Annotated in this window: 83 protein-coding genes (2 of these 83 running past the window's edge); 64 read left to right on the top strand and 19 right to left on the bottom strand. The window is 52.0% G+C overall.

Features of this window, described 5'->3' with window-relative positions; translation table 11 throughout:
* From NSU01_RS27655 to NSU01_RS27560, 20 genes are all read left to right on the top strand, one after another.
* Positions 1-1,548 carry the 3' portion of a sensor histidine kinase gene (locus tag NSU01_RS27655; protein ID WP_076245149.1) on the top strand. 198 nt of this gene lie to the left of the window's left edge, so only the last 1,548 of its 1,746 coding nucleotides appear in the window; its start codon lies off the left edge, out of view; the stop codon is at positions 1,546-1,548.
* Positions 1,545-2,738, top strand: coding sequence for a response regulator (locus NSU01_RS27650; protein ID WP_042139523.1), 1,194 nt, complete (start codon positions 1,545-1,547; stop codon positions 2,736-2,738). Before NSU01_RS27655 ends, NSU01_RS27650 begins: the two co-directional genes overlap by 4 nt.
* A 149-nt stretch (positions 2,739-2,887) precedes the next feature.
* Positions 2,888-4,144, top strand: a complete 1,257-nt coding sequence (locus NSU01_RS27645; RefSeq protein WP_076245147.1) for an extracellular solute-binding protein — start codon at positions 2,888-2,890, stop codon at positions 4,142-4,144.
* Positions 4,145-4,176: 32 nt separating this feature from the next.
* A complete protein-coding gene (locus tag NSU01_RS27640) occupies positions 4,177-5,055 on the top strand; it encodes a sugar ABC transporter permease (RefSeq protein WP_076245145.1) in 879 nt (292 codons plus the stop codon).
* Complete coding sequence (locus tag NSU01_RS27635; RefSeq protein ID WP_076245142.1) at positions 5,055-5,873, top strand: carbohydrate ABC transporter permease; 819 nt, start codon at positions 5,055-5,057, stop codon at positions 5,871-5,873. The genes NSU01_RS27640 and NSU01_RS27635 overlap by 1 nt, the downstream gene beginning before the upstream one ends.
* 34 nt (positions 5,874-5,907) lie before the next feature.
* A complete protein-coding gene (locus NSU01_RS27630; protein ID WP_076245139.1) occupies positions 5,908-7,074 on the top strand; it encodes a glycoside hydrolase family 172 protein in 1,167 nt (388 codons plus the stop codon).
* A gap of 47 nt (positions 7,075-7,121) precedes the next feature.
* On the top strand, positions 7,122-8,558 hold the full coding sequence (locus NSU01_RS27625; RefSeq protein WP_076245136.1) for a glycoside hydrolase family 32 protein: 1,437 nt from the start codon (positions 7,122-7,124) through the stop codon (positions 8,556-8,558).
* Positions 8,559-8,718: 160 nt separating this feature from the next.
* Positions 8,719-10,179 carry a glycoside hydrolase domain-containing protein gene (locus NSU01_RS27620; RefSeq protein ID WP_076245134.1) on the top strand — a complete coding sequence of 487 codons (1,461 nt, stop codon included), beginning with the start codon at positions 8,719-8,721 and terminating at the stop codon, positions 10,177-10,179.
* A 15-nt stretch (positions 10,180-10,194) separates the two neighbouring features.
* Positions 10,195-11,544 (top strand): extracellular solute-binding protein, encoded by a 1,350-nt coding sequence (locus NSU01_RS27615; RefSeq protein ID WP_076245132.1) that lies wholly within the window; start codon positions 10,195-10,197, stop codon positions 11,542-11,544.
* 82 nt (positions 11,545-11,626) lie between these two features.
* The gene (locus NSU01_RS27610; protein ID WP_042139512.1) at positions 11,627-12,508 is read left to right on the top strand and encodes a sugar ABC transporter permease; all 882 of its coding nucleotides are present in this window, start codon (positions 11,627-11,629) and stop codon (positions 12,506-12,508) included.
* Complete coding sequence (locus tag NSU01_RS27605) at positions 12,508-13,344, top strand: carbohydrate ABC transporter permease (RefSeq protein ID WP_081970193.1); 837 nt, start codon at positions 12,508-12,510, stop codon at positions 13,342-13,344. The genes NSU01_RS27610 and NSU01_RS27605 overlap by 1 nt, the downstream gene beginning before the upstream one ends.
* A 72-nt stretch (positions 13,345-13,416) precedes the next feature.
* Complete coding sequence (locus NSU01_RS27600) at positions 13,417-15,156, top strand: sensor histidine kinase (protein WP_076245130.1); 1,740 nt, start codon at positions 13,417-13,419, stop codon at positions 15,154-15,156.
* A gap of 27 nt (positions 15,157-15,183) precedes the next feature.
* On the top strand, positions 15,184-16,767 hold the full coding sequence (locus tag NSU01_RS27595; RefSeq protein WP_076245128.1) for a response regulator: 1,584 nt from the start codon (positions 15,184-15,186) through the stop codon (positions 16,765-16,767).
* 382 nt (positions 16,768-17,149) lie between these two features.
* A complete protein-coding gene (locus NSU01_RS27590; protein ID WP_042139508.1) occupies positions 17,150-18,478 on the top strand; it encodes a sugar ABC transporter substrate-binding protein in 1,329 nt (442 codons plus the stop codon).
* A gap of 157 nt (positions 18,479-18,635) precedes the next feature.
* Positions 18,636-20,417 carry a sensor histidine kinase gene (locus NSU01_RS27585; protein WP_256703917.1) on the top strand — a complete coding sequence of 594 codons (1,782 nt, stop codon included), beginning with the start codon at positions 18,636-18,638 and terminating at the stop codon, positions 20,415-20,417.
* 5 nt (positions 20,418-20,422) lie between these two features.
* Complete coding sequence (locus NSU01_RS27580) at positions 20,423-22,042, top strand: helix-turn-helix domain-containing protein (RefSeq protein WP_042139507.1); 1,620 nt, start codon at positions 20,423-20,425, stop codon at positions 22,040-22,042.
* A 95-nt stretch (positions 22,043-22,137) separates the two neighbouring features.
* Positions 22,138-24,051: a GH32 C-terminal domain-containing protein gene (locus NSU01_RS27575; RefSeq protein ID WP_076245125.1), complete on the top strand. Its 1,914-nt coding sequence runs from the start codon at positions 22,138-22,140 to the stop codon at positions 24,049-24,051.
* 17 nt (positions 24,052-24,068) lie between these two features.
* Positions 24,069-25,004 carry a sugar ABC transporter permease gene (locus NSU01_RS27570; RefSeq protein WP_081970191.1) on the top strand — a complete coding sequence of 312 codons (936 nt, stop codon included), beginning with the start codon at positions 24,069-24,071 and terminating at the stop codon, positions 25,002-25,004.
* 23 nt (positions 25,005-25,027) lie between these two features.
* Positions 25,028-25,867 (top strand): carbohydrate ABC transporter permease, encoded by an 840-nt coding sequence (locus NSU01_RS27565; RefSeq protein WP_042139506.1) that lies wholly within the window; start codon positions 25,028-25,030, stop codon positions 25,865-25,867.
* A 388-nt stretch (positions 25,868-26,255) separates the two neighbouring features.
* Complete coding sequence (locus NSU01_RS27560) at positions 26,256-26,435, top strand: hypothetical protein (protein ID WP_039300892.1); 180 nt, start codon at positions 26,256-26,258, stop codon at positions 26,433-26,435.
* Positions 26,436-27,496: 1,061 nt separating this feature from the next.
* Here the strand turns inward: NSU01_RS27560 and NSU01_RS27555 are convergent.
* Together NSU01_RS27555 and NSU01_RS27550 are read right to left on the bottom strand one after the other, a co-directional pair.
* Positions 27,497-29,329 (bottom strand): alpha-glycosidase, encoded by a 1,833-nt coding sequence (locus tag NSU01_RS27555; RefSeq protein WP_083705587.1) that lies wholly within the window; start codon positions 29,327-29,329, stop codon positions 27,497-27,499.
* Positions 29,330-29,584: 255 nt separating this feature from the next.
* Complete coding sequence (locus NSU01_RS27550; RefSeq protein WP_076245122.1) at positions 29,585-30,268, bottom strand: SOS response-associated peptidase; 684 nt, start codon at positions 30,266-30,268, stop codon at positions 29,585-29,587.
* A 132-nt stretch (positions 30,269-30,400) separates the two neighbouring features.
* On the opposite strand from NSU01_RS27550, the gene NSU01_RS27545 reads away from it, so the two are divergent.
* The 9 genes from NSU01_RS27545 (at position 30,401) to NSU01_RS27505 (ending at position 44,474) form a co-directional block, all read left to right on the top strand.
* Positions 30,401-30,889 carry a DUF523 domain-containing protein gene (locus NSU01_RS27545; RefSeq protein ID WP_076245120.1) on the top strand — a complete coding sequence of 163 codons (489 nt, stop codon included), beginning with the start codon at positions 30,401-30,403 and terminating at the stop codon, positions 30,887-30,889.
* A 233-nt stretch (positions 30,890-31,122) separates the two neighbouring features.
* Positions 31,123-32,274, top strand: coding sequence for a cysteine desulfurase family protein (locus NSU01_RS27540; protein ID WP_042139499.1), 1,152 nt, complete (start codon positions 31,123-31,125; stop codon positions 32,272-32,274).
* 88 nt (positions 32,275-32,362) lie between these two features.
* The gene (locus NSU01_RS27535; protein ID WP_039300903.1) at positions 32,363-32,884 is read left to right on the top strand and encodes a PRC-barrel domain-containing protein; all 522 of its coding nucleotides are present in this window, start codon (positions 32,363-32,365) and stop codon (positions 32,882-32,884) included.
* 14 nt (positions 32,885-32,898) lie between these two features.
* Positions 32,899-33,108, top strand: a complete 210-nt coding sequence (locus NSU01_RS27530) for a hypothetical protein (protein ID WP_039300906.1) — start codon at positions 32,899-32,901, stop codon at positions 33,106-33,108.
* A 386-nt stretch (positions 33,109-33,494) separates the two neighbouring features.
* Positions 33,495-38,033 (top strand): carbohydrate binding domain-containing protein, encoded by a 4,539-nt coding sequence (locus NSU01_RS27525; protein ID WP_076245117.1) that lies wholly within the window; start codon positions 33,495-33,497, stop codon positions 38,031-38,033.
* 132 nt (positions 38,034-38,165) lie between these two features.
* Positions 38,166-39,563: a sugar ABC transporter substrate-binding protein gene (locus NSU01_RS27520; RefSeq protein ID WP_052422056.1), complete on the top strand. Its 1,398-nt coding sequence runs from the start codon at positions 38,166-38,168 to the stop codon at positions 39,561-39,563.
* 74 nt (positions 39,564-39,637) lie between these two features.
* Positions 39,638-40,618: a sugar ABC transporter permease gene (locus NSU01_RS27515; RefSeq protein WP_081970185.1), complete on the top strand. Its 981-nt coding sequence runs from the start codon at positions 39,638-39,640 to the stop codon at positions 40,616-40,618.
* Positions 40,615-41,472 (top strand): carbohydrate ABC transporter permease, encoded by an 858-nt coding sequence (locus NSU01_RS27510; protein WP_076245114.1) that lies wholly within the window; start codon positions 40,615-40,617, stop codon positions 41,470-41,472. Before NSU01_RS27515 ends, NSU01_RS27510 begins: the two co-directional genes overlap by 4 nt.
* A 32-nt stretch (positions 41,473-41,504) precedes the next feature.
* Complete coding sequence (locus NSU01_RS27505) at positions 41,505-44,474, top strand: glycosyl transferase (RefSeq protein ID WP_144026113.1); 2,970 nt, start codon at positions 41,505-41,507, stop codon at positions 44,472-44,474.
* A gap of 5 nt (positions 44,475-44,479) precedes the next feature.
* Here NSU01_RS27505 and NSU01_RS27500 read toward each other — a convergent pair whose 3' ends face one another.
* Both NSU01_RS27500 and NSU01_RS27495 read right to left on the bottom strand, forming a co-directional pair.
* Complete coding sequence (locus NSU01_RS27500; RefSeq protein WP_076245112.1) at positions 44,480-46,087, bottom strand: response regulator; 1,608 nt, start codon at positions 46,085-46,087, stop codon at positions 44,480-44,482.
* Complete coding sequence (locus tag NSU01_RS27495; protein ID WP_042139494.1) at positions 46,065-47,810, bottom strand: sensor histidine kinase; 1,746 nt, start codon at positions 47,808-47,810, stop codon at positions 46,065-46,067. The genes NSU01_RS27500 and NSU01_RS27495 overlap by 23 nt, the downstream gene beginning before the upstream one ends.
* A gap of 125 nt (positions 47,811-47,935) precedes the next feature.
* On the opposite strand from NSU01_RS27495, the gene NSU01_RS27490 reads away from it, so the two are divergent.
* Positions 47,936-49,516 carry an extracellular solute-binding protein gene (locus tag NSU01_RS27490; RefSeq protein ID WP_076245109.1) on the top strand — a complete coding sequence of 527 codons (1,581 nt, stop codon included), beginning with the start codon at positions 47,936-47,938 and terminating at the stop codon, positions 49,514-49,516.
* 64 nt (positions 49,517-49,580) lie between these two features.
* Here NSU01_RS27490 and NSU01_RS27485 read toward each other — a convergent pair whose 3' ends face one another.
* Together NSU01_RS27485 and NSU01_RS27480 are read right to left on the bottom strand one after the other, a co-directional pair.
* Entirely contained in the window at positions 49,581-50,288 is a 708-nt protein-coding gene (locus NSU01_RS27485; protein ID WP_256703926.1) for a glycoside hydrolase family 16 protein, read from the bottom strand.
* 218 nt (positions 50,289-50,506) lie between these two features.
* A complete protein-coding gene (locus NSU01_RS27480; protein WP_039300921.1) occupies positions 50,507-51,229 on the bottom strand; it encodes a glycoside hydrolase family 16 protein in 723 nt (240 codons plus the stop codon).
* 195 nt (positions 51,230-51,424) lie between these two features.
* Here NSU01_RS27480 and NSU01_RS27475 point away from each other — a divergent pair, with 195 nt between their 5' ends.
* The 3 genes from NSU01_RS27475 (at position 51,425) to leuS (ending at position 55,809) form a co-directional block, all read left to right on the top strand.
* Positions 51,425-52,492 (top strand): AI-2E family transporter, encoded by a 1,068-nt coding sequence (locus tag NSU01_RS27475; RefSeq protein WP_076245106.1) that lies wholly within the window; start codon positions 51,425-51,427, stop codon positions 52,490-52,492.
* Positions 52,493-52,778: 286 nt separating this feature from the next.
* A complete protein-coding gene (locus NSU01_RS27470; protein ID WP_144026111.1) occupies positions 52,779-53,147 on the top strand; it encodes a hypothetical protein in 369 nt (122 codons plus the stop codon).
* A 214-nt stretch (positions 53,148-53,361) separates the two neighbouring features.
* Positions 53,362-55,809 carry a leucine--tRNA ligase gene (gene leuS, locus NSU01_RS27465; protein WP_076245101.1) on the top strand — a complete coding sequence of 816 codons (2,448 nt, stop codon included), beginning with the start codon at positions 53,362-53,364 and terminating at the stop codon, positions 55,807-55,809.
* A 208-nt stretch (positions 55,810-56,017) separates the two neighbouring features.
* Here leuS and comER read toward each other — a convergent pair whose 3' ends face one another.
* Positions 56,018-56,869 carry a late competence protein ComER gene (comER, locus tag NSU01_RS27460; RefSeq protein ID WP_042139487.1) on the bottom strand — a complete coding sequence of 284 codons (852 nt, stop codon included), beginning with the start codon at positions 56,867-56,869 and terminating at the stop codon, positions 56,018-56,020.
* Positions 56,870-57,016: 147 nt separating this feature from the next.
* On the opposite strand from comER, the gene NSU01_RS27455 reads away from it, so the two are divergent.
* From NSU01_RS27455 to NSU01_RS27445, 3 genes are all read left to right on the top strand, one after another.
* Positions 57,017-57,949: a helix-hairpin-helix domain-containing protein gene (locus NSU01_RS27455; protein ID WP_076245099.1), complete on the top strand. Its 933-nt coding sequence runs from the start codon at positions 57,017-57,019 to the stop codon at positions 57,947-57,949.
* A gap of 566 nt (positions 57,950-58,515) precedes the next feature.
* Positions 58,516-59,034, top strand: a complete 519-nt coding sequence (locus tag NSU01_RS27450) for a dCMP deaminase family protein (protein ID WP_039300969.1) — start codon at positions 58,516-58,518, stop codon at positions 59,032-59,034.
* 193 nt (positions 59,035-59,227) lie between these two features.
* Complete coding sequence (locus NSU01_RS27445) at positions 59,228-62,107, top strand: ComEC/Rec2 family competence protein (protein ID WP_076245096.1); 2,880 nt, start codon at positions 59,228-59,230, stop codon at positions 62,105-62,107.
* A 5-nt stretch (positions 62,108-62,112) separates the two neighbouring features.
* Here NSU01_RS27445 and NSU01_RS27440 read toward each other — a convergent pair whose 3' ends face one another.
* From NSU01_RS27440 to nrdI, 4 genes are all read right to left on the bottom strand, one after another.
* Positions 62,113-62,967, bottom strand: a complete 855-nt coding sequence (locus tag NSU01_RS27440; RefSeq protein ID WP_305954214.1) for an alpha/beta hydrolase — start codon at positions 62,965-62,967, stop codon at positions 62,113-62,115.
* Positions 62,968-63,254: 287 nt separating this feature from the next.
* The gene (nrdF, locus tag NSU01_RS27435; protein ID WP_042139485.1) at positions 63,255-64,214 is read right to left on the bottom strand and encodes a class 1b ribonucleoside-diphosphate reductase subunit beta; all 960 of its coding nucleotides are present in this window, start codon (positions 64,212-64,214) and stop codon (positions 63,255-63,257) included.
* 37 nt (positions 64,215-64,251) lie between these two features.
* Positions 64,252-66,336 carry a class 1b ribonucleoside-diphosphate reductase subunit alpha gene (gene nrdE, locus NSU01_RS27430; protein WP_076245094.1) on the bottom strand — a complete coding sequence of 695 codons (2,085 nt, stop codon included), beginning with the start codon at positions 66,334-66,336 and terminating at the stop codon, positions 64,252-64,254.
* Positions 66,323-66,682, bottom strand: coding sequence for a class Ib ribonucleoside-diphosphate reductase assembly flavoprotein NrdI (gene nrdI, locus NSU01_RS27425; RefSeq protein WP_042139483.1), 360 nt, complete (start codon positions 66,680-66,682; stop codon positions 66,323-66,325). Before nrdI ends, nrdE begins: the two co-directional genes overlap by 14 nt.
* Positions 66,683-67,067: 385 nt before the next feature.
* Between nrdI and NSU01_RS27420 the strand changes: the two genes are divergently transcribed.
* The 6 genes from NSU01_RS27420 (at position 67,068) to NSU01_RS27395 (ending at position 79,185) form a co-directional block, all read left to right on the top strand.
* Positions 67,068-68,027: a sugar ABC transporter permease gene (locus NSU01_RS27420; protein WP_076245091.1), complete on the top strand. Its 960-nt coding sequence runs from the start codon at positions 67,068-67,070 to the stop codon at positions 68,025-68,027.
* Positions 68,027-68,875, top strand: a complete 849-nt coding sequence (locus NSU01_RS27415; RefSeq protein WP_076245089.1) for a carbohydrate ABC transporter permease — start codon at positions 68,027-68,029, stop codon at positions 68,873-68,875. Before NSU01_RS27420 ends, NSU01_RS27415 begins: the two co-directional genes overlap by 1 nt.
* 111 nt (positions 68,876-68,986) lie before the next feature.
* A complete protein-coding gene (locus tag NSU01_RS27410; RefSeq protein WP_076245086.1) occupies positions 68,987-70,741 on the top strand; it encodes a sensor histidine kinase in 1,755 nt (584 codons plus the stop codon).
* Positions 70,719-72,311, top strand: a complete 1,593-nt coding sequence (locus tag NSU01_RS27405; RefSeq protein ID WP_076245084.1) for a response regulator transcription factor — start codon at positions 70,719-70,721, stop codon at positions 72,309-72,311. The genes NSU01_RS27410 and NSU01_RS27405 overlap by 23 nt, the downstream gene beginning before the upstream one ends.
* A gap of 113 nt (positions 72,312-72,424) precedes the next feature.
* Positions 72,425-73,771, top strand: coding sequence for an extracellular solute-binding protein (locus NSU01_RS27400; RefSeq protein WP_076245082.1), 1,347 nt, complete (start codon positions 72,425-72,427; stop codon positions 73,769-73,771).
* Positions 73,772-73,998: 227 nt separating this feature from the next.
* Positions 73,999-79,185, top strand: coding sequence for an S-layer homology domain-containing protein (locus NSU01_RS27395; RefSeq protein WP_076245080.1), 5,187 nt, complete (start codon positions 73,999-74,001; stop codon positions 79,183-79,185).
* A gap of 397 nt (positions 79,186-79,582) precedes the next feature.
* Here NSU01_RS27395 and NSU01_RS27390 read toward each other — a convergent pair whose 3' ends face one another.
* The 3 genes from NSU01_RS27390 to NSU01_RS27380 form a co-directional block, all read right to left on the bottom strand.
* Positions 79,583-81,385: an ABC transporter ATP-binding protein gene (locus tag NSU01_RS27390; RefSeq protein ID WP_076245078.1), complete on the bottom strand. Its 1,803-nt coding sequence runs from the start codon at positions 81,383-81,385 to the stop codon at positions 79,583-79,585.
* Positions 81,342-83,078, bottom strand: coding sequence for an ABC transporter ATP-binding protein (locus tag NSU01_RS27385; RefSeq protein WP_076245075.1), 1,737 nt, complete (start codon positions 83,076-83,078; stop codon positions 81,342-81,344). Before NSU01_RS27385 ends, NSU01_RS27390 begins: the two co-directional genes overlap by 44 nt.
* Positions 83,079-83,151: 73 nt before the next feature.
* On the bottom strand, positions 83,152-84,141 hold the full coding sequence (locus tag NSU01_RS27380; RefSeq protein ID WP_042139480.1) for a LacI family DNA-binding transcriptional regulator: 990 nt from the start codon (positions 84,139-84,141) through the stop codon (positions 83,152-83,154).
* Between the two features lie 248 nt (positions 84,142-84,389).
* On the opposite strand from NSU01_RS27380, the gene NSU01_RS27375 reads away from it, so the two are divergent.
* The 3 genes from NSU01_RS27375 (at position 84,390) to NSU01_RS27365 (ending at position 87,819) form a co-directional block, all read left to right on the top strand.
* Complete coding sequence (locus tag NSU01_RS27375) at positions 84,390-84,929, top strand: sigma-70 family RNA polymerase sigma factor (RefSeq protein WP_042139479.1); 540 nt, start codon at positions 84,390-84,392, stop codon at positions 84,927-84,929.
* Entirely contained in the window at positions 84,926-86,035 is a 1,110-nt protein-coding gene (locus NSU01_RS27370; protein WP_042139478.1) for a hypothetical protein, read from the top strand. The genes NSU01_RS27375 and NSU01_RS27370 overlap by 4 nt, the downstream gene beginning before the upstream one ends.
* A 758-nt stretch (positions 86,036-86,793) precedes the next feature.
* Positions 86,794-87,819, top strand: coding sequence for a LacI family DNA-binding transcriptional regulator (locus NSU01_RS27365; RefSeq protein WP_076245072.1), 1,026 nt, complete (start codon positions 86,794-86,796; stop codon positions 87,817-87,819).
* Between the two features lie 154 nt (positions 87,820-87,973).
* Here NSU01_RS27365 and NSU01_RS27360 read toward each other — a convergent pair whose 3' ends face one another.
* The gene (locus tag NSU01_RS27360) at positions 87,974-88,927 is read right to left on the bottom strand and encodes a sugar kinase (RefSeq protein ID WP_042139476.1); all 954 of its coding nucleotides are present in this window, start codon (positions 88,925-88,927) and stop codon (positions 87,974-87,976) included.
* 497 nt (positions 88,928-89,424) lie between these two features.
* Here NSU01_RS27360 and NSU01_RS27355 point away from each other — a divergent pair, with 497 nt between their 5' ends.
* The 5 genes from NSU01_RS27355 (at position 89,425) to holA (ending at position 93,901) form a co-directional block, all read left to right on the top strand.
* Positions 89,425-90,066, top strand: coding sequence for a bifunctional 2-keto-4-hydroxyglutarate aldolase/2-keto-3-deoxy-6-phosphogluconate aldolase (locus tag NSU01_RS27355; RefSeq protein WP_042139475.1), 642 nt, complete (start codon positions 89,425-89,427; stop codon positions 90,064-90,066).
* 530 nt (positions 90,067-90,596) lie between these two features.
* Positions 90,597-90,761 carry a hypothetical protein gene (locus NSU01_RS27350; RefSeq protein ID WP_179093540.1) on the top strand — a complete coding sequence of 55 codons (165 nt, stop codon included), beginning with the start codon at positions 90,597-90,599 and terminating at the stop codon, positions 90,759-90,761.
* A gap of 25 nt (positions 90,762-90,786) precedes the next feature.
* Positions 90,787-91,338 (top strand): sigma-70 family RNA polymerase sigma factor, encoded by a 552-nt coding sequence (locus tag NSU01_RS27345; protein ID WP_076245069.1) that lies wholly within the window; start codon positions 90,787-90,789, stop codon positions 91,336-91,338.
* Complete coding sequence (locus NSU01_RS27340) at positions 91,335-92,594, top strand: anti-sigma factor (protein WP_076245066.1); 1,260 nt, start codon at positions 91,335-91,337, stop codon at positions 92,592-92,594. Before NSU01_RS27345 ends, NSU01_RS27340 begins: the two co-directional genes overlap by 4 nt.
* Before the next feature lie 287 nt (positions 92,595-92,881).
* Positions 92,882-93,901 carry a DNA polymerase III subunit delta gene (gene holA, locus NSU01_RS27335; RefSeq protein WP_042139472.1) on the top strand — a complete coding sequence of 340 codons (1,020 nt, stop codon included), beginning with the start codon at positions 92,882-92,884 and terminating at the stop codon, positions 93,899-93,901.
* Between the two features lie 166 nt (positions 93,902-94,067).
* On the opposite strand, the gene rpsT is transcribed toward holA, so the two are convergent.
* Positions 94,068-94,340, bottom strand: coding sequence for a 30S ribosomal protein S20 (gene rpsT, locus NSU01_RS27330; protein ID WP_039309591.1), 273 nt, complete (start codon positions 94,338-94,340; stop codon positions 94,068-94,070).
* 180 nt (positions 94,341-94,520) lie between these two features.
* On the opposite strand from rpsT, the gene gpr reads away from it, so the two are divergent.
* The 6 genes from gpr (at position 94,521) to NSU01_RS27300 (ending at position 101,687) form a co-directional block, all read left to right on the top strand.
* Positions 94,521-95,531, top strand: a complete 1,011-nt coding sequence (gene gpr / locus NSU01_RS27325; RefSeq protein WP_042139471.1) for a GPR endopeptidase — start codon at positions 94,521-94,523, stop codon at positions 95,529-95,531.
* A 160-nt stretch (positions 95,532-95,691) separates the two neighbouring features.
* A complete protein-coding gene (locus NSU01_RS27320) occupies positions 95,692-97,104 on the top strand; it encodes a stage II sporulation protein P (RefSeq protein WP_076245063.1) in 1,413 nt (470 codons plus the stop codon).
* Positions 97,105-97,134: 30 nt separating this feature from the next.
* Positions 97,135-97,653 (top strand): hypothetical protein, encoded by a 519-nt coding sequence (locus NSU01_RS27315; protein ID WP_076245060.1) that lies wholly within the window; start codon positions 97,135-97,137, stop codon positions 97,651-97,653.
* Positions 97,654-97,878: 225 nt separating this feature from the next.
* Positions 97,879-99,690: a translation elongation factor 4 gene (gene lepA, locus NSU01_RS27310; RefSeq protein ID WP_042216867.1), complete on the top strand. Its 1,812-nt coding sequence runs from the start codon at positions 97,879-97,881 to the stop codon at positions 99,688-99,690.
* A gap of 240 nt (positions 99,691-99,930) precedes the next feature.
* Positions 99,931-101,103, top strand: coding sequence for a radical SAM family heme chaperone HemW (gene hemW / locus NSU01_RS27305; protein ID WP_042139467.1), 1,173 nt, complete (start codon positions 99,931-99,933; stop codon positions 101,101-101,103).
* A gap of 92 nt (positions 101,104-101,195) precedes the next feature.
* Entirely contained in the window at positions 101,196-101,687 is a 492-nt protein-coding gene (locus tag NSU01_RS27300; protein WP_042141548.1) for an N-acetyltransferase, read from the top strand.
* A gap of 217 nt (positions 101,688-101,904) precedes the next feature.
* Here the strand turns inward: NSU01_RS27300 and NSU01_RS27295 are convergent, their stop codons facing one another.
* Positions 101,905-102,618 (bottom strand): hypothetical protein, encoded by a 714-nt coding sequence (locus NSU01_RS27295; RefSeq protein WP_076245057.1) that lies wholly within the window; start codon positions 102,616-102,618, stop codon positions 101,905-101,907.
* A gap of 224 nt (positions 102,619-102,842) precedes the next feature.
* Between NSU01_RS27295 and hrcA the strand changes: the two genes are divergently transcribed.
* The 4 genes from hrcA (at position 102,843) to dnaJ (ending at position 107,815) form a co-directional block, all read left to right on the top strand.
* Entirely contained in the window at positions 102,843-103,874 is a 1,032-nt protein-coding gene (hrcA, locus tag NSU01_RS27290) for a heat-inducible transcriptional repressor HrcA (protein WP_039309603.1), read from the top strand.
* Between the two features lie 49 nt (positions 103,875-103,923).
* Positions 103,924-104,514: a nucleotide exchange factor GrpE gene (gene grpE, locus NSU01_RS27285; RefSeq protein ID WP_039309604.1), complete on the top strand. Its 591-nt coding sequence runs from the start codon at positions 103,924-103,926 to the stop codon at positions 104,512-104,514.
* Positions 104,515-104,624: 110 nt separating this feature from the next.
* On the top strand, positions 104,625-106,472 hold the full coding sequence (gene dnaK / locus NSU01_RS27280) for a molecular chaperone DnaK (RefSeq protein ID WP_042139465.1): 1,848 nt from the start codon (positions 104,625-104,627) through the stop codon (positions 106,470-106,472).
* Between the two features lie 218 nt (positions 106,473-106,690).
* Positions 106,691-107,815 carry a molecular chaperone DnaJ gene (dnaJ, locus tag NSU01_RS27275; protein WP_042139464.1) on the top strand — a complete coding sequence of 375 codons (1,125 nt, stop codon included), beginning with the start codon at positions 106,691-106,693 and terminating at the stop codon, positions 107,813-107,815.
* A 94-nt stretch (positions 107,816-107,909) separates the two neighbouring features.
* Here the strand turns inward: dnaJ and NSU01_RS27270 are convergent, their stop codons facing one another.
* Together NSU01_RS27270 and NSU01_RS27265 are read right to left on the bottom strand one after the other, a co-directional pair.
* The gene (locus NSU01_RS27270) at positions 107,910-108,290 is read right to left on the bottom strand and encodes a GNAT family N-acetyltransferase (protein WP_256703924.1); all 381 of its coding nucleotides are present in this window, start codon (positions 108,288-108,290) and stop codon (positions 107,910-107,912) included.
* Positions 108,291-108,947: 657 nt separating this feature from the next.
* Positions 108,948-113,486: a S8 family serine peptidase gene (locus NSU01_RS27265; protein ID WP_076245052.1), complete on the bottom strand. Its 4,539-nt coding sequence runs from the start codon at positions 113,484-113,486 to the stop codon at positions 108,948-108,950.
* Between the two features lie 304 nt (positions 113,487-113,790).
* Here NSU01_RS27265 and NSU01_RS27260 point away from each other — a divergent pair, with 304 nt between their 5' ends.
* The 4 genes from NSU01_RS27260 to NSU01_RS27245 all read left to right on the top strand — a co-directional run.
* On the top strand, positions 113,791-114,147 hold the full coding sequence (locus NSU01_RS27260) for a hypothetical protein (protein ID WP_042139459.1): 357 nt from the start codon (positions 113,791-113,793) through the stop codon (positions 114,145-114,147).
* Positions 114,148-114,182: 35 nt separating this feature from the next.
* On the top strand, positions 114,183-114,362 hold the full coding sequence (locus NSU01_RS27255) for a YfhD family protein (RefSeq protein WP_039300782.1): 180 nt from the start codon (positions 114,183-114,185) through the stop codon (positions 114,360-114,362).
* Positions 114,363-114,482: 120 nt separating this feature from the next.
* Positions 114,483-114,857: a hypothetical protein gene (locus tag NSU01_RS27250; RefSeq protein ID WP_052422052.1), complete on the top strand. Its 375-nt coding sequence runs from the start codon at positions 114,483-114,485 to the stop codon at positions 114,855-114,857.
* Between the two features lie 297 nt (positions 114,858-115,154).
* On the top strand, positions 115,155-115,343 hold the 5' portion of the coding sequence (locus tag NSU01_RS27245) for a methyl-accepting chemotaxis protein (protein WP_042139457.1). Its footprint extends 723 nt past the window's final position; 189 of the gene's 912 nt are visible here — the first part of the coding sequence; the start codon lies at positions 115,155-115,157; its stop codon lies beyond the right edge, outside the window.

Raw genomic sequence — 115,343 nt, 5'->3', positions numbered from 1 at the left:
GTGATTGCATCCGAAGAAATACAGAGTTTCTTAAAACATAATAACAAGGATTCCCTGCTGGACTTCTACTACCAGCGCCAGGCCATTGCCGGAATTCTGTACGGTCAAAATGCACTGGATGATCTGATTCTGTATAGCGCCGGGGGGAGCGACTATCACTTTATGAACGGGGACATCCTCCCGTTTCGGGATTTTCAGCAAACGGATTTTTATCGCCGCATGCTGGAAGCCGAGGGGAAAAGTGTATGGCTGCCGCCCACGGAGAGATACCCGGATCAAAAAAAGTGGTCATTCATGCTCGGCAGGACGATTAAGGACACTTTAACGTTGAAAAATCTCGGCTACCTGATTCTCGAAATCAATATCAAACGCTTCGACGACATCTTCCTCACACGATACCCGGATGGATCAAGGGAACTCCTGATGGACAGCAAAGGGAACATTCTCTATGAAGCCAATCACGACAACATAGGAAAACGTCTGGAACTGCCGATCGTGAATAGTCTGTCCTCTGGGACCGAAGGTACCCTGATCGATACGGAAAGCGGTCAGAAGAGCCTGATTTCCTATATCACATCGGATTCGCTGCATCCGGGGGATGCCCCATACTATCTGATATCTATCAAGCCTTGGAGCGCGGTTTCCAAGGAGACCGATTACATCCGCAATACGACGGTTTGGCTGGTTGGTTTTGTCATCCTGCTGGCTGTGCTGTTTAATTTTCTGTATGTACGGCAAATCGTAAGCTTCATCATTCAATTGCTGGCCCGCATGAAAAAAATAGAAAGCGGTAACCTGAATGCATCCATGCCTGAATACCGTTCGGTAGAACTGTCGCGGCTGGCCTACGGTTTCAACCGGATGAGCAACAGGCTCCGCCAACTGGTCGAGGAGGTTAGGCTGGAGCAGGAGCATAAGCGGAAGGCCCAATTTCAGGTGCTTCAAAACCAGATCAACCCGCATTTTCTGTACAATACGCTTGAATCGGTGAACGCGCTGGCGCTGATGAACCATCAGAAGCCAATCAGCAATATTGTGATCAATCTGGGCAAGCTGCTGCGGTCCAGCATTCATGCGGACGATGAGGTTACAGTCAATCACGAGCTGAATCATGTGGTCAGCTATATTGAAATTCAGAAGGTACGGTTCGATGACCGCTTCTCCTACAAGATAGACGTAGATCATGCCTTGCTGGACCACCATGTACTTAAGCTGGTGCTGCAACCGCTGGTCGAGAACAGTCTGCTTCGCGGATACAGCAAGAAGAAGCCCGATTTTTCCATCCATATTACCGGAGGAATCAATGCGCGGGGGGATGGCTATCTTCGGGTGCAGGATAACGGAACCGGGATTGATGACGACACTTTACAGCGTATACTGCAACAGATGTCGGCTGCCAAGCCCGGGCTCGTTCACGGACTATCCAATGTGCAGGGGCGCTTGCGTATGTGGTACGGGGACACCTATGGTCTGATGATCTGTTCCCACCCTCATGAAGGAACGGCCATTCAATTGAACTTTCCACTGAAACGGGAGGCAGCTAAATGAAATATAAGGTATTGATCGTTGACGATGAGCCACTGATCCTAAAAAGTCTGCAAACTTCAATCAACTGGAGCGGCATGGATTGTAAGGTCATCGGAATCGCGGAAGACGGCGAGGAAGCGCTGGAGCTGATGCAGGCAGGACTTCCGGACATCATATTAACCGATATCTCCATGCCGGGCATGAACGGTATCGAGCTGTTGGAGCAGATAAGCCGCTGGCCCGAGCGCCCAGAAGTGATTATTCTCAGTGGATACAGCGATTTTGAATATGCCCGCAAAGGACTGCAATACCGGGTGTTCGACTATATACTCAAGCCGATTGATCCTCTGGAGCTTGAGAAATGCATCCACAGCATGATCGCATGGTTCCAGGAAAAGGAGCAAGTCAGACACTCCACAATGAAACAGCAGCTATACGATGCGATGATGGGCAGCCGGTTTGACTCCAGTAAGTTCCGCAGTACCGCCATGTACCGGACTGCAGTCATTCTGGCTGACGATTCCAGCGGTTTGCATCTGGTGCAATGGGAAGGAAGGGCGACTCCTGAAGGACTTCGCAGATTCGTCTATTCTACCTCTAAGCGCTACGCTGTGGTCGTATTTTACATAGAAAGTGAGAAAGATGGTTTTGCGGAGTTGACTGCGACTGAGTTGCAGTACCTGGGCAGTCTCCTCGGGGATGACATGTTGATCGCTGCCGGGTCGGTGGTAAGCGGGTTGGAGGAACTCGCGGAATCGTATGATGAGGCCGTCGGCATATTGGATCTGCTGCAAACGCTGAATTCGGCGGAGACTTCTCAGCACCGGGTGTGGACGATTCAGGAGGTGGACCAATCGCTGTCGAGCCGCAAAACGCCGGCCAAACAGATTGGAGCAGCGCTCGCATATATGAATGAGCATTATCGCGAGGATTTGGCTATTGATCAGGTGGCGAAGCATGTAGCCATGAGCACTAGCCATCTCAGCGCACTGCTTAAGCAGATGACGGGCAGCACTTTTTTAGAGCATATGACGGAGCTGAGAATACAGCAGGCCTGTATGCTGCTCTCTGGAACCAACATGAAGACGTATGAGATTGCAAACCAGGTAGGTTATACCGATCAGCGTTATTTCAGCCAGGTGTTCAAGCGCAAAATGAACATGACGCCGAGTGAATACCGGGCGGGATTGTCCCGGAACGCAGATGTATGACCTTATATGAATGAATGACAGAATAGATTTTTCAACATGAATCATAGAAACGCCTCGTTTTTAGATACGCTTACAAAAAATATAATAGGGTTGTAGACAGAGAGGACAAGTTATTGAGAGCACTTACAAACAAAGAGGAGGTTATGATATTGAAGAATCACGGGGTCAAATGGGTAAGCATGATGCTAATGGCAGGGCTGGTTCTTGGTGGCTGCGGGGCGAAGAATAATGCTGCGGAAGAAGTGAAGGGCAGTGAACCAGCAGAGAAGAAAATTGAATTTTTTCAATGGAAAGTGGAAGCGGTATCCTTTTTTGATGAAAAGATCAAAGAATTCGAAGCTGCTAATCCCGGTGTCGAAATTGAGCAGGTCAATGTTCCCGACGGTCCTGCGGTGCTGAAGACCAGAGTTGCCCGGGGGGATATACCGGATATCTTCATTTCCTACCCGATTGAACAAGACTATGTGCTTCGCGCACAAAACGACTATCTGCTTGATCTTACTAACGAAGAATTCGTTAAGAATATCATCCCGGAAGTGCAGGACCGTTATTTGATCGACGGCAAAATGTATGGAGTGGCCTTGAGCCAGAATGCAATGGGCGTCATTTACAACAAGAAAATGTTCGCTGAGAACAAGATCGAGATTCCTCAAACCTGGGATGAATTTGTCGCTACCATGGAGAAATTCAAGCAGCTCGGCATAACTCCGATTCTGATGCCTAATGCGACAGCCGATGTTAGCGCCTTCAATATGAACCTGTTGGCCAACTCGTTTGACAAGGCATACTGGGAGAAAGCCAACAAGGGAGAAGCGAAAATCGAGGGTGACCCGCTTTGGGAAGATATCGCCAAGAAAATGCTAGTAGCTTATGATTATGCGCAAAAGGATTCGATCGCAACCAAGGCGGATCAGATCAACCAAAGGTTCGTGAATGGTGAAGGCGCCATGTATGTCATGGGGACATTTATATTGCCGCAATTAGAAAAGCTGAACCCGGAATTTGAATATGGCATGTTCCCGTTCCCGGCCACCAATGATAAAGACAAGAATCTGGTTCTTGGCGGAGTGGACACCGGATTCACGATATCGTCCCAAGCCAAGTATCCGGAAGAAGCTAAGAAGTTCCTTGCCTTCCTCACCTCTAAAGAGAGCGCACAACAGTTCTCCGACTATGAAGGCAGTATCAGTGCGGTGAAGGATGTCCAAATGAACAAGGAGCAAGTGAAACAGATCGCTGAGCTAGTGAAAGAGGGACGTTCCTCGAACTGGCCTAACCACTACTGGCACGGAGGGACTGGAGCGGAGAACGATTTCCGTAAATACTCGCAGCAATTCCTGATGAGCAGAGACAGCAAGGCGTATCTAAAGAATCTGAACGACATGTTCATAATGTATAAAGAATAGAGAAATTATAGATAGAGAAAGGGTGTTGACACATGCGACAGAAAGGTGGGCGTGCCTCCTGGATAAATGCCGGGTTTATACTGCCCGGGTTGCTGTTGCTGATTGTCTTTCATACGTACCCGCTGATATCTGGATTTGTTTACAGTCTTACGGACTGGAACGGAGTGGCGAGAAGCTTTGACTTCATCGGGTTGGACAATTATGTATCATTGCTGACGGATGCCCGAATTCTAAATACACTATTATTCACTTTTAAGTATGCGCTGGTGTGCGCGGTCATAGCCAATGTAGTGGCTCTGGCCGCGGCCCTCGCGCTCAATCGCAAGATGCGGTTCAGAAATATGCTCCGTTCGATTTATTTTTTACCATCTGTTCTTGGCCTCTTAATTATCGGGTATATTTGGCGGGAAATCTTCGGCAAAGTGATTCCTTTACTAGGAAATTCTCTTCATATCAGTTTTTTGCAAAGTAATTTGCTATCCGATTCTGACTTAGTATTCTGGGCAGTTGCGTTAGTTACGGTATGGCAGTCAGCTCCTCTGCTGCTTGTGATTTACCTGGCAGGACTGCAGACCATTCCTACCGATCTGTATGAGGCGGCAAGCATCGACGGGGCAAACCGGTTCAATGAATTTGCGAAAATTACGCTTCCGTTGATCATGCCATCCATTACGATATGTTTTGTCCTGGCCATGAAGAATAACCTGATGGTGTACGATTTGCTCGTCGCCCTGACCGGTGGCGGACCAGGCTTCAGTACCGAGTCCGTAACGATGCTGATCTATAACGTCGGAATTCTAAATAACCGCTATGCCTATGGGCTGGCCTCTTCGATTCTGCTGTTTATCATTATTCTCCTGACCGCTTTGCTGCAAGTTATGCTGTTACGGCGGAAGGAGGTGCAGCTGTAATGAAGTCGAACCGTTATGCAAATTGGGCTATACAGCTTCTGGTATGGCTTGGGGCCGCACTGATGCTGTTTCCGCTCTATCTGACTGTTACCGTTGCACTGAAGAAGCCTGGGGAGGGCGGCAATATTATGACTTTTCCCAAAGAAATATACTTTGGGAATTTCAAACAGGCTATTGAGCTCGGACGATATTTCGAGGGATTGCTGAATTCGACCTTCATTACAGTCATCTCCCTGTTCCTGATCATTTTGTTCGGGGCGAGCACTGCCTATGGCATTTCCCGAAGCCGTTCCAAGTCTGCCCGCATTCTGTACTACTTCTTTATCAGTGGAATGTTCGTTCCGTTTCAGGTGCTTATGCTGCCTCTGCTGAAGCAGATCAGCGCATTTGGATTACTGAATAAATACGGTGTTATATTGCTCTATACGACTTACAGCCTGTTTCAAAGCGTCTTTCTCTACACTGGCTATCTAAAGTCGATTCCGAAGGAACTGGAGGAAGCGGCTCAGGTGGATGGATACGGGCCGTTCAGGCTGTTCTGGAAAATCATTTTCCCGCTGCTGAAGCCGATGACCGCCACGCTGATCATTCTGAATACGATCTGGATCTGGAATGATTTCCTGCTGCCGCTGGTTATGCTGTCCGATCCGGGCGAATATACGCTGCCTTTGCTCCAATATGTATTCCAGACACAATATTCTACGGATTTCAGCTTGGCATTCGCGTCCTATCTGCTGGTTATGCTGCCGGTATTGCTTGTATATTCCGGCCTGCAAAAATACATTATTAACGGGATCGTAAGCGGCGCTGTCAAATAATGCAGGCCCGGATCTGAAGGGAGATTATAAAGAGATGAGTGAACTATACAATCTGATCCACAAACAATCCGGCAAAAGCAGACGGCAATCGAGCTGGGACCAAACCGGGGGGAACCGGGATAATGTCACGGTCAAGGCAGGTGCCTCCTTATCCATCGGTCAAATTAAGGGATCAGGAATCATCCGTCACATTTGGATCACAATCGCTTCTGAAGAGCAGTATGTATTCCGAAAAATGCGTCTGCGCATGTTTTGGGATGGTGAAGCCGCGCCGAGTGTCGATTGCCCGATCGGTGATTTTTTCGGAGTCGGACACGGAGTAGCCAGCCATTTTGTGTCTCAGCCTCTGAATATGATTACTTCGCAGCATGAGATAGAGACCAAAGCGGCGATGAACTGTTTCTTTCAGATGCCCTACCGCAAAGAGGCGGTCATTGATATCGTGAATGAATGCGAGCAGGATATCGTGTTGTATTACTATATCGATTACACAGAAATGGCCGTAAGCGATGATTGCTTTTATTTTCATGCCCAGTGGAGACGCGAGAATCCAACGGCGGGCAACATGGACCTTGCGGCGCTGCGTCCGGCGCATGATCTGCAAACCGATCCGTGGTGGAGCGAGAATCAGGTGAATGCGGCCAAAAATCTGTCGGGAACCGAGAATTACTGCATCCTGGATGCAGAAGGAGAAGGTCACTACGTTGGCTGTAATCTGAGCATAGACCATATCGACCCGATTCCTGGCTTCAGCTGGCCGGGGGAAGGCGACGATATGTTCTTCATCGACGGAGACCAGTGGCCGCCGACGCTGCATGGCACGGGTACGGAGGATTATTTCTGTGCGGCCTGGGGATACCCCTCGGGGAAATATGATTCCCCGTATCACGGGATCTCACTAGCGGCACCGCTTCGGGGCTATGGACCTGCATGGCGCTCGAAGGCAACGATTCCCTTTAAAGATTATTCCGGTAAATGGACCATGTACCGGTTCCATCTATTGGACCCGATTATATTCAGCAAGTCCTTGCGCTTCAGCATTGAGCATGGCCACGGCAATAGTCAATCCAATGACTATTCTTCGGTCGCTTACTGGTATCAACGTGAGCCGCATAAGGCATTTCCGGAAATGCTGCCGGTGAATCTCCGGCTTCCGCTGTCCGAGAAGGAGAGCGCACGCAAATTTTATCAGGGCTTCTAGCAGGCGAGAGAATTAATTATTCAATATTTCCCGAGGAGGAATTTTTAATGAAGGGCAGCAGACATATTTTCTTTATGCCGGAAAAGGAACGGGCGCCGATGCCTGGTACTGACGTATGCGGGGATTTTATGCCATTTTACCATGAGGGTGTTTACTACCTGTTCTATTTGTATAAATTTTGTATTTATTATACCACCACGAAGGATTTCGTAAGCTACACCGACCCGGAGCCCGCACTCATTTGCGGCAGTCCCGAAGATCAGCATTGGCATATTGGCACCGGCAGCGTCATCCACCGGGACGGCGTCTTCCATTTCTATTTCTCGGCATTTAATGAGGGGCATAAGGATATTGAAGGGAAATTCGAGCAGGTGCTGATGCGGGCAACGAGCACGGATCTCAGAAGCTGGACTTTTGATCCTGACTTTTTTGTGACACCGGATGTGGAGCATTACGGCAATTTGCACTGGCGTGACCCGCATGCCTTTTGGAATGAAGAAGCGGGCTGTTACTGGCTGGCCGTGACGGCGACCGAGAAGGATGAACTGCTCCACCGGAGCAGCTGTACCCATATCATGACTTCTCCGGATTTGAACGAATGGACGCACAGCAAGAAGCTGTACGCCCCTCGCATGTTCGACTCCCAGGAATGTCACGACTTCTTCAAGATCGGCGATAAATGGTATATGATCTTCTCCAACCTGACCCGCTGGTGGGAGACCCGTTACCGGATGGCTGACAGCCCCGATGGGCCATGGATCACGCCAAGCTTCGATGATATGTTTGACGGACGGGCGTTCTATGCAGCTAAGACCGTAACCGACGGTGAGCGCCATTATCTGGTGGGCTGGCAGGGCATCCGGATGAACATGGACGACAACGCCAAGTATCAATGGGGAGGCAGTGTGCTGGTTCATGAACTGGTGCAGCGTCCGGATGGGATGCTTGGCGTGATGCCGGTCCCAGCGGTGGAGCAGTCCTTCGACCGCTCGCTGGTGCTTGACCCCGAAGTCCATCTGGGTGAATGGAGCGGGACAACCAGCATCACGGGTATTGAGCGTTATGGTTTTGGTTGGCAGGAGCTCGTGCAGCTTCCGGAACAAGCTCTGCTCCAGGTGGATGTAGACTGGAAGCCGGGAACCGGTGCCTTTGGCTGGATGCTGCACACGGGTGGAGACAAGCTGGAACAATGGTGCCAGGTTCGTATAGAGCCTGAGAGGGGGAGACTCCTGTTTGATCGTTCGAACAAATTCCACGATGATTATCATTATATCGAAGAACGTCCAATCTCCCTCAAAGCAGGGGAGCCGGTCCGGATCAAGGTATTCATCAGCGGCAACATCGTTGTCGCCTATGCCAATGATGTTGCGCTGGCCGCCAGAGCCTATGATTTCCCTACAGGGGGAGCCGGCCTGTTCATCGAGAACGGTGAAGCGGTCTTTACAAATCTTGAGATCAGAGGAAATGCCGAGGCATCACTTTAAACTAATAATTCAAAAGAACCTCCGGTTGCCACGTTGTGATGGCAGACGGAGGTTTTTTTGAAAACCAAAAATATTGAACACAGGATAAAGAACTTGGAATATAAAGCGCTTTCTTAATGTTATATACTCAAGGCACGTTAAAAGAAAGGGGTTGCAAACATTGTCGAATTTGTTTTACAGGCCGGCAGGAGCCTGGGTGGGAGACCTCATTCCCTACTATAAAGACGGTACATTCCGTTTGTTCTATCTTCATGACTGGAGGGAGAATAAGAGTATTCACGGGGAGGGAACTTCCTGGTTTGAGCTCCGCACAAGCGATTTTGTACACTATGAAGAAATGGGCGAAATGCTGAAGCATGGAAGTGTGAGCGAGCAGGATCTCAACTGTTACACCGGCTCGATCATCGAAGCCCATGGAGAATATCATCTGTTCTACACCGGCCTCAATCCGAATCCGGAATTCGTGGAGAACGGAGTGCCGCTCCAATGCGTCATGCACGCGGTGAGCACGGATATGGAGCAGTGGCGGAAAATCCCCGAGGATACCTTCTATTCCGACGGAATTCAATATGAAAGGCATGACTGGCGCGATCCCTTTGTATTCTGGAACGAAGAGGCGGGAGAGTACTGGATGCTTCTCGCCGCAAGGAACAAAGAAGGGCCTTCCCGGCGCCGGGGAAGTATCGGACTCTGTGCTTCCAAGGATCTGAGGCAATGGGAGATCCGCGAACCGTTCTGGAATCCAAATATGTACGTGACACATGAATGCCCGGACTTATTTCAAATCGGGGAATGGTGGTATCTGGTCTACTCCACGTTCTCGGAGCGGTTTGTCACCCATTACCGCATGAGTAAATCTTTAAGCGGTCCTTGGACGGCACCGAGAAACGATGCGTTTGACGCCAGGGCGTTCTATGCCGCCAAAACATGGAGTGACGGAAACAAGCGATATGCTTTTGGCTGGGACCCCAGCAAGGAAAACGAGGATGACTACGGTGATTGGCAATGGGCGGGGAATCTGGTCGTGCATGAACTCGTTCAGGAACAGGATGGAACATTAACGGTTCGTATCCCGGAGACAGTCTCCCGTCATTTTGCCAATGAACAGGCTGCCGTGTGGGGTTCCCGGCTTGGGGATTGGAAGGAGTCAGAGGGAGGCATAGCGGCGGTGGCTGACGAGACCTTCTCTTGCATATCTGCGGGTTCCATGCCGGAAATCTGCAAAATTTCGGCCCGGTTATCCTTCTCCGAAGGAACCAGAAGCTGCGGTATTATGCTTCGTGTTAGCGAGGACAACGACGATGCCTATTATATTCGCCTGGAACCCATTCATAACCGCCTGGTGTTCGACATGTGGCCCCGCCGGATAGAGGGTGAGATGCAGTGGCATATCAAAGGAGACCACCCGCATGCGGTAGAGCTGGAAGTACCCATAGAGTTGCATGCCGATACGGATTATAATATCGAGATTGTTGTGGAGAATTCGGTTTGCGTCGTATACTTGGCCGACCAGGTCGCCATGACTACACGTTTGTATAATTTAAAAACCGGCAACTGGGGCTGTTTTGTTCAGGAAGGCCGGGCGAATTTCGAACAGGCATCCATTTCGGTTCCCAACTAACAGGAGGTCTTATAAATGAAACGTTATGTCAAATGGCTGACTCTCTCGTTATCACTGGTTGTCCTGGCGGCGATGGTGAGCGCATGCGGAGGCAAAAATACTAATAACGGCGCTTCAGAAACCGGATCGGCAAATCCGCAGAAGGTGGACAAGAAAACATACAAGTGGTTCGTGGCCCGCGGCGTAGACAGCCCTCCGGCTGTTACTGTAAAGGAGATTGCAGATGAGTTCTCAAGGACGCATCCGGAATTCGAGCTGGTTCTGGAGGGCACGGGTGATCGCCCGTCCTATCTGCAGAAGCTGCGGACATTGATTGCGAGCAATGAGATGCCCGCCATGTTTGATACAGATCCGGATGCCTATGCTTCCAAGCTCGTGGAGCAAGGCAAACTGGTAGATATGAAAAAACTGCTGGAGGAGCTTGGGAAATATGAAGATTTCCGTCCGGTGGCCCTGCAATATCAGCAGTTCGCAGACGGCAGCATGTATACTTTCCCGCTGGAATATGGAATCGAGGTATTCTGGTACAACATCAAGATGTTCAAGGATCTTGGCCTGGAGCCGCCGAAGACGTTCGATGAGTTCATGGAGGTTGCCGATAAGCTGAAGCAAAGCGGGGTTACACCGATTGCCGTCGACGGCAAGGATAAATGGCCGGTTCTCCGGTACCTGGCGTACAAACCGTTCCGCATGACAGGCAATGATTTTATCGAAAATGTAAAGCAAGGCAAAGCATCCTTCAAGGACCCGGCCGGCATGGAAGGGATTAAGTTCGTTCACGATCTGGGCACCAAAGGGTACTTTCAGCAAGGATTCACTGCAACGGATTACACCGCAGCGCGCGACTTGTACCTGAGCGGCAAAGCCGGCATGTATTACATGGGTTCGTGGGAGACCATGAACTTCGTAAATGATAAAGTAAGCGCAGAAATGAAGGATAATATCGGGTTTTTCCGGCTTCCCATGATGGAAGGCGCCACAACGGCTGACAATGATTATTTTATCAACTCGGGTATCGGCGTTGCCTTCAACCAGGAGACCTTCGATGATACGATGAAGGAATTCGTCAAATTCCTTCTGGAGCAATACCCGAAGGCCTATACGGAGAAAGGCCAATTCTCGCCTTTCAATTATTCACTTGATCAAGAACAGGGGATGCCGGAGCTCTTCTATAAAATTCAGGACGAAATCGCGAAATCCGGCAACGTCTTTGCGGTCCCGTGGGATACGCGCCTTGATCCGGCCACGAATGAGCTGCTGGGCAACGAATTGAATGCCCTGGCTCTGGGAGCCCATACTCCGGAAGAATTTGCCGAACTAATGGATCAGGCGATTAAAGAAAACGCGCCGAAATACTTCAAATAACGATTCTAAACATGGCGGCCAGCCGCAAGCCGGTTGGCTGCTGTAAGTACAATAAAACTAAAATTAGGGAATGAGCAAGCATATGGATAAAGTCCTGCGCAACCGCAAAGCCGCTCTCGTCTTTCTGCTGCCTGCATTATTGGTGTATTTGCTCACCGTGCTGGCGCCTATCCTTTGGTCGATGTATTTCAGTTTCTTCTCCTGGGACGGAGTTTCAGATATGCTCTATATCGGCTTTGACAATTACACGAAGATGTTCGGCGGCGACAAAACATTCTGGAAGGCGTTCAGCAACAATCTGATCTATGTTTCCATTATTGTAGCCATGCAGGTATTTCTTGGTTTGTTGGTTGCCATCCTGCTGACCAGCATCACCAAAGGGAGAGAATTGTTCAAAACATTATATTTTGCCCCTGCCATCATCACATCAGTAGCGATAGCACAGTTGTTCCAAAATGTGTACTCGTTTGAGCCGGTCGGAATCCTGAACTTTTGTCTGCAGCAGATAGGTCTTGGAGACTGGAGCAAACCTTGGCTGTCCGACCTCAATTGGGCTCTGGGTGCGGTATCGGTACCCGAAGGCTGGCGTTATATCGGTCTTTATATGATTATCCTGTATAGTGCATTAATTTCCATACCTTCCGATATCGAGGAGGCTGCCAGAATTGACGGAGCTTCTTCCTGGAATCTGTTTCGTTCGATCAAAATGCCGCTGATTAAGCCGGTTCTGATGGTCTCAATCATTATGGCGACTACGGGGGCGCTTAAAGGGTTCGACATCCCGTATATCATGACGAACGGGGGACCTGGCCGCGTAACAGAATTATTGCCAACCTATATGTATAAAACCGCATTCTCCAGTCTGGACTTCGGCTATGGCAGCGCGATGGCTGTATTTATCGTCATTGAAAGCCTCATTGCAGTTGCCTTTATCAGACGGATGATGGACAGTAAGGAGACCTGATGATGAAAATTTCTGGCTATTCGAAGGCGGTTCTTCTAGTTGTTTCCTTTGCTCTGCTTGTCATTCAAGTGTATCCGCTGGTCTGGGTGTTCATCTCCAGTTTTAAAGGGCCTAACGATTTTTCAGGGGATAATCCGCTCAGCCTGCCAAGCCAATACACTTTCGATAATTATTTCAATGTGTGGAGCAAAGGGAACCTGGGGACTTATTTTTCCAATAGTTTCATAGTCGCCGTGACGACCATCGTGCTTGTGATCTTATTCAGTGCCATGGCTGCATTTGTGATCGAGAAGATGTCTTTTAAATGGAGCCAAAGTGTGTTGTTCTTATTTCTGTGCGGCATTATGATCCCGATTCAGGTCGTGCTCATCCCGCTGTTCATTCTTTATAACAAAATAGGAATTATCAATACGCTCGCTTCTCTTATTTTGCCCCAAGTGGGTTTTGCCCTGCCGATCTCGATTTATCTGTTCGTGAGCTTCTATAAATACATTTCGAATGAGATCATGGAGGCCGCTGTAATGGATGGCTGCGGTGTGTACCAGGTGTTCTGGCGGATGATTTTCCCTCTATCCCGGAATACGATCGTCACAGTTGTCGTTATGAATCTGATATTTGTCTGGAATGAATTTATTTTTGCCAATACGTTTATTCATGATCTGAAATCACGGACCATTCCAGTTGGCTTAATGGATTATATTGGACAGTACGGTTTGACGGATTGGGGAGCGACCTTTGCTGCAATCAGCATCACGACCATTCCGACGATGGTGGTCTATTTCATTTTCAACAAGAGCGTTATTTCCGGCATGACCGCAGGAGCAACGAAAGGTTGATCTCCCGCATCCCTTTGTCAGAAGGTATACTGAAAGTACCAGGCTGCAACTTTGCTGGGTCAGGGGGATCTCATGAAAATACACCGGCTGTTCCTGTCAATCAGCATCCGCAGCAAAATCATTATACTGTCCATCGCCTGTTCCTTGCTGCCGCTTGTCCTGATTGCTTCCTTAACCTTCGTCTATTTAAGCAAAGTGATCGAAAACAAGATGTCCGATACCACCTCCAACTTGCTGGGCTCCATCAATTGGAATATCCAGACGTTCGTGAATGATGTGGAAGCGATCTCGAAGCTGATGTTGTCCTCCCGTGACGTTCAGAATTTCCTTTCCTATACTAAAAATGATTTCAAGGAGATCTATGACCTTCAAAATGCGACCCGCAATCTGATCGTCAATATTACCAACAACAAATCCTATATACGTTACGTTTACGTGGGCAGCGGGCAAAGGGAACTGATTACCACGAACCAATGGGACAGGTTAACGTACGACAATATCTACCAGGCGGTCTCACGGACGAAATGGTATCAACAGGTGGGAGGTATGGGCGGGCGGGGCTTGTGGCTGAACAGCGATGAAGTCCGGCTTGTCAAGGACAGTCCGAACCTGCTGCTGTACGGTAAACAGTTAAACAACCTGGAGACGCTCGAACCGATCGGCATGTTAATTATTTCAATCGACAGGCGGGTCTTCGATGAAATGTTCCGGAATATTTCCAATGCGGAAAACGGGAATTTGATGATCCTGGAGCAAAATAAAGTCATTTATTATAATTCCCGCACTGCCGACTTGAAACAGCTTCCTCCCAAAGAAATGAATCTGCTCTATGGCTTGCCTGAACGGGGTACCCGCATCGAAACGATGGGCGGAGAACGGTATGTTATCACCTTCGATACCAATCCGGTAACCCAGTGGAAAGTGGTCAGCATGATCCCTTATTCTAACATCAATTCGGAGATTGTCTGGATACGTAATGTTACGCTCACACTGACAATGGTGGCTTTCCTGTTGGCTGCCTATGGTTCGTATTTAATCTCGAAGCGTATCACGAAGCAATTGACGTTACTCTCCTCCGTCGCCAGAAAAGCGGCCAAACGGGAGATGATCGAAGGAATCCTCTTTCAGGAGGAAGATGAAATTGGGAAAATAGGCAATCAGTTCTTGAGGACCTTCCGCACCAACTCTGAATTATCGGACAAATTAATAGAAGCCAGGCTGAAGGAGCGGGAAGCAGAGCTGCACGCGCTGCAAAGTCAAATCAACCCTCACTTCCTATACAATACGCTGAATTCCATCTATCTAATGGCCGAACGAATCGGTGCCAAAAACATTTCGAAAATGGTCATGTCGCTGTCTAACATGTTTAAGTTAAGCTTGAATAATGGAGATTACATTACCACTGTCCGCAATGAGATCGACCAGGTGAAAAATTATTTGGAGATTCAAAATATCCGCTATAACGGAAAATTCGAGGTGGCCATTGAGCTCGAACCGGAAATTGAGCATATCCGTATGCTTAAGCTCCTGATACAGCCGCTGGTGGAGAATGCGATTTTTCATGGAATCGAGCTGAAGGAGAGCCAAGGGAATATTTACATTCGGGGACGTATCGAAGGAGAGACGCTTGTATTCGAAGTCGAGGATGACGGCGTAGGCTTTGATCCTGCGGTTACGCAGCCTAAGGGATATGCATTAAGGAATATCCAGGAGAGGATTCAATTGCATTATGGCCAGAACCACGGGCTGCGCATAGACAGCATTCCAGGCATCGGAACCAAAGTTACCCTAAGGATCGGAATAATGGATTAAGACCGGCTATGAAGGTGGGATTACATCATGTATAAACTGTTTATAGCGGATGATGAACAGCTGGTGGTGGAGACATTGTCGGCTGTGATCGACTGGAACTCGTATGGCATAGTGATTGTGGGGACGGCAACTAACGGCAAACAAGCCCTGGAACGGATTCTTCAGTCCGATCCGGACATTGTGCTGACAGATATCCGGATGCCCGGCCTGAATGGGCTGGAGCTGATCCGTGCCTTGAAGGAGAAAGGCCGTAAGGCGGAATGTATCATCATTAGCGGGTATTCCGAGTTTGAATACGCCAAAGAAGCCATTGAGCTGGAGGCGGTGGATTATCTGATCAAGCCGGCAGAGCTTGAGGAAGTAGCCAAGACTGTCTCGAGGGCGCTCAAGCGTCTGGAGCGTAAAGCGGATACAACGGGGAATCACCCTGAGCTTCGGAATGCAACAGCCTTGGACCGGGCGGCGTTTACAGATCTAATCGTCCATGCCAAACGCCCATCGTTTGATCAGACGCCCTACGAACGATATAACCAGTTTGCGGTCCTAGTGATTGGAAGCACGGAGACGCTGTGGCTCGAACGAATGAAGAACAATGGCGCTACAGATGCTCTCCTTAGCTTTTTGACGAATCGCGGAATCGTTGTGGACCTACTCTACGAGCAACAGAAAGTCATCTTATTATGCATGGCGGCCATGGAGGACAACGAGCCATTAACAGAAATTTTGCTGTCTGCAGCCGAAGCCTTCTCGAATGACAGCTCAGCGGACGATATTTCATTGTCGTTTGGACTAGGGCCGGTTGTAGCTGGAATTATAGATGCAAATCTCTCTTTTGCGGCAGCCGACAAGGCATGTGAAATGGGGGTGTTCTTTGGGGTTCCGGTTATGGAGGGGAGCCGCTTAGAGGAGATTACCCGCGTATCCGGGCAGTGGCTGACCCGTTGGTCTGACAACACCCAATCCTTCGTCCGTTACGAACAGAAAGAGTTCGAGGAGATGCTTGAACGTTGGACGGAATGGGGGACGGGACGGCTGATGGCTCCTGTTCTGCTGAAGAAGGCAGGCATAGAGTGGGTGAACCGGATGCTCGATCTGATCGAACAGGACTATGGAATCAAGATTGAGAAAGTGATCGGCGCCCGCATGCAGCTGATTGACAGGATACTGGAAACGCCGGATTGGTCGTCTTTGCAGCAACAGTTGCAGGATTTAGCGAAGAGTGTGCAATTTTATTTGAGTGTAACCAAGACTACCATGAAGGAAAAGGTGGTTCAAGAAATCAAAGCGTATCTTGAATCCCATTACCATGAAAATATTGGGCTGGATCAATTGGCAGAACGATTCGGCCTCAATTCTTCCTATGTAAGCAACTTATATTCCAAGTCGACCGGACAGACCATTCTGGAATATGTTACATTGCTGCGCATTCAGACAGCGAAAAAGATGCTAAGAGAAAGCAGCTTTAAAATCTTCAAAATATCCCAAAATGTCGGATATGATAACCAGCGGTATTTCTGCCAGGTGTTCAAGAAGGTTGTGGGCGTAAGTCCCGGCCAGTATAGAGAAGAACATATGATGAAAAGTGAAGAGTCGTGTTGTAAGCGGATATAAGCTATTTATTCCAACCCTGATTGTTAGTTGTCATAGCAAACCTTCATTGTTAAACGGTAAAACTCAGCAAAGCAGCGATTCTCCTGGTATTAGAGGATCGCTGCTTTGCGTTTTTATAACTATTGTCCATTTCCCGTTTAAACAGCGATTGGAACAACGGTCCGTTCGCGCAGTTTTGAAAAAAGATAAGGGTCTGCCTCTGTTCGTAGATATTGCCTTGCCTCTAATCATTTGTCACCCGATCGTATCCGGTATAATTGCTTTTGATAGAAATACCGAACATTTTGAAAGTTTAGTGCAGAGGATAATGAATTTTATCATCGGGCATGTTTGATAATATTCAGTTGTAAGCGCAGACAGTAGATGAAAGGGGAGGGCATTATTGAACAGTAAGAGTAAAGTGGTACTAAGCGCGATGTTGGCATGCGGACTGCTCGCCGGATGTGGAAGCAAAGGGGATAACGCGCAGCCGGAGGCGGGAAGTTCGTCGGCACCCAAAGAAGAGAAGGTGTCGCTCACGTTCTGGAGAAACTCGGGCAATGACGCCGAGAATTCAGCCTATGACAAGCTGGTGGCCTCGTTTAATGAAGCGCATCCTAATATCAAGGTTGAGATGAGTCCGATTCCGTATGCCGATTACGATACCAAGCTGAGAACATCCATTGCTTCGGGCAGTCCCCCTGATATTATGGCCGTCGACGGTCCGAATATGGCTTCTTACGCCCATGCGGGTGCCTTACAGCCGCTGACCGCCTATTTCAAGAAGGACGGTAACCTGGAGGATATTCCGGAATCGACCATTGCCACGTATACCTATAATAATGAAATTTACATGGCTCCGCTCACCGAATCCTCCATTGCTCTTTTCTATAATAAAAAAATGTTTGAAGCGAAGGGAATCCCTCTTCCCTCCAAGAACCCGGAAGAGCCTTGGACTTGGGATCAGGTGCTGGATGCAGCTAAAAAGCTTAACGACCCGGCCAAAGGCGTGTACGGTATTGATCCGGCGCAAGGCTTCGGTAATGCAGGAACAACAGCATACTTTAAATATCCGATTATTTGGCAGTTTGGCGGCGAGATCATGAGCCCGGATGGAACAACCTCCAAAGGCTACCTGGATAAGCCAGAGACCAAAAAGGCGTTGCAATTCTTCTCCGACCTGTATAATAAAGATAAAGTGTCCTCCCTGGAATACCCGCCAGATCCGTTCCCGAACAACCAGCTGGCGATGACGGTTGACGGCTCCTGGTCACTGGGCAATTATGCCGACAAGTTCCCTAATTTCAAATTAGGCGAAGATTATGATATCGCACCACTTCCGAAGGAAACCCAGCAGGCTGTCGCGAACGGAAGCTGGTCGCTGGCCATTTCCGCGAAGAGTAAAAATGCCGAAGCTGCCTGGCAGTTTGTAAACTGGGTGACTGGTACTGAAGGGGCTAAGACCTATTGCTCTATCACAAAAGATATTCCGGCCCGCTATTCAGTAGCCAACGAGTTCCCTGAGCTAGGTCAATATCCGAAGAATATCTTTGTCGTACAGAATCAGAAATTCGGCAGACCGCGTCCGATTACACCGATCTTCCCGCAAATGTCCGAAGCGGTAAACAAGATGATTGAGGAAGTGACCATCGCCGGACGCAACACGGATGCAGCCATTGCCGACGCCATCAAAAAGATTGACAAGGCATATGCAGATCTGCCGCAAAAATAATAAAATTTCCAAACATTGCAGAAACGGCAGCCGCCCTTTATCAAAAGGGCGGTAAAGCTGTTTCTTCTTTCAGCTTAAAGAAGCTTTAGATTTAGCTCCACGTTGTGGGGTTATTTTGAATTTTTGGACCATAATGATAGCAAGGGGCGCGGTTGTCATGTTCTACTCGTTACGCAGCAGATTGATGTTGGCTTTTTCGATTCTGCTGATCCTTCCGATTACGGCGGTTGTCTTTATCCTCAGCAAGGAATCGTCGGAGCAGATCCGAAAATCTACCCAGACTTCCACGCTGCAAACCATAGACCAATTTGCCTCCCATGTCAGCACACTGCTGACGCAGATTGAGGATATGGGCAACCAGGTGCTGAGCAGCGACATCACACAGGAATGGATAACCGCCGACCTGAACGATGAGAGCACTAAGGGTGAAAAGTATCTGGCCAAGCAAAAGATGCGGGAGCTGTTATCCTCTTATGCGATCAATAATTCGAATGTGATTTCCATTTCCACCTTTGCGGAGGGAAAGGGCGGGTTATGGACACAGGACCTGAGCTACTTGAAGAGCAGCTGGTACAGCCAGTATAAGGAGCAGGACGTACGCTGGACGCAGGCTCATAAGGACAGGGATCAGGCCGACGACAACATACGTTCGCGCGATGTCAATAGCCTTGTGCTCCCTTTGGTGCAGCTCCAGTCCCTTAAGGATGTCGGAGTGATCAAAATCAATTATCCTACGGTGCTGCTGCGCCAGGATTTGGATAAAATCAGCTTCGGCAAAAGCGGCAAAGCCTTCCTGCTGACGGCTGAAGGCCTCAGTGTACTCAATCAGGATCTGACAGGATCTGAGGGCCTGCTTAGAGACGGGCTTGCTACTGTGCAGAAACATAGTGGAGGACAGACCAGCGGTATGTTTCCGCTTCGCCAAGGGGGGACCGACTATCTGTTCTTTTACCGCAGGCTGCCTGAGCAGAACTGGCTGATCGTCGGCGAGGTGCCGGAGGCGGAGCTGTATGCCACCATCACAATGCTCAAAGAAACGCTGCTCGTTGCCAGCTTTGTTCTGCTGATCCTTGTCATTATTGTCGCGCTGTGGCTCTCCACCGGCATAACGAAGCCATTAAGTGCCATGGCCCGGGCCATGCGGCATGTCAAAAACGGGCAGTTCGAGCTGGCGATTAAGGACATGCCAAAGGTTAGATCACGGCAGAGCGAAGTGGACTATGTGGCCGGTGTATTTGAGCAGATGACCCATCAGCTGAAGTATCTGATTGAGACGGAATTCGAGACCAATCTGCGCCGGAAAAATGCCGAATACAAAGCGCTCCTGCTGCAAATCAATCCACATTTTTACAACAATACACTGGAGATCATCAGCGGTCTGGCGGCGATGAAACGGGAGGATCTGGTCATGGACGCCACGGAAGCACTGGGTAAAATGATGCGTTATTCGCTGAGTCTCGATACGGATCTGGTACAAGTCAGCGAGGAACTTGGCTATATCCGTGACTACCTGTTCCTCCTAAAGCTGCGGCATGAGGATCATCTGATGGTGACGGTCCGGCAGGATTCCGCCGCGGATCAGCTGCTCATCGCCAAGTTTATTCTGCAGCCGCTGGTAGAGAATGCGGTGAAGTACAGCCTGGAAAAAGGGGGGGTCGCCGAGGTGACGATCACCTCCAGTGTGTGTGGAGAGCGCCTGCACTTGCAGATCCAGGATAACGGTCCAGGAATGACACCGGAACTGATCGCCAGCATTCTTGCCGATACGGAGCTTAGGAACAGTGTGGGAATCTTAAATCATAAAGGGGACAGCATCGGACTACGCAATGTGCTCTCCCGCTGCCGCCTGTATTACGGCGAGCAGTTTGAAGCCGTGCTTGATTCGAAGCTATATACAGGAACAACCATTACACTGAAGCTGCCGATGATAGAGAGGTGATAATCATGTATGAGATTATGCTGGTGGATGACGAGAAGGGGGTCCGCAACAGTATCAAAGCCAAAATCGATTGGGAAGCCGCCGGCTTCCGGGTGGTCTCGGAGGCCTCAAGCGGCAATGAAGCGCTGCAGCTGCTGGAGCAGGGACCGCTGCCGCAGCTGGTCATCTCCGATATCCGTATGCCGCAGATGGACGGCATTGAATTTATCCGCATCTGCAAAAAGAAGTATCCGCTGCTGAGGACGGTTGTGCTGTCGGGATACTCTGACTTTGATTATCTGAAATCGGCCATACAGCTTGGAGTGAAGGATTATTTGCTGAAGCCGGTAGCCCGCGCAGAACTGAATGAGCTGCTTGGCAAGCTGGGTGAAGAAATTAGACAGGAGCAAAAAAACCTGCAGGCCTCACGGCAGGATCTGCTGCAGAAAAATGAGCAGCTGCGGCTGCTGCAGGAGAATTTTTTGCTGCAAATGGTCAAGGACGAGTGGTACAGCTTGGCGGCTATCAGGGAACGGCTGCAGCAGCTCCAGCTGACCCCGCTGACGGCGGATGATCTGAAGCTGCAGTTTGTTGCTGTGGAGATGAGAGTGCCGGCGGGGCGGATGGCGGACCGGCAGGAGCGCCGGGATCTGCTCAATTTGGCTTTTCAGATGTTATGCCGGGAGACGGCTGCTAAGCGGAAAGGAATCTATCCGTTCAGCGATGTCGCCAATTCAGCGATGATGTATTTTCTGGTTATTATGAAGCCGGGGCCGGAGCATGCCGATCGAACGGACAGGTTCGTAGAAGAACTGAAACGAAACATCGCCAGTTACCTGAAGCTGGAATGTGTGACGGGGATTGGCGAGGAAGTGAACGGACTCAAGCGGCTGAAGAACGGTTATGCTTCATGCATGCTGTCCTGGAGCCAAAGCACCGTGTATAAAGATGGAAAGGGCGAACGGAGCCGGGTGATGGAGCTTACGCAGGCTTTTACCCCGGAGGTGGAGCGGAAGCTGGTGCAGGCGATTGAAAATTTGGACATGAGCACCTTCCGCCAGCAGCTTGACACCATTTTCAGTAGCGAAAGAGATACGCCGATGTTTGCTTTTACCTTTCTGGCCCTGCGGATGCTGCTGATGTTCAGCTCCATCGCCAAGAAGTTCGAGCTCGGCGGCTCCGCCCTGCAGAAGTATTTGTGGAACTGTCAGATGACCATTGCCGATTACCAGTCGCGTGAAGGCGTGCGGGGACAGATCGATGAGCTGGCGCAGCTGGTTATGGACGAAGTGAGGAAGCTCCGCTTCTCCAGCGGACAGCATATGGTCGAAGCGGTCAGAAAATACGTGGAGGAGAATTTCTCCTACGAGTTGACGCTTTCTTCCCTCGCCGAAATGTTTCATCTGAATGAGACCTATTTATCCGGGCTGTTCAAGCAGCATGTGGGCATTACGTTCAGCGACTATGTCACCAGGCTGAGAATGACCAAGGCGGAGCAGCTTTTGCAAGAGAACGAACTGAAGCTGACCGATATCGCCATGCTTGTCGGCTATTCCAGTTCCAGCTATTTCAGCACCTCTTTCAAAAAAAATAGCGGCAAAAGCCCCAAAGAATACCGTGAATGGTATTTGAAGAATCACCCCTGAAAACATCACAACTTCTGAGCCGATCATATTGAAATGATTTCTCTAGCCGTTCAGCTACAATAGTGTCAACCAAACAAGGAATAGGAGTATGCAGCATGAATGTTTCTGGAGAGAAGCAAGCACATAAAGAGAGCAAAGCTACAAGCAAACTGGCATGTGTGGCCGTAGTACTGCTGGTTATCGCAGGGTGCACTATTGGCGGCAACGGTAATCATACCAGCAATACTTCTGACTCTAAAACTCCGTCCAATGCCATCTCTGCTACTGCACCTGCGGCCTTTCAGTTTTCTGCGGTTCCTGATTACTACACGGAGCTATACCGCCCGCAGTATCATCTGTCGCCGGAAAGCGGGAATATGAGCGATCCGAATGGAATGGTTTATTTCGAAGGTGAATATCACCAGTTCTACCAGAACAGCGGCCAGTGGGGTCACGCCGTCAGCACGGATCTGATCCATTGGCAGCATCTGCCGGTAGCGCTCCTGCGCGATTCGCTCGGGGAGATTTGGTCAGGCAGCGCCGTGGTGGACTGGAAGGATACGAGCGGTTTTTTTGGCGGAAAAGCGGGACTGGTTGCGATCTTCACCCATTTCAAAGGTGGAATGCAGTCGCAGAGCCTGGCGTACAGTTCTGATAAAGGACGCACCTGGATCAAATATGAGGGCAATCCCGTGATTCCGAATCCGGGACTCAAGGATTTTAGAGATCCCAAGGTGTTCTGGCATGAGCCTTCGCACGCTTGGGTGATGGTTGTCTCGGTGGACAACCGGGTGAGATTCTATACCTCTCCAGACCTGAAGACCTGGCAGCTGGCCAGCGAATTCGGCGCCGATCAGGGCTCGCATGCCGCCGTCTGGGAATGTCCGGATCTGTTTGAACTTCCCGTGGAAGGCAGCAAGGAGACCCGGTGGGTGCTGGCGCTCAGCATCGGCAATAACAGCTCAACCCGTGGCTCGGCGGCGCAATATTTCATCGGTAGCTTTGACGGACAGACATTCAAGAACGAGAATGAGCCCTCCAAAGTGCTGTGGACCGATTACGGAAAAGACTTCTACGCCGCAGTGTCCTACTCTGATATTCCGCAGAGTGACGGCCGCCGGATCTATGCCGGCTGGATGTCCAATTGGCGCTATCCGTTCTCTATGCCAAGCGCTCCGTGGAAAGGGAATATGTCGCTGCCGCGGGAGCTGAAGCTGCGCGACATTCCCGGTGAGGGATTGCGCCTCGTCCAGCAGCCGGTACAAGAGCTGGAAGCCTTGCGTGGCCAAGCGGTCAAGGTGGGAACCCAGCGGCTCAAGCCAGGCAACAATCCCCTGGCCAGTCTGCACGGGACTTCCTATGAACTCGATACCGAGTTCACCGTGAAGGGAGAGGCGGAATTCGGATTCAAACTGAGAAAAGGCGGAGATCAGGAAACTATTATATCTTATAACAACGTTAATTCGACACTAACAGTGGATCGAACCCGATCAGGCGACAGTTCATTTGAAGCCGGGTTTGCCGAAACGGTTCAGGCTCCCTTAAGAGCGGTAAACGGCAAAATCAGGCTGCATATCTATGTGGATGAATCGACGCTGGAGGTGTTCGGCGCAGACGGTGAGACTGTGGTTTCCAGTATTCTTTTCCCGGGGGCTACCAGCAACGGGTTGGAGCTGTATGTGAAAAAGGGTGATGTGATGCTGGACCAGGCCGTCTTTTATCCGATGGCCAGTGTATGGCGGAATGAGGATCCGGACGGCTCGGAACCGCTTCGCGTCCTGCTTAGCCAATCCAGTGTGGATGTTCCGCTTGGCGGCACTGTGGAAGCGGCAGCGGCGGTCGTTCCGCTGACAGCTCCCCAGGATCTTACTTGGGTGTCGAGTGATGAGGCAGTTGCACAGGTGGAGAGCCGTGCCGGAACATCCGCTGTCGTAAAGGGGCTGAAGGAAGGCCAGACGGAGATTAAAGCTCTTGCCCCGGGTGGGCAAGTGTATGCCGTAATGAACGTGTACGTCTATAAACCGGATTGAAATGGAGTGAAAAGATCATGACAAGCGTTACAGCGGCAGCTGAGTCTGCCTCCAAAACTGCCCCATCAAGCAAAAAGCCCCGCCGGTTTCTGCGGGGAGAAGAAATGACCGCCTGGTGGTTCGTGCTGCCTTCTTTTGCTTTGCTGCTCATCTTTGTGTTCTATCCGATGCTGCAAGCCTTTGTGATCAGCTTTCAGAATTATAACCTGGTGGGATCGACCCGCAGCTTTATCGGGCTGGATAATTACAAGACTCTGGTGACGGACAGGGATTTCCTGGCCAGTCTCAGGCATTCGTTTCATTTTGCCATCGTAGTTATTCCGATTCAGACCTCGATTTCACTGGGCCTAGCACTGTTAATCCAGAAAAAGTTCAAGCTTACCGGTCTGTTCCGCACCCTCTATTTCATTCCGGTTGTCATTTCTACGGCAGTGGCCGCAACGGTGTTCAAACTGATCTACAACAAGGAATTCGGGATTCTGAACAATGTGCTGAAGACATTTCATCTGCCCACTACCAATTTCCTGTCCAACCCGGATACGGCGATGAACGGTGTGATCATGCTGGGAATATGGAAAGGCGTAGGCTTTTTCATGATTATCTTCCTGGCCGGACTGAACAACATTCCGCAAGATTTATACGAGGCGGCCCGGGTAGACGGTGCTACAAAAATACAGCAGTTCTTCCGCATTACGCTTCCTTTGCTGAACCGTACCACGGCCTTCGTTGTGATTATGACGACAATTGATGCCATTAAGCTGTCCGGCCTTGTTTTTGTATTGACCAGTGGAGGACCCAACGGGGCTACCGAAACCGCAGTCTATTATATTTATAAAATGGCCTTCCAGCAGATGCAGATGGGCTACGGCACCGCTGCCGCCTTTATTCTGTTCGCGATTGTTCTCGCCATCTCGCTCGTACAGATGAGACTGTTCCGGAATGCGGAATATTAATGAGACTACTAGGAGGAATCCACATGAACCGCTTTGCAAGCATTGCCAAGTATACGGTTATGACCGTCCTGGCTGTCATTTCAATTATCCCGATCCTCTGGATGATCTCGGGTTCACTACGCCCTTATGAGGAATTGTTCAAGTACTCCTCCAGCCTGAATATTCATTTGTTCGTTCCTGTCCAGCCAACGCTGGATAACTTCAAAGAAGTTATCTTCAGTGAGGGCAACCCTTTTCTCCGCTATATCGCTAATACACTGTTTGTGGCAGGGATTGTAACCCTGCTGGTGCTGCTGGTGAATTCGATGTCGGCGTTTGCTTTTGCCAAGCTGCGTTTCCGTGGAAAAGCGGTTGTCTTCGCCCTGTTCATGTCGGCGATGATTATTCCCGGTGAAGTAACGCTGGTCCCAAACTATCTGCTGATGAATTATTTCGGCTGGCTTAACTCCTATAAGGCGCTGGTGATTCCTTCGATGCTGTCTGTGTTCGGAATCTTTCTGCTGCGGCAGTTCTTCGCGGAAATTCCGGATGAGATTCTGGAGGCGGCCAAAATCGACGGAGCCTCGATGTCCCGGACTTTCTCCAGTATTGTCTTGCCTGCGGCTGTCCCGCCGATGATCACCCTTGCGCTGATGACCTTTCTTGGCAACTGGGATTCATATCTGTGGCCTCTAATCGTTATCAATGACGAAAAGAAACAGATGATCCAGGTAGCCATTGCCACTTTCTCCTCGGTGGAAGGAACAGATTGGTCTAAGATTCTTGCCGCAAGCACCATTTCCACGGTACCGATCCTGATCCTGTTTCTGTTCCTGCAGCGCTATTACATTCAGGGCATTACGATGTCCGGTGTGAAAGGGTAATGAAGGAACGGGGAAAGCGATGAAATACGGTAGAGTGGCGCCCGGTTAATGTGCCGGCCGCATTGCCGCGGCTCGGCAGGCAAACGGCCGGATGACAGAAAAGGGATAGCCACTAGGCGTAAATAAGATGACTCTTGAATGAATCAGGAGTCATCTTATTTAGGTTTTAGCCAGTTGAGTGCCTGAAGCGCGCGAAACAAGAAACCGAAAGGGCAGCTTGTTTCAAGGCCGTCTTCGGGAATAGATCTCTAAGAGGAGACGCACACTATTAGGGCGATTTACCATCCAGTCTCATTGCAAGCAGATACAGCTGCAGCGATCCGGAAACTCGGTGAGCGGCCTTGAATTGCACAATCATTAGAGAATAAGATGAGGAGGCCCTAAGTTAATGTCCAATAAAAAAAGCTACTATGCATTTGAGGATCCGCTTGGCACTACAATTGAATTTCAAGCTACAAGCTTACAACAAGCCATGGTGATTAAGAAGAAGAAGGCTCATGAATTGGGAATTCCTAAAGAGGCGTTTGAACTCACAAGTATACGCAAAAAGCCAACTCAGAGCACATAGCCTTTCTTCGGGTAGCTTCCTCATACCTCACAGCTTTAGCATGCATAAAGCTATGACAATTTCATCGTAAAGATCAATCTGCATTTACAATTCACTAGGTATGAGCCAAAAATTAAAAGCCGCTTATTGGCGGCTTTTTCATTTTAACAATTACAATATACCCGCAATTGAGGGGCTTGTGCTTGTATCTGCTGCATGCGGGAGAACGTCCCCGACCGGAATCTCCAATTCGCTAAATTCGCCTATAGGAAAACGAAAGAGATGCTCCGCATACCCCGGCATTGGCGAAGGATGACAGCATGGACGATCTTGGCGTATTCCCCATGTTCAGATTAATCCGGGCGGTGGCGGCAGCCTGCTCATTCTCCTCCGGCACCAAGGCTATGGCAGGAAGCTGATCGGGGCTGCCGGGCAATGGATCAGGAAGCTGGGCATTCAGCGGATCGTAATTACCGCCAAAAGAAGGTCGTTGGCTTCTATGAGCCTGGGTTATATACCGCGACACCGGAGATCAATAGCGCGGATGGGATTTATATAATTAGCGCTATCTGCGCCGGGGAAATAAGTGGATAAACGACATCTAAAGTTGGGGGATTTGCTGTTTGCGCAGGATTAGTTGGATAAACGACACTTATATTCACTAACGCTGCCTAATAACGGGGAATGGGATGGAAATAAGTGACGTTAATCCACTTGTTACCCGTAAAGTGAATTCCAAGGGATGAATAGATGCTGAAAATCCACTTATTTCGGGCGGTGTGGCAAAACTGGCGACCAACAAGTGTCTACAGGTGCGTACGGCGAACTTGAGTCGCGAAACGGTATACGAAGTGCGAGGCGACTATATGTTTGTCCAGGCAGTGAGGAGAATCGGCAAAGTGAGCAACCGAATAGTGTGCGCGAGTACGGAAACGATGAAGTGAGCGGCCGAAAGGTCCCTGCGATTACAGTGCGGCGGCGTTCTTAGCTGCAAACGTCGCTGTCCAGCATGCAAAGGAGGTGTCCCTGCAGCCAGTAATGGCTCCGGGAACACCTCCTTTTTTGGCAGCCTGCCGGGTCAATTAATTCTCAGGCTTCGCACCATCATCCGCAGCCTCAGCCACACTCCGCAGTATCCGGAACCCCAGCGGCTCCAGCGTAATGCTGATTCCATCGCCGTCCATCTCCACCGGCTCACCGCTGAAGGCGTCCTGCCAGCTGCCCCCGGTGAATGATTGCTGAAGGGTTAACGGTTCGCTGGAATTGTTCATCCAGACGGTAAAGCGGCTGTTGTCATCAAACCGTTCATACACGAGGCCCCGGCTATCTGCATCACTCTGCAGGAAACGGAAGTGACCGGTACGCAGTACCTCATGTTCCTTGCGCAGGGCAATCATGCGCTGATAGAAGCTGAATAGCTCACGGTCCTGACGGTCCTCCTCCCAGATCATACATTTACGGCAATCCGGGTCATCTTCTCCCGTAAGTCCGATTTCATCTCCATAGAAGATACACGGGGTTCCGGTAAAAGTAAGCAGGAAGGTGACTGTCAGTTTCAGTCTCCGGGTATCCCCGCCCAGCCGGGTAAGGACTCTGGGAGTATCGTGGCTGGCGAGAAGATTGAACAGTACTTCATTTGCCTGCCGCGGGTAACGCATCAGCAGTCCGTAGATATGGGAGGCGAAGGCTGCCGGATTTATCTCCTCTCCCCGGAAGTACTCCAGCAGCCGGTCAGAGAAAGGATAGTTCATTACGGAATCGAACTGATCCCCCTGCAGCCAGTTGAGGGAGTCGCTCCATACCTCACCGATGATGAACGCCTCCGGGTTAATCTCTTTGACCGCCTGGCGGAATTCGCGCCAGAATACATGGTCCACCTCATTCGCCACATCCAGCCGCCAGCCGTCGATTTGAACCTCACTGAGCCAGAAGCGGGTGATATCCAGCAGATATTCTTTGGTTTCCGGGTTGGCCGTATTCAGCTTGGGCATCCCGGCGAAGAAGCCAAACGTATCGTAATTGGGATTGTCACCTTCGGCTTTAACCGGATAATCATAGATATGAAACCAATTGGCGTATTTGGAGGCTGCCCCATGTTCAATTACATCCTTGAATGGCGGAAACTCCGCGCTTGTATGGTTGAAGACGGCATCCAGCACTACCTTAAGCCCTTTGGAATGGGCCAGGCTGACCAGCTGCTTCAGCAGCTCCAAATCCCCGAAGCTGGAGTCGATCGTTCCGTAGTCTACCGTATCGTATTTATGGTTGCTGGGAGCCTGGAAGATAGGTGTCAGATATAGCGCCGTTACGCCAAGCTCAACAATATAATCCAGATGGTCGATAATGCCCTGCAGGTCTCCGCCAAAAAAGCTGTCATTCGCCGGCGTAGCGCCCCATTCGAGCGTTCCTTCAGGATCATTCGCCGGATCGCCGTTGGCGAACCGGTCCGGCATGATCTGATAGAAGACCGCGGACTTCGCCCATTCCGGAACATGCAGCAGATCCACCTCGTGAATATAAGGCATTTCATAATAGCCTCCGGGAGGCGTAGGCTGCTCTTTCCTATAGAAGCCGGATTCAACCATCCATACCGTCTCCGCATCCGTTTCCAGGCGGAAGCCGTAGGAGAAACGTTTGCGTTCGGGCGTTACCTCAGCTTCCCAGTAATCGAAATAGGCATCTGAACCCACCTTGAGCATTTCCAACTCCTGATGATGATGCTCCCAATCGTATTTATCGCCCGTTAGCGCAAATACCCGTTTCACATTATTCCTTTTGCTGCGCAGACGCAGGTGAAAGGTAGTGCTGTTATAAGCATAGGCCCATTTGCCCTGCGGAGAATGATAGAGGCACTCAAGCTCAATGGAGGTGCCTGGTGCTGTTGCTGATGTCAGTGCATGTCTGCTGATAGCCATGTCTATTCCTCCTGGGATCAATAATGAATGGATATAATAACGAATGAATTATGAGCTTTAGTTAATACCCGGGATAAATAGGAATTAAACACCAGATGGAAGGGTCATGGGATGGAAAATAGTGGGTGAGCGGGAGCGGGGATAGAGAGCTTACAAAGGTGGGGATTTCCGAATCATACAGCCTCAGCTGGTCAAAACAACTGCCGGTCAGCAGATGGATGACCGGCAGATAATACCCGGATAGAGTGATGCAGCCTATATGGCATCTGCCCCGGCTCTGTTAATCAGCTCCCGGTAGTCATTACGCACATTGCCCACTGCGGACGAGACCGGATAAGCCAGCATCTGCCTTGCATCATAAGGCTGCAGCAGCTTCATCAGGGAGGGGATATCCTGATTGCTGCGGTCCAGCCACTGTGCTTCCGCGTCCTTGCCCAGAATGACCGGCATCCGGTCATGAATCTCCTCCATGAGGCTGTTCGCAGCTGTGGTGATGATGGTGCAGGTGGCGATTTTGTGGCCGCTTGGATCTGTCCAGATATCATACAGGCCGGCCATGGAGAAGAGCTGTCCGTCCCGCAAGGTGATGCGCAGCGGCTGCTTGCCGCTCTCCTTGACCTGCCAATCATAGAAGCCGTCTGCCGGAATGATGCAGCGGCGGGACGATACAAGCCCTTTAAATGAAGCTTTCTCCAGCAGCGATTCACTGCGGGCATTGATTAGCTTCGCAGCGTTCTTATCCTCCTTGGACCAGGAAGGCAGAAGCCCCCAGCGCAGCTGGCCAAGCTTATTGCGCTTGCCATCATGAATAACAGCCGGAATATACTGCATCGGAGCCGCGTTGAACTTCGGTGCATAATGGTCGAAGGAAGGATCGCCGGTGAAATACCTGGTCATCAGCTCTTCCAGTGTTACGGTAATCGTATATCTTCCGCACATTTTGCCCGTGCCTCCCTTTAGTGGCTGCCAGTTTACAGCATAGCCGCTTCGTGCTATGCTGCCTATATTTCTCATGATAGCATTACATTATAGAGGAAGAAACTTAAGGATTGTGAAGGAGGGGCGGCGGCTATGATTATCGTAAGTTCCTGCCTGGCCGGAATGAAGGTTAGATATAACGGCACGGATTGTCTGAATCCGGGTATCCAGCGTCTGCTGGACAATCAGCAGGCGGTTGCCGTATGTCCTGAACTGATGGGCGGCTTCTCTACTCCCCGGGAACCGGCTGAGATCATAGGCGGCAATGGCAGGGATGTACTGGAAGGCCAGGCCCGGGTGATCGACAGAACAGGCAATGATGTAACTGCAATGTATATAAAGGGAGCCTATGCCGCACTGGAGCAGGCAAGTAGCTTATCGGCAACTCTGGTGGTGCTCAAGGAGAACAGCCCGTCCTGCGGCAGTTCCATGATCTATAACGGAGAATTTGCCGGTGTGAAGGTGCCGGGAGAAGGTGTAACCTCAGCGCTCTTGCGGCTGCACGGCATTGAAGTGATCTCCGAGGAGCAGCTGGCTGCGCGGTTGCAAGAACTCGGGGCTGACGAACCGGCCAAGCCATAGTTTTTCCCAATAATACTCCATGGACAAATGTTACAATATTGTGTTTATTAACAGGTGGTAAAAGGGCTTGTTCAGCAGTATAATTGAGTAGTCCTGCAAGTGGAAACGGCCTTGCCGTTCTCTCAAGGACGGTACCGTTTCAGCGAGAAATAGAAGGATAAATTATCGTGTGAAGCATATAAATTCTTATATTTTAAGAAAATCCTGAATTTCAAGAAGCGGAGAATCTCGTTATGAAACCCATCTATTTGGACCACGCCGCCTCAACACCGGTTCATCCGGAGGTGGCTATGGTTATGTACAATATGTTATTGAACCAGTATGGCAATGCGTCCAGTGTACACCAGTTCGGACGGTCGGCCAAAAGAATCGTAAACGGAGCGCGCGACAGGATCGCGGGCTTTTTGGGCTGTTCCCCTGATGAGTGGGTGTTCACCAGCGGCGGTACAGAGAGCGATAATCTCGCCCTGTTCGGCGCAGCCTATGCCTCTATTCATAAGGGTAAACATATTATTACCACAGCAGTCGAACATCATGCGGTATTGCATACATGCGGACAACTGGAGCAACAGGGCTTCGAGGTTACTTATCTTCCCGTAGATTCCACAGGACTTGTCTCTCTGAGGGATGTGGAGTCTGCCCTGCGTGAGGATACAGTATTGATTAGCGTAATGTTTGTGAATAATGAAGTGGGAACTGTACAGCCTATAGAAGAGATTGGCAGATTGGCGGCCGGGCGGGGCATTCTTTTTCACGTGGATGCTGTACAAGCCCTGGGCACGCTACCTATGGTGCTCCGCGAGCTGCCTGTCGACTATATGAGCTTCTCGGCCCACAAGATTGGCGGTCCGCAGGGAATTGGCGGTTTGTATGTCCGGCGGGGAGCACCGCTGCAGCCAAGGCAACATGGCGGACTTCAAGAGCGCGGCAGACGGGCAGGTACGGAGAGCCTGGCCAGTACAGCCGGCTTCGCTACAGCGGTAGAGCTGGCTGTAGGCGGACTTGCGGAGCATCATGAGCAGGCTGTCAGTCTGCGGAGTACACTGCTGCAGGAGCTGGACAAGCATGCCGGAGCCGGCGGATATGTAATTAACGGAAATGAACAGCAGACGGTGCCCGGAATTCTAAATGTAAGCTTCCCGGGTGCGAAGACAGATGTGCTGCTGATGAATCTCGATATGGAGCGGATTGCGGCCGCCAGCGGTTCAGCCTGCACCTCGGGCTCTCTGGAAATCTCGCATGTCCTGCAGGCGATGAAGCTTCCGGAAGAACTTTTGAACTCGGCGATTCGCTTTAGTACAGGTTTGGGTAATACTAATGAAGAAATGCAGGTTGTTGCCCAAAAAGTTGGAACCATCTTAAACCGGCTGCGTACTAAAGACTAGGCATTTTTGCGGTCTGGCATCCGTTTGGAAGGTTTCTAGCCTCAGGGAACTCGTAAGTACTATTTAAGGTGAGGGGACTTTGGACGCCATGAAACTTCAAGATATGATTGGCCTCACCGTATATGAAGTTGAAGAAGGTACTGAAGTCGGTGAAATAATCGATATTGGACTGGATTCAAACTGGAACATTACGGGTATTGAACTGGAAAGCAAAACTTTTTTCTCCAGTCATGTGAAAGTTGTGGCATGGGATGATATTGTCGCTTATGGCGAAGATGCTGTCATGATCCGCAATAAAGAGTCGATTATTAAGACCGACGCTGACCATATACCCTATACTTTCCTCTTGGGAAAGAACAAGTTGAAGGATTTGCAGGTGCTTACAGCATCCGGAACGATACTTGGACGAATATCGGATGTTTATTTTGACCAAAAGATGGGAAACACAATAGTAGCGCTGGAAATCAGTGACGGGCTTGTAACTGATTTGATCGAAGGCCGCAAATGGCTGCCTTGTTCTGAAGGAATGTCTATCGGGGAGAATTCGGTACTGGTTCCTGCGATGAGCGAAGAACGGCTTCAAAAAGCCATTAATATTGTTAACGGATAGGTGGAATGTATTATATGAAGTGTCCAAACTGCAACTCCAAGGATATCGGCAAGATCGGTTCCCACCAGTTCTATTGCTGGGGCTGTTTCATCGAACTAACGGTCAACGGCGAGAAAATGTCGGTTTATCAGGTTGAAGAAGATGGCACGCTCAGTTCGCTTGACGATCTGTTCTCGGGTGAAGATGTTGCACAGGATTTCCCGCAGATCCATGCATCCTCCTGATCATTAGCCTGATTCATTCCCGGATAAAGTTACATAGATTCGCCGTGGGGCTGACCTCAAAGCGTCGAATGGATGCCTGGGTCAGCCTTGTTTGCTCTTAAGCAGGAGATCCGCAAGCCTGCGGTGGGTGTTCCACGTAACGGTTCTTCAATCTTCTGCAACACAAAAACCAGCCAATCCTGGACCAGGATTGGCTGGTTTTTGTTGTGTGTGGACCCTGGACAGCGTCTGTTTACAGGATAACTTCTCCTATAAATGCGGAAGTTGCATCTTTGTTATATGTGCTAACGAATTGGTATGTCGCCTCCGGGATACGGGCTCTATACTGAAATCGACTGGCGGCAACGCCGGATTCTGCAAGGTTCTGCATAAGGGGGAATATTGAAATGTACCGTAAAGGAATATCCAAGTTGCTGATTGCGGGTATGCTGCTGTCAGGGATTCAGCTTCCGGGAAACACGGGAGTGGCAGGAGCAGAGGGACTGGAAGAGCTTCCCGTATCAGCCGCAGGAGCAAGCAGCGCTATTGCAGCCGGAAAGGCAGCATTTGCCGATATGAATCAGCACTGGGCTTCGCCGGCGGTGGACAGGCTGGCAGCCGCCGGAATCCTGCAAGGGAACGGGCAGGGGAGATTTGGACCAAGCCGTGCAATCTCACGCGCAGAGATAGCGGTTATCCTGGGCCGTGTGTTTCGTTACTCAGCTCCGGGAACGGCTGTGTTCAGTGATGTAAGCGCTTCTTCCTGGTATGCCAAGGATGTGGGCGGGGTTAGTGCAGCAGGCATAATCCAAGGTTACGCGGACGGACGGTTTCAGCCGGGAGCAGCTGTAACCCGGCAGGAGGCCATGACGATGCTGAGCCGGGCTTTCGGCCTGGAGGCGGCCTCGCAAACTACGCTGGCTGCGCAGCCTGACGGGTCAGCGGTCAGCGACTATGCCCGGGAAGCAGTGAGTGCCATGCTTGACGCAGGCTACCTGCGCGGCGGGCCGGATGGCAAGCTGAATCCGCAGACGCAGATGACCCGGGCTGAACTGGCGGAGCTGCTGGGCCGGATGATCGGGTGGATCAGCTCAGGCGAAGGAAGCCATTCGATTGGCAGGGTGTCTGGCAATGTGATAGTCAACCGGGCGAATGTGCAGATCGAGAACGGGCCGGTTAACGGAAATCTCTATGTGACTGCCGGAGTAGGAGAGGGAGAAGTAACGTTCTCGGGAATCAAGGTGCAGGGAACCACTCATATCTCTGGAGGCGGTGACCATTCGGTAGTTTTCCGTAAATCTTCACTGGGGCAGATCAAGCTGAACAAGCCCAAAGCACCGGTACGGCTCGTTCTGGAGGATAGCAGCACCGTAGCCCGGATTGAATTGCTCCAGCCGGCCAAGGTTGAGATTGGGGCCGGCACAAGGGTGGAAGCACTGATTATCGGTCCCGGCGCTGCCGGATCAGAGATTGTGAACCGGGGAGACATCGGCTTGCTTGAGACCCAAGCGGATCGTGTGCTTCTCAACGGCCTAGCGCTCAAGGCAGGTGAGACGCTTCGGGGCTTGTCCGGCAATGGAGCCACACCACAGGCAAGTGCAGCCGCCACCTCTGCGGGGAGTGGCGGGAGTTCAGGCGGAGCGATGTCAACGCCAACGCCTGCACTTATGACACCTGCTCCAACAGCGACACCTGGGGCAACGCCGACAGCAACGCCGGCGGTTACTCCGCCAACCCAAGACAATCCATGGGAGCTGGTCTGGAATGACGAATTCGACGGCAGCTCCATAGATGAGACCAAATGGAATGTCCAGGATACCGGAACGGTATACAATAACGAGCTGGAATATTATCATCCGGGCAACGCTTCACTTACAACAGAGAGCGGACACAGCGTACTGGCGCTGGAAGCGCGGAAGGAGGCTTACGGCGGAAAAGAGTATACATCGGCCAAGCTGACCTCCAAGCTGAAGGGCGACTGGACCTACGGCAAATTCACGGTGCGCGCCAAGCTGCCGATTCAGCAGGGAATGTGGCCGGCCATCTGGATGATGCCAACGGATGAAGAGAAGCAATATGGACCTTGGCCCGGAAGCGGCGAGATGGACATTATGGAATTAACAGGACCGGTAGCCGGGGATAAGGAGAAGGCGGATCTGTATCCAAGAACCGTGCACGGCTCACTTCATTACGACATCCCGCATATGTCCCAGTCCAAGACCTACGTTCTACCGGAAGGCAAGACGTTCGCTGACGATTTTCATGATTTCACGCTTGAATGGCTTCCGGGCCTGATTCGGTATTACGTGGACGGTAAAATGTATTTTGAAACGAGCGATTGGGGAACCAAAAGTGAGGGCCAGCCGGATTACTATACGTACCCCGCACCGTTTGACCGGCCGTTTTATATGATTCTTAATCTGGCGGTAGGCGGTGACTGGCCGGGGAATCCGGCAGCTGACTTCAAGTCCGACGAGATGTATGTAGATTATGTCCGGGTCTACAAGTACAAGAACCTGGATCAATGGCCTGATGTGACAGGACAGCGTCCAACGAATCCGGAGCTCTCGACTCCGCAGCGTCCTGCCCTGGCTGACGGCAATCAGATCTATAACGGGGAGTTCGAGGGTGCGGTAGCAGCGGACGGCCTGCCGGAATACTGGGAAATGATCAAGAATGCAGGTGGTGAGGGAACAGCCTCGGTCATTGAAGACAAGGATAAGGGTGCGGCAGTGAAGGTTGCCGTCGAGCAGGCTGGAACGCAGAATTATTCCATTCAGCTCACCCAGAAGCCGCTTCTGCTGGAGAAGGGCAAAGCCTACAAAGTGACTTTTGATGCCAAAGCAGACGCAAACCGTCCGCTGATGAGCAAGCTGACCGAATTCGGCGGAGGATGGACGGCGTATTCCAAGGAACGAAATTTCCAGCTTTCGCCGGACTGGCAGTCATTTGAGTATACCTTTACCATGGCCCAGAATTCCGACAATAATGTCCGGTTCGAGTTCAATCTGGGACTGAGCGATATTGCCGCCTATTTCGCTAACGTTCGAGTGGTGGAGACGCAGCCCCTGCCAGTGGTACGTACTCCGTTGTCTGACGGCAACCTGATCTACAATGGCGGATTCGAGCTGGGAGAAGGGCGGCTGGGTTATTGGAGCTTCGCCGTTAAGCCGGAATCGGGAGCTGCTGCGAAGGCCAGTGTAACCAATGTCCTGGAGCTGCCGCTGATGAAGCGCGAATTCAAGGCAGATGTCCAGAAAGCCGGAGGCTCGGCTGAGGATGTGACGCTCATCCAGACAGGAATCCCTGTGACAGCCGGCGGAGTCTATCAGCTTGCGTTTGAGGCGAGATCGGAGCAGGAGTTGCCGGTTGGCATCAAGCTGGACGGCGGCGATGGGAAGACCGTCTATCCTGACGGGTCTACCTTCACGCTGACAACGGAGTGGAAGAGCTATACAGCGGAAATAGCGCTGTCTGGCGGGTCCGGTACAGAAGCGGCATTATCGTTCCTTCTGGGCCAGACTCCGGGGCAGACCGAGATCGACAATGTGCGTCTGGTTCGGATGGTTGATCCGCCTGTAATGAACGATTACCTGCATCTGCGGGGCGACCAGTACTGGAGAACATCGGGTACCGGCCTGATTCCGAGCGGCGAAGGCGGCAAGGACATCACGGATATGCACCAGGGCGACTATGTGGAATACAAAGTGGTTCTCCCTCAGGCCGCCAGTATTGTTCCGGTAACCCGGGTATCCAGTGTACGAGCAGATTCGGAGCTTACGCTGTCGGTGCTGGATGCCGGCAAACAGAGTGTAGTGACGACCTCTGTCTATAGTACGGCAATCGGAGATACCGGAGGACCTCATTCCTACCGCGCAATCATCGGGGCACCGCTTGAGCTGCCTGCCGGAACCTATTACTTCCGTCTTGGCGGCAGCGGCTACAATCTGGCTTGGCTGGATCTGACCCGCGAGCTGGTGGTGAACGGCAGCTTCAAGGGTGATTCTACCGAAGGCTGGACGCTGTACAAGAGGGACTGGGACAGTAATCCGGTGAAGAACACCGTAATGAACGCTGTGTACGGTGCACTGCGGGTTGACCTTGGCGGCACCGGTGATGACGACTGGAATGTACAGGTGAAGCAAGGAGCGATACCCGTAGAGCAAGGCAAGAAATATCTGCTTCGCTTCGATGCCGATGCCTCCATGGACCGGGAGATACGGGTGCTGGTTCAGCATGACGGCACTACAGACAACGATTGGACCCCTTATACGAACGAGACAGTAAGTCTGAGCGAAGCGGGCGGACATTATGAATATCTGTTCACTGCTCCGGCAAGCGATCCCGCTGCTGTGCTGCAGTTCAGTCTGGGCAAGGTTAACGAGCTGCTGGGAGAGCATACGGTTAGACTGAGCAATATTTCCCTGCTGCAGGTGAGCCCGGTCATGGCAGGTGAGGCGTACGGGGAGAATCTGATTCCGAACGGAGACTTCTCCGCTCCGCTTAAGGGCTGGAGCAGCTTCTCCTCCGACAGCGGCGAGTTATCCATTGACAATGTGAATGGGGCGCTGAAGATAAAGGTAGGTTCCACAGGAACGAACAGCTGGGACCGGCAGGTCTTTTATGAGGGAGTCGCTTACAACGAAGGCAATCATTATACACTTACCTTCAAGGCCAAGGCGGATCTTAAGCGCAAAATGAATATCAGCATCGGCTGGCTGGATGTGGCGAATAATTACACCTGGCACGGGTACACAAGCAAGATTGTTGATTTGGGTACGGAATACACCGAATATACCCTGGAATTCGACGTTGCCGGAGACAGTACCTCTATCGGCCGCATTTCGTTCGAGCTGGGCAACATTAAGGATGGCGGCACGGGTCAGCTTGCGGTGGATATCGATGATATTGTGCTTATGAATAACGGAACCGTAGCAGCACCCTGAACAAGCTTTAGAATTTGTTATCCAGGCTTGCGATTTGGTATTTAGACCGGCAAGAAACACTTTTATAATCAATACATGGAGGACGGGCAGCCGTTCTCCGTGATTTTCAAACGACAATGGGGGAGATTTATTGTGAAAAAGACAGCAGTATCCATCACCGCACTACTCATGGCATTTTCAGTAGTGGTCAGCGGATGTGGAGGCAATAACAATCAATCAAGTTCGGCTAACAACGGAGAAAAGAAAGAAGTATCCAGTGCAACTGCCGCTCCTGCAACGCCAAGCACGGACCCTGTTACCCTGAACGCGTGGGTGATGCCGAACAGTCCCAAGCCGGATGCTGACTTCCTGAAGACGCTTGATCCTTACCTGAAGGAGCATACGAATGTCACCGTTAAGGTAACCGTGCTGGACTGGGGGTCCGCCTGGACCAAGATTACAACGGCGGCTACAAGCGGCGAAGGCCCGGATTTGCTTCAGCTCGGCTCGACCTGGGTCCCTGCTATCGCCAGCATGGGGGGCATTGATAAAGTAACGGATAAGGTAGCTGATGTGGGCGGCGCCGAAGCCTTCCTGCCGGCAATCTGGCAGACTACCTCTATCGCGGGCGACAGTGAAGTCTACGGAGTACCTTGGTTCGTAGATGCACGTGCTATCTACTACCGGACAGATGTATTCAAGCAAGCCGGGGTTGATACAGCCACAGCCTTCAAGGATTGGGATTCCTTCAAAAGCGCGCTGCAAGCGGTCAACGGACAGACCGTTGACGGCAAAAAGATCGCTGCACTCGGACTTCCGGGTAAAAACGACTGGAACGTAGTGCATAATATCTTCCCTTGGATCTGGGCTGCAGGCGGCGATGTTCTCTCGGAGGATAACAAAAATGTTGCCTTCAACGAAGAGAAGGGGCTTGACGGCGTGATGTTCTACACCGGACTTGCCGCTGAAGGCCTTGTGGATAAATCTTCGCTTGAGAAGAATTCGTCTCAGATTGAGAGCGACTTCGGCGACGGTAAATCGGCGGTCATTATCTCCGGCCCTTGGCTCGCCAAGAACTTTGCGACACCGAAAGCAAACGGCGGTATGGATGACAAGAAAGCGGCCAAGAACTTCGCGGTGGCTCCGCTTCCGGCAGGTCCGGGCGGACAAGCTACCTTCGTCGGCGGCAGCGAGCTGACCGTATTCAGCGGCTCGAAGAACAAGGAAGCGACTTGGGATCTGATTAAGTACCTGACTGGCGATGAAGCGCAGAAGGCTTATGCTGCCGTATCCGGCCAGCTCCCGGCTCGACTGTCACTTCTGGAATCGCCTGATCTGGATGCAAGCATGAAAGCATTCTCGGAAGCCACGAAATACGGAAGAACCTATCCATCCATTCCTCAATGGGGACCTACGGAAACGGCGCTGCAAAAGCATTTTGCCAACATCTGGGATATTGTCGCCGGTGTGAAGGGCAAATATAGTGAAGAAACCGTCAAGCAAGAGCTGGATTCTGCAGCGGCCGAAGTCAAAGCAATTATTAACCAATAATTATGAGGATTAGGGGGATGCCGCCGCGCGATAGGGTGCGGCGGTTCTTCCATTAGTAAAGTGAGGGATAAGAGATGGGACTCCATACTGAAAAAAATCTGCCTGCGAAGGCTGCTTCCGACAAGCGCGGACTGTGGCGCAAACGGGTCAGAGAGAATAAATTTGCTTACATGCTGATGGTGCCGACCATCATTTTCATGCTGTTGGTGCATTTGCTCCCTATGATTCAGGGATTCTGGATGTCATTCCTGAAGCTGAACCAATTTACACTGGGCAAATATCTCAAGGCGCCGTTTGTTGGGATCGACAATTATATTGGCCTGTTGTTCAACACCGATAACCCGGTCCGCCAGGGGCTCAACTTTGCCATCCGCAACACCGCGATTTATTCAGTCATTGTAACGATCGGTGTAATGATCATGGGCCTGATGATGGCCTTGCTGCTGAACCGTGATTTTCCCGGACGCAGCATTGCCCGTACAGCCATGCTGCTCCCATGGGTCGTTCCGTCTTATGTGGTCGGTGTGCTCTGGGGTTTCATGTGGCAGAAGGAAGGCATTATCAACTATTTCCTGGTCGATGTCCTGCATCTCTTCAATGAGAAGCCTTTCTGGCTGCTGGGACCGAATACGATCTGGGCGATCATTATCCCAACCATCTGGCGCGGCTGGCCGTTCCTGATGGTCATTTTCTTGGCTGGACTCCAGACTATTCCCGAAGATATCTATGAAGCGGCAACCATTGACGGTGCGGGCAAGTTCCGCCAGTTCTGGAACATGACGCTGCCGATGCTTAAGCCGGTTATTGCGGTACAGCTTTTATTCCAGATTATTAACAATGTGTACTCCTACAACATCGTCTCCACGATGTTCGGCAACGGTGCCGGATATCCGGGGGAATGGGGAGACCTCCTGATGACAGCCTTGACCCGCCAATCCTTCGGTTATTGGTCCTTCGGTTCGGGTTCTGCCGCTTCAATCATGCTGATGTTTGCCATGCTGATGGTCGTCGGTATCTGGTACCGCGCCTTTAGATCGGAGTTGAATGCCCAATGAGTACACACCGTAAACGTTCCGTCAGTTCGTTCCTGCTGACCTCACTAACCTGGGTCATCGTTGTATTGACGATATTCCCCATTTTGTGGATGATCTTCACCTCTTTGCACTCTAATGACCAAATTCTGAACGGTATCACTACCTTTAGCCTGCCGAAGCCGCAGTGGGTCAATTATATCAATATGTGGGATACCGTTAATTTTGCCGTCTATTTCCGCAACAGCCTTCTGATCTGCGGTGCGACAACCCTGCTTGCCGGCTCCTTTGCCGTTCTGGCCGGGTATGCGCTGGCCCGGTTTGATTTTCCCGGAGCGAAGCTGTTCAGCATGAGTATCATATCCACCCAGCTGATCCCGGGGATTATGTTCCTGTTCCCGATTTATCTGATGTTCCTGTGGATCAAGAATACGTTCGGTTTGCCGATGATCAATACGTACTGGGGAATGATTCTCGTCTACACGGCGTTCTACACCCCAATCAGTATCTGGATTATGCGGAGTTTCTTTGTCTCAATTCCAAGAGATCTGGAAGAGTCGGCTACGATTGACGGCTGTACGAAATTTCAGGCTTTCTACAAAATCATTCTGCCGTTGTCTCTGCCCGGCATTATTGCGACAGGCATCTTCATCTTCCTTACCGCGTGGGATGAGCTCCTCTTCGCCTGGGTTTTGACAACCAGCTCGGATGTACAGACGATTCCGGTCGGTATCCGCTTGTTTGTCGGCCAATACAATACCCGCTACGATCTGCTGATGGCAGCCTCCACGGTTGTAACCGTGCCGGTCATGGTCATATTCTTCATGACGCAAAAATACTTTATCAGCGGTATGACCGCGGGGGCCGTCAAGGGCTGACCCGCAGCATGCCAGGAAAGGTGAGAGCAATCATGCTGAAATTTACTACCGCAAGAGAAGCGATGGCTTCGGCTGAAGAGATCCTGAGACAAGCCTTCGCAGACCGGATTGGCCCCGGGGCGCACATCAGCGCCCTCTTTACGGATTCGGAACGCCGGGGGGCTGTAGGCATAGCTGGTCTGCCGCTTCGGCTGCCTGCCATTCAGGAGCTGCTGAAGCTCCCCGCTGTGGCAGCGCTGCTGCCGGGTGAAGCGGGTGCCTCCGCGTTGTTCGCCGTAAACGAAGAAGCCACGGAATTGTCACTGTATATCCGGCACGCCGGAAGACAGGAGCAGACTGTTGACGTACCGGAGGCTGCCGCAAGCGTGGCTTTGGCGCACTTGCAGGCTGCCCCGGGCTGGGCAGGCGCGCTTAACGCTGAGGGCGAGCATGTAATTGATCTGCGTTCACCCGTGCCGGGTCCGCATTTCGCGGTCAATTTGCTGATGGGCAACCGTCTGAGCTTTCCCCATCCGCTTCAGACCACCCCGAAAAGCGTTGTTGACCGGCTGGGCGGCGGCAGCTTCCGTTCACATGCGGCCACCCAGGTGCTGGCCACCCGCTGGGATATGCGCCAGGAGGAGAACGGGTTCCCGGCTAACCGGCAATTCTATCTGTTCGAGGACGGGAAGCAGATCTTCTATTCCGCGGACCCCGGAGATGAGGGAATGGAATCGGCGGTCTGCCGGCATTCACAGAATGTAACCCGAATCACCTGCCGCACGCGCTGCGGACTGGAGATTACACGAATCATCTCTATTCTGCCTCAATACGAGGGCCTGCCTCTGGCTACCGAATTACAGCGGATTGAGATTGAGAACCATGGAGAAGCCGACCGCCGTCTGCGGATCGTCTACACGGGAATGTTCGGTTCCGCCGCACCGGGTGCATTGTTTGAGGATGTGCTGTACAGCAACGTTATTATGCAGGGCGGAGTGCTCCAGGATAATACGGGAGCCGTGGCAGCCATCAGTCCGGATTATTATCCCGAAGGCGGCCGTCATGATCTGCGCTTCCACACAATGATCGTTCACGGGCCAGAAGGACCGGTGCTGCCCCGTGAATACTGCGTCAGCTACAATGAATTTGTCGGCACAGGCTCGCTGCACCGTCCGTCCGGCGCGCTCAGACTGAGTAACATTCTGCACCGTAAGGGGCCCGGCTTCTTCGCGGTAGCCGGGGAAATTCAAGCGGCTGCGGGAACTAAGACAGCTGTTGACCAGTTGACCGGTCTTGTCTCCGACAAGAGCGGGGCGCTCTGGAATGACACAGTGCTGGCGGATGAAGTGGGGGCTCTGGTCGCCCGTTTCTCCGACCCATGCGCGGCGGAATCAGCGCTGGCGGAATCAGCCGGGTTCGTGCGGGATTACAGCAAGTTCCTGCAGGTATTCTCCGATGACAAGAATTTCGATGTCTTTGTCAACCGCAATCTGCCGTTTCAGGTGCTCTATCAAAGCTTTGTCTCCCGTTCCTTTTGCCAGACACAGAAGGGCTACAGGGAGATCGGCTTCCGCGAAATCCAGGATTTGTACGCATCGATGTATTATTTTGTCGGCATGGGACGAAGCGCTCTGGTGAAAAGTCTGCTTAAGGAATGGACCGGCATGGTGTTTGAACTGGGCTATGCCTATCATAACTTCTTCTGGGCCGGCAAGGAGCCGGGCAAATGGTCCGACGATGCGTTATGGCTTGTTCAAGCCGTCTACCGCTATGTAATGCTTACCGGCGATCTCGAGTTCCTGGACGAGTCTTGTCCGGTAGCGGGACAAGACGCGAGCCGGCCGGTCTTCGAGACACTCAAGGCGATTATTGTCTATTCAGGGCAGATTTCAATCGGCCGCCACGGTCTGCCCTTACTGGACTTCGCAGACTGGAACGACTGTCTTAAGCTGGATGACACGTATCTGAACGGTCCAGCTAAGGAAAAGCTCTACCGGGAGCAATTGCAGGCAGGCGGGGTCTTCGGGGATTCACTGGACAGCGATTATTCCGAGAGCGTCATGAACGCCTTCCTGCTGAAGGTAGCGGTAGATGGACTGTCTGCTCTGGCTGCCCGCAAAGGGGAGCAGGATGATGCCGATGAGCTGAACCGCTTCGGAGCCAAGCTGCGCGGGCGTATTCAGGAGCATGCCTGGAAGGGCGATTTCTTCGCCCGCGTGCTCTTCAACCGGTACCCGGATGGCGAATACACTTATTTGGGAGCTGCCGGAGACGGTCTGTCAGCAGATCCGGCATCCGAGGGTTCTTACTTCTTAAACTCCTTCAGCTGGAGCATCCTGTCGGGCTGTGCCGATGAGTCGCAGATCTCGGTGATGCTGGACACTATGAAGTCGCATCTTATGACTCCTTTCGGATTGAAGCTGGTTTCGCCGGTTGCCTTGGGCCGGGTCTCTACCCACACAGCTTCGGACGAATACTTTCCGGGTGACCGGGAGAACGGCGGCGTATTCAAACATGCCTGCATGATGGCCGCAGCTGCGATGTTCAAGGGTGCCAAGGAAGTCTCGGATTCAGGGCTTGCTGCCGAGCTGGGCCGCCTCGGCTATTGGCTGCTGGACCGGATCATGCCGTTCAAGACGATGGAGGATCCGTTTGCAGTCTGCGGAAATCCACGATTCTGCACTCAATATAATAACAGCGAGACCGGTGAGAATATCGGTCCGATGCTAAGCGGCACCTCGACCTGGCTCACCCTCTCGCTGATGGAAGCGCTGGGCATTGAATATACGGCGCAGGGCATCGCACTGAGTCCGATCCTGCGGGAAGAGCAGACAGAATTCTCTTACACTCTCAAGCTTGGCAAATCTTCGTACTGTATCCGGATCAGTAAACCGGAAGGCTTCCGCCGGATGCACGGCGGTGATGCCCGTCTGACACTGGATGGCCGGGCGCTGGAGGATCGGTTTATTCCGACTCCGGATGACGGGCTCACCCACGAGGTGGAGCTGCGGTTTGAAGAGTAAAGATGTTATAATGCCCGGTCACGGAATTCATGCGGGGTCATCCCCGTGTACTCCTTAAAGAGCTTGATAAAGTAATGGGCATTGGAGTAGCCCAGCTCGGCGGAAACCTCATAAATTTTCAGCGGCGTATGAATGAGCAGATACGCCGCTTTTTCCATCTTAACCTGACTAATGTAGTCGCTGATCCGCTTGCCTGTCTCAAGCTTGTACATTTTGGACAGATATACCGGATGCATCTGGACGTGATCGGCGATGGCCTGAAGGGAGACATAATGTATATTGCGGTCAATATATTCATGTACGTTCCGAATCAGGACTGTCCGGCTGTCCCGCCGCTCGGATTCGAAATGCTCCTTCAGCAGCTTAACCATCTCCAGCGCCCATTCCCGCAGCTTGTCTGCCGTCTGGAAGGGGGCCTGCTTCATTAGCGGATTGCCCACGATCTCGCCCAGCATCTTCTTATTCTTATGGGCGAAATAATAGAATGCCGTCTCCAGATGCAGGCGGGCCTCATGGATATGCTCAAGAGAGTGGTCCGGATTCCGGGCCAGCTCCGAAGCGATGGCGTTCAGCTTGTCTTCGATCCCCTGCCAGTTGTTCGCTTCGAATAAATGGAAGAAAAGCGGAGGCTCGTAGAGCGGCTGGAGAATTTCTACAGGGTTAAAGCTGCTGTTGTCCGTGGCATCCAGATAGATGCCTGTTTCGCTGCCGATATGCTGGCGGATAGCTGAGATGCCGGATTGATAGAGCGTGTACACCTGATCCGGGAATCCTCCCCAACCCGTAGTGACCACAGAAAGGCCGCCGCCAATCAGCGTGCTGACATGATTCTGCAGCTGATAGGCGGCCTGGGTGATATCATCTGCCAGATTCAGGCGGGGTTCAATGTCTTCCCTGGGCTGCAGCAGAAATACAAGATAATCATGGACATCCTTGCTTGACCAGATGTGGAACCGGTCTTGAAACAGCTCTTGCGCGATATTAATAATGGCGTATTCGAACAGCAGCATGCTGCCCATGTCCTGACGCCGGAAGAACTCCTCCGGTCTGACGATTACAAGGCATACCGGCAGGCTGGTGGAGAACGGCAGATCGAATTGGGAGAGCCGCTCGTGCAGCTGCGGCCTGGACATCTTCCGCCCCTGCAGGAGCTCGCCGAGCAGCCGGTCCCGCAGGAGCGGAAGATGCTCGCGGAAGGTCTGCATTGTCCGCTGATAGGAGGACCAAGTCTCCCATTCGCCGCGCAGCTCTTCCTGGAGCCTGCCAATAACGGCAACCAACTGGTCATTGGCAATTGGCTTAAGCAGATAGGCACTGGCTTGCTCTTCAATCGCCTTGCGGGCATATTCGAATTCGGCATAACCGGTCAGCATAACGACCCGGATATGCTTCCAGCGGCTACGGATGGAGGCGATTAGTTCGATGCCTGAAATTTCAGGCATATTGATGTCTGTGACAACAATGTCGATAGGATAACGCTGAAGCAGCTCCAGTGCCTCGTATCCTGAATAAGCCTTGTGGACTTGTTCAAATCCCATTTCCGTCCAAGGAAGCGAAATGGATAGATCGTCGACGACATAAGGTTCATCGTCAATCAGAAGAATTTGATGCATAGGGTTCCTCTTTCTTCTCCATGCGAAGAGTGATTTTTAAGCCGCCTTCAGGTGAAGGGGCGATCAGAAGGCCGGATGAATCACCATAATGGGACCTGAGGCGCTGCTGGATGTTCCATAGCCCGCAGCCTCCGTCCTCGCGCGCCGTTTCGGAAATCCGGGCCTGCAAAGCGGTAACTGCCTCATCCGTCATGCCAGCTCCGTTGTCTGCAACGGTGACTATGACACTCTCTTGTGTATGGGAGGCGGTGATCCGAATGGAGCCTTGGCCGATCTTTTTCTCAATGCCGTGAATGATGCTGTTCTCCACCAAGGGCTGGATCAGCAGCCGGGGAATCGGCAGACCCAGCAGATCTTCCGCGATATCCATCTCATAGCGGATGCGCTGTTTCCGCAAATTCTGAATCTCCAGGTAATTCTCCAGCAGCTTCAGCTCGTCCTGCAGCGTAGTGAGGGAATGGTCCGCCTTGGTGATGTAGCGGTAATATTCTCCGAGGTTAAGCGCCATAGCCTCCACCGAATCGGTGTCGCCGACAACGGCCTTACTCTTAATAAAGAACAGGCAGTTGTAGAGGAAGTGCGGATTAATCTGCGATTGAAGCTGTTTCAAGTGGGCATCCTTGGCCCGGAGCTGCTCCAGGTAGACCTGTTCAATCAGCAATTGAATTTTCTCTGCCATTTCATTGAATTCTTCGTTGAGCATTGTGAACTCAGGATTGGTCTTGGTATGAATACGGGTAGACCAGCGTCCTTCCTTCATCCTGTTGAGCGAACGCAGTAAAAGGCTAACCGGACGCTGCACTTGACGATATAGCTGCAATGAGAACAACAGGCTCATGACCAGGAGAAAAGCCGATCCCGTCAGGAAGAAATAACGGCTGCTGCGGATCGGCTGAAGAATCTGCTTCAGCGGCGAATAATGCACGACCCGCCAGTTAATGGCCGATGAAGGAACCGAACTGATAAGAAAGCTGCCCTTCTTGAGGTTGAGGATCTCCGATGTGCCCTGTCCGTCTGCGGAATCAAGCGTTGCGGTGATCCGTTCAGCCATTTCCCGGTCGGTATTGCGGGAGAGGATCATCCCGAAAACCGGATGGAACAGGAAGGTATCGCCCTTGTTCTGTGACTGGTAGGCATCGAACATTCGTTCAATGTTGGATACAGGGAAATACATCGACAACAGCAGTTCCGCCTCTCGGGGAGGGCTGCTTTCTGTAGCGGGATCTGACAGCAGCAGGCGGAAGCCCGCTTCAGTGCTGCCCCTGTCCTCAGAAATATACTCCCAGCCTGCCGGAAGCGGATTCTCCAGTACGGAGGAATCAAAGGAGAGTGAGGAATCTGACCCCAAGGTCTCACCGTTGTGCGGCTTGTACAGGACAATCCGGTTCTCCCACGTACTGGAGCTGGTCTGAAGGGAGAGCTTCTCCAGCACGGTCATAATGGTCTGGGCGGGGTCAATAAGATGGCCCAATTGCCGGATCTGCTCGTAGTCACGGATGGTCGGGTCTCTCTGAAGAGCATACATGCTGCCCGCCAATTGGTTGATATTGTTGTCCATCTGCTGGGTCAGGAACTCCAGGTGATTCAGGTCCGTTGTCTTGATCTGACTCGTGATGACTCCGATATCCTTGCGGTAGGATAATCCGTAGAATAAGAGTGTGGTTGATATAAGGGAGAGCAGGATTGCAACCATTTTAATAAACAAACTCGGACGCCAGGCCATAAAATCATCCTTTTCAGAAGCTTTCACTGTTAGCCGTAATAAAAGAAGTGTACCATGTGATGCCGAAGAAGATTATGATACAAGTTGTCCGGCCCTCCAGAACATTACGAAAAGCAGGTGGTTCCATGAAATTCAGATTGCCGTTGATCGCGCTGGTCCTGATATTGTCGGGCTGCACCTTCCGCAGCTCCGGGGGCACTCTCCCGGCAGCTTCCCCGGAGAGCACGGCGCCTCATTTTGACGTCAAAGCGGGTAAATATAATCCGCCCATAGACCTGTACACAGTGGGCTCCGTGAACCCCAATTTGACCTTTAAAAAAGGCGAGAGCCTTGAACATAATGTGCATACGGCCTGGGCGGAGGAACGGTTGGGAATCCGTATCCGTTATCTCTGGACCATCTCCGGCACCTCCGAGAACTACGCCAACAAGCTGAGGCTTGAGCTGGCCAAAGGCAATATGCCCGATGTTGTCACTACAAGGGATGCAGCCATCATTCAAGAGCTGATTGACTCCGGGCAATTCATGGAAGTCGGCAGTTTATTTGAACATTATGCCTCCCGGGTGTGGAAGAAGGCTGTTGCCGAGGACACCTCGGCATGGAATGCCTTCGTGCGGGACGGGCATAAGTATGCGATTCCCATCATGGATTACGAATACAACTCCGATCCGCTGCTTTGGATTCGCCAGGATTGGCTGGACAAGCTGAAATTGGAAACACCGCGGACTCTGGATGAGCTGGAACAGGTCATGGACGCTTTTGTCAACCAGGACCCGGACGGCAACGGATTAAAGGATACTTACGGCCTTGCGTTAGGATTCCGAAACGGTCCCAGTACCTGGATGGGGGACAGCAGCTGGATTTTTGGAGCATTTGGCACGGTTCCCGAGCAATGGAACCGCCGGAGTGACGGAACCCTGGAATATGGTTCCGTGCAGCCCGGCGCCCGGAAGGCTGTCGCGCTTATGAAGCATTGGGTCCAGCAGGGGTACTTGTCGACGGACAGTGCCTGGCTTGATGAAGAGGGCGCCGCCAACCGGTTTGTCTCCGGCAAGGCCGGCATGATTGCCGGCCCGTATTGGATGCGCGGCTGGCCTTTGTCTTCCCTGACTGCCGCAGACCCGCAGGCGTCTGTCAAGGCTGTTGCGATACCCTCCGGACCGGAAGGTACCGCTATGAGAAGAGGCACCTTACCTGTCAACGGAGCAATACTGATTAACAAGAAAATGAAGCACCCCGAAATCTTTTTTACCTATCAGAATTATATGTTTGATTATTATGCTACCTCCACCGGCGAGTTCATTAATGGTCTTGCAGAGGGCTATGACTGGGCAATGGCGGACGGCAAGGCGACCATTGAGCCCTCTGCGCTGCCGATGGGCGTCATCCGGGCGGCCTCCTACACACTGACCTTCGACGGGGCGAGAATTCCCTCCGAAGTGATCAAGGAGATTCCGGAGGATATTACCCCGGTGCTGCTGGGCCAGAAGGAGGCTTCCCGTAAGGAACAGTTCACGGGACCGCCCACCAAGACGATGAAGAGCGACGGTGAGCTGCTGAAGAAGCTGGAACAAAAAAGCTTTCAAAACATAATTTTTGCAGACAGCGGTATCGGGGAATTTGACGAGTTTGTCGGCAAATGGAAGGCCTACGGGGGATTGTCCGAAACCTCGGAGGTCAATGCCTGGGACCGCAGCCGCCGATGAGTCTGCAGGGACAAGAAACCGCCTTCATCAAGGCGGTTTCTTGTCGGAGAGGCGCTGGAGCTTCTTACTCGCCCCGGTCTGGCGCTGGAGTATAGCGGAATTCGTCATAATAAGCATGTAGCGGAGCCTTGCCGTCATAAGCCTCCAGCCAGGAATCCACACCTGTTCCGTTCCAGAGATTCATCATAATACGGCCCGGAGTAAAGGGAATACTCTCGGTCGCTGTATGAACAGGGCGGCCGTCTACATACCAGGTAATGGAATCCCTCTTCCAGTCGAAACCATACCAGTGAAATTCTTCTGACGCGTCAAAGCCGAGGTCAATCACCTTTTCATGTCCCCCGATGCCGTCTGTGAAGTAGTTCAATTGCATCTGGCGGGTGTTTTTACCCAAAAATTCAATATCGATTTCATCCCAGGGCTCGCCTTCCGAAGGGCCGGTATACGTGAAGAAAGAAGAGACTACACCGGGATTGGCCGCCGGCTTCATACGGATTTCATACTTGCCATAGCTGTACTTTTCCAGCGAACGGTATTCTGCACCGTCGAACTCGCCGGGGGACCGGCTGGTAAGAGACAGGGTCATAAGATCATCCCCGGCAAATGAGATGTTATCTTCTCGCCAGGTGCAGTTGAACATGTCTCCGTTGGAATAGCCATCCGTTTTCTTCCAGAACTCCGAATTGAATTCTGTAAAATTGTCCTTCGCGCCTCCTGCTTCGGATCGGGGTGCTGTAGTGAAGGCCCATAGGCCCCATACTGCTGCCGACAGAGCAGCAACGGCTACGGATGCTTTGATTAACCTGTTGCGTATCAATTCTGTTCCTCCTGTGATGATGTTTCTTGCTTTTATCGTACAGAACCCAGGCTCTGGCCGCTATACCAATGTGTCAATCCGGATAACAAATTCTGAAGATAACGGCTTCCGGGCAGATGTAAAAGGACTCCGGCAGGTGCGCTCTTTGCACCGCCGGAGTCCAAATTTCGTTTTTAGTTGCCTGTGAATTTCAGCCAGTCGTAGTAAGCGTAGAGCGGGTTGGCTCCGTTATAGGAACCTAGCCAGGAGTCCACTCCCGTTCCGTTCCAGAGATTCATCATAATTTTACCGGGACGGGACGGAATATTGCTGGTGGCTGTATGCTTCAGAACGCCGTCCACATACCACTTAATGTAGCCCTGCTGCCAATCGAAGGCATACGTATGATAACCCTGGGAAGCGTCAAATCCCAGATTCACGATCTTTTCATGACCGCCAACCCCGTTTGTATAATAATTGAATTGGACTTTAGTGGTGTCCTTGCCCAAAAACTCGATATCAATTTCATCCCAGGGCGTGCCGTCGGAAGGTCCGGTATAGGTGAAGAAGGAAGAGACGATTCCGCTGTTCTTGGCAGGCTTCATGCTGACTTCATATTTACCGTAGCCGTACTTGTAGACAGACCGCATTTCTGCACCGTCAAATTTATTATTGCTGGGACTGGTCAGTGCCAGACGAAGCTGTCCGCCGCTTGTAAATGAGATATTGTTAGCGCGCCAGGTGCAGTTGAACATCCCGCCATTGGAATAGCCGTCGGCTTTTTGCCAGGTTGCGGAATTGAAGTAGGTCAGAGGCTCATCAAAGACGGTGGCTGCCGAAACAGACGGAGCTCCAGTGAGCAATCCGGCAAGCAGCAACAGCATACCTGCACCGCATAATCGTTTTAACCTTTTCATAATAAAAGTACCCCTCCTCGGAATGAAAGCGTTTTACAATATGATTTTAGCGGACCTTGATGCCGGCCACTATACCAACTTTCCAACCCAAATAACAAAAAACCAATTTTTTGCAGGCAAGAGTATTTCATTACCCTCTCACACATACTAATATTGCATGACTGTTAGAGGCTGTACATGTTCAGGAGGGGTATTATGGAGCAATGGTCCCAAAGTAAATGGTTCCGCTGGATGATCGGCGTGCTGCTCTCCCTGATCATTCTGTATTTCGTCTGGCTGCTCCGCCCCATGCTGGAGGGAATATTCCTGTTTCTAAAAGCGATCCTCGCCCCGTTCCTGGCGGCAATGATCATCTCATATGTGCTGAATCCCGTGGTATCCATGCTCTCCAGGAGAAAAATGCCGCGCAGCGTGGCCGTCCTGCTGATCTATGCCGTATTTCTCACCTCCCTGGCGGTCATTCTGATCAACCTGATCCCCATGTTCATCGAGCAGCTTGAGGAGCTAAACGAGCACCTGCCGGAGATGACACTGCATGCGCAGGGTCTGATGCGGAACATGAACTCCAGACTGATTCCGCCCGGCGTGGAGACGGGGATGAATAACTGGTTCTATCAGCTGGAAAACCGACTGGCCGAAGGTATCTCCCATTTCCTTGATAATATTGCGTCGACGATCGGTATCCTGTTCAATGCATTCATTGTGCCTTTTCTGGTGTTCTACATTCTCAAGGACTTCGATGTGTTCGAACGGACCGTTGTATCCTGCCTGCCCCGTTCCCGCCGCAAGTCGATTGTCACCCTGCTGAAGGATATTGATGAGGCACTCGGCAATTATATCCGCGGGCAGTTTCTTGTCTGCATCATCATCGGCGTGCTGGCCTATATCGGCTATATGATTATCGGTATGCCTTATGCGCTGCTCTTCGCCTGTGTGGTAGCGGTCTTTAACATTGTGCCTTATATGGGTCCGTTTCTGGGTGCGGCTCCGGCCATTGTAATGGCTTCAACCCTCTCGTGGCGCCTGGTACTAATGGTAGCTGTGGTGAATACACTATGCCAAATGCTGGAGAGCAACGTCATTTCGCCGCAGGTCGTCGGACGGAAGCTTCATCTGCATCCGCTGCTGATTATCTTCGCGCTGCTGGTCGGCGGGGAGATCGCCGGAATGATCGGACTGATTCTGGCGGTGCCGTTCTTCGCAGCCGGTAAAGTGGTCATTCAGCATATCATCGCCTATTATATCCGCAGAAAGCCGGCATAAAAGCAGGGATATTGCTAAATCATTGACGGTACATGTATCTTTTGGTTATAATGTGGTGAATATTACGAATAAGAAGCAGTACACATAGCAGTGCGATGAAGAGGAGTATTAATTCGTGAGACCGTTATTGCAGAGAGCCGGCACCTCAGGTGCGAGCCGGTTAACGGACCGCAGTGAACTCACCTCGGAGTAACGGCGCGAGCCGCAGGTTCCTTAAGCTTCATTAATAAGGAGACCGGCGTGTGAACCGTCGTCGCCTCACCCCCGCTAAAGGGTGTCAAAGTGAGTGCCGGACAAAGAATGTCCGCCGCTAACTAGGGTGGTACCACGGGAATTCAAACCTCTCGTCCCTAGCGATAATACGCTAGGGATGGGAGGTTTTTTTGCGGTTAGTCCGGCGGAGCGGCGGGAAGCCTGGGATGGTTCCAGCGGCGCCGCACGGTCAAGGATATTCCAGCAGTTCCGCGATCCGAAGCGGGGCCTGGGCTTTGCGGATTCTGCCGGTCCGGCGAAGCTTGGGCGGGTTCCTGCCAACCTGGCGAATCAACGGCGGGTTTGGCTTTTCAGCCCTTCCGGCCCCCAGCGAATCATTGCGGGTTCTTGGACTTTGCTGTTCCGCCAGGGCCAGCGGATTGGTTTAACAGAACTTATGTAAAGATAAAGGAACGGATAGAAATTTTGGAGCTGTAGCAACGTTAGTGGCCGCCTTTAGATTCGGATTTCTACCGCGATGAGCGGTTCTAATCAGGAAATCCGAATATAACAGCGGGCGGAAGCCCAAAACTTTCTGCAGTGACCCTTATTTACAGTATTTCTTTTTATAACATTAGCCTTACCTAAGACAGCAACACTCCAAGGAGGAGCATAAGATGAGCGACAACACATTTACCCAAGCCCACACCGGCTACCGTGCCCAGACTATCGAGCCGAAATGGCAGAAATTCTGGGACGAGAACAAGACATTCAAAACAAGTGAAGAAGCAGGCAAACCGAAGTTCTACGCCCTGGATATGTTCCCGTATCCTTCCGGCGCAGGGCTGCACGTAGGCCATCCTGAAGGCTACACCGCTACTGATATTGTTTCCCGTTTCAAACGGATGCGCGGCTACAACGTGCTGCACCCGATGGGCTGGGACGCTTTCGGACTGCCGGCTGAGCAGTATGCGATGGATACCGGACAGCATCCGCGTGACATTACCTTCAAGAACATTGATAATTTCCGCCGCCAGATCAAGTCGCTGGGCTTCTCCTACGACTGGGACCGCGAGATTAGCACAACTGATCCGGGTTACTACAAATGGACGCAGTGGATTTTCATCCAGCTGTACAACCGCGGTCTGGCGTATGTAGCTGAGGTTTCCGTGAACTGGTGTGAAGCGCTGGGTACCGTCCTGGCGAATGAAGAAGTGATCGACGGCAAAAGCGAGCGCGGAGGCCATCCCGTGGTCCGCAGACCGATGCGCCAGTGGATTCTGAGAATTACCGAATACGCAGACCGTCTGCTCGAGGATCTGGATGAGCTGGACTGGGAAGAGAGCATTAAGGATATGCAGCGCAACTGGATCGGCAAATCGACCGGCGCTGAGGTGACTTTTGCCATTGAAGGGCATGAGGCTACGCTTGAAGTGTTCACCACCCGTCCGGATACCCTGTTCGGAGCAAGCTATTGCGTCGTGGCACCGGAGCATAAGCTGGTTGATGTGATTACAACTGAAGAGCAGAAGGCTGCCGTTGCAGACTACCGCGACAAGGCTTCCCGCAAGAGTGATCTGGAGCGTACCGATCTGGCCAAAGAGAAAAGCGGTGTCTTCACCGGCGCTTATGCAATCAATCCGGTGAACGGCGCACAGGTGCCGATCTGGATTGCCGACTACGTGCTGGCCGGCTACGGAACCGGAGCGATTATGGCTGTTCCGGGCCATGATACCCGTGACTGGGAGTTCGCCAAGCAGTTCGGCTTGAATATTATTGAAGTAGTGCAAGGCGGCAACGTCGAAGAAGAGGCTTATTCCGGCGACGGCCCGCACGTAAATTCCGGATTCCTCGATGGCCTGTCGAATACTGAAGCTATCGCCAAAATGATTGCCTGGCTGGAAGAGAAGGGCAGCGGCAAGGGCAAAGTAACCTACCGCCTGCGCGACTGGCTGTTCAGCCGCCAGCGTTACTGGGGGGAGCCGATTCCGATTCTGCATCTGGAAGACGGCACAATGAAGACCGTTCCTGTGGACCAGCTGCCGCTGGTACTGCCGGATGTGGATGCCATCAAGCCTTCGGGCACAGGTGAATCCCCGCTGGCGAATGTAACCGAATGGGTCGAAACAATTGATCCGGAGACTGGAATGAAAGCCCGCCGCGAGACCAACACCATGCCGCAATGGGCCGGCAGCTGCTGGTACTACCTGCGTTATATTGATCCGCACAATGATCAGGAGCTGTGTTCACCCGAGAAGCAGAAGGAATGGCTGCCGGTTGACCTGTACATCGGCGGAGCCGAGCATGCGGTGCTCCACCTGCTGTATGCCCGCTTCTGGCACAAGGTTCTCTATGATATCGGCGTAGTCGATACGAAGGAACCGTTCCACAAGCTCGTGAACCAGGGGATGATCCTGGGGAACAACAATGAGAAGATGAGTAAATCGCGCGGCAACGTCATCAACCCGGATGAAATCGTAGAAGCTTACGGCGCAGATACACTGCGCGTCTACGAAATGTTCATGGGGCCGCTGGAAGCGACTAAGCCTTGGAATGAAAAAGGCGTGGAAGGCATCCACCGCTTCCTCTCCCGCGTATGGCGCCTGTTCGTGAACGAAGATGGCAGCATCAGCGCTAAGATCTCGGCAGATGGCGGTACCGATGAATTCAAACGGACCTGGCATAAGACGCTGAAGAAGGTAACCGAAGACTTTGAACATCTGCGGTTCAATACGGCGATCAGCCAGCTGATGATTTTCATCAACGACGCTTACAAGCAGGAGAGCCTGTCCACAGAAGCGGCAGAACAGTTCGTCCAGATGCTGTCGCCGCTGGCACCGCATATTGCCGAAGAGCTGTGGCAGCTGCTGGGTCACGAAGGAAGCATCAGCTATGTCGCATGGCCGGCTTATGATGAAGCCTGGACCGTAGATGCGGAAGTGGAAATTGTCGTGCAGGTTAACGGTAAAATCGTTCAGCGCGCACTGATCCCTATGGATATGGGTCAGGAAGACATGCAGAACCATGCGCTGGCCCTGCCGAACGTGAAGGCAGCCGTCGAAGGCAAAACCGTACGTAAAATTATTGCCGTTCCCGGCAAGCTGGTAAATATAGTAGTGGGTTAAGCGAAGAACGCAACATTGCCCGCAGCAACGGATGACTCCGTGCTGCGGGTTTTATTGGTTTCCGGCAGTGCACCGGAAGCGGAGAACGGAGCGGCAGAGCGTAGCATAAGGCGGGCATGGCAAGAGGGGAAGGACGATGGCAAGGCATACGGCCCTTGCAATAAGCTATGGCAATGGACGTTGGCAGAAGGCTATCGCCGCAGCTGCCTTAGCGGTCAAGTGGGCTCTGGACGATGCTGCTGCGCCCGAACAGCTCGTCGAGCTTTTCCACATCTTCATCGTATTTGTCATGCGTAGTGGTGATCAGGCGTTCGAACACCCCTTCCAGACTCGTACGCAGGTGGTTCAGCGCTTCCGCTGTAATGCCTCCGCGGACGGCAACCCGTTCCTGCAGCCCCTGCGGGGTGAAGGAGCCTTCTGTCAGCAGCTTGCCTGTACCAAGCAGCATTTCACCGGCCAGACGGCTGACCAGGGCCTCATCAATGCCGGTTGCTTCTACAGCCGCTTCGATCCACCGTTCCAGGAAATAGCTGATGAACGCCGGGCCGCAGCTGGAGAAATCAGAGGCAATCCGCGTATGACTCTCCGGGATTTCCGCAGGAACACCAATACATGAGAATAGCCGGAGCAGGACCAGCCTGTCTTTTTTATTTAATCTGCTTCCGAAGATGCACAGAGAAGTCCCGCTTTTGACGGAATGGGTGATGCTGGGAATAATCTTGGCAATTTTGGAGGGCAGTACGGATTCAAGATGGTACAGCTGAACTGGACTAGTAATGGATACGACAATCTGCTCGCTGCGCAGGTAAGGGGCAATCTCATCGCTTAACATTTTGAACTGCAAAGGTTTGACACACAGAAACACGATATCGCTCTCGGACGCGGCTTCGATGTTGCCCGAGCATACAGTGATTCCGGGATGAAGCTTCTTCAGCTCTCTCAGCTTGCCCGGGCTGCGGTTGCTGGCCAGCACATCACACGGGTCAAGGGCTCCCGAACGAAGAAAGGTGTCGATGAGCAGACCGCCCATGCTGCCTGTTCCGATAAATCCCACTTTCATCCTGTGGTTACCTCCTTTCTAATGTTGCTGGGTTCTGGGCTTACAGGAATACTCTTCGTTCAATGTATGCACGGCAGTCTTGGACAAATGACAGGTTTTAAGCTTGTTTTTGAATAAAATTCCAGTTTACTGAAGGAGGACAGCTTCATGGGCAAAAGAATGATCGGCTGCGCCATCGCCGCTGCCCTGCTGGGCGGTGGTCTGGTCTGGGCTGCAGACCACAGGGCAGAGAACGGCATCGCCGGGTGGGAGACCCTGAACGCCGGGATGGCGCAGGCGCTGGGGGTGGCGGATGGCGGCACGGGAACGGCAGGGGTGAGTGGTGAAGATGGTGGGAGCGGCGCTGAAGGGGCAGCGGCTATTAGTGGCAGCGGTGCCGGGAGTAGTAAGGCGCTGGCAGCGCCCGGAGGTGAGGGCGGTGCTGTAAGTGAGGCCGGAGGTAAGGGCGGTGCTGTAAGTGATAAGGCCGGAGGTGGTGAGGGCAGTGCTGTAAGTGATAAGGCCGGAGTGATTAATGGCACCGGGATTGCTGCTCCGGCGGGGACAGCCGGGGCAGCGGCAGGTGGGGATGACGGGAATACGAACGGTAAGGCCGGGGCAACGGTTGGTGGTGGGGACGCAGGAGTAGCTGGGAGTGGGACCGCTAGTGGGGGGATGGTTGGTGCAGTTGGGAGTGGCGCTGTAGATGGTGGTGTGGCAGGAGTAGCAGGAAATGGCGCCGTAAGTGGAACGGCTGGGGTAGCGGGAAGTGGAGCCGTTAGCGGTGGTGAAGTAACTGGCGGTGCAGTGATTGGATCGGCGGGCAGCGGCGCTGCAGGTGGCGGGACAGTTGGTGCAGTTGGGAGCGCTGGAGCAGCAGGTGCCGCAGCTCCAGCAGTGGCTGCTGATGGCAGGGTCAACGTGAACATTGCCGATACCGCAGCCCTGATGGACCTGCCGGGTATCGGGGAGAAGAAGGCGCAGGCGATTATCGAGTACCGCAGCAGCAAGGGAGCGTTCCGCAGCCTGACCGATCTGGGTAAGGTGAAGGGGATCGGACCGAAGCTGCTGGAGCAGCTGAAGCCGCTGGTGGCATTTTGAGTCCAGGGACCCGCTGGATGATTCGAACGGGCGGCAGCATCCATACTGACGCTTGTATAAACTACAATTGGCAGGGAATTACCGGGTTGTTGTTACACAAAGTTGTCTGATGGAGCCGAGCCTACCCGCCATGCCCAACCGTATGCTCCGCCAGTCAGATAAGTGTATTTGGTACAACTAAAAACTGTAAAACTACTAATTTCTTAAAGTTAGTTGCACTTCGTACAACTAAAATACGTTGTGTGGCGATTTTAGCTCAGCAGATCGTGATATAAGTGTACGAAGTGCAATTAAACTGCTTTTCATCCGAATTTCAGTCTTTTTAGTTGTACAGAATACAGTTAAGTCCAGAAAATGAAAGGGAATAGTAACAGGTCAAGCCTGAGCCTGCCGGAAACTGAGCTTAACGCCAGAATCGACGTTTCTATCAGCAATTGCGGTTTACGCAGCATGATGCTGTAATGAGAACGGTTGGCAGGCTAGTGTTAGGACAAGCTGTATAGTGAAAGAATGCTGCATTATGTTACAATAATGAACAACTATCTAAGAGGAAGTGGAGATTGCTGATGACTGTGGCTTACCGCAAGAACTGGGATACATACTTCATGGATATTGCCTGCATGGTCTCCACCCGTTCGCGCTGTCCCCGCCGCCATGTCGGCGCTGTGCTGGTGCAGGGCAAGAAGCTGCTGGGCACCGCCTATAACGGCGCACCGATGGGTGTTCCGGACTGCTCGGAAGCAGGCTGTATGGTCTCCGAGCAATATGAGCGGGAGATCATTGACGGCGTAGAGACCATGGTGAAGAAGCAGCGCTGTATCCGTACAATCCATGCTGAGCAGAATCTGCTGCTGTTCACAGACCGGAGTGACCGGGAAGGCAGTACCGTCTACGTCACGGATGAACCTTGCTGGACCTGTGCCAATATGTTAGCCAACAGCGGGATTGTAGAGATTGTCTATCTGCGTCCGTACCGCAAGGATATGGAGAAGGTTGAGGCCATGCTGTCTTCCAAAGGAATTGTGTTCCGCCAATTGGAGAACTATGAGCCGCCGAAGGAAACAATGATCTCGGTATCGGAATAACCGGAAGCATACCGGAGGACTTGCGTCACCACACAGAATAGGGACAGGTTAGTGTTATGGATAGCTTCAGATCTTCAGGGGAAGAACCTCTGCTTACGCATGTGTTTGCGTTTGCAGGGGTTCTTTGTCGTTGCTGCGGCAGCGGGACAGGAAAAGAGTAGTTCCATTTTGACGGGAAGAAGAGAATAGACCCATGATTAAAGGAGAGATGCTGATGAACAGAAGGCCGCTCTTAAGCTTCACGATCTGCTGGATTGCCGGAAGTGCGGCAGGCTGTCTGTTCTCCGGACGCAGTCTGCTGATCTACCTCGCAGGCTTGCTGCTGCTGCCTGCAATCTGGGCGGTCAGCGGCGGTATACGCTGGAGAACGGCTGCTGTGTTCGGGCTGGCGATTGCTGCGGCAGCCATGTACTGGGAGTGGAGTGAGGCGCGTAACGTGAGCCTGCTGCCGGAGCAATTGGGGCGATCGGCAACCGAACTGAATGAGGCTAACGTTACAGCCGCTGGCGTTATTGCGTCTCCGGTGGAGCGGGACGGGGACCGGGTTGATTTTACGGTGAAGCTGTCACGGATCGGACTCGAGCGGCAGGGAAGTCAGGTGGACGAAACAGCGGCGAATGTAGAAACGGGAGCTAAAGTAGCTACAAAAGAAAAAGTAGCTGTCGTGGTAGCGGCAGGGGCAGCAGCAGATGCGGAAAATGGAGGAAGTGCAGAAGCTGAAGGTGCTGAAGCAGAAGCAGAAGCAGAAACAGGAGTAGGTGCAGACGCAATAACAGGAGCAGAAGAGGAAGCAAAAGGGGAACTGGTTGCCGTTCAAATCAAGCTTCAGGAAGAAAGCGAAATCGCTGTAGCTGCCCTATGGCAGCGGGGAGACCGGGTAGTCATTGAAGGAGAGCTGGCGCAGCCGCAGATAGCGCGTAACTTCGGCGGATTCGATTACCAAGCTTATCTGCTCACGAACAAAATCCACTGGCTGTTAAAAGGGAGCGGAACAGCCAGCGTAAAGGTTGCTCCTCCGGCATCGTGGCAGCTATCCGGCATTCTGCGCTGGAATGATAGGATGCGCGCCACCCTCGGTGCAGAGATGGAGCGCTTATTCGAGGAGCCGCATGCCGGTTATATGAAGGGACTCGTCATCGGCATCCAGGAGGATCTGGACCCGGAGACCTTTAAGCAATTCTCACAGCTGGGGCTGACTCATATTCTGGCGATCTCGGGAATGCATGTTGCGGTTTATGTCGGGGTGATCTTATTTCTTCTGCGCCGCTGCCGCTTCACGAGAGAAACAGCACTCACGGTAACATTACTGCTTGTACCAGCCTACGTACTGCTGTCCGGTGCCGGACCGTCAGTGGTTCGCGCCGGGATAATGAGCATGATTGCTCTGCTTGCCGCAAGGCTCGGTATCCTTAAGGATGGAATGAACATTCTGGCCGCTGCGGCGCTGATGATGCTGGTCTGGAACCCGTATCTGCTGCTCAGCGTCAGCTTTCAGCTGTCCTTTCTGGTGACAGCAGGTCTCATGGTATATACGCCGCTGGCCGCGCCATTGTTCAGATGTTTACCTAACTGGCTGGGCAGCGCCCTCTCGGTAACCTTCATTGCGCAATTGGTCTCTTTCCCGCTAACGATATATTATTTTAACCAATTTTCGCTGCTGTCCTTTGCCGCCAATCTGCTGCTCGTTCCTTTCATCACGTTCCTGGTGCTGCCGCTTGGTACGCTGGCGCTGCTGCTTGGACGGTTCTGGAATACTGCCGCCCTCTTAACTGTGCAGCTTGCAGAGCTGCTGAATAATGCTACGTTTGAGGCAGTGGAGTGGGTAAACGGGTTTACAGCAGGTGTGCTGATCTGGGCTTCACCTTCATTACTGTGGATTTGCCTATACTACGGACTACTTTACGGTGTGTTGTATGCGTTGAAGAGACGGACGGAGATTACGCTTGCTCCACAGTATATGGAGGATGAGACCCGGCCGCTGACCGAGCTGGAGCTGCCGGGAAAGAGCCGTGGTAAGGCCGGCAATACCAGCAGTAACAAGGCGGTCCCAGCGGCAGCTGCGAACAGCAGAAGAGCCGCGCTGGCCCTCCAGGCATTTCCGCATTCAGACGTTACGCGCTGGAGCAGTCTCGCCGCTATGCTGTGCGCCGCAGGTTTAGCCCTTCTGCTCTACAAAGGCTACTACGCAGAAGACCTGAACGGGACGGGAGCGATCAGCTACCTGGATGTGGGGCAGGGAGACAGCATCCTGATTACCACGCCGGGCGGAGCCCATATTCTGGTGGACGGCGGCGGAACGGTGAGTTTCGGGAAGAAGGAAGCCTGGCGAATCCGCCGCAGCCCGTTCGAGGTCGGAGCCAAGACGCTGCTGCCGCTGCTGAAGCAGCGGGGCATCCACCGGCTGGATGCGGTGATCCTGACGCATGGCGATCAGGACCATGCCGGAGGGCTGCAGGCGGTGCTGGAGGGTATGCCAGTGTCTGCTCTGCTGTTCAACGGGACGCTGGCAGATACGGAGCCGTACACCAAGCTGATGACTACAGCGCTTGCCGCAGGAGTCCGGCTGTATCCGGTACAGCAGGGCATGCTCCTGGCTCCGGATGAGGCGGCGCAGCTGCATTTTCTCTGGCCGGAGCCGCCTGCGGACGGGCAGACTCTGCCGGATGAAGTGGAGGATCAGAACCACGAATCGGTCGTGTTTCGGCTGGAGATGAACGGCCGCAGCTTTCTTTTCACAGGCGATATGGACCAGGCAGCGGAGGAAGCGATATTGCAATCCGCACAGCAGGCCGGAATACAGGCAGGTAAGCCCATCGACATCCTCAAAGTCGCTCACCACGGCAGCAAAACCGCCACCAGCGCAGACTGGCTGACCTTCTGGCATCCGGCAGCGGCGGTAATCTCTGCGGGTGTGAACAACCTCTACGGGCATCCAAATGGCGATGTACTAGACCGGCTAAAAGACGAAAATACAGAGGTATACCGGACCGACCAGCATGGCGAGATTCAGCTCAGGGTGGGTAAGGAAGGGATAATTATGAGACATAAGCTTAATATGAAGATTACGGAATAAACTATTTACGATGAACAAAAAAATACATCAAACCTTTTGCATTCCTTGGGTACATCACCTTTATGCACCCATGTGTCGACCATTTGATTAAAGAAGTCAGGCCTCGCCAGAGAGACCCCATGTCCAATGCCAGGGATGATCACGCCATTACAATTGGAGCTGGCAGCAACAAGATCCTTAGCGGATTGCTTCATCACAGCTTTTTCTTTCTCACCTACTGTAAACAGTATCTTGCCTGCGGCCTCACTGAAACCGGCTGGAATAGTGAACGTCATATTCTCTTCCAGCACTGCGATCAGGGCGTCAGGCGGCATCCGGCAGCTTTCTGCATAATATCGTTCAAAGTATTCATCGCCCAGATATAGTGTCTTAGCCTGGAGCCTGGAGAACCATCTCTGTTTAATTAAAGGGAAGGTTAGTCTGACTGCCGGTCCAATCCACTTTTTAGCGTATGGCATGGGTCTGACCAGAGCACTGTTTATTATGGCAAAATCAATGAGCGCAGGTCTCAGGCTTATCATCTGGACAGCAACCTGTGCACCTAAAGAGAATCCGACCAGGACGACTTTCTTTCCGCCTGCTTTTTCTCCGATCAATTGGATTAATTGTTCTGCACTGCTTTGAATTGAAAATATAATGTCATCATTACTTAACCCGTGTCCAGGCAAGTCTGGAACCATGCAATGATAATGGACGAAATACTTCACTTGTCTATCCCACATCCAGCCGCTCACTCCGCCACCGTGTAAGAATACCATCAGATAGGATGCACTTTGATCTCCAGATTCCTGAACATGCAAGGCCACACCGGCACACTTCCCTTCCACAAAATCAAATTCACTCCTACTGGTACGTTTCACGCAAGTATTAAGTCTCAAAAAAAGCACCCGTCAGCTTGTCTCTCAGCTGGCGGGTGCCTTATTAATTAAAACTATATAAGCTGAATAAAAGAATATAACCAAAAGCGGGAAGGATCGGAAGGGAATTTTGGAACTGTAGGAGCGGTAGCATCCGCCTTTGTATACGGATTTCCACCGCGAACAGCAGTTATAATCAGGAAATCTGTATACAACAGCGGCCGGAAGTCCAAATATTCTCTGTAGTGACGGCTGAGCTTTAAGTTAGGTTCTTAGATTCAGCTTCTATTTCAGAAGCTGAAATCCTCATCCCGTAAAGGCTCAACGTTCATCGCGCGGACGTAGCCGTTGCCTTTTTTGGAGAAAAAGTCATGCTGCTTGGTGTGGGTGCTGATGCCGTTCTGGACGATCGGGTTGATCTCTTCCTCTGCGAACAGCGGGTCCAGCCCCAGGTTCATCATCGCCTTGTTGGCGTTGTAGCGCAGGAAGGCCTTCACTTCATCTACAAGCCCGATCTGGGCGTAGATTTGCTCGGTATACTGCTCCTCGTTGGCATGCAGCAGACGCAGCAGTCCGACCAGCGTCTGGTAGACATCACGCTGATCGTCTTCGGACAGCTCCTCGAAGATCTCCTGGGCGAGCACGCCGACGTAGACGCCGTGGATGCTCTCATCCCGCAGGATCAGGTCGATGATCTCGCCGCTGCAGGTCATTTTGCCTTGGCCGGCCAGATAGAGCGGGTAGAAGAAGCCGCTGTAGAACAAGTAGCTTTCCAGCAGAACAGAGGCAGCCATTGCCAGATAGAGGTCTTTGGGCGACTCAATCTTCTTGTAATATTCCGAGATGGTCTCCGCCTTGAACTGCAGGAACGTATTGTCCTCCACCCAGCGGAAGATGCCGTCGATCTCCTCGGTCGAAGCAAGTGTTGTGAAAATACTGCTGTAAGACTTGGCATGGATCTGCTCCATCATCCCCATGAAGCCGAGGACCGCCTTGCGCTGCAAGCCGTCCACATGCTCCATAATTTGCGGCATGCCGACGCCGCCCTGGATGGTATCGAGCAGGGTCAGTCCGCCCAGCACCTTCATATAAGAGTCCTTTTCGATCTCGCTCAGCGTGAGCCAGGACATTTTGTCATCGGATAATGGAATTTCGTCGTCGGTCCAGAACTGCATAATATTCTGATTCCAGAACATCAGCGAGTAGTCGTCGTCGGGACGGTTCCAGTTCACGGCTTTGATTGCGCTCATAATGATCTATTCTCCCTTTCTGTACCTGTGCCCGCTCTTAGATGGAGCAGGACAGGCATTCCTCGACAGACAGTTTATTGGTCCGGGTGTAGTACAGGGATTTCAGCCCTTTGTGCGCCGCATACAGGTAAGAACGGGCCAGCTCACGGGTCGTTACATCACTGTTCACATGCAGGACCGTTGAGATACCCTGGTCGATATGAGGCTGAATTTCCGCAATCAGGTCAATCACCTTGAACTGGTCCATCTGGTACGCAGATTTATAGAAGAATACATTGTCCGGACGCAGGTAAGGCATCGGATAGTAGGTGGTCGAGTTGGCATACGTGCGTGTCTCGATCTGTTCTACAATCGGCATTACACTGGACGTGGCATTCTGGATGTAAGAGATGCTCGCAGTCGGCGCAATCGCCAGACGGTAGGCATGGTACAGGCCGTTCTTCATCACGTCATCACGCAGCTGCTTCCAGTCCTCGGTTGTAGGAATGTAGATGCCCTCGAACAGCTCCTGCGCTCTTGCAGTAACCGGACGGTAGTCCGTGGTCAGGTAACGGTCGAAATACACGCCGGATGCATAATCCGATTCTGCGAAGCCATGGAAGGTCTCGCCAGTCTCCGCAGCGATCTGCATACTCTTTTCGATCGAATGGAAGTTCATCGTCATGAAGAAGGTCCGGGCGAAATCGCGGGCCTGCTCACTCTCATAAGCAATCTTGTTCTTGGCAAAGTAACCGTGCAGATTCATCACACCCAGGCCGACGGAGTGCATCTCTTTGTTCGCTTTAGCCACACCCGGAGCATTGGAGACCGTAGTCATATCGCTGACTGCAGTCAAGGCGAGCATGCCTTCATGAACGGATTCACGAATCTTGCCATGCTCCATCACATTCACAATGTTGAGGGAAGCCAGGTTGCAGCTGATATCACGGCGGATCGCGTCCTGCTCTCCATAGTTGTTAATCTCGGAAGTCTCCTGCAATTGGAAAATCTCGGTGCACAGGTTCGACATCTTGATCTGACCCACATTACGCAAGGCGTGGGCGTTATTGGCATTGCTCTTGTTCATAATATACGGATAGCCCGATTCGAGCTGGATCATGGCGATTTTGGTCAGCATGTCGCGTGCGCTCATGGCAACTTTCTTCTTCACGCGCGAATCAGCAAGCAGGGTATCGTACATCACGTCCAGATCCATATCATCCAGATGCGTTCCATACGCCTGATACACAGTATAAGGAGCGAATACATGCAGCGGCTGATTATCCTGAGCGAGCTTGTAGAAGCGGTTAGGCACGATCAGGCCGATAGACAACGTCTTCAGGCGTGTCCGTTCGTCGGCGTTGATCTTCTTGCTGTCCAAGAATTCTAGTACGTCCCAGCCAAAAATATTATAATAAGCCGCACCCGAACCCTTGCGCTGGCCCATTTGGTCCGCGTAGGAGAAGCCGTCTTCCATGAGCTTCAGGACAGGCATGATGCCCTTGGCAGCATCCTCGACGCCCTTAATCGTCTCGCCGCGCGAGCGCAGCTTGGACAGATTGACCGCAACACCGCCGCCGATCTTGGACAGCTGCATGCAGGTGTTCAGTACATAGTTGATCGAATTGAGCGAGTCGTCCATTTCCAGCAGGAAGCAGGAGACCATCTCACCACGGCGGCTCTTGCCGGCATTGAGGAAGGTCGGGGTAGCCGGCTGCAGGCGCTGCTCCATCATCGAGCGGGCCAGCGTGCGGGCTGTCTCCACGTTGCCGCGTCCCAGATGCAGGGCCACCACAGCTACGCGGTCCGGGTAATGCTCAAGGTATTGCTTACGGTCATTGCTTTTGACGGCATAGTCTGTGTAGAACTTGGAAGCCGCCATATAGGAAGGGAACTGGAAGTTATATTCGTGGGCAATCCGGTAGACGTCCTCCATCTCAGCTGCGGAATAACGGTCATACAGGTCCTCGTAGTAATCATTGGCAATCATATAATCGATCTTTGCTTTGGTTGTTGTGAAGGTCAGGCTGCGCCGCTCCACATCCCGCATGAACTCGGCTACCGCCTCCTGGTCCTTATCCAATTGGAAAAAGCCGCTTTCGTCTCTCTTCATCAACATGTTGTTCAGTTCAATATGCCGCAACCCGGTCCACCTCCTGTTTTATGCGCTGTACATCACCAAATGTTCCCGACAACTCAAACTTGCCGACCACCGGTACGTTGTAACGCTGTGCAATTAAATCTGCGCTGTGCGCGTATAGCTCACCCCAGTTTTTGTTGCCGCTCGCGGCGATGCCTTTGAGCCTGGAATGGTTCTTCTCTAAGAAAGAAGCTACCTTCTCTGGAATCTGTCCAAATCCGGTGGTGTATGTAACAAGCACGTAAGGCTCGTCGATCGTCATATGCTCTTCGATTTGAACAGCAGGAAGCTTCAGCTTATTGATGAACCTTCTAACGTTGCCGGTCTTGGAATCGTAAGCAATCAACATGGTCCCTAACCTCCTATAACATGTAGCTATTTCTACTTGACAAATGATGACGGGCAATTTCACTAGATTTATTGGCTTTTCTATTATATACACTATATTTAGTAACGTTTAATCATTTTACTACCATATATTGAAAAGTCAATAGACCCACAGGTCCTTCTAACCCCCTGATTTGCCTATGAAAAAGGGAGAAAACCACGCCCCGCCTGCATTCTATTCTCTTATAATTTATTAGTATTTTTTTTAAGCTTTTTTGTGCGCCGGTGTCCGGCGAGAATTGATCAATAGTGAAAGAAAAGCATTCATTACCCTCCTTCATGCCCGGCCCCTGTCAATCTATAATAAAAGAAAAGTTCCGATACAGAAGGAAGATAGGAGTAAATTCATGAATAATGCTGCTGCAAAGCAAGCCCCTGCGGGTTCTTTGAAAACGGTTCCGCCTGGAAAAACACGGATCAAACGCTGGGAATCTCCGCTCGCCGGCTATCTGTTTCTCTCTCCGTGGTTAATAGGTTTTTTCCTGCTGACCCTGGGGCCGATGATTATGTCCCTGTATTACTCGCTTACCGATTACTCGCTGCTGGAAGCACCGGAGTGGGTCGGATTTGCCAACTACACGAGAATCTTCACCCAGGATGATGTGTTTCCGTCTTCGCTGCGGATCACGATTACCTTCGTGCTGCTGACCGTGCCGCTGCGGCTGATGTTCGCCCTGGCGATTGCCATGCTGCTGAACCGCAAGATCAGGGGGATCAGCTTTTACCGGACGATGGTGTATTTCCCCTCATTGATCGGGACAAGTATCGCCGTATCGATTCTCTGGAAGAATATTTTCAGCCGCAACGGCTTCATTAATGACTTCCTGGGGATCTTCGGGATCAAGGGACCGGCATGGATTGCGGATCCGAAGTATGCACTGGGTACGCTGATCCTGCTGATGGTCTGGCAGTTCGGCTCGTCGATGATTATTTTCCTGGCCGGACTGAAGCAGATTCCGGGTGATCTGTACGAAGCGTCGTCTGTGGACGGAGCCAGCAAATTCCGCCAGTTCATCTCGATCACACTGCCGATGCTCTCACCGATCATTATGTTCAATGCCATTCAGACGATGATCAATACGTTCCAGATGTTCACCCAGGCATTTGTCATCACGAACGGCGGTCCGGTGAAATCTACGTTTGTTTACGTCATGTATCTGTATGAAGAAGCCTTTACCAAGTTCCACATGGGGTATGCCTCGGCGCTGGCCTGGGTGCTGCTGCTGCTGATCGGGCTGTTCACGGCCGTGCTGTTCGGAACTTCGAAATATTGGGTGTTCTATGAATCGCAAGGAGGCAAGAAATAATGGATGCTACCCGCTCAAGCAAAAAAATATTAACGCATGTATCTCTCCTCGTCGTCAGTCTGATTATGATGTATCCGATTTTTTGGTGGCTGGGTGCCTCGCTGAAGACGAATGAGGAGATGAGTTCGGCGGGTCTGTTCCCGAAGATTCCGCACTGGGCCAACTTCTCCGAAGGCTGGGTATCGGTGCCGAACTTTACTTTTACCCACTTCTATCTCAATACCTTTGAGCTTGTACTAGGTGTGCTGTTCACAAGTGTGATCTCCTGCAGTCTGGTTGCCTTTGCATTCTCCAGACTTGATTTCCCGCTGCGCAATTTCTGGTTCGCCATTATGCTGGTTACCCTGATGCTGCCAACCCAGGTTACGATTGTACCCCAGTATGTCATGTTCAGCGGCTGGGGCTGGATCAACACCTATCTGCCGTTCTACATTCCCCATCTGTTCGCCGGCGGGATCGGCGGCCCGTTCTTCATCTATCTGTTAGTCCAGTTTATGCGCTCCGTCCCCAAAGAGCTGGATGAGGCGGCCAAAATCGACGGCTGCTCCTGGTTCAGCATCTACTGGAGAATTATGCTGCCGCTGGTGAAGCCTGCGCTGGTTACGGTGGCGATCTATGCCTTCCTCTGGAACTGGGATGATTTCTTCGGGCAGATGCTTTATATTAATACTGTTGAAAAATACACGATCAATCTCGCACTTAAGCTGTTCATAGATTCACAGGGATCAGTGCCGTGGGGCCAGATGCTGGCCATGTCGCTTCTATCCATTACTCCGTCCGTACTGATCTTCTTCCTCGCCCAGAAGCATTTCGTGGAAGGGATGTCTGCGGGGGCGTTGAAGGGCTAGGATGCCTTATAAATTATCTAATAAGAGGGAATTAAAGCTGCGATGGTTCGCGGCTTTCTTTCTATGATTAGGACCATACAGGTTTCATGAGATATAGCAGGAGGATTCCACATGCGGGTTAACCCCTTTAAAACGCTGCGCATCGATGTTGTTTTCTTCTTTGGCTTCGCGCTGATTGTGGCAGCCCTGGTCGGCGTGACTGTCTTTTTCAGTTATGTAAGCGGGTCCAGAGAAATTGCCGGCAACACATCCTATTACCAGCAGAAGCTGCTCATTGAGCTGCATAAGAAGCTGAACACCAATCTCGTGGATATTGAGCAAAGCTCCAATACGGCTGCTCAGAATTTGAGCGACCAGTATGAAGCGATGCTGAATGGCACCCCGTATGATCGGGTGCGGGGACAAGCCAGTATCCGCTCCCAATTGAACAACTATGTATTCGGGATGCCGATCCTGCAGTCAATCCATGTCTATTCGGATATGACGCCGACTTATAATGTGCAGGAGTTTGTACAGTTCCTGCCGCTTGCACAGATGGAGCAGGAGGTCTGGTATGAGGATTTGCGCAACTCCGATTACAGCTGGCTGAGAGAGCGGATTATCAAGACCAACAGCGGGGATACCTCGGTGATTAGCTTTGCCCGCAAGGTCCATAACCGCTTTAACCGGTCGATTGCTGTGATGATCTTCAATGTTCGGGTTCCGGCCTTTCAGTCGCTGATTGCCACGGAGGACAACCGCTCCAACCTGGCACTGCTTGATGCCACGGGCAAGCTGATTACAGCTACAGGCGACCCCGGCTTCTTCGTGCAGAATGAGGCGCAGATCAAGACCCATCTCGATTCTCAGACGAACGGCGCCAAGCGGACCGGTGACGAATTTCTCGTATGGTCCTCCTCGCTCGATTCCCAGTGGTCACTGGTAGAGATTACCTCCTGGAGTCAGATCACGGCGGGAAGCCTGAAGCAGACGCAAATTATTCTGGCATTCGGGATCGCCACCATTGTGCTGATTCTGCTGCTGGCTGTATTCCTGTCCCGTCAGTTCGTCAAGCCGATTGGACTGCTGCTGAAAGCAATGAGCAATTTTTCACTAAGTAAACGGACTTCGCTGCCTGAAGATTATCGGAATGAATTCGGCCGTCTGTTCCAAGGCTATGAGAAGCTGACCTACCGGATTGAAGAGCTCTATGAGAGCCTGGAGGAGCAGCATGAGCGGCAGCGGGCTGCTGAGATTAAAGCGCTGCAGATGATGATCAACCCTCATTTCCTCTACAATTCGCTGGATCAGGTCAACTGGATGGCGATTGAGGCTTCGCAGCCGCAGATAAGCAATATGCTGGCGCATCTGGGACAATTTTTCCGGCTCGCCCTATCGAACAGTGATAGTCTTGTACCGCTGTCGGAGGAGCTGGCCCATATTGAGAGCTATCTGCAGTTCCAGAAGATCCGCTGGGAGGACCGCCTGGATTACCGTGTGCTGCTCGAAGATGAGGCCCGAAACCTGTTTGTGCCCAAAATTATTCTGCAGCCGTTTGTCGAGAATGCCTTCATACACGGGTTCCACGGTAAACAGCAGGCATCGTTAACTATTGCGGTCAGTATCCAGAATAGCCGGCTGCTGCAGATTAAAGTGACAGATAACGGCCGCCAGCTGCAGGAGAACTGGCAGGAGAAGCGGAGTGCCAAGGGTGGTTACGGGCTGCGGAATGTCCGCGAAAGGATTGTTGCGCTGTTTGGTGAACCCTACGGCTTCACGCTGGGCAACTCACCGGATGGCGGTACACAGGCGGTCATCCTTCTGCCTATAGTCCATACACCATCTCATAAAGGAGGATTGCAGCATGTGGAAAGTAGTGATCATTGACGATGATTTCCAGGTCGTGAGGGGACTCCGTAAAGTCATTCCCTGGGAAGAGCTGGACGCCGAATTTGCCGGTGAAGCCATTGATGGCGAGGCAGGCCTCAAGCTGATTGCCGAGGTGAACCCGGATATAGTCCTGACCGATATTTATATGCCTGTGATGAACGGGATTCAGATGATCGAACAGCTGAAAGCCGGGGATTTCGCCGGCCGGTTCGTGATCTTAAGCGGATACAATGATTTCGAATACGCCCGGACTGCGCTCCGCCTCGGGGTGGATGATTATTTGACCAAGCCTGTGACGGTGGAGCAGATCCGCAGCGTATTGTCGGAAACGATTGAGAAGCTGGAGGAGACCTATCTGCACCGTCTGAATCTTGGAGAGGTGCAGTCACCTGAGCGGCGCGAAGAGCTATGCCTTGAGGAATGGCTGGCTGGCGAGTTGAACGGCTGGGGCCAGAGCTCCGAAGCATCGGTTCCGGCGGAGCTGCTTAAGGAACGGAAATATACGGTGATGATCATCGAGGTGCTGTGGACCGAACGCATCCGCAGTATTTCCCTGGCGGATTGGAGCCTGTTCAAATTCGCTGTCTCCAACATTGTTGCCGAGGTATCCGGCCGGGAGTGGCCGGACACCTGCTTCGTCTGGCTGTTCGGCAACCATGGAGCACTGCTGCTGCCATCGGCAGAGCGGGAGGGGGAGCAGGCAATAGGGCAGGCTGCAGACCGGCTGGGAGAGCTGATGGTGGGCAGCATGAAGACCTATCTCGGACTTGAGATCCGCTTCGGAACCGGCACTGCGAAATCCGGCTGGAGAGGAATCAAACCGTCCGGCGACGAGGCGCTGCAGAGACTGTTCGCCAAGCAGCCGCTGAATCTGCAAAGCGGGAATAATCCGGATGATGGAAAAGCGGCTGCAGCAGTTGAGGTGTCCCTGCTGACCGATTACTACCAGAGTATAACCAAAGCGCTGCAGGAAGAGCGTGACGATGAAGTCATGCGGCTGATCCGCCTGTACCTGCACCGCAGACAGCCGGAAATGCCGGTGGATCCGGTATCCTTCCGAATGCTGGCAGCGGAGCTCTGGACCATGCTGCATAACGCCATGCTGATGGCCGGAATTCCCGGCCGCAGCGATGATGAAGGGCTGGCGCTGCGCGAGCTGAGTGAGATGACGGAGCTTCCGAAGATTGAAGAATGGCTGGAGACACAGCTCCGCAGCCTCCGCCGGGCGCAGGTTCCGGCTATTCAGGAGAAGCACCGCAAAGCGGTACAATTCATGACGGAATACATCCACAAGCATTATGCGGAGGATATTACGCTGGAGCTTCTGGCCTCGCAGCTGTATATCTCCAAGAATTATTTGAATCAGCTGTTCAAGAAAGTGACCGGAGAAACGTTCACCAACTACGTTATCCGTGTGCGGATTGAGAAGGCCAAAGCGCTGCTGCTGGAAGGCAGCCATCTGATCTATGAGGTCTCGGAGATGGTCGGATACCAGAATGTTCCATATTTCAGTACCCTGTTCAAGAAGTATTGCGGTGTCAGTCCCAGTGAGCTGATCAAACGCTAGATTGAAGTGGATATTGAAAGATTTGTGTTCATTACTCTTCTATACGGTGAATAGCCCCGGTGATAATATCGACCTATAAATGTTGGCTCAGCTGACAGAAGGGGGAAATTGAAATGCAGAAGAAGGTTAAAAAAAGTTTTCTTGCAATCGCTTTAATGACGATGGTTGCAGCGACTGCTGCTTGCGGAAACAACACTAATAACGCAGCGAACAGCACTACCGCGGGGGGCACTACAGCTGCGGCTACCACAGCTCCGGCAGGAGCAACTGGAGACGCCGGCACGCCGTTGACGCTCACATTAACCTGGTGGGGGTCCCAGGCAAGACATGACGCTACACTGAAGGCGCTCGACCAATATAAGGCGCTGAATGCGAATGTTACGTTTCAGACGCAGTTTTCCGGCTGGGACGGCTATTTTGACAAGCTGGCTGTACAATACTCCGCCAAAAGCGCGCCGGATATCATCCAGATGGATGCGGCTTATCTGAATGATTATGCGGCCAGAGGGCTGCTGGCTGATCTGAAGGACGTCAATGTGGATAATATTGAGGCTGCTACTGTAGACGGCGGTAAAGTAAACGGTACCCAATACGCTATGCCGCTGGGTGTTGCTGCACTTGGTATGGTATATGACAAGACGGTTGTTGAGAAGCTGGGCCTGGAAGCGCCGGACTTCGGCTGGACCTGGGATGATTATTATGCCTTCGGTGAAGCGGCCAAAGCGAAGCTTGGCGAGGATAAATATGTGTTCGCTGATCAGAGCGCCGATCTGGTAGACTACACCGCCTATCAATACAGCATGGGCAAAGGGTATATCTTCGACGCCGAAGGTAATCTTAGCATCGACAAGGACACATGGATCGGCTTCATGACCAAAATGAATGAGCTGCGTGACAGAGGCATCCTGACTCCGGCCGATATCACCACTACCGATAAAGAGCTTGACCCGCAGCTGGACAGCGTCATCAACGGCAATGCCGTAGTGCGTCACCTGTTCTCTAACCAGGTCGGCTCCATTGAAGCCCTGAAGCCGGGTGCATTCGGTTATGCCTCTATGCCGTACGGTACGGAAGCAGGCGGCTGGCTGAAGCCGGGAATGTTCTGGAGCGTTAATGCCCAGTCCGCCAACCAGGCGGAAGCCGTCAAATTTGTAGACTGGTTCGTGAACAATGAGGAAGCCGGCCAGACGCTGGGTCTGACACGCGGTACACCAATCAACTCCAAAGTGATTGAAGCACTCACGCCTACCTTCAGCGATGCGGACAAAACTTCGCTTGATTTCCTGAACAAGGTAACGCCGGATGCGCAGCAGTTCATCAATGACCCTCAAGGCTGGGGGAATTTCAAGAACGATTACAAAACGATTGTAGAAAAACTGCAGTTCAAGCAATCCACACCGGACAAAGCTTATGAAGAGCTGCTGAAGCTGGCAGAACAATACGCTGCGGAAACCAAATAATCCGCTATCGGGACCAGCCGCAGGTGCGGCTGGTTCTTTTTGTACAAGATAGTCCAGAATTGAAAGAACAACCGCGGAATGGAATGCATTTGTGTTCTAAAGTGAAAGATTCCGGTTCTATTCTCTCTCATGGAGAAGCTGAATGATCCTTTATAATGGGCACGTACTCATGATAACGCTTTCTTTCGGGAGGCGGAAAATAAGTTACGGGGAGGTTAGTTATTATTATGAAGGCAATCAGGTGTAGCAAAAGTAAATCATGGCTGTCCGTGCTGATCATTACGGTAATATTGTTTGGAATGTTTCCGGGTGCAGGCCCGGCAGAGGCAAAGACAACTCAGGGTTCGGGCACCGTTTATTATGTTGACAGTACTGCAGGCAGCGACAGCAATCCGGGCACGGCTGACAGCAGTCCGTGGCAGACGCTGGGCAAAGTGAACGGTACGGTCTTTCAGCCGGGTGACCGGATTCTGCTGAAATCCGGCAGTATATGGAATAACCAGACGCTGGCACCCCAGGGTTCGGGCAGCGCAGGCAAGCCGATTATCATTGACCGCTACGGCAGCGGGGATAAGCCTAAGATCAAGGCGAACGGGCAACATGCCGATGCGATTACCTTGAGTAGTCAGCAATTCTGGGAGATCCGTAATCTGGATGTATCGAATACCGCGCCGATAACGGGCAGCTTCGCCCAGTCGCTAGGCGATTTCCGCGGAATCCATGTCACGGGCGCGGATGCCGGCAAGCTTGAGTATATCCGTATCAGCGGTGTAGATGTGCATGATGTATCGGGAGAAATCGCCTGGATCAGCGGCACTGTGCCGCCGGTACCTGACCCGGGAATCCGCTTCAAGACCGGCTGGGACGGATCGAAGAAAACCGGCGGCATTGTGTTCGACACAAAGGTTGCCGACCCGAAGCACCCGCAGCAGGCTACTGTTTTCAACGATGTGATTATTGAGAATTCAACGGTTAAGAACACGTCATTCGGCGGGATCATATTCAAGCAGTATGCCGGTGATGGCGGCGGGGACAGCAGCAGCGGTGTCGTAAGCACCGGCTGGGGTACACGCGACAGTGAGAGTGATCCGAAATTCACCCCTCATACGAACATCATCATCCGGGGCAACTATATTACGCAGAAGGACACGGATTTCGGCTGCAATGCGATGTATCTGACCGGGGTGAGAAGTGCGATCGTAGAGAATAACGTAGTGGAAGGTGCAGGCACTTCCGGAATTGAGACTTATTATGCTGATGATATAGTCATCCAGTATAACGAGGTGTTCAAGACCTCCCAAAAAGCAGGCGGAGCGGATTCCAACGGCATTGACCCTGACAAGGGAACGACCAAAATGCTGATCCAGTACAATTATGTGCATGACAACGGGGACGGTATCCTGATCTGCCAGTTCAGCTTCGGGGATACCATCATCCGCTACAATGTGCTGGAGAGCAATACCCGTTATCCGATCTACCTGCATTCGGACAAGAAAGCAGTAGCTGAGGTATACAACAATACGATCTATAATGATGCCAGCGGGTATATGATCTACGGCTACGGTACCTCGCTGAATGCCACCTACAACATCCGCAACAATATTCTGTATACAACCCGCGCCGTTCAGGAACTGACGGTGAGCCCGACGATTACTTATGACAATAACAGCTACTATTCTACGGTTGGCACACTTACGCCCCCGGCAGGCGATCTTCATGCCTTGACCGGTAATCCGCAGCTGACAGATCCGGGGAAGGGTATATCCGGTTCTGAAGCAGACGGACCTGCTTTAGGCAGCCTCGGCAGCATATATCAGCTGAAGCCGGAATCTATGCTGGTTAACCGGGGAGTGAATATTCTGGCTGAAAGCTCCGGAGTACAAGATTTCGCAGGGCAACCGCTCTACAATGGTAACGCTGATCCCGGGGCATTCGAGTATTATGATGCTTCGCTGAACACAGCAGCTGTGGCTGGCAGGGTGACGAACAGCGCAGGCAATGGCATGAGCGGCGTCACGGTAAGTGATTTGTCCGGCAGCGGGCTGCAGGCCGTTACGGACAACTCCGGCTATTATGTCATTAAAGGTGCCGTTGTCGGCAGCAGCATCAACCTGCAGGCCGTTAAGAACGGCTATACTCCAGGCGAAACCGGGAGCTTCAGCGTTGAGGCAGGCAATGTCATTACCCGCGATCTGCGGCTGACCTCTAACGCGGCAACAGGCTCCATCACCGGTAGGGTGCTGGATGGCGGGTTGGCTGCAGCGGCAGGAGTGACAGTGACCCTTATGCTGGATGGATTACCTGTACTGAGCGCTGAGAGTGATCTTAACGGTCTGTACAGCTTCCCGGCAGTGGAGGTAGGGGAGAATTATACAGTCTCCGCGGCTAAAGAGGGCTTCAGAACGGCAGAGGTGCCCGGCATTCATGTGGAGCCAGCGCTCAACACGGCCGTATCTGAGCTGTATGTGGTAAGCAAGCAGGCGGTCTTGCTGAGTGCTTCCGGTTACAATGATCTGGACACAGATGCCAAGCCGGGCGAACCTTGGACGGTGACGGCTAACGGCGGGAGTGTGGGGGCAGCTGAACTGCCAAGTGCCTCCGACAAAAGCATCAAGCTTACCCGCAGCAGCAATAGCGGCAATACCTCCATGGCGCAGACCTTTGCTGCCGGAAGTCTGAAGGGTATAGTCACGCTGACGGCCGATGTCATGAAGCTCGACAATGCGGGCAGTACGAACTGGATCAGCCTGCCTTATATTTATAGCAGTGCCGGAACAGCGAGTACGAACGTGGGTGTATCGCTGGCTTTTTCCAAAGGGCAGATTGTCGCTTACAAGGGCGGAACTTCGACTAATCTAATGCCTTATGAACCGGGTACATGGTACAACCTGCGGCTGGTGATGAACACCGGATCCGGCAAATTCGATCTGTACGTCAATGATATTCCAGTCGTCCAGCAGGCCGCCTTCCGTAATAAAATTCCCGATATCGGCCGCATTGACTACTACGCCAACAGCTCTAATTATGGCACGGCCTATATCGATAATGTACAGCTCTATCAAGGAATTCCCTATGAGCGTAATGATGCCGGAATAACAGAGGTTACGGCGGATCTGGGCCCTCTGACCAAACAAGGAGAGGATTACAGTCTGGAGGTTCCGTACTTTATGGAGACTGTACAGCTGACAGCGACGGTAAACAGCCCAAACATTTCTTCTTTGACTATCAATGGTCTGGCAGCTATAAGCGGACAGCCTTCAGAAGAGGTTATGCTGGAAGAAGGCGTTAATACCATTCCGGTAGTTGTTACTGCCGAAGACGGCGTTACAGCACGCACAGTTAATGTAATTATTAACCGTACACCTGCTGCACTTGATTCTACCCTGCGGAACCTGCGGATTGCTGGCAGCAAAGGTGAGGCATTATCGCTCTCTCCCGCATTTGCTTATGATCAGGACAGCTATACGGTGAGCGTTCCGGCAAGCGTATACGGGTTGAAGGTAATGCCGCTGGCAGGAGCATCCGGCACGGAGATCCGCGTGAATGGAACAGTGACCGGCAGCAGCGAAGCCTCTGAAGAGATTACGCTTAGGGAGAGCGTCAGTGAAATTGCTGTGACGACTGCCTCGGCAGATGGCACGGATTATAGAACCTATCTATTTACTGTCAACTGGGAAGGAACTTATATTCCCGCTGAACCTGAACCTGAGCCTGAGCCTGAGATTAGGGATTCCGCAGTGAATCCGTTATCCGCAGTCTTTGATAAGAATCCGGCAAATCGTCAGCCGGTTATGCTTGAAGTAGAGTGGAACGGCAATACGCTCTCAGCGATCCGCAGTGGCGGGACGGAACTGGGCGAAACGGATTACAGCGTCACCGGCAATGTGTACGGCATCGCAACTTCATACCTCGTTCAGCAGCCGCTGGGTACGATAACGCTGGTCTTCGATTTCGACCAGGGTAAGGATGCCACTGTGGCTATCCGGATTATGGATACGACTGAGGGAACAGATCCGGGAACATCGGAGCCAGGGACAGATCCGGGAACAACAGAGCCAGGGACAGATCCGGGAACAACGGAGCCGGGGACAGATCCGGGTACGACGGAGCCGGGAACAGATCCGGGTACAACGGAGCCGGGAACCAGTCCGGAGACAGGGACTGCTCCGGTAAATTCCGGCGGCACCGGCAGTTTAACTGCTGTGCTGCCGGCTGTGACGGTCAGCAGCGGTAAGCTGACCGCGAACCCGCAGTCCGCTGCCGGAGCGGCAACGGCGCAGGTGGCCCTGACCCGGGAAGCGCTGGAGCAGGCGCTTGCTCTTGCGGCGGCAGAGGGCAACAGCGGGAACCGGATAACGGTGACCGTTAACCCGTCCGCAGGCGCTGCCGCCTATGAAATCTCACTGCCCGCCACAGCTTTGAGCGCACCAGCGCAGGGGCAGACGCTGGAGATTCAGACAGCGTTGGCTACAGTAGTTCTGCCCGCCGGGATGCTGGAGGGTGAACAGGCGGTGCTGGAAGATACGGTGGTGCTGAAGATTTCTGCAGCGGATATAACCGCCGCGAATTCACTGGTTACCACTGCAAACGGAGGAAGACCCGCAGTGGAACTCTCTATCAGCTCCGGCGGCAAGGAGTTGAGCTGGAAGAATAGTTCAGCGCAGGTAGAGGTCAGCATTCCCTACAAGCTGACTACCGCCGAACTGTTGAATGCTGAATTCCTGGCCATATGGCATATTGATGAGAACGGCCTCAGCCACCCGGTTACCGGAGGCCGCTATAAACCGGAATCCGCAGCAATAAGCTTTAAGGTCCGCCACTTCAGCACTTATGCTGTGGTATTAAACCGCATATCTTTTGCTGATCTTGGGACTGCACACTGGGCCAGCCGGCCGGTTGCAGTACTGGCGTCTACAGGCATTCTGAATGGCGTCTCCGCCCATTCCTTCGCCCCGGACGCGGCCGTCACCAGAGCTGATTATACTCTTATGCTGATGCGTACATTCGGCCTGGAGAGCAGCGGGGCCGCAGCATCCGGATTCACAGATGTGCTGCCGGGCAGCTACTTCTATGAAGCGGTGAATGCTGCCCATAGGCTGGGGATCGTCAGCGGCAGCACGGATGGAAGCTTTGCTCCGGCTGCGCCGATTACGAGACAAGAAATGATTGTCATGACCGACAGAGCGCTGGAGCTTGCGGGAATCCATGCTCCGTCCTCTGATAGCAGTACTGCCGGGACCGCGGCGGCAGGCATCAGGGATCTGGATTCTGTAGCCGGTTATGCCGCAGAAGCCGTGAACCGCATGCTTGAAGCCGGATGGATTCAGGGGGACGGCGGAATGATTCAACCCGTAAAGACAGCCAGCCGCGCGGAAGCGGCAATGCTTCTGTATAATATTTACAAAGAAATGTAGCAGCCGCATCATTACAACCCCCAAGCGATAAGCCGCTTGGGGGTTGTTGTTTTTTTGCAGGACAGAGCCTGGCGAAGATAAGCTGCAGCTTGCTTGGTGCTTTAGCAGGTGAGCGCACCGTCAGCAGAATGAAACGGACTGAGAAGACCTTATTTCCCTGAAAAACCCTTTTCCGGGACTTAAGCGGACTGAGAATCAGCTATCTTGCTCATTTGAGCCTGAAACAGGCTGTCGCAGGCCAATTAACGGAATCCGAGTCCGCTTAGCCGGCAAATCTGCCCCATTTCGGCAAATAGCGGATTTTCAGTCCGCCTGACTGGCTGAGGTTCCCCGATGGGCTATGGGGCTAAGATAAGCCCCGCCAAGCACTATATTATTCCCCGTGTGAGCAGCGCCGTCACGAACTCATAATATGACTCCGGCTCTCCTCCAGCAGCTCGGCATAATATCCTCCCCGCTGCCGCAGCTCACGGGGATGTCCGGATTCGGCGATCCGGCCTTCCTTCATCGCAATGATAAGGTCTGCTCCGGCAATTGTAGACAGCCGGTGGGCGATGATCAGCGTCGTTCTGCCGCTGGCGACGTTGTCGATCGCCTTCTGGATCAGCTTCTCTGTATGTGTGTCGATGTTAGCGGTGGCTTCATCGAGCACGAAGATCGCCGGATCATGGGCGATGGCCCGGGCGAAGGAGATCAGCTGCCGCTGGCCGGCAGACAGAGTGCCGCCCCGCTCAGTGACCGGGCCCTCCATCCCGCCGGGAGAGCCCAGCACGAACTCTTCCGCGCAGGAGGCCTGCAGCGCTTCCAGCACGTTCTCCTCGGCAATATCATCGCCAAGGGTGATGTTGTCGCGGATCGTGCCGGAGAACAGGAAGACATCCTGGAGGACAACGGAAATATTCCGCCGCAGATCATCCAGCCGGATATCGTTCACATTGACACCGTCAATCAGAATCTCGCCTTTCTCCACGCGGTAAAAGCCGTTGATCAGACTGATAATTGTAGTTTTGCCTGCACCGGTCTCACCGATGAAGGCGGCGGTCTGCCCTTTAGCAATCACGAAGCTTACATCCTTCAGCACCCAGTCGGCGTCGTTATAGGCGAACCATACATGGCGGAACTCAATGGTTCCGTGCAGGCGGTCCATCGATAAGCCGCGATCCGGCTGCTCCAGGCGGTCCTCCTCACGGATCAGCTCATAGATACGCTCTGTGGATACGAGGGCAGACTGTATGGAGGTGTACTTGTCGGCCAGGTCGGAGATGGGGCCAAAGAACTGCTTGATGTACGTCGTGAACGCAAACAGCACGCCGATCTGCAGGTTGCCGCCGGAGATCCGGCTGATGCTGTACCAGACCAGAATGGCTACGGCCAGACTCTGGAACATATCCGAGGCGGGCTTCAGCACACTGTTGAGCCGGACCTGAATCAGGGTGGTTTTGAAATATTCCCCGTTCAGCTTCAGGAATTGATCCTCTTTTTCCTTTTCTGCGCGGAAGCTTTGGATAACACGCATCCCGGAGATACTCTCAGCAATGAACCCGTTGATCTGTCCAATAAAGTGCTTCATATGGAAGAAGTTCTTTTTGATCCGGTTCTTAATGAAGAGAACCAGGAAGGCCATCACCGGAATCACAGTAAAAGAGACCAGCGTTAAGGACGGGCTGAGCAGCAGCATGGCGTAGATTATCCCCAGCAGCAGCAGGACATCCTTGACCAGCGAGATGACCACATCGGTGTATAGCTCGCTGATCTCAGCGGTGTCGTTGGTGGCCCGGGTAATCAGCCGCCCGGAGGAGGTGCGGTCCAGATAAGGCAGGGGGAGCCGTTCAATGATGGAGAACACTCTGACCCGCAGCTCATGGATCAGGCTCTGTCCCGCTTTGCCGGCAATCAGCGCCTGGAGATAGGAGAAGATTCCGCCAGCCGCGGCTACGGTCACATACAGCAGGGCTAAGCCTCCAATCGAATTCAGTCCGCTCTGAGCAGCGCCTCCGATCAGGAAGTGGTCGATCACGCGCTGCAGAATCAGCGGCTGGATCAGAAAAGCGCCATTTACAATCACCACGCACAGACAGGCAAGCAGAAGCTGGAACTTGTAAGGGGCAGATAACCGCAGCAGGAGCCTTACTGCACCAGCTTCGGATTTGTCCCGTCTAGCAGACCTCTCCTTCTTCAAGCTGTTCGGTATAGATGTCATAATACATGCCTCCTTTCTTCAGCAGCTGCTCGTGGGTGCCCCGTTCGGCAATGCGCCCTTTATCCAGTACGATGATCTCGTCGGCTTCCATGATGCCCGATACCCGGTGCGAGATCAGGATATTGCTCTTCCCCTTGCGGGTCTGCCGCAGGCTGTTCAGAATCTGCCCTTCCGTTACCGCATCCACCGCTGACAGCGCATCGTCCAGAATCAGGATGGCCGGTTTCCGGATCAGTGCCCGCGCGATTGCGAGCCGCTGCTTCTGTCCGCCGGACAGGTTCACACCGCGTTCACCCAGCAGAGTGTCATAGCCGTCCGGGAACGCCTCGATACTTCCGGCAATTTGGCTGAGCGCTGCGGCATGCTGCACATCCTCGTCCGTATAGCCGTCTTTGAACAGGACAATATTGTCCTTCACGGAGGCGGCGAATACGAAGGTATCCTGCGGCACAACCCCAAGCCCCTTCCGCAGCGGGTCCAGGGCATAATCGTTGATATCCCGCCCGTCGAGCAGAATGTGCCCAGGCTTCACGTTGAAGAAGCGGAAGAGGAGGGAGGCCAGGGTGCTTTTGCCGGAGCCGGTCCTGCCGATGATTCCCAGCGTGTGTCCTTTTGGCAGAACGAGCGAGATCTCATGCAGTGCCGGAACATCGGAACCTTCGTAATAGAAAGTCAGCTGGCGCAGCTCCATAGATCCTTCCGGCTGAATAGGGACAGCGTTGGGGAGATCCGTGATTTCAGGCTGAACCCGCAGAATATCATTTAATCTTCCGAGTGAAGCCAACCCGCGCTGGAATATCGTCACGATCCGTCCGATCGACACAATTGGACTTACAATCAGACTGAGGTAGCCGTTAAAAGCGACAAAGTCACCAATACTGATCTCCCCCCGCAGCACCATCCGGCCGCCAAACATCAGATTCATGACGAAACAGACGGCGAAGCCGAATTCAATCATCGCAGGAAGGGCGGCGGACACTTTGATCAGATCCAGGTTGGCTTGCTTCATACGGCTGCTCAACTCACTGAATTTCTCCATTTCAGAGCGTTCCTGCACATAGGCCTTAATGACGCGGATGCCCGAAATGTTCTCCTGAACCCTGTCCGAGACGGCGCCGAACTGATTCTGTACGATTCTGAACCGGGTCTGAACCTTGCGGCCGCTGAAGAGCATCAGGAGAATGATGAAGGGGAGCGGGGACAATGTGAGTAGAGTGAGGCTGGGGCTGACTGACGCGAACATGAAATAGACCGAGGAGATACAGATAACAATTCCGTTAAAAGACATCGCCGTAGCCGGACCGAAGGTCATGCGCACCGCTGAAATGTCGTTGATGGCATAAGCGATCAGGTCGCCGGTCTTGCGGCTGCTGAAGAATCCGGGAGAGAGCTTCAGGAAGTGCCGGTACAGCTCCTCGCGGATGTAGCATTCCAGGTTCCGCCCGTTTGCGATAATAATGTTTCTCCAGAGGAAGGTACAGAGGAAGACGATAGCGGCAATCAGCACCATCCAGAAGACCTGGGTCAGCACCTGCCCCGGCTCAAAGCCGTTATTCTTCATCAGATCGACCGCACTGCCAAGCACCTTGGGGAACAGCGTTTGAATGAAGGAGGCGGCGAACATGAAGGCGAAGCCTATAATGTAGCTTAGCTTGCGTGACTTGAAGAACCGCAGTAATACAGATGAATTCATCGGTTTCCCACCTTTACAATACCCTTGTTATAGATAGTGCGCATGTTAAATAAAGAGCCCGGGGTTTACAAAATCACAGCTCCCGCACGGAGTCCCGCTCCACCAGTGTGCTGAGAATGGCGATGTTCTCGGCAGGCTTGCCGGGCTCAGCGATCCGTTTCAGCAGTGTGGCAACAACCGTACGGCATGAATATTCGATATTCAGATCCATCGTGGTCAAAGCGGGCAGCGAGAAGGCCGAGACCTCGGTATTGCCGCTGCTGAGCACCGACACCTCTCCGGGCACTTTGATGTTCTGCTCCTGCAGCTCGCGAAGCAGTTCAACCGCAGTGAAATCATGATCACAGATGAATGCGCTGGGCAGCAGGCCGTCCGCAATAAGTCTGGACAGTCTCAGGGGAAGAGTCTCATCCCGCCCCAGAAAAAGCTCATCATCCACAGGCACCCCGTGCTCTTCCAATGCAGAGGTGATGCCGGTTTTCTTTTCCTTGTTGCGGTAAGCACTGGGATCTCCAATGAAACCAATCCGGCGGTGCCCCCGGTCCAGCAGATATTTGCACTGCTTATAGCCCGCGCCCAGGAAACTGAACCATACACTGTCGTAATCATAGGCCGGTGAATAACCGGTATAGAAAATCAGATTCGGAATCTGCTCATGGATAAAAGAGGCATATTCCAGATTAAACCTGCCGATCAGAATAACCCCGTCGAACTTGAACCCCCGGCTCAGGCGGTAAGGCAGGATCAGCTTATTCTGATTCTCCTTATCCAGAAACTCGATGCTGTAATCGGTCTCCGCCTTCTGCAAAGCGAGCTCAATCCCTTGTACCATGTAGCTGAAATTGCTGTTATCATGCGAATAGGGCTTCTGGTGCAGCACCAGAATTCGGGCAGGCGTATGCTTTTTGGGCTTAATATAGCCCATTTCCGCTGCTTTCCGTACAATGGCTGCCTTCAGCTCGTCGCTGATTCCGGGTTGATTGCTGAGTGCCCGGCTGATTGATACAGGTGAGAGGCCCATGGCCTGGGCGATATGTGTGATCGTTACTTTTTTAGTCTTCAAAAGAATCCCCCGCTTTATCGTGCTGCCGCAGTATATCGCTTCCGGCACTGTTATTATAATCATCCATTCCATAGGAATCTACGATAAAAAACGTAAAAAATAACGTAAAAAATAAATTTTTTTAACGTAAATTTAAGGACAATCGTGTGCATCTCTTATTCGTAAATAATTTTTGACATGAATATGGGGTTTACTGGGAACCGTTTCGGATCTGCTGAGTCTTATTGGGCAAGAGGGGAGAGTGAAGCATGCAAAGTAGAGAGATGCCTTATAGCGTGACCATCGCTCCGTCCATAACCCTGCGGGAAATGATGGAGACTTACGGTTCGGATGTGTGGAACTATGCTTTTTTCTTAACCCGCAGCCGGGAGCAGGCAAGTGATATCAGCCAGGAGGTATTCCTTAAGGCATATAAGAGTGTCGGCAAGTACCGGGGCCAGGCCACCTTGAAAACCTGGCTGCTGACCATCACGCGCAACACCGCGTTCAGCTGGAGGCGGAACAGCTTCTGGCGCAGATTCGCCCCGCTTGGCGACCGGGAGGATACCGGAGAAGCAGCCTTGTCCGCAGAGAAGGAAGCCATCGGCAATCAATATGCGAACCGCATCTGGGAGATCATTATGGAGCTGCCGGATAAGTACAGAGAGGTGCTGGTGCTGGATATTCAGCAGGACTTATCGGTGGCCGAGATGTCCGCTCTGCTCGGCATCGCGCAGGGGACTGTCAAATCCCGGCTCGGCCGGGCCAGAAATAAAGTGAGAACGGCGATAAAGGAGGAAGACCTGTGAAGAAGGAATACGGGGACGAACAAGTACAAGTAATGAGCGGAACGCAGGATTGGTATGGCAAAGCAGGACGCAACCCGCTGGCCGAGCCGGGCTTTACACCGCAGCTGATGGCCAAGATTGAACAGGCTGCCGAGGAGCGTTCTGCGGGAAAACGCAGTCTGCGGTTCGGGCGTATAGCAGGGCTTGGCGGATTGGCAGCGGTCTTGCTGTTCGGAGTGCTCCTATGGCCGTTCGGACAATGGGGGGACAGCAATCCGATGGGGCAGCTGGCGGCGATCTTCAATCAAAGTTCTGGTGCAGCGGCAATTCAGCCTTCGGCATCACCTGCAGCTACTTCTTCCTCATCGCCGCAATCTTACAATCCGCCGATTGGCTCTGCTGAATTTGAGATAGGCGGGATGAAGTACTACATGCCCCTTCCTTTAAACAGAAATAAAGGACTTGCGCGTGCCGTAGAAACGAATGCCGGGATTGTATGGTCGCCTCCACCCCCGATGGTAAATTACAGTAAGCCTAAATACACACATCCTACTGAGCCGTACACATTGTATCTGTCTCCAAAAGGGCAGCCGGAGCTATCGGAGGCTACGTCTAAGCGGATCTATTCCTTTCCGCTGTATGCGGGAGGTTCGCAGACCTATTATGAATTGGGCGTAATCTTTGCCGGCGGCGATCATGTGGTTATGACCAGCAGCACATATACGTTAGGCAAGGGCGGAATCAGAACCCCGGTAAAACTCTCAGCCGTTAACGTAACTGCGGCCGCAGCCGGTGAGACCGTTACGCCAGTTGATCTGTTTACTTTGAAGAATGAACACTTCGAATACAGATCTTATCTTGCAATCGATAAAGTGAATGATGATATGCTGCTCGTCTATTATAGCGACAATAGTCATAACGGTTACGACGTCCATGGCCGGCTATACGACATGGAAACAGGCGGAATTCAGGACGTGGTCAGCAAGATCGGCATGGACATTCAGGGGCAGCAGCAGACGGCTACTTATGAAGTGAACGGGACAAAACGTAAAGCGGAAGTAGTGTTCCTCCTCGGCCGGAAGTGGTATTCCGATTCCGAATGGCTGAGTATGTTGAAAGGACAGTGAGTTACACAGCCAAAAAGGAAATTGAGCATCAGGGTTTAATAATGATAAAACTCAACGATGCTGAGTGATGAACAGATTCATGTTACATTGCTTCACTATCGTAGCAGGTGTTCCGGATTGCGCGAGTTGGAGCTTGGTGCTGCCTTAGATGTAGGCTGATGCTGCCCGAGGCTCCGTAGCTGACGCATGCGAGGAGATGCAGGAGGAAACCCGGTGAGATTACGGGGGACCTCTTCTTTTTGCCCCCAGTACCTCAGCTTCTCACATTCTGCGGTTTCCTGCCAAACTCCAGCCCCTTACGGACTGTAAAGCGCTTATTATCTCTATTTGGCACATTTGCCACTCTTGCGGACTGGAGTGCGCTTATTGTTTCCAAATCGTGCAGTTTTCAGGTGATTTACAGTGAATAAGAGCACTGGAGTCCGCAAGCAAGGCGAAATGATGCTTTTTGAGAAAATAAGCGCATCTCAGTCCGAGCCTATCGTACTGGCTGTGTTTTTAGTACCCTCTACTATCGCCTGCCCGCCGCTAATGCCCCGGCACTATCCGCCCAATTCCGAATCGCTTTTCCTAACCTTCGACACCTCATATTTCCAAATTCCGCGCTCTTAGCTCCATCCCTCTAGATAATTTACTAAAAAAAAGCTATACTTTTTGGTAATATCAGAAAGTAAAGTTTTTCTCCGTTTATCACTAGTAATCTTAGCGGTAACGTAACAACCGGGTTTGGTTCTATATAGAAGAGTGGGGCGGGGTAAATGAAAAAGCTGACCATAGATGATGTGGCCCAGAAAGCGGGCGTATCGAAAAGCACGGTTTCGCAATTTTTGAATAAACGGTTCAAATATATGAGTGAGGCGACCAGACAGCGTATCGCTGAGGTTATCGATGAGCTGAACTACCAGCCGAATGGACTGGCCCGCAGCCTGAAGCAGAACCGTACGCATATGGTGGGTATTATTGTGGCTAATATTGATTATTCGTTGTCCATCCAGTGTATCCGGGCGATTGAGAATGAGCTGCAGCGCCACGGAATTCAGGTCATTATCTGCAACGCTGACGAGAATGCGGACAAGGAGAATACTTATGTGGAGACGCTGGTCGCCCGCCAGGTGGACGGTCTGATTATTTTCCCGACCGGCGATCTGCCTGCGCCATACATTAGGCTGATTGAAGCGGAATACCCGCTGGTCTTCATGGACCGGCTGGTAGACGGGATCTCGACCCAGAGCCTGCTGCTCGATAACGAGATGGCGGTGAAGACTGCGGTCAAGGAGCTGACCAAACACGGACATGAGGCGGTCGCCATATTGTCACTGCCGCTTGGCCTGAATGCTATTACCCCGCGCAAAGAGCGGATGAGCGGCTACAAAAAAGCGATGGAGGAAGCAGGCCTGCCGCTGCAGGATGCCTATATGCGCAGTGTGCCGCGGGAAGAAATCGCCATTGCGCTGGATGAGCTGCTACGGCTTCCCCAGCCGCCGACGGCGCTGATTGCCGCCAATGATCTTGTACTAGGGGAGATCCTTAAGTACGCGAACCGTAATGCCATTGCCATTCCCGGCCAGCTGTCCGTCATTGGGATTGACGATGCGGAATTCGCCCGGATCTATAATCCGGACATCACTACGATCCGCCAGCCGGCTTATGAGATGGGCATGCAGGCTGCGAAGATTATGCTCTCCCTAATCAACGATGCGGACGGCTCCGTGCCGATTACCTACCGTTTTCCGCCTTCGCTGCAGCAGGGCCAGTCGGTCCGGCCGCCGGTGCTGAAGAAATAAAACGGTTTATATAAAGTTCTGCACGAAAAGGAGCGTCATAATAAGCCGGGTGGCTTATTATGACGCTCCTTATTTCAAAATATAAGATTTCATATGCTGTTTGCTGAATCGCACTTTTTTGGATCAGACGTTCCCGGCAGCTGCGGGAAGCCGTTTACACGCCAGCGTTCATGAATTTCTCCAGCCCGTCACGGGTTGGAAGCCCATCCATATCGCCAGGCGACATTACGGCGAGCGCGCCGATTGCATTGCCGCGCTTCACAGCTTCGGCTACGCTCAGCTTCTCCAGCATGGCGCTGATTACGCCAACGGCGAAGCCGTCTCCGGCGCCGACTGTATCCACAACCTGCTCCACCTTGAAGCCGTCCACATAACCTTCTTCACCGGCGGACGTTTTGTAATAAGCACCTTCAGGACCGAGCTTGATGACAACAAGGGATACGCCGCGTTCCAGATAGAAACCGGCAATCTCTTCCGGAGTATCAAGGCCGGTCAGGATTTTGCCTTCACCGTGTCCCGGCAGGAACCAGTCGCAGCGGGTCGCCAGGTCATTGATTGTATTGACCATGGTTTCTGTGTCCGGCCAGAGGGTCGGGCGCAGATTCGGGTCGAGCGAGACGGTTTTGCCGCGCTGCTTCATGAATTCCATGGCATGCAGCGAGAACTCATGGCAGGAAGCCGAGAGGGCGGAAGAGATACTGGTGACATGCAAATGACCTGCAGAAGCGAAATAATCCTCATTGAAGTCAGCCAGGCTCAGCTTGGAGGCGGCGGAATTTTTGCGGAAATATTCAACCTTGGGATCTCCGGTCAGCACTTTGGATTTGATCAGCATGCCGGTGGAGAACTCCTTGGTCGTTGTAATGCTGTCCGTATTAATTTTCTCTTTATTCAGCGCACCGACGATGAATTGGCCGAAGTTGTCTTCGCCAAGCTTGGTCACATAACCGGTCAGGTGCTCCAGGCGTGACAATCCGGTGGCCACATTGCTCTCCGCACCTGCCAGCGCTTTCGAGAAAGAAGTAACCTCATGCAAGGGGCCGGCTTCATTGGCGTAGAACATGGCCATAGGCTCCCCGAATGTGACTGCATCCAGCTGTTTACTCATTAATAGTTCCTCCTAAAAGTTTTGATAGCATAAGGCTTCCTGAATTCACTTCGCAAAACTCGCTACGGAAGCGTACGCTTAAGTTTTGATAGCATAAGGCTTCCTGAATTCACTTCGCAAAACTCGCTACGGAAGCGTACTCGAAATGTTTGGTAAGCATAAGCAAAGGTTCAGCATGAACCCCGTATAAAGCTGTGGGATCGAATATAAATTGAAATTATCACATAAAACGGTTTTGTACAATATAGCTTTGCTCATTCAGCGGCCTTATTTTATTAGGAAGTTGCGTAACTTAAGTCGTAAATCCTTGATATATAAGCTTTTTATGCGTTTATTTAAAGTGTATTTCAGTTGTTCACATAAATATATATTGACTGATGGCAACAATATTATTACTATTTTCTTAGAAGGATAAAGCCTGGTGTTAGTAAATTAGATAAATTAGTTTATCTAAATAAATATTCTTATCAGAATGTACCCAGAGAGGAAGTTTCTAAATGAAGAAAATCAAAGTATTGCAGAACATCACATCTGTTGGCGTTGTAGCCGTTATCCGCGCGGATAATGCCGATGATGCTTATAAAATGTCGGCAGCCTGTATTGAAGGCGGACTGAACAACATTGAAGTCACCTTCACGACTCCGGATGCAGATGTGGCGATCAAGCGCCTCGTTGCCGAATATGGAAGCCGCGCTGTGATCGGTGCAGGTACAGTGCTCGACCCGCTTACCGCAAGAATCGCTATTCTGGCCGGTTCGGAATTTGTGGTCAGCCCTTCTTTTGAGGAAGATACCGCCAAGATGTGTAATCTTTACGGCATTCCTTATATGCCGGGCTGCATGACGCTGAATGAAATGAAGGAAGCCCTGAAGCTGGGCGTGGATGTGCTGAAGCTGTTCCCTGGCAGTGCGTTCGGACCGGACTATGTCAAGGCAGTTAAGGGCCCGATGCCGCATGTGAACATTATGCCTACCGGCGGCGTGGATCTGAACAATATGGAGAAGTGGATCAAGAACGGCTGTATCGCTGTCGGCATCGGGGGCAACCTGACTGCACCGGCCAAAGAAGGCCGTTATGACCAGGTCACAGAATTGGCTGCACAGTATGTGGCGAAATTCAAAGAGATCCAAGGTCTGTAAGCTGGCAGAGCCGTTCGCGGATCTGAAGCTTTATACCATGTGAAATGTCTTGCCTCTATTGGGCAGGGCATTTTTTTGTCTGCCTGATTTCCCGGATGTGTAAATGATGGAAAAGGGCCGATCAGGGCAATACTTACAACTAGGATTGGGGTGCTGAAGCGCCTGCCGAAATTGATGAGCTTTCCTGAAAGGTGATGCTATGCCGGGCGACGATATTCGCAGCAAGCTGTATCCCACTTTGAATATGGAAGAGGCGGAGTATATAGAAATCCGCTCCGCTGTACACGGCTGCAGGGTGACTATAGGGGCTTTTTATAAGCTGCACCGGAACTATAATCACCCGCAACTTTTTACGCAGGGGGAAGTATATGTGCTTGATGATGATTCCAGGGAGAATTATGCCGTCCTCCTGCTATGCGCAGCTACACTTTATAAATTATAGGGCAGTCTTCATTCGCAGGGGGTTAACGTGCGGGGCTGCCTGCTTTTCATGTCATTTTTGTAACAAACTTCTATAAAAGAGTATTTGAATGATTGAAGCATCCCCTGTATGCTTAGTAAGGATTATGGACCGGTCTGCGGCAGCCGCAGAAAACGGAAACCTGGTCTTCCTTATGGCGTTATTATCCAAGTTTGGTATTCCAAAAATATTGATTACAGGCTTGCAACAAATTCGCAGTCTTGCGCGTCAGTAAGATTGCATAGAGAGGGGGAACCTTCGTGGTGGAGCAGGGACTCATCAGAGCCGCTCAAGCGGGCGATCGCGACGCTCTAATCACCCTATTGCGAGAAATTGAAGGACATGTGTATAAGACGGCCTTCTACATTCTGCATAATGAACAGGATGCTCTGGATGCATCTCAAGAGGCATTAATCAGGGTGTATACCAAGATCGGCTCCTATGAGGAGAAGGCCCAGTTCAAAACATGGGTTCAGCGGATCGTGACAAACATCTGTATTGACAAGTTCCGGAGAACGAAGCCTACTGTTTCTATCGATGAGCACGAAATGGTGTTCCAAGATAATAAGCATAACGTAGAGCGCGAAGTGATGTCGGGTTACCTGGCGGAGGATATCCGCGAGGCGATCGATCAGCTTCCTGAGCATCACCGGACGGTGATTGTACTCCGGTATATACAGGATTTTTCTTACAACGAGATTGCAGACTGTCTGGATCTGCCTTTGAACACGGTGAAATCCTACCTGTTCAGGGCCCGGGCACAGCTGCAGAATAGACTTCAGGAGTATCAGAAAGGTGGTGTGTCAGGATGAAGTGCGCGGAGGTGATGGAATGGATGCACCGCTATTTAGATCATGATCTCAGTCAGGAAGAAATGCTTGAAATGTTCCGTCATATCGATAATTGTCCTTCCTGCGCGGAAGTCTTTGACCGGCTGACGATGCTCTCCCGGCAACTGGAGGAGCTGCCGGATGTGAAGCCGCCCTTCAGTCTGGTCGACTCTATCCTGCCGCAGCTTGAACAGCTGGACCGCGGCGTCCGGGAGGAGCCTGTTATGGTGGGATCTGAAGATCCCAAGATTGTTCCCTTTACACGCCAAAGCATCCGCGGCAAGAAGCCCAAGGGCGCTTCAATAGCAACACGGACAGGCATCGGTGCTGCTGCGGCAGCGGTAATTCTGTTATTCGCCGTCTTCAACATGCCGGAGAGTATGCCGGGGGCGGATATGGATCAGGCGTATAATGCAGCAGGAAGTGAAGCTTCCTCTAAGATGATGACGGGAGCCGCAGACAATGCAGCTCCGGCGGATACAGGACAGAACAACAGCACTGACGGCGGCGCTGAGATCTTCTTCTCAGAGCAAGCCACGGCGGAGCCGAATGCTGAAGAAGGTGCTCCTCTGAACAGTACAGGGCCTGCTGCCGGGGATAGTGCGGATGTTGCAGACAATGCTGACGGAGCGGACGCAGGTCCGGCTCCGGCCAAGGAGCCTCCGGCAACGCAAGCCCCTTCCGCCAAACGCAATGCCACAGCACCGCTGGCAGAGAATTCCCGGAAGGGCAGCAGCGGGAATGATGACCGTGCCGCTGATCCGGCTGCCCAGAGCCAGATATTCATGGGCACGGCCCAGGAGGATGCAACGGCTGATATGGCAGCTCCCGAGGAGGGTGCATTGCAGCCTTCCGCAGCACCGGAGCCTGGAGCAATGGGTCTGTTGCCTGCTCTGGTAGCTTCCCAGCCTTCATGGCCATCCCCGGACGGCCGTTATACGGCTGAACTGGCCGGACAGCAGGTTGTAATCTACAGCGCTCCTGCAGGCAGTGCAGAGGGAGAACGGGTTGCGCTGAATTCTCTGCCCATGGAAGGGACCTGGGTCTCCGGCGTGTGGTCGGAGGATAGCAGCCAGTTCACCTATGTAACACAGCTGCAGGATGGTACGCAGGCAACGAAGACATACACGGTTCCGGGAGAGAGATCAGCACCGGTTCCTTCCGTTGCTCCATCAGCTTCTGCTTCCCCGCAGTCCAGCCCGGTGATTACTCCGGACGCGGCAACGTCCAATAAATAATCGTGAACTGGAACTTTTTAAGCACCTGCGGAATATGCTAGGGTATGAGGACAGGAATTACAGGATTTGCGAGTATCATCGGTATGACCGCCGGATGGTAAGTTTCTAGAGCTTCCCTCTCCGTCGTTTATATAGATGCGCCGCTGAAACGGAGCAACTTTGGCCCTGGCTGCCGAGGTTGCTCCGTTTTTGCCTATATTTGCAGGCGTTTTTTTGTTAAAATGTATGAATGTATGTGTTGTACGTTGTACGCAACCAGGCAATGAAATGGAAAAGGAAGTGGCGGGATGGATGCCAAAACGGCGGCCAAAGACATCAAACAGGGGAAAATTTCACCGCTGTATGTACTGTATGGCAGCGAGAAATTCCGGATGAATGAATTCACGGCCATGCTGGAGGAACACCTGATAGCCAAAGAGGACCGTGACTTCGCGGTGATTCCCTTCGATCTCTCCGAAACGCCGGTGCAGGCCGTCATAGAAGAAGCAGAGACCGTTCCGTTTATGGTAGAGCGCAAGCTGCTGCTGGTGCGGGATGCCGCCCTGTTCACGGCAGGCAAGGAGAACGCCAAGATTGAACACCGTGTAGAGCTGCTAAGCGATTATATGCAGCATCCTGCTGAATTCAGCGTGATTGTATTTATGGTGAACAACGATAAGCTGGATGAACGCAAAAAAATCGTCAAAACAGCCAAGGCCTCCGGCACCGTCTTAGCTTTCAATCCGCTGGGTGCGGAGGAGCTGCTGCGCTGGGTGGAAAAGGGCTTCCGCGACCGCGGCTGTACGGCTGCTCCGGGCACAGCTGAGGTGCTCATTGCAAGTGCCGGAACCGGGCTGCAGGGCCTGTCGGCAGAGATGGACAAGCTGTGCCTGTTCGCCGGTACTGGCGGTAAGGTGGATGCTGCGGCAGTAGAGAGTCTGGTCCACCGCGGCACGGAGCAGAACATATTTACGCTGGTGGAGGATATCGCGAATCTGCGCCTCGATAAGGCACTGAATACGCTCTATGAGCTGCTGAAGCAGCGGGAGGAGCCGATCAAGATCGCTGCACTGATTGCGCGGCAGTTCAGGATCATCCTGCAGGTCAAGGATCTGTCCGGTCTGAGCTATTCGCAAGGGCAGATTGCCTCCCAGCTCGGGCTGCATCCGTATGCGGTCAAGCTTGCGGGAGAGCAGGCCCATAAGTTCGGCAGCCAGCGTCTGCGGCAGATTCTCAGCATACTGGCCGATCTTGATTATCAGATGAAGACAGGTGCAATCGATAAAGTGCTGGGGCTGGAGATGTTTATGCTTCGCCTTGGCGTGTAATCAGGTACAGGTTAGCGTAGCCTAAGAGCCTGTCCGCTCCGCATCCATGCGGGTGGGCAGGCTCTTGGGCTATTCCGGTATAAGAAAAAATAGCACAAAAAAACCTAACCGTATGCAGCATAGCGGTCAGGTTCTTCAAGTGCTCGTTATGATTGTCGCCCGTGGCTTAAGCTTGAGCCTTCAGAGCGTTCAATTTCTTAGCCAAGCGGGATTTTTTGCGGGCAGCCGCATTTTTATGAACCAGGCCTTTAGTTACAGCCTTGTCCAGCTTTTTGGAAGCAGCTTGGAAAGCAGCGTGAGCAGTTTCCACTTCCGTACCTGTCAGTGCTACATCAGCAGTTTTCACAGCTGTACGAAGCGCGGACTTCTGGGAAGCGTTCAGTGCACGGCGTTTCTCGATCGTCTTGACGCGTTTAACCGCGGATTTGATATTTGGCATTGCATTCACCTCCTGGAAGACATTCGAAATCATCATATGATTCACAACTTAAAATAGTTTAGCATGAAGGGTAGCAAAAAGCAACACTAAAAGCTTTTGAATTATAGCACCGGGGATTGTATAAACAGCGGCTTTCTCTCGCACACTATCGGCAATATGCTTAAGGAGGCTGAACTAATAATGGAACTGGATCTTCAGCTGTATTCGGTACGTACGGATTTGGCAGTGGAAGCAAAGGAAATGGCTCAAGCGCGGTCCAATGCGCCCATTCCCGGCGTCAATGAAGAGGTGCAGGAAGCAGATGGCATCAAGGTTACCCGGCTTGCTGTAGCAGACAATGCCGGTTCCCAGGCGATCGGACGGGCCATCGGCAACTACGTGACGCTGGAGGTTCCGGCACTGCGCGGAGGGGATACCGGCCTGCAGCAGAAGGTTTCCACTGTGTTTGCCCGTGAATTTGAGCATTTTCTGGACAGGATCGGCATTAACCGTAACTCCTCCGTACTTATTGTAGGGCTCGGCAACTGGAATGTAACTCCAGACTCTCTAGGGCCGCTGGTCGTGGAGAATTCTCTGATTACCCGGCAGTTCTATGAGCTGGTTCCTGATCAGGTCTCGCCCGGCTACCGGAATGTGAGTGCAATTGCCCCTGGTGTGCTCGGCCTGACCGGCATTGAGTCCAGTGAGGTTGTACAAGGGATTGTAGACCGTACGAAGCCGGATGTGATAATAGCCATTGATGCCCTGGCCTCCCGTTCGCTGGAAAGAATCAATACAACGATCCAGATTGCCGATATCGGCATCCATCCGGGTTCAGGCATCGGCAACAAACGGCGGGGTCTGACTAAAGAGGTGCTGGGTGTTCCCTGCATTGCTATCGGCGTTCCTACTGTCTGCTACGCTTCAACGATCGTCAACAACGTGCTGGAGATGATGAGCAATCATTTCGGGAAGATGGAAGGCGGCGGTGCTCATACCAAAGAGATTATGGGCTTGCTGGATGATATCTCCGAGCAGGAGCGGCTGGCGCTGGTTAAGGAAGTGCTTGAACCGCTGGGGCATGACCTCATCGTCACCCCCAAGGAAATTGACGAGTTTATTGAAGAGATCGCCAATATTGTCGCCAGCGGACTCAACGCTGCACTGCATGAAGCGGTAGATCCGGGCAATGTTGGAGCCTATACTCACTAATCTGCACCATTCTTCACAGGCCCGCACAGTCTGCCGTAAGGCAACACTGCCCTGCGGGTCTTCTCTATGTCCTCTCATTCTAAGGTTCTAGCATTACTCTTCCGCTCATAGATTTGGAGTATGAGAGATTACAGAGGGCTTAGAGGAGGACATAACAATCATGAACAGAAAATGGTTTCAGCTATGGAATATTGGCCGGCTGCGGGGAAGGCTGCTGGATGTTCTGTCGCTGGGGAGAACGATGCTGCTGCTGGCCGGAGGTTCACTTGTATTTTTCATGCTGCTTGGAGCCGGCGGATTGGCCGGACAGAAGCTGAACTCTTCACCCATTCCCTCTATGAAGGGCTTGGCTGCTTCACTCTCCAGCGGATTCTTCATGGAGCTGCTGGGCATGGAGGTTCCGCATTTGCCGCAGGGTGAGGAGCCTTCAGCATTCTCGGGCGACAAGGTTACCTCCTTCGTATTCCGGCTGCTCACCAGCGTCGACCCGGGCGATCCCAAAAGTCTGGTATCGCGTGAGATGCCCGGCCTTGCGGCAGATGATCCCTTCCTGCTCCGGGAAGGCTCCGGGGGGACAGGTACGGCAGGGGCGCCTGCGGATTATCATCCCGGTGTCGATGAATTAGCGGCTGGTGGCGAATCAGGAACCGGTGCTGATCCGGGAACGGACCTGGGCACAGGCACAGAGGCGGGGACCAATGATCCGCCTGCCGGAGGCGAAACGGACAACCCGGGCGGAGAAGTTGTGCAGCCGGAGGCTACGCCTGCACCGGATTCAAGCGGTACGGTTACAGACCCTGGTGAGAGCGAAGGTTATTCGGGGAGCGGAGATGCGGAGAACGGTACCGGGGATACCTCGATCAAACGTATCCTAATCTATCATTCCCATCCCCGCGAGGCCTATAATCCTCTGCTTGGCGCAGCAAGCGATAATCCAAGCTCTGCGGTTCCTTCCAAGAATGTAATGCTGGTAGGATCATATATTGCCAAGCGGCTGGAAGCCCGCGGGATAGGAACTGTCCATGCCCAAGAGGATTACGCCACGGAGGTGCCGGATTATAACTGGAACTTCTCCTATAAATATTCACGCATGACTGTGAAATCGGCGATGGCCGCCAATCAGGAAATGAGTGAGCTGATCGATATCCACCGCGACTCGCAGCGGCATGGCAAAACCACAGCAGAAATCAATGGTAAAAATTATGCACAGGTGTACTTCATCCTCGGGCATGCGAATAAGAATTGGAAACAAAATGAGGCCTTCGCCAATCAGATTCATCAGCTGCTGGAGAAAAATTATCCGGGAGTATCCCGTGGCATATGGGGGAAATCCTCAGGAAACGGGAATAATGGGGAGTATAACCAGACACTATCCCCGAACAGCGTGCTGATTGAGGTAGGCGGAATCGATAATTCTGCCGAAGAGTTGAAGCGGACAGCAGATATTCTGGCAGATGCCATCGCGGATGTGTACTGGGCCAGCCGGGATGCAGAGAAGGCGGCGGCGCCTGAAGAGGGCGATGTCAAACTGGAGGGCACGAGCGCGAAGACATCCGCAGGCGGTGCTTCCTGAGCTAATTCACTTGAAAAAGGAGCGGGGAATATGACGCGGTTCGGTAAAAAGCTGGTCATGGTCGGGATATGGGCGGGAGTCGGGCTTCTGGTGGGTCTGCAATTCGGCGGCGGCAGCGGTTCAGGAGTCTCCGGCGTGCTGCCGGGCTGGAACACTATGGCCGGGAATACTTCTTCGGCCGGTGGACAGCTCCCTGCAGGGCAGAGCAGCACAGCGGGAGCTGCGTCTCTTCCGGCCGCGGGTAGGGCTCAGGGCGGGCAAGCCTATGTATATGTGCCGGTTGTCATTGATCCGGCTACCGGGGCCTATAAGGTGCTGCCTGTGCAGCAGCCGGCTGCAGCTGGTACGGATACAGCAGCCGGGACGGGGAGCCTTCCGCAGCAGGAGGTGAAGGACTACACTACCCTCAGTCCTGAGCAGATTCTGATTCCCGGGGAACAGAAGCCGACCGTAGATGTGCTCGCGGACAAGACGGCAGGCCTGCTGCAGCAGGCTTCGCAGAAAAGCATCCGCTGGGTAGTCTCCCTCTTCGATTCATCGGAGGAGTGAAGGAGTGTCCGTGTGCAGCCGGACAGACTTCGAAGGTTAATATGTCATTATGGAACGGTTGCCGCTTAAATTGGAGCGCGCAGCCGTTCCTTTTTCACGGATTCTCCTGTAATTTTTGGCTGCCCCGGGTGTTTCTTTATTTTCCCGCAGCTGGCGGGATTGATGGGTGAAGCCCGTACTGTTATAATAAGAGGATTAACATTAGGCTGTCTGTGGGGGTAAGGAATGACTGACGTTCAGAAACGACAACAACAAATCCGCAATTTCTCGATTATTGCACATATAGACCATGGCAAATCGACACTGGCTGACCGTATTCTGGAGTATACAGGTGCGCTCACTTCGCGTGAAATGCAGGAGCAGGTACTCGATCAAATGGACCTGGAGCGCGAACGCGGTATCACCATTAAGCTGCAGGCTGTACGCCTGACTTATCGTGCCGACGATGGACAGGATTATTATCTGAATCTGATTGATACACCGGGGCATGTCGATTTCACATATGAGGTATCCCGAAGTCTTGCCGCCTGCGAAGGCGCACTGCTGGTAGTGGATGCAGCACAGGGGATTGAAGCCCAGACCCTGGCTAACGTGTATCTGGCACTCGATAACAATCTGGAGATTCTTCCGGTGCTCAACAAGATTGACCTTCCGAATGCCGATCCTGACCGGGTGAAGCAGGAGATTGAGGATGTAATCGGGCTGGATACGAGCGAAGCGGTTCTGGCTTCCGCCAAAGCCGGCATCGGCATTAAGGAGATTCTGGAGCAGGTCGTTAAGCAGGTTCCGGCGCCGACAGGCAACTCCGAAGAACCGCTCAAGGCTCTGATCTTCGATTCCCACTATGACCCGTACAAAGGCGTTATCGTCTATGTCCGCGTTATGGACGGAAGTATCCGTGCCGGTTCCAAGATTAAGATGATGGCAACCGACAAAACCTTTGAAGTTATCGAAGTCGGGGCATTCATGCCGCGTATGACCATTGTGCCTGAGCTGAACATCGGCGATGTAGGGTTTATTGTGGCCGGGATTAAGCATGTAGGAGACACGCGTGTCGGTGACACCGTGACGGATGCCAAGAATCCGACGCCTGAACCGCTGCCGGGCTACCGCAAGATCAATCCGATGGTCTACTGTGGTCTGTATCCGATTGAGACCTCTGATTATAATGATCTGCGTGAAGCGCTGGAGAAGCTGCAGCTGAACGATGCTTCACTTAGCTTCGAGCCGGAAAGCTCCAGTGCCCTGGGCTTCGGCTTCCGTTGCGGCTTCCTTGGACTGCTGCACATGGAGATCATTCAGGAGCGGATTGAGCGCGAGTTCAATCTTCCGCTGATTACTACAGCACCAAGCGTTATTTACCGCATCAAGCTGACTAACGGTGAGACCATTCAGATCGACAATCCGTCGCATTATCCGGAGATCGGGACGATTGACTTCATTGAAGAGCCATATGTGAAGGCAGGAATTATTGTACCGAATGACTTCGTAGGTACAGTTATGGAGCTTTGCCAGAACAAACGCGGCGAATTCGTTAACATGGAGTATCTGGATACGAACCGTGTAACCATTACGTATGAGATTCCGCTGTCCGAGATTGTATATGACTTCTTCGATCAGCTGAAATCGGGAACAAAGGGTTATGCTTCCTACGATTATGAGATCTCCGGATACCGCCAGTCGAATCTGGTGAAGATGGATATCCTGCTCAACAATGAGCAGGTCGATGCGTTGTCCTTCATCGTTCACCGCGACCGCGCTTATAACCGCGGCCGGGTCATCTGCGAGAAGCTGCGCGGCATTATCCCGCGCCAGATGTTCGAGGTGCCGATCCAGGCATCCGTCGGCACGAAGGTGGTTGCGCGCGAGACCGTTAAGGCGATGCGCAAGAACGTACTGGCCAAATGCTACGGCGGTGACATTTCGCGTAAGCGGAAGCTGCTGGAGAAGCAGAAGGAAGGTAAGAAGCGCATGAAGCAAGTCGGCAGCGTAGAGGTGCCGCAGGAAGCGTTCATGGCTGTGCTTCAGATTGAGTAGCAGCGTGCAGGCTCCTTGGAGCTGACAGCTGGATTATAGACCTGCAAGGGAAGCCGTAGGGCTTCCCTTTTCTGGAAATGTTATTTTTCCCGGAGAAACAGGATTAAGATAATAATCAATCGCTTATTTCTCGCAGAAACGGGTGCCGACCTAAGCAGGGCGGCGCAGCCGTTTCTTCTTACTTTTCAGCAGCAGAGGCTGCAAATAGCTTTTACATTAAATAGAACAAAGGAGACAGCTATGAACACAGCAAACAATGGCCGTCCCCCTGAGGCCGTATATATTCATATCCCGTTTTGCACCAATAAGTGCTTCTACTGTGATTTCAATTCCTATGTCCTGAAGGATCAGCCGGTCATGGAGTATCTGTATGCCCTTGACCGTGAGATGGAGTTGACCGTGAAGAACACGCCTCCCGGTGTAATCAAGACTATTTTTGTCGGCGGCGGTACGCCTACAGTGCTAAAACCGGATGAGATGGCATATTTCCTGCAATCGGTCCGCAGACACTTCCCGCAGTGGGATGAGAATATCGAGTTCTCTATGGAAGCTAATCCCGGCACTACCGATATAGATAAGCTCAGAGTAATGAAGGAAGGCGGCGTCAACCGGGTGAGCTTCGGCGTTCAGGCGTTTCAGAACGAGCTGCTTAGCGGAATCGGCCGTATTCATGATGTGGATGATGTCTACCGCAGTCTGGAGAATGCCCGCGCGGCCGGGCTGGATAATCTTTCGCTGGATCTGATGTTCGGCCTGCCGAACCAGACGGTGGATATGCTGAGAGAGAGCATCGACAAGGCGCTGGCGCTGGATCTTCCCCACTATTCTATCTATAGTCTTAAGGTTGAGGAGAACACGCTGTTCCACACCCTATTTAATAAGAACAAACTTCCCCTGCCGAATGAAGAGGATGAGCTGGCGATGTATCTGCTGCTTATGTCCACCATGGAAGCTGCGGGTTATACGCAATATGAGATCAGCAATTTTGCCAAGCCGGGGCTGGAGAGCCGCCACAATATTACCTACTGGCGCAACGAGGATTATTATGGCCTCGGTGCCGGGGCGCACGGATATGTGGGCCGCCAGCGGCATATGAATATCAAGGGCGTTAATCCGTATAATGAAGCTACGCGCAGCGGGCTGCCCCGTCTGGACAGCTTCCCTATCTCCGAGCAGGAGGCGATGGAGGATTTCATGATGGTCGGCCTGCGGATGCGCGAAGGGGTGTCGGATACGGCATTCCGCTCACAATTCGGGAAGTCGCTGGAGGATATTTTTGCGGGATCGCTGCATAAAATGCTTAAGGCAGGGCTGCTGGAGCAGTCGGGGGAAACCTATCGTCTGAGCAAGCAGGGAATCCTGTTCGGCAACGATGTATTTGGAGAATTTGTCGGTGCTTTGACAGAAGTTTAATTTTAAAATACCCCTTGAATTGTAATTCACTCTGTTGTATATTTATTCATATTAACAACGAGGGGTGAGTCAAAGTGCTTGTCAAAACGGATATGTTCCGCCAGTCTTCTCCTGCGGGAGATCAGCAAGTGATATGCAGAAATGCTACAGTGGAGGATGTAGAGCCGCTGTATCTGATGATAGAGGAATACGCTCAGCGCGGAATTATGCTGCCCCGTTCCAGGCAAGCACTGGCCCGCCAGATCGATCAGTTCGTGATTGCTGAAATCGGCGGCAGATTTGTCGGCTGCGGATCCTTGTTCAGACTCGGAAGCGACCTCGTAGAGGTACGTTCGATTGGTCTGCGGGATGAAGGCAAGGGCAAAGGCGTAGGCTCGATGATTCTGGAGAAGCTGACGGAAGAAGCCAGACGCCAGAAAATTCCGAAGATTATGGCTTTGACCTATGCCGTGGATTTCTTCCTCAGAAACGGCTTCGATGTGGTGGAGAAGGAGATTTTCCCGGAGAAGGTCTGGACTGATTGTGTGCACTGCAAGAAGCAGCATGCCTGCGATGAAATTGCTGTGCTGAAGAGATTGGATTAACCCGGGGGCCATAGGTTCTGCGGCAGCCTATATAATAAGAAACCACTGCCTACGGATCGGAAGCTCCGGGGGGAGTGGTTTTTTTGCGCGGATATGTGGATGTTACACTTCACTCTATATAGTGAATATTTGGATCTGTGCTGCTGTTGTTGCTTCTAAGCATTCAAGTTGTATAACGTACAACAATTCCGCTTTGCACACACATGCGGTTGACCGGTTACCTGGCATAAATAAGCTTGCGCTGCTGCTCTATCAGCTCGGCCAGCTCCGGAGTGGCATATGCAGAGTGAAATGAAGGGAACATTGTATTATAGGCAATCCTTCTGGTGGACCCGTCTTTCATTTCGATTTCCATCCAGTACAGATTGCCCACCCAGCTCTTGGTCTGTTTGGACAGCTCCTCTTGCGGGATGTACTCCAGCTTGGGGAATTCACGGATAAATATGGCGTTGGCCTCCGGAGTAAAGTCCATCAGGTCTGAACCGTCATTGCCGCTGATGAAACGGACGGTTTGTATTTTGCCCTCGGCATCCAGCAGATCGTTAAGGGTTCTGGCTGCAGGGTTGCTGTACGCCTCATAGAGCTGGTCACCCGCCCAGATTCTCGCCGAAGGTTTATATCTATTCACTTCATAGAGCTGAGTACCTGTCTTCAGATTCGTGGCATCTCCATCCTGCACCTTCTTACGGGGACATCTATGCTCGGTTTTGCTGTAGGTAATCTTGCCGATAGCCTTTCCTTTGCTCAGTCCGCTGAGATCACTATCCGTTTCACCGCCATAGAGGACACCATTCCATTGCAGGACGGATGCATAATCCACATCGTCAAAGTAACACTTGTTCTGAGTTGTTTTCACTGTATAGGCCGTAAGCAACAGCACACATAGGATCACGGCGGATAAGGCAAATAACCATGGTTTCATCAAGCGCATTTCATCACCCCTTGTTCTATCTGACGATGAAGCGGATGAATGGTTGCGGGGGCATATCCGAAATAATGGTTTTATCTTGAAAAAAATGCATCTGCCAGTGCTTTGTGATTTGTGAAACTGACTTGACAATGCCAAGGTCAGTTTGGTATTTTTGTATTAGTGGTTAGCACTCATCTGACTAGAGTGCTAACGAATCGGAGCCACAGCCGATAGGAGGGAATAACATGTTAACTGAACGCCAGAGAATGATACTGAATGCAATCGTAGATGATTATATTCTTTCCGCTGAGCCGGTAGGCTCGCGCAGTATCTCGAAACGCGGCGATGTAGGCTACAGTCCTGCAACGATCCGCAACGAAATGGCTGATCTTGAGGACCTGGGATACCTGGAGCAACCTCATACTTCGGCAGGGAGAATCCCTTCTCATAAGGGCTACCGCTATTATGTGGACCATCTGGTACCGTGGAATTCCGCCGAAACGGCCGAACTGGGCACGATCCGCGCTTTTTTCGCCGAGAAGCTGAATGCGACAGAGCAGGTTATCCAACATGCGGCAATGATTCTTTCCAATATGACGAATTATACTTCCATCCTGCTGGGACCGGAGGTTTTTCATACTTCATTGCGCCACTTTCAGCTGCTTCCGCTCGATGACAACACTGCGGTGGCGATTATCGTTACCAGCACGGGACAGGTGGAGAACAAGATCGTCAACCTTCCTCCGGATATTTCTGTATCCGAGATGGAGAAGGTCGTCAATCTGCTGAACAGCAAGCTGGTGAATGTACCGCTCTATAAGCTGAAGAGCCAGCTCTATTCCGAGCTGGGTGAGGAAATGCAGCGTCACATCTCCCACTATGAAGAATTAATGCAGGTGCTGGACACGGCGCTCGAAAGCGACCATGAACAGCGCATCTATCTCAGCGGTGCAACGAATATGCTGACCCAGCCGGAGTTCAAGGACGTCGACAAGGTGAAGAATATTCTGGATCTGCTGGAAGAGACGCCAACCCTGCTCAAAATGCTGACCCCGGCAAGCGGCGGAACAGGGATGCAAGTGCGCATTGGTACAGAGAATAAGCATGATGCTTTTGCGAACTGCAGTCTGATTACCGCTACCTATTCGCTGGATGGCAAGGCGCTGGGGAGCATCGGCATCCTGGGTCCGACCCGGATGGAGTATGCGCGCGTAATGGGCATTCTGGGGATTCTGTCCCGGGATTTGACAGCGATGCTGGCACACTGGTATAAGTGAACAGAGCGTAATTGATTACGGTGAATGATGATAAGGAGGTGAAGACAACTTGAAAGAGGAAGAGGTTCAGGAAATGAATGAACAGAATGATCCCTCCATAAATGAAAACCAGGCTGCTGATGAGGCGGAAGCTGCAGAAGGCACTGGCACATTTACGGCTGAAGAGGCCGGCGAGGCGGCTTCAGGCAGTGGAGAGGATTTCGGACGGCTGCAGGAGCTTGCGAATGAACATCAGGCGCGCGCACTGCGTGTACAGGCTGATTTCGATAACTTCCGCCGCCGCACACAGAAGGAAAAGGAAGAGCTGGCGCAATATGCGACTTCCAAGCTCGTAACTGAATTGCTTCCGGTACTCGACAATTTTGAGCGTGCATTGGCTACATCTCCGGCAGGCGCGGATTCCGAAGCGTTCACCAAAGGCATCAATATGATTTTCCGGCAGCTGGATGGAGTGCTGAGATCTGAAGGACTTACAGCTATGGAAACGGTAGGACAGCCTTTTAACCCTGAATATCATCAGGCGATCATGCAGGTGGAGAGCGAGGAGCACGAGGAAGGCATCGTGACAGAAGAAGTCCAGAAGGGCTATCTCCTGAAAGATAAAGTTCTTCGTCCGGCCATGGTCAAAGTCAGCATGTAGTTCTGTCTATATAAGTGAGCATTATTCTATGAAGACAATGTTACACCACAATAACAATATGAATGGTTGAAGCCCCGGGCTTCACCTTATGTCTGAGGAGGCAAATTACAGTGAGTAAAGTTATCGGTATTGACCTTGGAACCACCAACTCTTGCGTTGCCGTTATGGAAGGCGGCGAAGCCGTCGTTATCCCGAATCCGGAAGGCGCGCGTACAACCCCATCGGTGGTAGGCTTCAAGAAAGACGGCGAGCGTATCGTCGGCGAGACAGCTAAACGCCAGGCAATTACGAACCCGGACCGTACCATCGCTTCCATTAAGCGCCACATGGGTACGAACCACAAAGAAAGCATTGACGGCAAAGACTACTCCGCACAGGAAATTTCGGCGATGATTCTCCAGAAGCTGAAATCCGATGCTGAAGCCTATCTGGGCCAGACAGTAACCCAGGCCGTTATTACGGTTCCTGCATATTTTAATGACAGCCAGCGTCAGGCTACGAAGGATGCGGGCAAAATTGCCGGTCTTGAAGTTCTGCGTATTGTCAACGAGCCAACGGCAGCAGCACTTGCTTACGGTCTGGAGAAATCCGAAGACCAGACGATCCTTGTCTATGACCTTGGCGGCGGTACATTCGACGTATCGATCCTTGAACTGGGCGACGGCTTCTTCGAAGTAAAAGCTACCAGCGGTGACAACCGTCTGGGCGGGGATGATTTTGACCAGCTGGTTATGGATTATCTCGTGGCTGAATTCAAGAAAGAGCAAGGCATTGACCTGAGCAAAGACAAAGCGGCTGTACAACGTCTGAAAGACGCTGCGGAAAAAGCGAAAAAAGAGCTGTCCGGCGTACTGACAACTACTGTATCGCTGCCGTTCATCACGGTTGTTGACGGAGTGCCACAGCACTTGGAGGTCAACCTGACCCGTGCCAAGTTCGACGAACTGACTGCAAGCCTGGTAGAGCGTACGCTTGGACCAACCCGTCAAGCGCTTAGCGATGCCGGCATGACGCCAGCTGATCTGAACAGAATCGTGCTGGTCGGCGGTTCCACACGTATTCCTGCCGTACAGGATGCGATCAAGAAGCTTACAGGCAAAGAGCCTCACAAAGGCGTTAACCCGGATGAAGTAGTAGCCCTTGGTGCTGCTGTTCAAGCGGGCGTGCTGACTGGTGATGTTAAAGACGTGGTCTTGCTTGACGTAACTCCGCTGTCCCTGGGTATTGAAACTGCAGGCGGCGTATTCACGAAGATGATCGAGCGCAACACTACGATCCCTACAAGCAAATCGCAGGTGTTCTCGACCTTCGCTGACAGCCAGCCGAGCGTGGAAATCCACGTACTGCAGGGTGAGCGCCAGATGGCGAACGGCAACAAGACACTGGGACGCTTCATGCTGAACGAGATTCCACCGGCACCGCGCGGCGTACCGCAGATCGAAGTAACCTTCGACATCGATGCCAACGGTATCGTTAACGTATCTGCTACGGATAAAGGCACCAACAAGAGCCAGAAGATCACTATCACTTCTTCCAGCGGCTTGAGCGATGCTGAAGTAGAACAGATGATGAAGGATGCCGAGCTGCATGCTGAGGAAGACCGTAAGCGTAAAGAACTGGTAGAAGCGAAGAACAACGCTGACCAGCTCGTATACTCCACGGACAAAGTCATCAAGGACCTTGCTGACAAAGTCGACGCTTCCGAAATCGAGAAAGCCAATGAAGCCAAAGACAAAGTGAAGGCTGCACTGGAAACCGACAATCTGGAAGAAATCACTGCCGCTACAGAGGCGCTGAATGAGATCGTACAGCAGTTGTCAGTGAAGCTGTATGAACAGGCTGCACAAGCTGAGCAAGGCGCTGAAGGCGGCCAGGGAGCTTCTGAAGGCAATGCCAAGAAAGACAACGTGGTAGACGCCGATTACGAAGTGGTTGACGATGAGAAGAATCAAGGGTAACCTTAAACGATAAGTTTCTATTTGGTGAGAGGGGAAGGTCAAAACCGGGGCATCCCGTGTTTTGGCTTTCCCTTTAAAATGTAAGGGTTTATGGGTTTCCCGTCATAAATTTCTTCTTACATTTCTCGAAGAAACGGTGCCGTCCCCGCGGGACGGCGTAGCCGTTTCTACTTGCCATGTTAAGGGCAGAAGAATAACGATGTACGGAGGTGAAAGCAGTGGCAGATAAACGCGATTATTATGAGGTTCTGGGCCTCGGTAGAGATGCTTCAGACGAAGATGTGAAGAAAGCGTACCGTAAGCTGGCGCGCCAGTATCATCCGGATGTGAATAAAGCGGGCGATGCAGAAGCCAAGTTCAAAGAGGTTAAGGAAGCTTACGACGTCCTCAGTGACGGGCAGCAGCGGGCTCGTTATGACCAATATGGACATATTGATCCTAACCAGGGCATGGGCGGCGGCTTTGGCGGCGGCGGCGGAGATTTCGGCGGTCTTGGCGATATCTTCGACATGTTCTTCGGCGGCGGCGGACGGCGTGATCCGAATGCACCGCAGCGCGGCGGCGATTTGCAGTATACGATGACCATTGAATTCAAGGAAGCGGTATTCGGTAAAGAAACCGATATTACCATTCCGCGTACGGAGACCTGTGATACCTGCTTTGGCTCCGGTGCCAAACCTGGAACGAAGCCGGAGACCTGTTCCGTATGTCACGGCAGCGGCCAGCAGGAATTCGTGCAGAATACACCGCTTGGACAGATGCGTAACCGCCGTCCCTGCTCCCATTGCAGCGGCACCGGCAAGATCATCAAAGAAAAATGTACAACATGTGCAGGCCAGGGCAAGGTTAAGAAACAGCGCAAGATTCATGTGCGCATTCCTGCCGGTGTCGATGACGGCGCACAGCTGCGCATGACCGGTGAAGGCGAAGGCGGCACACGCGGCGGCCCGGCCGGAGATCTGTACATTGTCTTCCGCGTCAAGAATCACGATTTCTTCGAGCGCGAGAACGATGATATTATGTGCGAGGTTCCATTGACGTTCGCTCAGGCGGCGCTTGGTGACGAGATCGAAATCCCTACCCTTACCGAAAAAGTGAAGCTCAAGATTCCTGCAGGCACACAGACCGGAACCTTCTTCCGCCTCAAAGGCAAAGGTGTTCCGCATCTGCGCGGCAGCGGAGTCGGCGATCAGCATGTCCGCGTCATTGTGGTCACGCCTAGCAAGCTTAGTGATGAGCAGAAGGACCTGCTCCGCCAGTTCGCCTCCCATAATGGAGAGAACACTCATGAGCAGGAGCAATCTTTCTTTGACCGCGTGAAACGTGCGTTCCGCGGGGACTGATCTTCATAAGTGTATTATTCCTGCGGCCCTACGGAGCCGCATAGCAGCGCCCGCCTCCATGGAAATTGGAGGCGGGCGTTTTTTTCTCCTTAATTCAACGATGCCGGTTATTTGTTATTTCCCAATGAATCATTCCATCCTTTATACTAACTCTGGTCATTTCCAATTTCTCCAGAACATTAATGGAAGGAAGGTTATCTATAAGGCATTCTGCCACAATTTTCTTCACTTGTCCTGAGGAGAATGCCCATTCCATAATTGCTTTCACCGACTCTGTAGCTATCCCCTTATTATGCATGTCCTGAATTATTCCATATCCGATTTCTACAATTCCTTTTATATCCGGTCTCCCTTTATATCCAATGTCTCCGATAATTTGGTTATTGTCAGCTAATGTTACAAACCACACTCCCCAGCCCAGCAGTTCAGGGTCTTCCTCAAGATGAGCTAAATATCCGGCGGTATGCTTCCCGATAGGGTATGTTTCAGATACCTTCTTGTAATTTTGTTGGTCAAATGCAGTAATGATTAGCCGTTCAGTTATGATTTGCAGAGTTATTTCCTCCTCATGAATTAACTATTGTTCCGTTAGCTTAGCTTTCTGGTAAGCAGTATTTTCAATGGTGTAATTTAAGCCGTTTTATCCAATTAAGTATCCCGGCTGCTCCAAAACATCTAAATTATCCGCGGTATATGTTCTTTGCCGGGCAGAGGCTGGCGAAAATTTTGGGCATGAAAAGGGCTGCGACAGGCCCATTAGCGGAATCTGAGTCCGCTTAACCAGATAACCTTCCAGATTAGGGAAAATAGCGGATTTTCAGTCCGTCTGATTAGCTGAGGGCCCAGATGGGCTGTAGGAGGCCCTTTCGATTCCCCTTTTTGCCAATTCATATCTGATATTATTCTAATTGGATCCTATCCTATAGGGGCGATATAATTTGTCTATAATTAAAAATTACTGCCTGTTGGCTGAATTTATTGTCTAAGTCACCTGGCAAAGAGGCGGCAGGCAAACTCGGGTTTGTTTTCCTTAACGATTTGAAATCAGCACAAAGACGGCGGCAGCATCCACAAATCAGGATGCTGCCGCCGCTTTAGTAGGGCATATTAGTTAGGACACAGATTACTTGTCTTACTGTTTACGCAGATCCTCGAGTACACGCTCCAGGATGACAGCAGCCTGGGCACGGGTCAGGGTACCCTTCGGGTTAAAGGTGTTGTTGCCTACACCTTGGAGGTAACCTTTGCTTACTGCATAAGCGATTGCGTTCTTGGCGTTAGCCGAGATAGAACCTGTATCCTTAAAGGTCAGCGCAGAGGAAGTGACATCGGCACCAAGTGCCTCAGCCAATATTACCGCTGCTTCTTCGCGGGTCAGGACATCACGGGAGCCGCTTTCCTTGATGTGCGTTGTCCAGGTGTCACCTTTGCCAAGCAAACGGTCGAACAGGGTCAACAGTTCGGCCTGATTCAGGCTGTCAGCAGGCTTGAAGCTGGCGGTAGTTCCTTTACCGGCTACGATACCGTGAGCGGCAAGAACTTCGACGGCATCCTTGGCCCAGTGTGTGCCGATATCGGAGAAGCTGGTATTACGGGCGGCAGCAGTGTAGGTGCCGTCACCGGTAATGCCGAACTGCAGCAGGCCGTCTGCAGGAATGGTGCCTGGCTGCAGATAACTCCATGAGTTTTCAGCAGATTCTTTATAAGCCCCTGTCTTGCGGACATCCTTCAAGCCGTCAGGGTTCAGGGCAAGCTGTACAAATACAGGCTGGCTTGTGGTCCAGCCGTTCTTGAGGGTCAGTGAGGAGGAGCCGATATCAATACTTCCGGTACTGCCGCTTAGCGGAGCGGTATCCGCTTCCTCATGCAAACCGAGTGTGACGGTTAGGCCACTGGCGGTAATGAAGTCCGGAAGTGTGCCAGCCGGAATAGTTAGGGAGAATCCCTTGCCGTTCAGGCTGAGTGCACTTGCGGAACTCTTCATCTTGTCCGCCTGGGCAGATGTGAGCACAATGCTTACTTGTCCGTATTTGGAGAAGTCTACATCAGTGATGCTCAGTACGACATTGTTATTCACCGCACTCTTCAATGCCGCATCCAGAATGGAGTCGGAAACAGCCAGGCTCGCTGTAGGCTTACCACCTGCAGGATCAGCTGTTACAGTAAGCTGTCCGGAAGCCGCAGTAGTGCCTGAAGCCGGAGGTGTTGTAGCAGCAGGTCCTGATGAGCCGGGATTGCTAGGTGTTACAGGGTCGACAGGGGCAGTGACTACTACGCTTACAGTCGACAGGCCTGCCGGTACTGTAGCCGAGTAGCTGTCACTCCAGATCAGAGCATCCGAGACCTTGAAGGTATAAGTTCCGGCGGCTGTTGGTGTGAAAGTAAACTGTCCAAGTGAACCGTCGCCATTACCAAGGTATGCTCCATCCTTTACGTGAACGCCATATTGCAGCACGTCCTGTCCGTTCTCAAGATGAATAAGGTCAGTGAATACAGGCAACTGCTCGCCCGGGAAGTTCTCTTCTTGATAGGTGGCTAACTGTACGCTTGGCACTACAGTTGGTTGCTTCAAGGTGTCGTTGTACCAGAGATTGAAGGTAGCGCCATAAATACCATATACATTGTCGGTAACCGTAAAGCCAATATCTACGGTAACCGGCTGACCGACGACGGCTTGTGTTGTAGATATGGCAGGTGTTACCTTAGTGCTGCCCGCATCAGTACTATAACGTAGCAGCTGTGCATAATCTTCGTCTGCCGTGCCGTTGCCGGCTACGTCATAGACGTAGATATAGTATTGGTTCAGTCCCTCGGCTACTGGAGCCTCAATTTCAAAATATCCGGTCGGATCAATATATCCGTTAGCCTGCAGTACCTCGCCGTCAGGGCTCTCGAAGACTGCGGAAGTTCCGAATATATTATTGGGATCTTCACCCTCGGCAACAAGTTCAAGCAGCAGGTCCTCAGCGATATATCCGCTAATTGTTGCACTTCTTGGCTCATCAGCGTTATCCCGTGTATGTTCGGTTACAGTCAGACCGGTAACAAGCGGTGCAGTTGTATCCACAAAGATAAAGATGGCCTGCTCGTCCAGACTGGTTGTGCCGTCGATAACCGGTGTGATCGAATAGATTCCATCAGGGAGCTTGACCGAACTCTTGGTATTCTGGTCGATAACGGACCCATCCCAATGCAGTGTTTCATACAATCCGCGATAATATTTCTCCCCAGTGGCGTATACGTCACCGACGACGGTTCCTGTGTAAGCATTAGCGACTTCGATATGCAAGCTTTCTACAGGTTCGTTGACGGAGAAGGAGAAGTCTGTCTCATCCAGAAAGCCGTCACCATTTGGCGAGATAATATCTTCGCCAATATAGAGTGCAGTAACGGTATCCGGCTTGTATTTGTCACCTACCACTACACCCAAAGGAAGGGTTAGTATTTCAGGTGTGCCCTCGGCATCTTCTTCCGTAAGTGTTAGCAGAGCCTCATAAACTCCAGGAGCGGCATTGGCACCGATAGTTAACGAGACAGGGAAATTTTGTTCGCCGCTGACAGAGAGGCCGTCCAAGCCAGGAACATCAATACCCGCATGTCCGGTGAGCCAATTAACCTTGACGTTGAAGGTCTTTGGTGAGCCGGAAAGGGTATCCACATAGACCGTCTTCGTCACAGTACCTGCCGATTGAAGTCCAAAGGACAGGGAGCCTGTATCATATTCGACTTTGTCTATGTCCGGGCGGCCTGTATCCAGAATCTCAGAGATTCTGGCAATGGAATCAGCATCAACCACCTTAGACAAATCGATAAGTCCCGCGCCTTGCTCGTATATACTGTAATATTTGCCTGCACGATCCTTAAGAGGAGTTGCGCTGTTAGTTAAGAGAACCTTAACCTGATCCGGCGTCAAATCCTCTTTCCAGTCCAGGAGAAGGGCGGCAGCCCCGGCCACATGCGGGCTTGCCATGCTGGTGCCGTTGAACTTGGCGTATCCGGTTGAGCTTTCCCAGTCCGGAACCGAAGAATTCACCCCTACGCCAGGAGCCAGGACATCCGGTTTAATATTGAGTTCAGGGAGTGCAGGACCACGCGAACTGAAGCCGGCCAGCCAGTTGTTGGTATCCCAAGTAATTTTGAAATCAACGGTATTACGCTTCGCTTCAAGCTCTTTTTTAATTAAAGCTCCGTCGGCTTTGGTGATGCCGTAGGTTGGAGCGCCATGAGAATCAATAGCCATATTCAATTCGCCTTCAGCGTTATTGGCGATCAGCAGGCCTATGGCGCCAGCTGCCTTTGCGTTAGCGGATTTTAATACAAAAGTAATGCCGCCGCCGCGGTCAACGAGAGCTATTTTCCCTTGGACACCAGCCTTGGTATAATCCTCTACCGTACCACCCAGTCCGGCATAGACAATTTCTTTGCCGACGGCTGTATCAGGAAGGGGTTCAGATTCCGCTGCCAAAAGGCCATAGATATTATCCACTGCACCAACTTTAAATATATTAGCGAAGGCTGGAGTTGTAGTAGCACCTACAGAGATTGTCCGATGTGCACCTCCAGGCGTGCCTACAGTTTCCGCGTTCGGCCCGGCGTTGCCCGCTGCAAGTACGACTGTAACGCCTGCCTTGGCAGCATTATCCACGGCAATGGCATCCGGCGAATACTGCTGGTTCACATCAGAACCAAGCGACAGGTTAATGACGTCGACTCCTTCTTCCACCGCCAATTCGATACCTTTGATAACATCGGCTGTTGTTCCTGAGCCGTAAGGTCCAAGAACACGGTATGCATAGATATCCGCATCCGGAGCAACACTGTGGATTATACCGGAGACATGAGAACCATGTGCAGTTTCATAAGGGTTTCCGTCTTTGGGGAGCATGCCCTCTTTGGGAGCAGTTTCCCAAGGTTCATCGTCCTTATCAACGACGTCATATCCGCCTTTATATACTTTTTCACCATTACGTTGAAGATAAGGATGTTTGGGATCAATACCTGTATCCACAACAGCTACCTTGATACCATCGCCAGTAGCGCCCTTGCTATATAAAGCATCTGTATGAAAAATATCCCCGTTGCCCACTGTCTCTTGCGCTGATCCTCCTGAACTTGGAGGTGATTCAAGATCGGTTTCTGTTTCCAGAGCATGAACAGTCTGGTTAGGGAATACAGCCTTTACGCCCGGCAGCGCAAGCAGCTTGTCTACCTGGTTGCCAGGAAGCGTTACTTCATAACCGTTAAAGACCTCGGTGTATTCATTGCCTGTTACTGCGCCGATAAGAGCGGCAGCCGACTTGAAGTTGCTGTGCTCAGCCCGCAGAATGTTGTGCTGCAGCGAAGGAGCGGCACTTTTTTGAGTCTGGTTCGCTGCAACTTTAATAGGGTCGTTCTGTAATTGCACAATGAAGGTGACAGGTGCTGAAGAAGTGCTTGTCCCGGCATAATTCTGCGGCTTTACAGTTGAAGGTTTGTAATTCTGGATGAACTGCTTTAAAGTTTCCGAGGATAAGTCCAGCTTAGAATTAAGAGAAACGGGGCCTTGAAGGTCCGGTGCTGCAGGTAAGAAAGTGCCCGTACTGGCATAAGAGGCGGAAGGAAAGAGTAGAGAGATGGCTAAGCTTGTACTTGCTGCACCTATGCCTAATTTTCGAATGGAGCGTTTGAACATTTAATATCCTCCCCAGTAGTATTTAGTTTTGATTTCTGCAACCGGTTAAATCCGTTCTTCCCCTCCTAAGTTTCATATTGGGTATGAGACAAAAATAAATTGTGAAAATTACATTTATTTTACAGTCAATTTACAGATTGGAATATACTACTTTAGTACCATATTACGGTAAAGTACTGAATAAATTGTCGAAATCCGATTAATATACTGGGCTATTGAAAAAAAAGCATAAAAATGGCGTTGCCAAGACAACATAAACATGTACAACTAAGAGCTTGAATCTCAAGAGAGCGGGGATACGGTCTTGGAAAGATATATACTGGCGTACTTTAGGGCTCCGGAGGAAGCGGAAGGGGTCTCCCGCAAGCTTCAGGCGCTGCGGGTAGAAGAGGTTTCCATTGACAGATTCAGCAGATTTGGCGGAAGCGGGCTGCAGTCCGGAGTGAATCCGGTCACCGGCAATTTGGCAAGTATGGATTCCATGACCGCTGTCAGTGAGCATACGGGCATCCTCTCTGCATCGCATACGAGCGGCAGCGGGATGAGTCACGGCGGGGATGGCGGACCGACAGGCAGAAATATTCTGCTGACTGTAATTGTAGAATCGGCTATTTACGATCAGGCGCTGTCACTCATTGAGGAAGCCGGCGGGATGATTTGATTGTCAGATAACACTACTTGGGAGGCTGATTAAAGGTGGACAGAGAAAACTCGAAAATTTTCTCCAAGACGGAAAAGTTGAAGATGCTCTATGAGGCAAAGGCAGAGGATGTTGAATTCTCAGCGGCTGAAGCGGACCACGATGATATAGAGGCAATGGATCGCTCCCGGGAGGCTGATAAAAGACAGCTGGAGGAGATTCTGAAGAAGGAATAGCGGAAACCTTCCTTATAATGTGAGTTTGATACTGTTGCCAAAGATGCCCCACAGAAGTGGGGTGTTTTTGTGCGCAGCCGTGTATAATGAAGAGACATGCCAAACCGGGAGGGTACTGAAGTGGATACTGTTATTTTATGGATTGGACTGGCGTTGCTGGTTGCGCTGCTAACCTTCCTGAACCAGAAGCAAGTCTATTCTTCCAAAGTAAAAAAGGCTTACCGGGAGCTTCGGGAGCTTACCGCGAAGGTCCGCACCGGACAATCGGAGGCTGCTGATCTGGAAGGCTGGGAGACTTCACTTGCCGAAATGGAGAAGCACCCTAATGAGTTCAATAAGCTGGAGAATGAGATTGGTCTACGCCGGGCTTTCGTCCAGTATCTGGAGCGCCATTATCCCCAGGATGCCAGGCTCCCGGATCTGCAGGAAGCGGCTGCGTACCAGAAGGATAGTGTATGGGGAATTAAGATCGGGGATTACGGACCCAGAAAATAGTGCGGAATCTGTACATATATGAAGAAGGCCACATCGGTTGATTTCTCACCAGACGCATAACCCCATTCCAAGAAAGATAGTCCCATTCTCCGCCAGCCGGGGGTGGGGCTTTCTGTATAGCTGGACCGTGACTGGCATCGGGAAGCCTTCCTTGTGCAGCTGCTTCATTTAAGCTGATTTTTTTAATTCATTAATATAATCCAAACTGCCCGGATATCCGTTAATATGAGTAAAGCGAAGAATACCAAAACCAACAAAAAGCCGGATAAAAATTGAGATTTATAGGGAGTAGTCATAATGGAGAATCTATCAGCCCAAGTAGTTACAGACGAACTGGTTGTCAAAGCTTTGGAAAAGAATCTCGCATTGATCCGATTTGATCTGGACCGCCGGGTAGCGTATGTAAATGAGGTGTTTGCCGGTTCGATGAAATACAGGGTTGAGGACATGTATGGAATGCAGCACAAGGAGCTGTGTTTCCCATCT

It is taken from the genome of Paenibacillus sp. FSL H8-0259 (assembly GCF_037963255.1).
Classification (GTDB): Bacteria; Bacillota; Bacilli; order Paenibacillales; family Paenibacillaceae; genus Paenibacillus_AQ; species Paenibacillus_AQ phytohabitans.
Note: the sequence above shows the minus strand (reverse complement) of the source record. Positions and strands in the feature narration are given on the sequence as shown.

Excerpts from the sequence above, each read along its gene's own strand:
- NSU01_RS27650 (WP_042139523.1), top strand. The coding sequence starts at position 1,545 with ATGAAATATAAGGTATTGATCGTTGACGATGAGCCACTGATCCTAAAA.
- NSU01_RS27640 (WP_076245145.1), top strand. The coding sequence starts at position 4,177 with ATGCGACAGAAAGGTGGGCGTGCCTCCTGGATAAATGCCGGGTTTATA.
- NSU01_RS27635 (WP_076245142.1), top strand. The coding sequence starts at position 5,055 with ATGAAGTCGAACCGTTATGCAAATTGGGCTATACAGCTTCTGGTATGG.
- NSU01_RS27630 (WP_076245139.1), top strand. The coding sequence starts at position 5,908 with ATGAGTGAACTATACAATCTGATCCACAAACAATCCGGCAAAAGCAGA.
- NSU01_RS27625 (WP_076245136.1), top strand. The coding sequence starts at position 7,122 with ATGAAGGGCAGCAGACATATTTTCTTTATGCCGGAAAAGGAACGGGCG.
- NSU01_RS27615 (WP_076245132.1), top strand. The coding sequence starts at position 10,195 with ATGAAACGTTATGTCAAATGGCTGACTCTCTCGTTATCACTGGTTGTC.
- NSU01_RS27610 (WP_042139512.1), top strand. The coding sequence starts at position 11,627 with ATGGATAAAGTCCTGCGCAACCGCAAAGCCGCTCTCGTCTTTCTGCTG.
- NSU01_RS27605 (WP_081970193.1), top strand. The coding sequence starts at position 12,508 with ATGATGAAAATTTCTGGCTATTCGAAGGCGGTTCTTCTAGTTGTTTCC.
- NSU01_RS27600 (WP_076245130.1), top strand. The coding sequence starts at position 13,417 with ATGAAAATACACCGGCTGTTCCTGTCAATCAGCATCCGCAGCAAAATC.
- NSU01_RS27595 (WP_076245128.1), top strand. The coding sequence starts at position 15,184 with ATGTATAAACTGTTTATAGCGGATGATGAACAGCTGGTGGTGGAGACA.
- NSU01_RS27585 (WP_256703917.1), top strand. The coding sequence starts at position 18,636 with ATGTTCTACTCGTTACGCAGCAGATTGATGTTGGCTTTTTCGATTCTG.
- NSU01_RS27580 (WP_042139507.1), top strand. The coding sequence starts at position 20,423 with ATGTATGAGATTATGCTGGTGGATGACGAGAAGGGGGTCCGCAACAGT.
- NSU01_RS27575 (WP_076245125.1), top strand. The coding sequence starts at position 22,138 with ATGAATGTTTCTGGAGAGAAGCAAGCACATAAAGAGAGCAAAGCTACA.
- NSU01_RS27570 (WP_081970191.1), top strand. The coding sequence starts at position 24,069 with ATGACAAGCGTTACAGCGGCAGCTGAGTCTGCCTCCAAAACTGCCCCA.
- NSU01_RS27565 (WP_042139506.1), top strand. The coding sequence starts at position 25,028 with ATGAACCGCTTTGCAAGCATTGCCAAGTATACGGTTATGACCGTCCTG.
- NSU01_RS27560 (WP_039300892.1), top strand. The coding sequence starts at position 26,256 with ATGTCCAATAAAAAAAGCTACTATGCATTTGAGGATCCGCTTGGCACT.
- NSU01_RS27555 (WP_083705587.1), bottom strand. The coding sequence starts at position 29,329 with ATGGCTATCAGCAGACATGCACTGACATCAGCAACAGCACCAGGCACC.
- NSU01_RS27550 (WP_076245122.1), bottom strand. The coding sequence starts at position 30,268 with ATGTGCGGAAGATATACGATTACCGTAACACTGGAAGAGCTGATGACC.
- NSU01_RS27545 (WP_076245120.1), top strand. The coding sequence starts at position 30,401 with ATGATTATCGTAAGTTCCTGCCTGGCCGGAATGAAGGTTAGATATAAC.
- NSU01_RS27540 (WP_042139499.1), top strand. The coding sequence starts at position 31,123 with ATGAAACCCATCTATTTGGACCACGCCGCCTCAACACCGGTTCATCCG.
- NSU01_RS27535 (WP_039300903.1), top strand. The coding sequence starts at position 32,363 with ATGAAACTTCAAGATATGATTGGCCTCACCGTATATGAAGTTGAAGAA.
- NSU01_RS27530 (WP_039300906.1), top strand. The coding sequence starts at position 32,899 with ATGAAGTGTCCAAACTGCAACTCCAAGGATATCGGCAAGATCGGTTCC.
- NSU01_RS27525 (WP_076245117.1), top strand. The coding sequence starts at position 33,495 with ATGTACCGTAAAGGAATATCCAAGTTGCTGATTGCGGGTATGCTGCTG.
- NSU01_RS27515 (WP_081970185.1), top strand. The coding sequence starts at position 39,638 with ATGGGACTCCATACTGAAAAAAATCTGCCTGCGAAGGCTGCTTCCGAC.
- NSU01_RS27510 (WP_076245114.1), top strand. The coding sequence starts at position 40,615 with ATGAGTACACACCGTAAACGTTCCGTCAGTTCGTTCCTGCTGACCTCA.
- NSU01_RS27505 (WP_144026113.1), top strand. The coding sequence starts at position 41,505 with ATGCTGAAATTTACTACCGCAAGAGAAGCGATGGCTTCGGCTGAAGAG.
- NSU01_RS27500 (WP_076245112.1), bottom strand. The coding sequence starts at position 46,087 with ATGCATCAAATTCTTCTGATTGACGATGAACCTTATGTCGTCGACGAT.
- NSU01_RS27495 (WP_042139494.1), bottom strand. The coding sequence starts at position 47,810 with ATGGCCTGGCGTCCGAGTTTGTTTATTAAAATGGTTGCAATCCTGCTC.
- NSU01_RS27490 (WP_076245109.1), top strand. The coding sequence starts at position 47,936 with ATGAAATTCAGATTGCCGTTGATCGCGCTGGTCCTGATATTGTCGGGC.
- NSU01_RS27480 (WP_039300921.1), bottom strand. The coding sequence starts at position 51,229 with ATGAAAAGGTTAAAACGATTATGCGGTGCAGGTATGCTGTTGCTGCTT.
- NSU01_RS27475 (WP_076245106.1), top strand. The coding sequence starts at position 51,425 with ATGGAGCAATGGTCCCAAAGTAAATGGTTCCGCTGGATGATCGGCGTG.
- leuS (WP_076245101.1), top strand. The coding sequence starts at position 53,362 with ATGAGCGACAACACATTTACCCAAGCCCACACCGGCTACCGTGCCCAG.
- comER (WP_042139487.1), bottom strand. The coding sequence starts at position 56,869 with ATGAAAGTGGGATTTATCGGAACAGGCAGCATGGGCGGTCTGCTCATC.
- NSU01_RS27455 (WP_076245099.1), top strand. The coding sequence starts at position 57,017 with ATGGGCAAAAGAATGATCGGCTGCGCCATCGCCGCTGCCCTGCTGGGC.
- NSU01_RS27450 (WP_039300969.1), top strand. The coding sequence starts at position 58,516 with ATGACTGTGGCTTACCGCAAGAACTGGGATACATACTTCATGGATATT.
- NSU01_RS27445 (WP_076245096.1), top strand. The coding sequence starts at position 59,228 with ATGATTAAAGGAGAGATGCTGATGAACAGAAGGCCGCTCTTAAGCTTC.
- nrdF (WP_042139485.1), bottom strand. The coding sequence starts at position 64,214 with ATGAGCGCAATCAAAGCCGTGAACTGGAACCGTCCCGACGACGACTAC.
- nrdI (WP_042139483.1), bottom strand. The coding sequence starts at position 66,682 with ATGTTGATTGCTTACGATTCCAAGACCGGCAACGTTAGAAGGTTCATC.
- NSU01_RS27420 (WP_076245091.1), top strand. The coding sequence starts at position 67,068 with ATGAATAATGCTGCTGCAAAGCAAGCCCCTGCGGGTTCTTTGAAAACG.
- NSU01_RS27415 (WP_076245089.1), top strand. The coding sequence starts at position 68,027 with ATGGATGCTACCCGCTCAAGCAAAAAAATATTAACGCATGTATCTCTC.
- NSU01_RS27410 (WP_076245086.1), top strand. The coding sequence starts at position 68,987 with ATGCGGGTTAACCCCTTTAAAACGCTGCGCATCGATGTTGTTTTCTTC.
- NSU01_RS27405 (WP_076245084.1), top strand. The coding sequence starts at position 70,719 with ATGTGGAAAGTAGTGATCATTGACGATGATTTCCAGGTCGTGAGGGGA.
- NSU01_RS27400 (WP_076245082.1), top strand. The coding sequence starts at position 72,425 with ATGCAGAAGAAGGTTAAAAAAAGTTTTCTTGCAATCGCTTTAATGACG.
- NSU01_RS27395 (WP_076245080.1), top strand. The coding sequence starts at position 73,999 with ATGAAGGCAATCAGGTGTAGCAAAAGTAAATCATGGCTGTCCGTGCTG.
- NSU01_RS27390 (WP_076245078.1), bottom strand. The coding sequence starts at position 81,385 with ATGACATCTATACCGAACAGCTTGAAGAAGGAGAGGTCTGCTAGACGG.
- NSU01_RS27385 (WP_076245075.1), bottom strand. The coding sequence starts at position 83,078 with ATGAATTCATCTGTATTACTGCGGTTCTTCAAGTCACGCAAGCTAAGC.
- NSU01_RS27375 (WP_042139479.1), top strand. The coding sequence starts at position 84,390 with ATGCAAAGTAGAGAGATGCCTTATAGCGTGACCATCGCTCCGTCCATA.
- NSU01_RS27365 (WP_076245072.1), top strand. The coding sequence starts at position 86,794 with ATGAAAAAGCTGACCATAGATGATGTGGCCCAGAAAGCGGGCGTATCG.
- NSU01_RS27360 (WP_042139476.1), bottom strand. The coding sequence starts at position 88,927 with ATGAGTAAACAGCTGGATGCAGTCACATTCGGGGAGCCTATGGCCATG.
- NSU01_RS27355 (WP_042139475.1), top strand. The coding sequence starts at position 89,425 with ATGAAGAAAATCAAAGTATTGCAGAACATCACATCTGTTGGCGTTGTA.
- NSU01_RS27350 (WP_179093540.1), top strand. The coding sequence starts at position 90,597 with ATGATTGAAGCATCCCCTGTATGCTTAGTAAGGATTATGGACCGGTCT.
- NSU01_RS27340 (WP_076245066.1), top strand. The coding sequence starts at position 91,335 with ATGAAGTGCGCGGAGGTGATGGAATGGATGCACCGCTATTTAGATCAT.
- holA (WP_042139472.1), top strand. The coding sequence starts at position 92,882 with ATGGATGCCAAAACGGCGGCCAAAGACATCAAACAGGGGAAAATTTCA.
- rpsT (WP_039309591.1), bottom strand. The coding sequence starts at position 94,340 with ATGCCAAATATCAAATCCGCGGTTAAACGCGTCAAGACGATCGAGAAA.
- gpr (WP_042139471.1), top strand. The coding sequence starts at position 94,521 with ATGGAACTGGATCTTCAGCTGTATTCGGTACGTACGGATTTGGCAGTG.
- NSU01_RS27320 (WP_076245063.1), top strand. The coding sequence starts at position 95,692 with ATGAACAGAAAATGGTTTCAGCTATGGAATATTGGCCGGCTGCGGGGA.
- NSU01_RS27315 (WP_076245060.1), top strand. The coding sequence starts at position 97,135 with ATGACGCGGTTCGGTAAAAAGCTGGTCATGGTCGGGATATGGGCGGGA.
- lepA (WP_042216867.1), top strand. The coding sequence starts at position 97,879 with ATGACTGACGTTCAGAAACGACAACAACAAATCCGCAATTTCTCGATT.
- hemW (WP_042139467.1), top strand. The coding sequence starts at position 99,931 with ATGAACACAGCAAACAATGGCCGTCCCCCTGAGGCCGTATATATTCAT.
- NSU01_RS27300 (WP_042141548.1), top strand. The coding sequence starts at position 101,196 with ATGTTCCGCCAGTCTTCTCCTGCGGGAGATCAGCAAGTGATATGCAGA.
- NSU01_RS27295 (WP_076245057.1), bottom strand. The coding sequence starts at position 102,618 with ATGCGCTTGATGAAACCATGGTTATTTGCCTTATCCGCCGTGATCCTA.
- hrcA (WP_039309603.1), top strand. The coding sequence starts at position 102,843 with ATGTTAACTGAACGCCAGAGAATGATACTGAATGCAATCGTAGATGAT.
- NSU01_RS27265 (WP_076245052.1), bottom strand. The coding sequence starts at position 113,486 with ATGTTCAAACGCTCCATTCGAAAATTAGGCATAGGTGCAGCAAGTACA.